At 35.4% G+C, this 115,343-nt stretch carries 106 protein-coding genes, 2 tRNA genes, 1 pseudogene, 1 riboswitch and 3 other annotated features (2 of these 113 cut by a window edge); of the genes and pseudogenes, 54 read left to right on the top strand and 55 right to left on the bottom strand.

From position 1 onward, the window contains the following. On the top strand, positions 1-877 hold the 3' portion of the coding sequence (locus tag SO785_RS09185) for an RNA-guided endonuclease TnpB family protein (RefSeq protein ID WP_011254604.1). Its footprint begins 17 nt before the window's first position; only the last 877 of its 894 coding nucleotides appear in the window; its start codon lies off the left edge, out of view; it ends in the stop codon at positions 875-877. 284 nt (positions 878-1,161) lie between these two features. Beyond that, positions 1,162-1,848: a type 1 glutamine amidotransferase gene (locus tag SO785_RS09180; RefSeq protein ID WP_003549605.1), complete on the top strand. Its 687-nt coding sequence runs from the start codon at positions 1,162-1,164 to the stop codon at positions 1,846-1,848. Positions 1,849-1,907: 59 nt separating this feature from the next. Here SO785_RS09180 and SO785_RS09175 read toward each other — a convergent pair whose 3' ends face one another. The 8 genes from SO785_RS09175 to SO785_RS09140 form a co-directional block, all read right to left on the bottom strand. After that, entirely contained in the window at positions 1,908-2,390 is a 483-nt protein-coding gene (locus SO785_RS09175) for a C40 family peptidase (RefSeq protein WP_011254605.1), read from the bottom strand. A 165-nt stretch (positions 2,391-2,555) separates the two neighbouring features. Then, positions 2,556-3,476, bottom strand: coding sequence for an EamA family transporter (locus tag SO785_RS09170; protein ID WP_003549601.1), 921 nt, complete (start codon positions 3,474-3,476; stop codon positions 2,556-2,558). Further along, a complete protein-coding gene (locus SO785_RS09165; RefSeq protein WP_003549600.1) occupies positions 3,457-4,386 on the bottom strand; it encodes an EamA family transporter in 930 nt (309 codons plus the stop codon). The genes SO785_RS09170 and SO785_RS09165 overlap by 20 nt, the downstream gene beginning before the upstream one ends. Before the next feature lie 78 nt (positions 4,387-4,464). Then, positions 4,465-5,367 carry a DMT family transporter gene (locus SO785_RS09160; RefSeq protein ID WP_003549598.1) on the bottom strand — a complete coding sequence of 301 codons (903 nt, stop codon included), beginning with the start codon at positions 5,365-5,367 and terminating at the stop codon, positions 4,465-4,467. Between the two features lie 71 nt (positions 5,368-5,438). Next, positions 5,439-6,080 (bottom strand): hypothetical protein, encoded by a 642-nt coding sequence (locus SO785_RS09155; protein ID WP_003549596.1) that lies wholly within the window; start codon positions 6,078-6,080, stop codon positions 5,439-5,441. Positions 6,081-6,195: 115 nt separating this feature from the next. Further along, positions 6,196-6,555 carry a hypothetical protein gene (locus SO785_RS09150; RefSeq protein WP_011254606.1) on the bottom strand — a complete coding sequence of 120 codons (360 nt, stop codon included), beginning with the start codon at positions 6,553-6,555 and terminating at the stop codon, positions 6,196-6,198. A 71-nt stretch (positions 6,556-6,626) separates the two neighbouring features. Beyond that, positions 6,627-7,922 (bottom strand): adenylosuccinate lyase, encoded by a 1,296-nt coding sequence (purB, locus tag SO785_RS09145; protein ID WP_011254607.1) that lies wholly within the window; start codon positions 7,920-7,922, stop codon positions 6,627-6,629. Positions 7,923-7,925: 3 nt separating this feature from the next. Beyond that, a complete protein-coding gene (locus SO785_RS09140) occupies positions 7,926-9,215 on the bottom strand; it encodes an adenylosuccinate synthase (RefSeq protein ID WP_003549585.1) in 1,290 nt (429 codons plus the stop codon). A 198-nt stretch (positions 9,216-9,413) separates the two neighbouring features. Between SO785_RS09140 and SO785_RS09135 the strand changes: the two genes are divergently transcribed. From SO785_RS09135 to SO785_RS09125, 3 genes are all read left to right on the top strand, one after another. After that, on the top strand, positions 9,414-10,406 hold the full coding sequence (locus tag SO785_RS09135; RefSeq protein ID WP_011254608.1) for a GMP reductase: 993 nt from the start codon (positions 9,414-9,416) through the stop codon (positions 10,404-10,406). Between the two features lie 199 nt (positions 10,407-10,605). Further along, positions 10,606-10,679, top strand: a tRNA-Arg gene (locus SO785_RS09130). Between the two features lie 9 nt (positions 10,680-10,688). Further along, positions 10,689-10,762 (top strand) — tRNA-Pro (locus tag SO785_RS09125). A gap of 87 nt (positions 10,763-10,849) precedes the next feature. Here the strand turns inward: SO785_RS09125 and SO785_RS09120 are convergent. Then, a complete protein-coding gene (locus SO785_RS09120) occupies positions 10,850-11,908 on the bottom strand; it encodes a DUF871 domain-containing protein (protein ID WP_003549580.1) in 1,059 nt (352 codons plus the stop codon). A 122-nt stretch (positions 11,909-12,030) separates the two neighbouring features. After that, positions 12,031-12,275, top strand: a binding site (T-box leader). A gap of 66 nt (positions 12,276-12,341) precedes the next feature. Between SO785_RS09120 and asnA the strand changes: the two genes are divergently transcribed. Beyond that, complete coding sequence (gene asnA / locus SO785_RS09115; protein ID WP_003549578.1) at positions 12,342-13,352, top strand: aspartate--ammonia ligase; 1,011 nt, start codon at positions 12,342-12,344, stop codon at positions 13,350-13,352. Between the two features lie 158 nt (positions 13,353-13,510). On the opposite strand, the gene SO785_RS09110 is transcribed toward asnA, so the two are convergent. The 10 genes from SO785_RS09110 to SO785_RS09065 all read right to left on the bottom strand — a co-directional run bounded on the left by SO785_RS09110 (position 13,511) and on the right by SO785_RS09065 (position 22,360). Then, the gene (locus SO785_RS09110; protein WP_003549576.1) at positions 13,511-14,164 is read right to left on the bottom strand and encodes a DsbA family oxidoreductase; all 654 of its coding nucleotides are present in this window, start codon (positions 14,162-14,164) and stop codon (positions 13,511-13,513) included. A 22-nt stretch (positions 14,165-14,186) separates the two neighbouring features. Then, positions 14,187-15,119, bottom strand: coding sequence for a thioredoxin-disulfide reductase (gene trxB, locus SO785_RS09105; protein ID WP_011254609.1), 933 nt, complete (start codon positions 15,117-15,119; stop codon positions 14,187-14,189). 22 nt (positions 15,120-15,141) lie between these two features. Beyond that, the gene (locus tag SO785_RS09100) at positions 15,142-15,795 is read right to left on the bottom strand and encodes an ArsR/SmtB family transcription factor (protein WP_003549574.1); all 654 of its coding nucleotides are present in this window, start codon (positions 15,793-15,795) and stop codon (positions 15,142-15,144) included. Then, positions 15,788-15,931, bottom strand: coding sequence for a hypothetical protein (locus SO785_RS09095; protein ID WP_003549573.1), 144 nt, complete (start codon positions 15,929-15,931; stop codon positions 15,788-15,790). The genes SO785_RS09100 and SO785_RS09095 overlap by 8 nt, the downstream gene beginning before the upstream one ends. Then, a complete protein-coding gene (locus tag SO785_RS09090; protein ID WP_003549572.1) occupies positions 15,924-16,235 on the bottom strand; it encodes a thioredoxin family protein in 312 nt (103 codons plus the stop codon). The genes SO785_RS09095 and SO785_RS09090 overlap by 8 nt, the downstream gene beginning before the upstream one ends. A gap of 155 nt (positions 16,236-16,390) precedes the next feature. Beyond that, on the bottom strand, positions 16,391-17,782 hold the full coding sequence (locus tag SO785_RS09085; RefSeq protein WP_003549571.1) for an APC family permease: 1,392 nt from the start codon (positions 17,780-17,782) through the stop codon (positions 16,391-16,393). A 13-nt stretch (positions 17,783-17,795) separates the two neighbouring features. Beyond that, positions 17,796-18,524, bottom strand: a complete 729-nt coding sequence (locus tag SO785_RS09080; RefSeq protein ID WP_011254611.1) for a gamma-glutamyl-gamma-aminobutyrate hydrolase family protein — start codon at positions 18,522-18,524, stop codon at positions 17,796-17,798. A gap of 218 nt (positions 18,525-18,742) precedes the next feature. Next, positions 18,743-20,116: an amino acid permease gene (locus tag SO785_RS09075; protein WP_003549564.1), complete on the bottom strand. Its 1,374-nt coding sequence runs from the start codon at positions 20,114-20,116 to the stop codon at positions 18,743-18,745. Between the two features lie 43 nt (positions 20,117-20,159). Further along, positions 20,160-21,458: an amino acid permease gene (locus SO785_RS09070; protein WP_156652504.1), complete on the bottom strand. Its 1,299-nt coding sequence runs from the start codon at positions 21,456-21,458 to the stop codon at positions 20,160-20,162. A gap of 164 nt (positions 21,459-21,622) precedes the next feature. Next, the gene (locus tag SO785_RS09065) at positions 21,623-22,360 is read right to left on the bottom strand and encodes a hypothetical protein (RefSeq protein WP_015613432.1); all 738 of its coding nucleotides are present in this window, start codon (positions 22,358-22,360) and stop codon (positions 21,623-21,625) included. 208 nt (positions 22,361-22,568) lie between these two features. Between SO785_RS09065 and SO785_RS09060 the strand changes: the two genes are divergently transcribed. Then, positions 22,569-24,293, top strand: coding sequence for an IS1182-like element ISLac1 family transposase (locus SO785_RS09060; protein WP_003549560.1), 1,725 nt, complete (start codon positions 22,569-22,571; stop codon positions 24,291-24,293). On the opposite strand, the gene lepB is transcribed toward SO785_RS09060, so the two are convergent. From lepB to SO785_RS09040, 4 genes are all read right to left on the bottom strand, one after another. Then, a complete protein-coding gene (lepB, locus tag SO785_RS09055) occupies positions 24,255-24,887 on the bottom strand; it encodes a signal peptidase I (RefSeq protein ID WP_003549558.1) in 633 nt (210 codons plus the stop codon). The two genes, SO785_RS09060 and lepB, sit on opposite strands and share 39 nt — an antisense overlap. Positions 24,888-25,005: 118 nt before the next feature. Then, entirely contained in the window at positions 25,006-27,135 is a 2,130-nt protein-coding gene (locus tag SO785_RS09050) for an ATP-dependent Clp protease ATP-binding subunit (protein ID WP_011254615.1), read from the bottom strand. A 317-nt stretch (positions 27,136-27,452) separates the two neighbouring features. Continuing rightward, a complete protein-coding gene (locus SO785_RS09045; RefSeq protein ID WP_003549553.1) occupies positions 27,453-28,364 on the bottom strand; it encodes an alpha/beta hydrolase in 912 nt (303 codons plus the stop codon). After that, positions 28,345-29,655 (bottom strand): PTS sugar transporter subunit IIC, encoded by a 1,311-nt coding sequence (locus tag SO785_RS09040; protein ID WP_003549552.1) that lies wholly within the window; start codon positions 29,653-29,655, stop codon positions 28,345-28,347. The genes SO785_RS09045 and SO785_RS09040 overlap by 20 nt, the downstream gene beginning before the upstream one ends. Positions 29,656-29,743: 88 nt before the next feature. Here SO785_RS09040 and SO785_RS09035 point away from each other — a divergent pair, with 88 nt between their 5' ends. From SO785_RS09035 to SO785_RS09025, 3 genes are read left to right on the top strand one after another with little or no spacing between them, the layout of a single operon-like run. Next, the gene (locus tag SO785_RS09035) at positions 29,744-30,445 is read left to right on the top strand and encodes an ABC transporter ATP-binding protein (protein WP_003549550.1); all 702 of its coding nucleotides are present in this window, start codon (positions 29,744-29,746) and stop codon (positions 30,443-30,445) included. Positions 30,446-30,454: 9 nt separating this feature from the next. Then, positions 30,455-32,986 (top strand): ABC transporter permease, encoded by a 2,532-nt coding sequence (locus SO785_RS09030; RefSeq protein ID WP_015613435.1) that lies wholly within the window; start codon positions 30,455-30,457, stop codon positions 32,984-32,986. 36 nt (positions 32,987-33,022) lie between these two features. Then, positions 33,023-33,259 carry a hypothetical protein gene (locus SO785_RS09025; RefSeq protein WP_003549540.1) on the top strand — a complete coding sequence of 79 codons (237 nt, stop codon included), beginning with the start codon at positions 33,023-33,025 and terminating at the stop codon, positions 33,257-33,259. Between the two features lie 43 nt (positions 33,260-33,302). On the opposite strand, the gene SO785_RS09020 is transcribed toward SO785_RS09025, so the two are convergent. Beyond that, positions 33,303-34,919, bottom strand: coding sequence for a putative polysaccharide biosynthesis protein (locus SO785_RS09020; protein WP_011254617.1), 1,617 nt, complete (start codon positions 34,917-34,919; stop codon positions 33,303-33,305). Between the two features lie 294 nt (positions 34,920-35,213). Here SO785_RS09020 and SO785_RS09015 point away from each other — a divergent pair, with 294 nt between their 5' ends. Beyond that, the gene (locus SO785_RS09015) at positions 35,214-36,185 is read left to right on the top strand and encodes a GH25 family lysozyme (RefSeq protein WP_011254618.1); all 972 of its coding nucleotides are present in this window, start codon (positions 35,214-35,216) and stop codon (positions 36,183-36,185) included. 56 nt (positions 36,186-36,241) lie between these two features. Here SO785_RS09015 and SO785_RS09010 read toward each other — a convergent pair whose 3' ends face one another. The 11 genes from SO785_RS09010 to SO785_RS08960 form a co-directional block, all read right to left on the bottom strand. Beyond that, complete coding sequence (locus SO785_RS09010; protein ID WP_011254619.1) at positions 36,242-36,919, bottom strand: DUF975 family protein; 678 nt, start codon at positions 36,917-36,919, stop codon at positions 36,242-36,244. A gap of 263 nt (positions 36,920-37,182) precedes the next feature. Next, positions 37,183-37,416 (bottom strand): hypothetical protein, encoded by a 234-nt coding sequence (locus SO785_RS09005; protein WP_003549534.1) that lies wholly within the window; start codon positions 37,414-37,416, stop codon positions 37,183-37,185. A gap of 193 nt (positions 37,417-37,609) precedes the next feature. Next, a complete protein-coding gene (locus SO785_RS09000) occupies positions 37,610-37,972 on the bottom strand; it encodes a hypothetical protein (protein ID WP_003549528.1) in 363 nt (120 codons plus the stop codon). Positions 37,973-38,104: 132 nt separating this feature from the next. After that, a complete protein-coding gene (locus tag SO785_RS08995) occupies positions 38,105-39,046 on the bottom strand; it encodes a serine hydrolase domain-containing protein (RefSeq protein WP_003549527.1) in 942 nt (313 codons plus the stop codon). Beyond that, positions 39,046-40,332 (bottom strand): D-alanyl-lipoteichoic acid biosynthesis protein DltD, encoded by a 1,287-nt coding sequence (dltD, locus tag SO785_RS08990; RefSeq protein ID WP_003549525.1) that lies wholly within the window; start codon positions 40,330-40,332, stop codon positions 39,046-39,048. The genes SO785_RS08995 and dltD overlap by 1 nt, the downstream gene beginning before the upstream one ends. Then, positions 40,325-40,564 carry a D-alanine--poly(phosphoribitol) ligase subunit DltC gene (gene dltC / locus SO785_RS08985; protein ID WP_003549523.1) on the bottom strand — a complete coding sequence of 80 codons (240 nt, stop codon included), beginning with the start codon at positions 40,562-40,564 and terminating at the stop codon, positions 40,325-40,327. Before dltC ends, dltD begins: the two co-directional genes overlap by 8 nt. Before the next feature lie 34 nt (positions 40,565-40,598). After that, the gene (gene dltB / locus SO785_RS08980; RefSeq protein WP_011254621.1) at positions 40,599-41,837 is read right to left on the bottom strand and encodes a D-alanyl-lipoteichoic acid biosynthesis protein DltB; all 1,239 of its coding nucleotides are present in this window, start codon (positions 41,835-41,837) and stop codon (positions 40,599-40,601) included. Further along, complete coding sequence (gene dltA, locus SO785_RS08975; protein WP_003549519.1) at positions 41,837-43,351, bottom strand: D-alanine--poly(phosphoribitol) ligase subunit DltA; 1,515 nt, start codon at positions 43,349-43,351, stop codon at positions 41,837-41,839. The genes dltB and dltA overlap by 1 nt, the downstream gene beginning before the upstream one ends. A 15-nt stretch (positions 43,352-43,366) precedes the next feature. Further along, positions 43,367-43,519 carry a teichoic acid D-Ala incorporation-associated protein DltX gene (locus tag SO785_RS08970; protein ID WP_003549518.1) on the bottom strand — a complete coding sequence of 51 codons (153 nt, stop codon included), beginning with the start codon at positions 43,517-43,519 and terminating at the stop codon, positions 43,367-43,369. Positions 43,520-43,663: 144 nt separating this feature from the next. Then, positions 43,664-43,960: a hypothetical protein gene (locus tag SO785_RS08965; RefSeq protein WP_021721408.1), complete on the bottom strand. Its 297-nt coding sequence runs from the start codon at positions 43,958-43,960 to the stop codon at positions 43,664-43,666. Positions 43,961-43,979: 19 nt separating this feature from the next. Then, on the bottom strand, positions 43,980-45,116 hold the full coding sequence (locus tag SO785_RS08960) for a YncE family protein (protein ID WP_003549513.1): 1,137 nt from the start codon (positions 45,114-45,116) through the stop codon (positions 43,980-43,982). Between the two features lie 599 nt (positions 45,117-45,715). On the opposite strand from SO785_RS08960, the gene cbpB reads away from it, so the two are divergent. From cbpB to SO785_RS08945, 3 genes are all read left to right on the top strand, one after another. Then, entirely contained in the window at positions 45,716-46,192 is a 477-nt protein-coding gene (cbpB, locus tag SO785_RS08955) for a cyclic-di-AMP-binding protein CbpB (protein WP_003549510.1), read from the top strand. 120 nt (positions 46,193-46,312) lie between these two features. Beyond that, the gene (locus SO785_RS08950; protein WP_003549508.1) at positions 46,313-48,169 is read left to right on the top strand and encodes a heavy metal translocating P-type ATPase; all 1,857 of its coding nucleotides are present in this window, start codon (positions 46,313-46,315) and stop codon (positions 48,167-48,169) included. Between the two features lie 56 nt (positions 48,170-48,225). Beyond that, positions 48,226-48,282 (top strand) — a sequence feature (sodium ion sensor (DUF1646 type); this cis-regulatory element may regulate processes involved in with the transportation of sodium ions). A gap of 33 nt (positions 48,283-48,315) precedes the next feature. Beyond that, positions 48,316-49,485 carry a cation:proton antiporter gene (locus SO785_RS08945; RefSeq protein ID WP_003549506.1) on the top strand — a complete coding sequence of 390 codons (1,170 nt, stop codon included), beginning with the start codon at positions 48,316-48,318 and terminating at the stop codon, positions 49,483-49,485. A gap of 288 nt (positions 49,486-49,773) precedes the next feature. On the opposite strand, the gene SO785_RS08940 is transcribed toward SO785_RS08945, so the two are convergent. Then, positions 49,774-50,421 carry a DUF4097 family beta strand repeat-containing protein gene (locus SO785_RS08940; RefSeq protein WP_011254622.1) on the bottom strand — a complete coding sequence of 216 codons (648 nt, stop codon included), beginning with the start codon at positions 50,419-50,421 and terminating at the stop codon, positions 49,774-49,776. A gap of 55 nt (positions 50,422-50,476) precedes the next feature. Further along, complete coding sequence (locus SO785_RS08935; RefSeq protein WP_011254623.1) at positions 50,477-52,039, bottom strand: ATP-binding cassette domain-containing protein; 1,563 nt, start codon at positions 52,037-52,039, stop codon at positions 50,477-50,479. Between the two features lie 104 nt (positions 52,040-52,143). Between SO785_RS08935 and SO785_RS08930 the strand changes: the two genes are divergently transcribed. The 3 genes from SO785_RS08930 (at position 52,144) to SO785_RS08920 (ending at position 54,168) form a co-directional block, all read left to right on the top strand. Continuing rightward, on the top strand, positions 52,144-52,992 hold the full coding sequence (locus tag SO785_RS08930) for a helix-turn-helix domain-containing protein (protein WP_011254624.1): 849 nt from the start codon (positions 52,144-52,146) through the stop codon (positions 52,990-52,992). Between the two features lie 158 nt (positions 52,993-53,150). Further along, positions 53,151-53,663: a CHAP domain-containing protein gene (locus tag SO785_RS08925; protein WP_015613436.1), complete on the top strand. Its 513-nt coding sequence runs from the start codon at positions 53,151-53,153 to the stop codon at positions 53,661-53,663. A gap of 103 nt (positions 53,664-53,766) precedes the next feature. Then, on the top strand, positions 53,767-54,168 hold the full coding sequence (locus SO785_RS08920) for a helix-turn-helix domain-containing protein (RefSeq protein ID WP_015613437.1): 402 nt from the start codon (positions 53,767-53,769) through the stop codon (positions 54,166-54,168). A gap of 39 nt (positions 54,169-54,207) precedes the next feature. On the opposite strand, the gene SO785_RS08915 is transcribed toward SO785_RS08920, so the two are convergent. Beyond that, the gene (locus SO785_RS08915) at positions 54,208-54,861 is read right to left on the bottom strand and encodes a CPBP family intramembrane glutamic endopeptidase (RefSeq protein WP_003549496.1); all 654 of its coding nucleotides are present in this window, start codon (positions 54,859-54,861) and stop codon (positions 54,208-54,210) included. An 87-nt stretch (positions 54,862-54,948) separates the two neighbouring features. Here SO785_RS08915 and SO785_RS08910 point away from each other — a divergent pair, with 87 nt between their 5' ends. Together SO785_RS08910 and SO785_RS08905 are read left to right on the top strand one after the other, a co-directional pair. Further along, positions 54,949-56,052, top strand: coding sequence for a YdcF family protein (locus SO785_RS08910; RefSeq protein ID WP_011254625.1), 1,104 nt, complete (start codon positions 54,949-54,951; stop codon positions 56,050-56,052). 18 nt (positions 56,053-56,070) lie between these two features. Continuing rightward, entirely contained in the window at positions 56,071-58,410 is a 2,340-nt protein-coding gene (locus SO785_RS08905; protein WP_011254626.1) for an ABC transporter ATP-binding protein/permease, read from the top strand. A gap of 38 nt (positions 58,411-58,448) precedes the next feature. On the opposite strand, the gene SO785_RS08900 is transcribed toward SO785_RS08905, so the two are convergent. Beyond that, the gene (locus tag SO785_RS08900) at positions 58,449-59,054 is read right to left on the bottom strand and encodes an ECF transporter S component (protein WP_011254627.1); all 606 of its coding nucleotides are present in this window, start codon (positions 59,052-59,054) and stop codon (positions 58,449-58,451) included. A 95-nt stretch (positions 59,055-59,149) separates the two neighbouring features. Here SO785_RS08900 and SO785_RS08895 point away from each other — a divergent pair, with 95 nt between their 5' ends. From SO785_RS08895 to SO785_RS08875, 5 genes are all read left to right on the top strand, one after another. Continuing rightward, positions 59,150-60,211, top strand: a complete 1,062-nt coding sequence (locus tag SO785_RS08895; RefSeq protein ID WP_011254628.1) for a BMP family lipoprotein — start codon at positions 59,150-59,152, stop codon at positions 60,209-60,211. 212 nt (positions 60,212-60,423) lie between these two features. Continuing rightward, positions 60,424-61,509 (top strand): BMP family lipoprotein, encoded by a 1,086-nt coding sequence (locus SO785_RS08890; protein ID WP_003549489.1) that lies wholly within the window; start codon positions 60,424-60,426, stop codon positions 61,507-61,509. A gap of 66 nt (positions 61,510-61,575) precedes the next feature. Continuing rightward, complete coding sequence (locus tag SO785_RS08885) at positions 61,576-63,114, top strand: ABC transporter ATP-binding protein (protein ID WP_003549479.1); 1,539 nt, start codon at positions 61,576-61,578, stop codon at positions 63,112-63,114. Then, on the top strand, positions 63,107-64,258 hold the full coding sequence (locus SO785_RS08880; RefSeq protein ID WP_003549477.1) for an ABC transporter permease: 1,152 nt from the start codon (positions 63,107-63,109) through the stop codon (positions 64,256-64,258). The genes SO785_RS08885 and SO785_RS08880 overlap by 8 nt, the downstream gene beginning before the upstream one ends. Continuing rightward, positions 64,259-65,215 carry an ABC transporter permease gene (locus tag SO785_RS08875; RefSeq protein WP_003549473.1) on the top strand — a complete coding sequence of 319 codons (957 nt, stop codon included), beginning with the start codon at positions 64,259-64,261 and terminating at the stop codon, positions 65,213-65,215. Between the two features lie 106 nt (positions 65,216-65,321). Here the strand turns inward: SO785_RS08875 and SO785_RS08870 are convergent, their stop codons facing one another. Beyond that, entirely contained in the window at positions 65,322-66,149 is an 828-nt protein-coding gene (locus tag SO785_RS08870) for an aldo/keto reductase (RefSeq protein ID WP_003549471.1), read from the bottom strand. A gap of 119 nt (positions 66,150-66,268) precedes the next feature. Between SO785_RS08870 and nagB the strand changes: the two genes are divergently transcribed. The 3 genes from nagB to SO785_RS08855 all read left to right on the top strand — a co-directional run bounded on the left by nagB (position 66,269) and on the right by SO785_RS08855 (position 68,526). Then, positions 66,269-66,988 (top strand): glucosamine-6-phosphate deaminase, encoded by a 720-nt coding sequence (gene nagB / locus SO785_RS08865; RefSeq protein WP_003549469.1) that lies wholly within the window; start codon positions 66,269-66,271, stop codon positions 66,986-66,988. A gap of 178 nt (positions 66,989-67,166) precedes the next feature. Continuing rightward, positions 67,167-67,814 carry a deoxynucleoside kinase gene (locus SO785_RS08860; RefSeq protein WP_003549467.1) on the top strand — a complete coding sequence of 216 codons (648 nt, stop codon included), beginning with the start codon at positions 67,167-67,169 and terminating at the stop codon, positions 67,812-67,814. A 25-nt stretch (positions 67,815-67,839) separates the two neighbouring features. Then, entirely contained in the window at positions 67,840-68,526 is a 687-nt protein-coding gene (locus tag SO785_RS08855; RefSeq protein ID WP_003549464.1) for a deoxynucleoside kinase, read from the top strand. Between the two features lie 58 nt (positions 68,527-68,584). Here the strand turns inward: SO785_RS08855 and SO785_RS08850 are convergent, their stop codons facing one another. Then, entirely contained in the window at positions 68,585-69,385 is an 801-nt protein-coding gene (locus SO785_RS08850) for a Cof-type HAD-IIB family hydrolase (RefSeq protein ID WP_003549462.1), read from the bottom strand. Positions 69,386-69,609: 224 nt separating this feature from the next. Here SO785_RS08850 and SO785_RS08845 point away from each other — a divergent pair, with 224 nt between their 5' ends. Both SO785_RS08845 and SO785_RS08840 read left to right on the top strand, forming a co-directional pair. Further along, positions 69,610-70,917, top strand: a complete 1,308-nt coding sequence (locus SO785_RS08845; protein ID WP_003549459.1) for an NCS2 family permease — start codon at positions 69,610-69,612, stop codon at positions 70,915-70,917. 72 nt (positions 70,918-70,989) lie between these two features. Further along, positions 70,990-72,372: an IS3 family transposase gene (locus SO785_RS08840; protein ID WP_003550148.1), complete on the top strand. Its 1,383-nt coding sequence runs from the start codon at positions 70,990-70,992 to the stop codon at positions 72,370-72,372. 208 nt (positions 72,373-72,580) lie between these two features. On the opposite strand, the gene SO785_RS08835 is transcribed toward SO785_RS08840, so the two are convergent. Next, a complete protein-coding gene (locus tag SO785_RS08835; protein WP_021873991.1) occupies positions 72,581-72,931 on the bottom strand; it encodes a Protein of unknown function in 351 nt (116 codons plus the stop codon). 86 nt (positions 72,932-73,017) lie between these two features. Further along, a complete protein-coding gene (locus tag SO785_RS08830; protein WP_021873992.1) occupies positions 73,018-73,311 on the bottom strand; it encodes a MerR family transcriptional regulator in 294 nt (97 codons plus the stop codon). A 179-nt stretch (positions 73,312-73,490) separates the two neighbouring features. On the opposite strand from SO785_RS08830, the gene SO785_RS08825 reads away from it, so the two are divergent. The 11 genes and pseudogenes from SO785_RS08825 (at position 73,491) to SO785_RS08775 (ending at position 85,958) form a co-directional block, all read left to right on the top strand. Beyond that, positions 73,491-74,801 carry an NCS2 family permease gene (locus tag SO785_RS08825; RefSeq protein WP_021721243.1) on the top strand — a complete coding sequence of 437 codons (1,311 nt, stop codon included), beginning with the start codon at positions 73,491-73,493 and terminating at the stop codon, positions 74,799-74,801. A gap of 156 nt (positions 74,802-74,957) precedes the next feature. Further along, positions 74,958-75,209 (top strand) — a binding site (T-box leader). A 72-nt stretch (positions 75,210-75,281) separates the two neighbouring features. After that, positions 75,282-76,181, top strand: a complete 900-nt coding sequence (locus SO785_RS08820; RefSeq protein WP_003549454.1) for a proline iminopeptidase-family hydrolase — start codon at positions 75,282-75,284, stop codon at positions 76,179-76,181. 3 nt (positions 76,182-76,184) lie between these two features. Then, a pseudogene (locus tag SO785_RS08815) lies at positions 76,185-77,809 on the top strand (peptide ABC transporter substrate-binding protein). A gap of 80 nt (positions 77,810-77,889) precedes the next feature. Then, a riboswitch (purine riboswitch) is annotated at positions 77,890-77,987 on the top strand. Between the two features lie 77 nt (positions 77,988-78,064). Beyond that, positions 78,065-79,375 (top strand): NCS2 family permease, encoded by a 1,311-nt coding sequence (locus SO785_RS08810; protein WP_015613442.1) that lies wholly within the window; start codon positions 78,065-78,067, stop codon positions 79,373-79,375. 51 nt (positions 79,376-79,426) lie between these two features. After that, positions 79,427-79,678, top strand: a complete 252-nt coding sequence (locus SO785_RS08805) for a hypothetical protein (RefSeq protein ID WP_003549446.1) — start codon at positions 79,427-79,429, stop codon at positions 79,676-79,678. Positions 79,679-80,043: 365 nt separating this feature from the next. After that, positions 80,044-81,672 (top strand): peptide ABC transporter substrate-binding protein, encoded by a 1,629-nt coding sequence (locus SO785_RS08800; protein ID WP_011254634.1) that lies wholly within the window; start codon positions 80,044-80,046, stop codon positions 81,670-81,672. Positions 81,673-81,774: 102 nt separating this feature from the next. After that, positions 81,775-82,215, top strand: coding sequence for a CopY/TcrY family copper transport repressor (locus tag SO785_RS08795; protein ID WP_003549441.1), 441 nt, complete (start codon positions 81,775-81,777; stop codon positions 82,213-82,215). Positions 82,216-82,224: 9 nt separating this feature from the next. Continuing rightward, positions 82,225-82,602 carry a cupredoxin domain-containing protein gene (locus SO785_RS08790; RefSeq protein ID WP_003549440.1) on the top strand — a complete coding sequence of 126 codons (378 nt, stop codon included), beginning with the start codon at positions 82,225-82,227 and terminating at the stop codon, positions 82,600-82,602. After that, positions 82,602-82,889, top strand: a complete 288-nt coding sequence (locus tag SO785_RS08785; protein WP_003549438.1) for a cupredoxin domain-containing protein — start codon at positions 82,602-82,604, stop codon at positions 82,887-82,889. The genes SO785_RS08790 and SO785_RS08785 overlap by 1 nt, the downstream gene beginning before the upstream one ends. Beyond that, positions 82,889-84,814 (top strand): copper-translocating P-type ATPase, encoded by a 1,926-nt coding sequence (locus tag SO785_RS08780; RefSeq protein ID WP_003549436.1) that lies wholly within the window; start codon positions 82,889-82,891, stop codon positions 84,812-84,814. Before SO785_RS08785 ends, SO785_RS08780 begins: the two co-directional genes overlap by 1 nt. Before the next feature lie 91 nt (positions 84,815-84,905). Further along, on the top strand, positions 84,906-85,958 hold the full coding sequence (locus tag SO785_RS08775; protein ID WP_003549434.1) for an ElyC/SanA/YdcF family protein: 1,053 nt from the start codon (positions 84,906-84,908) through the stop codon (positions 85,956-85,958). A gap of 1 nt (position 85,959) precedes the next feature. Here SO785_RS08775 and SO785_RS08770 read toward each other — a convergent pair whose 3' ends face one another. From SO785_RS08770 to rpmH, 12 genes are all read right to left on the bottom strand, one after another. Next, positions 85,960-86,673, bottom strand: a complete 714-nt coding sequence (locus tag SO785_RS08770) for a TIGR00266 family protein (RefSeq protein WP_003549433.1) — start codon at positions 86,671-86,673, stop codon at positions 85,960-85,962. A 15-nt stretch (positions 86,674-86,688) separates the two neighbouring features. After that, positions 86,689-87,342, bottom strand: coding sequence for a Crp/Fnr family transcriptional regulator (locus SO785_RS08765; protein ID WP_003549430.1), 654 nt, complete (start codon positions 87,340-87,342; stop codon positions 86,689-86,691). 62 nt (positions 87,343-87,404) lie between these two features. After that, on the bottom strand, positions 87,405-87,554 hold the full coding sequence (locus SO785_RS08760) for an SPJ_0845 family protein (protein ID WP_003549428.1): 150 nt from the start codon (positions 87,552-87,554) through the stop codon (positions 87,405-87,407). Positions 87,555-87,614: 60 nt separating this feature from the next. Then, a complete protein-coding gene (locus SO785_RS08755; protein ID WP_011254635.1) occupies positions 87,615-88,718 on the bottom strand; it encodes a hypothetical protein in 1,104 nt (367 codons plus the stop codon). Positions 88,719-88,745: 27 nt separating this feature from the next. After that, the gene (locus SO785_RS08750; protein WP_003549425.1) at positions 88,746-90,305 is read right to left on the bottom strand and encodes a ClC family H(+)/Cl(-) exchange transporter; all 1,560 of its coding nucleotides are present in this window, start codon (positions 90,303-90,305) and stop codon (positions 88,746-88,748) included. Between the two features lie 94 nt (positions 90,306-90,399). Then, positions 90,400-91,803 carry an NADP-dependent phosphogluconate dehydrogenase gene (gndA, locus tag SO785_RS08745; protein WP_011254636.1) on the bottom strand — a complete coding sequence of 468 codons (1,404 nt, stop codon included), beginning with the start codon at positions 91,801-91,803 and terminating at the stop codon, positions 90,400-90,402. A 216-nt stretch (positions 91,804-92,019) separates the two neighbouring features. After that, positions 92,020-93,825, bottom strand: a complete 1,806-nt coding sequence (spxB, locus tag SO785_RS08740; RefSeq protein ID WP_011254637.1) for a pyruvate oxidase — start codon at positions 93,823-93,825, stop codon at positions 92,020-92,022. Between the two features lie 358 nt (positions 93,826-94,183). Beyond that, positions 94,184-96,082 (bottom strand): tRNA uridine-5-carboxymethylaminomethyl(34) synthesis enzyme MnmG, encoded by a 1,899-nt coding sequence (mnmG, locus tag SO785_RS08735; protein WP_003549419.1) that lies wholly within the window; start codon positions 96,080-96,082, stop codon positions 94,184-94,186. 12 nt (positions 96,083-96,094) lie between these two features. Further along, complete coding sequence (gene mnmE, locus SO785_RS08730; protein WP_003549418.1) at positions 96,095-97,480, bottom strand: tRNA uridine-5-carboxymethylaminomethyl(34) synthesis GTPase MnmE; 1,386 nt, start codon at positions 97,478-97,480, stop codon at positions 96,095-96,097. 111 nt (positions 97,481-97,591) lie between these two features. After that, entirely contained in the window at positions 97,592-98,467 is an 876-nt protein-coding gene (locus tag SO785_RS08725) for a YidC/Oxa1 family membrane protein insertase (protein WP_011254638.1), read from the bottom strand. A gap of 1 nt (position 98,468) precedes the next feature. Further along, positions 98,469-98,837 carry a ribonuclease P protein component gene (rnpA, locus tag SO785_RS08720; protein WP_003549413.1) on the bottom strand — a complete coding sequence of 123 codons (369 nt, stop codon included), beginning with the start codon at positions 98,835-98,837 and terminating at the stop codon, positions 98,469-98,471. A 51-nt stretch (positions 98,838-98,888) separates the two neighbouring features. Then, a complete protein-coding gene (rpmH, locus tag SO785_RS08715) occupies positions 98,889-99,029 on the bottom strand; it encodes a 50S ribosomal protein L34 (RefSeq protein ID WP_003549412.1) in 141 nt (46 codons plus the stop codon). A 476-nt stretch (positions 99,030-99,505) separates the two neighbouring features. Here rpmH and dnaA point away from each other — a divergent pair, with 476 nt between their 5' ends. The 14 genes from dnaA to SO785_RS08645 all read left to right on the top strand — a co-directional run. Next, positions 99,506-100,873 (top strand): chromosomal replication initiator protein DnaA, encoded by a 1,368-nt coding sequence (dnaA, locus tag SO785_RS08710; protein WP_011253999.1) that lies wholly within the window; start codon positions 99,506-99,508, stop codon positions 100,871-100,873. Between the two features lie 177 nt (positions 100,874-101,050). Continuing rightward, complete coding sequence (gene dnaN / locus SO785_RS08705) at positions 101,051-102,181, top strand: DNA polymerase III subunit beta (RefSeq protein ID WP_003549381.1); 1,131 nt, start codon at positions 101,051-101,053, stop codon at positions 102,179-102,181. A 224-nt stretch (positions 102,182-102,405) separates the two neighbouring features. Further along, complete coding sequence (gene yaaA / locus SO785_RS08700; RefSeq protein WP_003549379.1) at positions 102,406-102,630, top strand: S4 domain-containing protein YaaA; 225 nt, start codon at positions 102,406-102,408, stop codon at positions 102,628-102,630. After that, a complete protein-coding gene (gene recF / locus SO785_RS08695) occupies positions 102,630-103,757 on the top strand; it encodes a DNA replication/repair protein RecF (RefSeq protein ID WP_003549377.1) in 1,128 nt (375 codons plus the stop codon). The genes yaaA and recF overlap by 1 nt, the downstream gene beginning before the upstream one ends. Next, entirely contained in the window at positions 103,758-105,722 is a 1,965-nt protein-coding gene (gyrB, locus tag SO785_RS08690) for a DNA topoisomerase (ATP-hydrolyzing) subunit B (protein WP_021873993.1), read from the top strand. It begins immediately after the preceding gene. A gap of 10 nt (positions 105,723-105,732) precedes the next feature. Next, positions 105,733-108,207 (top strand): DNA gyrase subunit A, encoded by a 2,475-nt coding sequence (gene gyrA, locus SO785_RS08685; protein WP_003549372.1) that lies wholly within the window; start codon positions 105,733-105,735, stop codon positions 108,205-108,207. Positions 108,208-108,407: 200 nt separating this feature from the next. Further along, the gene (gene rpsF, locus SO785_RS08680) at positions 108,408-108,704 is read left to right on the top strand and encodes a 30S ribosomal protein S6 (RefSeq protein ID WP_003549370.1); all 297 of its coding nucleotides are present in this window, start codon (positions 108,408-108,410) and stop codon (positions 108,702-108,704) included. Between the two features lie 45 nt (positions 108,705-108,749). Continuing rightward, complete coding sequence (gene ssb / locus SO785_RS08675) at positions 108,750-109,268, top strand: single-stranded DNA-binding protein (RefSeq protein ID WP_011254001.1); 519 nt, start codon at positions 108,750-108,752, stop codon at positions 109,266-109,268. A 28-nt stretch (positions 109,269-109,296) separates the two neighbouring features. After that, positions 109,297-109,533, top strand: a complete 237-nt coding sequence (rpsR, locus tag SO785_RS08670) for a 30S ribosomal protein S18 (protein WP_003549366.1) — start codon at positions 109,297-109,299, stop codon at positions 109,531-109,533. Between the two features lie 178 nt (positions 109,534-109,711). Further along, positions 109,712-111,733: a DHH family phosphoesterase gene (locus tag SO785_RS08665; protein WP_003549345.1), complete on the top strand. Its 2,022-nt coding sequence runs from the start codon at positions 109,712-109,714 to the stop codon at positions 111,731-111,733. A 12-nt stretch (positions 111,734-111,745) separates the two neighbouring features. Then, positions 111,746-112,201, top strand: coding sequence for a 50S ribosomal protein L9 (gene rplI, locus SO785_RS08660; protein WP_003549343.1), 456 nt, complete (start codon positions 111,746-111,748; stop codon positions 112,199-112,201). Positions 112,202-112,226: 25 nt separating this feature from the next. Then, a complete protein-coding gene (gene dnaB, locus SO785_RS08655) occupies positions 112,227-113,621 on the top strand; it encodes a replicative DNA helicase (RefSeq protein ID WP_003549341.1) in 1,395 nt (464 codons plus the stop codon). Between the two features lie 241 nt (positions 113,622-113,862). Next, positions 113,863-114,804, top strand: coding sequence for a phosphate/phosphite/phosphonate ABC transporter substrate-binding protein (gene phnD / locus SO785_RS08650; protein ID WP_011254002.1), 942 nt, complete (start codon positions 113,863-113,865; stop codon positions 114,802-114,804). Between the two features lie 103 nt (positions 114,805-114,907). Then, on the top strand, positions 114,908-115,343 hold the 5' end (the start) of the coding sequence (locus tag SO785_RS08645) for a DegV family protein (RefSeq protein ID WP_021873994.1). 494 nt of this gene lie beyond the right edge of the window; the window shows 436 of its 930 coding nt (coding positions 1-436); the start codon lies at positions 114,908-114,910; its stop codon lies off the right edge, out of view.

The following is a 115,343-nucleotide window of genomic DNA, read 5'->3' as shown; positions in this document are numbered from 1 at the left end:
GCTGCGCTTATATCCTAACCAAACTCAACAGGATCAGCTTTGGCAAATGTTTGGCAATGACCGCTTTGTCTGGAACAAAATGCTGGTCATGATGAATGAACGCTATCAAAACAATAAGGAATTGCCTTTCTTATCTAAGTTTAAATTGAATTATTTGCTTAAACCGTTAAAGAAAGAATATCCTTTTCTAAAAAACAGCGACTCTTCCAGTCTGCAGGTTGAAGCTAAACCGGCAGAGCAATTCAGGCAAACTGGCAAACAGATTGGAATCGATGTTGGAGTGGCTGATCTGGCTACTCTGTCCAATGGACTTAAATATCTTTCTTTTGATGGTTCTTATTATGAAAAGAAAACTGTTAATTGGCAAAAGAAGTATTCACGTAGAAGGTATTTGGCTCAGATGCTTTGTCTGCAGGATAAACAGCGCAAGACACTCTCTCCTAGAAGTCTGGACAGCTTTTCAAACTGGAAAAAAGCTCAAAGGACTAAAGCAGTCTGTCAAGCTAAAGTAGCTGCTCAGCGTAAAGATTATCTTCACAAGCTGACAACACACCTAGTTAAACAATATGATGTAATTGTGATTGAAGATTTGAAAGTCAAGAATCTTCAAAAAAATCATCATTTAGCTAAATCAATCGCTAATGCGTCCTGGAGCATGTTTAGGCAAATGATGGAGTATAAGTGTCAATGGTACGACAAGAAGTTAATTGCTGTTGATCCAAAGAATACTTCAAGGATTTGTTCTAAATGCGGCTATAACAGCGGAGAAAAGCCACTGGATATTCGTGAGTGGAGTTGCCCTAACTGTCAAACACATCACGATAGAGATATTAATGCGGCAGTTAATATCTTAAATAAAGCAAAACCTGCGTTGTAGAGTTTCAGTTCGTACAACACACAGGGCATTGAAGAGCTAAATGGTCAGGAACTGGCCATGGTAAATAACTGAGTTCCGTGAGTTAGGTATGGTAACAGTACCAGTAAGATCCTAAACACTACTTAGTGTTCCCAGAACCCCGGTACTTTAGTGCCGGTGTAGTTCATATTCTTAATTAATTAAAGATAGTGGAGTACATGATTTTGAGATCTTTTATCGCAAAATCTTTTCGTTTTAGGTTATACTAAGGACAATGAATTTCTAGTAAATTAAGGGACGATAAAATGAGTGATAAATTAATCAAAATTGCATATCTTTACGAAGATTTGATGAACACCTACGGCGATTCTGGCGATGTTAAAATCCTTAGTTTCTTACTTAAACGTGAAGGATACGACACACAAGTGGATAACATTTCACTTGGTGATGAATTTAACGCTTTTGACTACGACTTCGTATTCTTTGGTGGTGGCCAAGACTTTGAACAAACTGTTGTTGCTAAAGATTTACCAAGACATAAAGAAACACTTGAAAAATATATTAATGATGACAAACCTATGCTCTGCATTTGTGGTGGTTACCAACTTATGGGCAGTTACTACAAGACAAATTCTGGCGTAACTATCCCAGGACTCGATATTTTGCCATTACATACCGTCTTCAAGTCCGACAAGAGAATGATCGGTGATACACGTTACATGACCGAATGGGGCGAAGTTAAGGCATTTGAAAACCACTCCGGTCAAACTTATTTCGACGATACAGACAAGTTGCATCCCCTTGGCAACATGATTGAAGGTTACGGTAACAACCCACAAGACCACGTTGAAGGCTTGCGTTACCGTAATTTTATCGGATCATACTCACATGGTCCACTTCTAAAAAATACTAACGTAGCTAATGCAATCATGAAAATGATTATCGCTTGGCACAATGAAAGAACGAATAAACCTGCTACAGTAACCGAATAAAGCAAAAAGAACAACCGGATGATTTCCGATTGTTCTTTTCTTTTGGCTTATTTTTCAATTTAATTTAATACACGCTTAGCAGCTGATGGATAGAAGTATACGCTCAATGCTTGCTTTCTTACACCCTGACTAGGCGTTGCAGCGTGAACATATTGCCCATCGCCAACATAGATACCCACGTGGTAAGGAGCTGAGGTTGAGCCCCAGAATAATAGGTCACCCTTTTTAAGATGATTCATAGAAACACGCTTACCTTTAGTTACTTGTCCATAAGTAGTTCTAGGTAATGACTTATTAGCAGCGGCCTTATAAACGTATTGAGCTAAGCCTGAACAGTCAAAAGCAGAGGGACCAGTCGCACCATATACATAACGCTTACCCACTTGCTTTTTAGCGAGTCCAGCAACGGCATTACGCTTTTCAGCTTTACTTTGAGCTGCTTGAGCAGTTTGAGTAAGAGCAGGTACATTAATAAATGAAATTCCTGTAAAGAATAATGATAATACTGTTGCAAGCTTAACTAAACTACGTTTAAAATTCAATTTATTTGTCTCCTTATTATTTCTTGTAAGTCAAATGATGTGTTTCATCACTCAACGATTTAAATAATACATAAGAAATGTTACAGCAATGTTTTAAAATCACTACTATACAATTAAGCAATGTGACAAATAATATTGTATTTTGTAATTTTGATAAGATCTGACTTATGCCTCATCATGTTCTTGACGAATTCTTTTTGGTACAAAATTTAAGGCCATTGCGGCTAAAACCACTAGAATTGAACCTACCCAATCCATTGGCATCATTACTAGTCCAAAGCATATAACTGATCCCACTGTTGCAGAAAATGGCTCAAATGCATCAAGCAAACTAGCTGTTGATGGCACAACATAACGTAAAGCATTGGCCATAATTTGAAATGGAATAATTGTTCCAATAACAATGACCGCACCTGTATAAAACCAAACAGCTGGTTTATTAGGAATAGCTTGAAATTGCGGATGAATAATCACTAAACTAATCCCCGCAAATAACATCCCCCAGCCTGTTACCACCATACTAGAAACTCGTTTAACAATATTAACGGGAATTAATGTATAAGTGGCTTCTCCCACAGCTGAAAGAAGTCCCCAAAAAAGTGCAACTGGTGTAATAGCTAAATGATTAAATTGTCCATGTGTTGAAAGCAGGAACACCCCAATAAAAGCGCAAATAGCTGCCAATATATCCAATCTACGCATAACTTGCTTATGGGTTAAAGCTAAATAACCTAATACAAAAAATGGACCGATAAATTGTAAAATTGTAGCTATTGACGCATTGGCCACCTGAATACACATGAAATAGAATAATTGCACAGGTAATAAGCCAAATATTCCGTACGCTAAAATAACCCAGGCATCATGTCTATTTTTTAATGTAGCTACCGGTTTTTGCTTTAAAATAGCTGCCAATATCAATAAAACTATTCCAGAAACTATCAAGCGAATTTGCGTTAACCACATTGGCGTAATTTTAGAACTAATGTTAAAAAGTCCTTTAGCAAAAAGACCTGATATTCCCCACATAACAGCAGCCATTGCGGCTAAAAATGTCCATAGTCTTCTAGTCTTGGCTTTTTCCATCTAATTTACCTTTCTTTTTCTTAGGTGAAATATTCAAAGCCATTGCAGCTAAAACAACCAAGATTGAACCAATCCAATCCATTGGTGTCATTACTAAACCAAAGCAAAGCACTGACCCAAGGGTCGCAGAAAATGGTTCGAAGGCATCGAGCAAGCTGGCCGTTGAAGCTTTAATAAATCTAAGTGAATTGGTCATTAATTGAAATGGAATTAATGTTCCAATTACAATCACTGCCAACACATCAAGCCAAACATGTGGTGTATTTGGAATATGCGGCATTTGTGGATGCACAATCATTAAACAAATACCCGCAGATAATAATCCCCAGCCTGTTACGACTAAACTTGAAACACGTTTTAAAACCCCAATTGGAATTAAAGTGTTGGTTGCCACACCTACAGCTGAAAGAAGTCCCCAGAATAAGACACTTGGCGTAATTGCCAAATGATTAAAACGGCCGTGAGTTGCTAGAAGAACCACTCCAATAAATGCAAAAATCGCAGCAATCACATCGATACGGCGCATTACCTGCTTATGAGTAAATGCAAGATAGCCCATTACAAAAAATGGACCCACAAATTGTAAAATTGTTGCAATTGATGCATTAGCCTGTTGAACAACAATAAAATAGAATAATTGCACGGGTAATAAGCCAAAAATACCATAAGCAATAATTACCCAAGCATCATGCTTATTTTTCATTGTAGCAATTGGCTTTTGTTTCAAAATTCCAGCTACAATTAATAAAATAATACCCGAAGTTACCATTCTAATTTGTGATAACCACATTGGTGTAATATCTGAACTAATATTAAACAAACTTTTGGCAAATAAACCTGATATTCCCCACATGACACAAGCTAATGCAGCCAAAAATGCCCAAAGACGACGTTGTTTTTGTGTAACCATATTTCCTAATCCCCACTTTTTAAATAGCAACTCTTATCATAACAAAAACGAACTAGCGTTAACTAGTCCGTTAATTTTTTATTCATTTTTGACCATGTCTTTAGTAGGTACTAATTGCATGAAAGTTGCTACAATGATTAAAAAGCCACCAAACATATCCATTGGACCAAAGTCCGCATGAAGCAAAGTAACTGATAAGATTGTAGCAATTAATGGCTCAAATGCTCCAAGCATCCCTACAGTACTTGGATCAATATATTGAACACTAGATAAATACATTGTATAAGCAAGCAACGTACCACCAATAATGATATAAACAATCACTGAAATATCAACCGGTGTAAGTTTAGGCATTGGCTGAGTGAAATAATTTGGTAAAAAAGCAATACCAGCCATCAACATAGCTGTACCCACCACCGGAATAGTACCATATTTTTTAAATAAGCTTCCTGGCATTACTGTGTTAATCGCTTCTGATATTGCAGCGATTAATCCCCACAAACATGCCATCGGTGATAAAGCCAATTGGTCAAAGCGACCACCAGTTGCTAAAATAAATGTCCCACCTACAGCTACAAAGATCGAAATCAGATCTATTCGCCGCGGCAACATTTTACTTCTAATTGAAGAGTAAATAATGATGAAAACCGGTGCTAAAAACTGAATTACTGTAGCCGTTGGTGCATTACTATACTTAACAGCCACAAAGTATGAAAGCTGAGAGCTTCCCATTCCCAAAAAAGCAAACAAGATAAGCATAATCACTGCCTTTTTATCATGGAACATTGCTTTCACTTTATCCCAATACTTATAACAAGCATAAAGCATGAGTAATATACCTGAAAAAATGAGCCGTAATCCAACTAACCATGATGTATCTACATTAGTATTCGAAAATAAAAACTCTACCGCTGTACCTGATGCTCCCCAAAAACATGCACCAACTACAGCCAAAGTAATTCCGCGATAGCGCTGATTCACATTGTCACATCCCTTAAGCTTAATGTGAGTAATTTTAACATAGCCATTAAGGGGACTTCAATGTATAGATATCAAAGCTTAGATTGAAATGCCAAAATAAATGCTGCAATAGAACCGACAATGCCGATAAGTGCTTGTACTAACATATCACTGCGAGTGAAAGCAATGATTAAAAGCACTACAACAGAAATTACGCTAGAAATTTTTATTTGCTTTTTTGCCGCAAATAAGACGGAAATCGCAACTATGCATAAAATAATAATAGGAAAGAAATCCTCATAAAGCGCAATATTTTCAACTAAACTACTGGATTGTAATTTAGTTGGACTTTGAAAAATATCATTCGTCAATTTAAAACAAAAATTAATTGCCACACCAAGTATGACTCCAAAAACTGCTGTTTCAAATAAACGAACAAAAAATAATCTATTAATTCTAATGCTAGTGATCGTTTCCCATAATGTATCACGCTTTTTTAATTTTACGGCTGTATCATCTTTGGCAAAAATCCAACCAATTACTAAGTAAGCAGAAATTGCTATCCCTTGAAAAACAACTAAATGCATAAAAATAGCAAAGTTATAAATCAATGCCATCAACAAGATAAAAACATAAATAAATTCTCCAATTAAAATCTGCTTTCTGTATTTACGCATTCGCATCCAATGTGCCAACTCTTTTTGATTCATATGATCATCAATATTCCCATTCATACTTTCCACCCTCTTTTAATATAGTTTTAATAAAATTATATTACCTTTTCCCCAACTGTCCATACTAAAAAAATAAAAAACAGGACTTTTCTGTCCTGCCATAATTCGATTTTTTCTAATTTTCTTTTCTAAAAAATGGACTTAGTAAAGCAACAATTAAACCGTAAATAAAATACCACCGATATATATCAGCTAAATCTTGGTTTTGCACCCACAAAATTATTGCAATTACCGCCAAAAGTACGCCTAAAAAAATTGTTGAGCCTAAATTTTTATCAGTGAAAAAGCTAACCCCTGCACCTAAAGAAATTAAGGCAATTATACTAAATAACACAACAATAACCGGTCCCTTAGTTTGCACATCCATATCAAGCAAAGGAACATCAGTGAATAATTGCCAAACAAGAAAACCTGCCAAGGTAATGCCAGCAATTAAAACGACTAATCTAATAATAAAAGAAATAAATTTTTTCATAGTTTTCCCTTCTAAATATGTTTTATTGTACCAAAAAAGCGCTTGGATTTTTCCAAAACGCTTTTTGATTATTAGTCTAAACCACATTTCTTAAAAATATCATCTACATGACGTAAGTGATAATGGTAATCAAATGCATCATCGATATCTTCTTTTGAAAGATAATCCATAATTTCACTGTTTTCTACCAATGGTCTAAATTGTTTTTGTTCATTCCAAGATTTAGCAGTCAATTTTTGAACCATATCATAAGCTTTCTCACGAGAAAGACCTGCTTCATCAATCAATTTAAGAAGCACACGTTGTGAATAGATCAAACCATAAGTACGGTCCATATTCTTAAGCATAGTTTCTGGGAAAACATCCAAATTAGCCAAGATACGGTTAAAACGGTTAAGCATGTAGTCGATTGCAATTGTAGTATCCGGTAAAATTACACGTTCTGCACTTGAGTGTGAAATATCACGCTCATGCCAAAGAGCAACATCTTCATACGCAGTTACAACATGACCACGTATTACCCGGGCCATACCGCATAAGTTTTCTGAACCGATTGGATTTCTCTTATGAGGCATCGCAGAAGACCCCTTTTGACCTGCACGGAAATGCTCTTCAACTTCATGAATTTCACTTCTTTGAAGGCCACGAATTTCTGTTGCCCAGTTTTCAATACTAGTTGCAATAAGTGCTAGCATAGCGATGTATTCTGCATGTAAATCACGCGGCAAAACTTGACTAGTAATTGGTTGTTGAGTCAAACCAAGTTGTTTCATCACACTAGTTTCAATCTCAGGTGGAACATTAGCAAAAGTACCAACAGCACCAGAAATTTTACCAGATTCTACACCCTTTGCGGCGTATTCGAAGCGTTCAATATCACGGTTAATTTCTGCATACCAGCGAGCAAGCTTTAAGCCAAAAGTAGTAGGCTCAGCTTGCACACCATGAGTACGACCCATTTCCACAGTATACTTGTACTTCTTAGCCTTTTCAGCAATAGTCTTCTTTAATTCGTGTAAGTCTTTTCTGATAATTTCATCAGCTTGCTTTAAAAGAAAACCTTGTGCTGTATCAACAACATCAGTTGAAGTAAGGCCGAAGTGTACCCATTTCTTTTCAGCACCAAGACTTTCAGAAACAGTACGAGTAAATGCTACAACATCGTGATGGGTTACTTGTTCGAGTTCTGCAACACGTTCTGCAGTAAATGAAGCGTTCTTAGCAATCTTTTCTGCATCCTCTTCAGGTACTTCACCAAGTTCAGCCCATGCCTTAGTTGCAGCAATTTCTACTTCAAGCCATGCTGCATATCTATTTTCATCAGTCCAAATTTTTCCCATTTCGGGACGAGTATAACGTTCAAGCATAAATTACATTTCCCATGGATTCTTCAATACGATAGTTTGTTCACGGTCAGGTCCAACTGAAACAGTCACTAGTGGAACACCCACTAATTCAGAAATACGGTTCAAGAATTTCTTAGCATTTTCTGGAAGTTCATCCCAAGTCTTAACTTGAGTAATATCTTCTTCCCATGCTGGAAGTTCTTCATAAACTGGCTTACAACGGTAAAGTTCCTTTAAACTTGCTGGATAGTAATCAATCTTTTCACCATCAAGTTCATAAGCAGTACAAATCTTAATCTTGTCAAAACCTGAAAATACATCAAGCAAGTTTAAGCTAAGGCCATTGATACCAGCAACACGCTTTGAGTGACGAAGAGCAACGGAGTCAAACCAACCCACACGGCGTGGTCGACCAGTAACAGTACCATATTCATGAGCAATTTCACGAATACGATCACCAGTCTCATCAAGAAGTTCTGTTGGGAATGGACCTGCGCCTACTCTAGTAGTGTAAGCTTTGCAGACACCAATTACAGTATCCAAACGGTTGGCACCAATACCGATACCTGAAGCAATACCACCTGAAATAGTGTTTGAAGAAGTTACAAATGGGTAAGTACCTTCATCAATATCAAGCATGATACCTTGTGCCCCTTCAAATAAAACCTTCTTATTTTGGTCAAGCGCGTCATTTACTAAAACTGAAGTGTCAGTAACGTATTTCTTCATTCTTTGACCATATTCATAGTACTTGTCAAAAATATCTTCAAATTTAAGAGCTGGTTTACCATAAACCTTAGTAAATAATTCGTTCTTAATTTCAAGATTAGTACGAAGCTTTTCTTCAAAAGTATCTTTTTCGAGTAAATCACAAACGCGAATACCTATTCTTGAAGCTTTATCCATGTAAGTTGGACCAATACCATTCTTAGTAGTACCAATCTTATTTTTACCCTTAGCTTCTTCTTGGTATTCATCTTGCTTAATGTCGTAAGGCATAATAATGTGAGCACGGTTAGAAATTCTCAAGCCACTAGTATCAATACCGTTCTTTTCAAGATTTTCAAGTTCACTAAACATAACTTCTGGGTTAATTACAACACCATTACCAATAACTGTGTTATCCTTAGCTGCAAAAATTCCTGAAGGAATTAAACGCATCTTGAAAGTCTTGCCATCAATATCAATGGTGTGACCTGCGTTATTACCACCGTTTGAGCGAACTGCCATTGCGGCATCTTTACTTAAAAAGTCAGTAATCTTTCCTTTACCTTCATCGCCCCATTGGCTCCCTACAACTGCAACTGCTGTCATTTGAAATTCACCTCATAAAAAATCTCTATAAATATTACGTATGATAGTCTAGCAATTTGTTAATTATTAGTCAATGCAAAAACCGAATTATTTTATTTTTAATTTATTTCATAGTTCGATTTTTATATTGACAAAAATACTTTTATCAAATATAGTAGTTCTCGTTTGGTAAGCAGAAAATAAAGGGAGCAAATCAAATTGAGTAATTATTTTAGTATGGAAGCCTTTGACTATGATGATATCCAACTTATTCCTAATAAAGGGATCATCAAAAGCCGACGTGACGCGGATACTAGTGTAAAGTTCGGAAACCGAACATTTAAAATACCAGTTGTCCCAGCTAATATGGAAAGCGTTATTGATGACAAATTAGCCGTATGGTTAGCAGAAAATGACTATTATTACGTCATGCACCGTTTTGAACCAGAAAAGCGTATTCCGTTTATTAAGATGATGCATGAAAAAGGATTATTTGCTTCTATTTCAGTTGGTATTAAAGACAGTGAATATGACTTTATTGATGAACTGGTCAAGCAAAATCTTAAGCCAGAATATATTACTATTGACGTTGCACATGGTCATTCTGTTTATGTAATCAAAATGATCAAGTATATTAAGGAAAAATTACCGAATTCTTTCCTTACTGCCGGTAACATTGCTACACCAGAAGCAGTGCGTGAATTAGAAAATGCTGGTGCCGATGCTACAAAAGTTGGTGTAGGTCCTGGTAAGGCATGTATTACTAAGCTTAAGACCGGTTTTGGTACCGGTGGCTGGCAACTAGCAGCGCTTCGTATGTGTAGTAAAGTTGCTTCAAAGCCCCTTATCGCAGATGGCGGTATTCGTCATAACGGTGATATTGCTAAATCTGTTCGTTTTGGCGCTTCAATGGTTATGATCGGCTCAATGCTTGCAGGGCACGAAGAATCTCCTGGTAACGTCATTAAGATTGATGGCAAAACCTTTAAACAATATTGGGGATCCGCTTCTGAAGTACAAAAAGGTGCTTACAAGAACGTTGAAGGTAAACAAATGCTTGTCCCATATCGCGGCTCAATTAAAGATACTTTACGTGAAATGCAAGAAGATTTGCAATCTGCTATTTCTTATGCCGGTGGACGTGAATTAAATTCAATTAAATTAGTAGACTACGTAATAGTTAAAGACAATATTTTTGATGGTGATAAGTAAATGACCAAAATATTGCATTAATCTTACTTTTCTATTAATTATTTAACAATAAGATAGTTTTATTCTTCTTTTTTCGATAGAATGGTATAGGTCTAGTTACTGTAGGGTAGTCAGTAACTGGGCTTTTTTTATCCATTTTTTCAAAAACAATTGGACAACCTCTATATTTATGTTATACTAATTGAGTTGATTGATAGACGCGCCCTTAGCGCAACTGGATAGAGTGTCTGACTACGAATCAGAAGGTTGAAGGTTCAAATCCTTCAGGGCGCATCTTTAAAACGGGAAATGGCTCAGTTTGGTAGAGCACCTGGTTTGGGACCAGGGGGTCGCAGGTTCGAATCCTGTTTTCCCGATAAATTTTATAGGAGCGATGAATGAATAATTCATCGCTTTTTGTTTTAACAAAAAAGATGGTATTTCCTTGGAAATACCATCTTTTATTATTCTTCTTTATTTACTTTTCTAAAGATTACTTGTGTATTTGAGCCAATGTAATCTAACAACGGCAAATCATAATCCTTCACTTGTGCTAAGACATTAATTTTTTCATTGCGTGGTAAATCGCGCTTAGTAATCTGAATTTCACCTTCATAACGTTGATATAAATTATTATCCATTGTCACGCTCCCCTTAGGACGTGCATAGACATTATCTTGTGGAAAAGTTGGCAAAAAGCGTTTTTCTCTGCTTTCCTTCAATCTTACGACATCCCTAGCCACATCAGGCCTATTATGCCATTTATTTTCTAATAATTCTGACACATCGGTATCAATATGAAGTGTGATCGCTTTTTCTTTTTCATAATTGGTAATTGATTCAATCGCATCCCTGGTAATTTGAGGATCTCCTACAAAAACATTATCACAGCCATATTTTCTCAATTCCAAAATTGCAGCTAATGGATTTTCGTATCTTTGCTTTTCCAACGTTGGCAACCCAGCAAACAATGGTCCACGCAATTTGCCATTTCCCGCAATAAATGCCGCAGTTTTTAAGTCATACTTGTGCAGCCATTCATTTCTTTCTTGCATCCAATGTGCTTCAAGACCTGTTTCAGGACGCGGATAAAAATTATGACCTGCCATCAACTTTTCAAAATTGGCATTACTATACTTTAAATTATCAATGTCTTCCTGGGTAATCGTGCTAGCATTTAACACTATTGGCATTTCTTTTGATAACTTAGCAATCATTTCCATTGAAAAGCCATCATCCACACGAATTCCTGTTAAATTTAAATTTTTAATCTGCTCAACACTATTAATGTTAATATCTAAATTTTGTAAAACTTTCTCTGATACATCAGCAATTATCTTTAAATCTAATTTTTGACACCAATTAGTTAAATTATTAAGTCGTTTTAAAATAATTTCCTTAGCTGTATCAGCAACTACAAGTTGTGTAAAAACATATGCAAATCCACTGTTTCGCATTGTTAATAAGTAATTGTAATCTTCAGACGTTAAATCGTGTCCAAGATAAACAGAAAATCCTAACATTCTTATCCTCTAAAATAATAAAAATTTTTATATTACTATAAATAAACCGCTTTCCTAAATATCATATCACATTTTTTTCTTGCTTTTTTGTTCAAAATAATGTTAAATACATATAAACAAATTAAAAAGCTATGAAAAAGACGAGTAAATAATCTAATTCTTTTCAGTGAATTAGTGCTAGTGTGAAACTAATAGACCCTGGATTATTGAAAAACACTTTTAGCAGCTCACCGAAATAATAATTCTTAAAGTAGGTTGAGACGTCTCCGGTACGTTACCACACCGGTGGAGCATGATGGTGCTCCATAAGAGGTCTATTATTAGACAAGTTGGGTGGTACCGCGGAAAAAAGCCTTTCGTCCCTATTTTTATTTAGGGAGCGAAGGGCTTTTTCTTTACTCTCACGAATATTCATTTAGAAAGAGGATTACTTATGAAACTTATTTTACCTAAAGATTACCATCCAACATTAACTGTTCGTGATACTGAAGCAGCTATTGTTTATATTCGTGAAACTTTCCAAGATAAGCTCGCTTCTATTCTTGGAGTACAAAGAATGTCTGCTCCAATGTTTGTTGAAAAAGCTAGTGGATTGAACGACAACTTAAACGGTGTTGAACGTCCTGTTGGCTTTGATATGAAGGCTATTCCTGATTCAGAAATTGAAGTTGTGCATTCTCTTGCCAAATGGAAAAGATTAGCACTTAAAAGATATGGTTTCGGCATGCACGAAGGTTTATACACCAACATGAATGCTATTCGCCGTGATGAAGATTTAGATAACTTCCACTCTATCTACGTTGATCAATGGGACTGGGAAAAGATTATCGCTAAAGAAGAACGGAATACAGATACACTTGAAGTTACTGTAATGAAAATCTTCAAAGCTATCAAAGCTACAGAAAAATTAGTTACAGCTCGTTATCCTGGTTCTACTTACCGTTTAGGTGATCACGTATCATTTATTACTACCCAAGAATTAGAAGATCGTTGGCCTGAGCTTTCACCAGAAGAACGTGAAAATAAAATTGCTAAAGAAGAAAAAGCCGTCTTCATTATGAAAATTGGTGATAAATTAAAGCGTAGTGGCAAGCCACATGATGGTCGTGCACCTGACTACGATGACTGGCAATTAAACGGTGATTTAATTTTCTGGTATGAACCACTTCAAAGTAAAATTGAAGTCTCATCAATGGGTATTCGTGTTAGTGAAGAAAGTTTACGTGAACAACTTAAGAAAGCTCATTGTGAAGATCGTGAAAAATTACCATTCCACAAGATGCTTTTAGAAGGTAAATTACCTTACACCATCGGGGGTGGTATCGGTCAATCACGTCTCTGCATGCTTTTACTCGGTAAGGCTCATATCGGTGAGGTACAAGCAAGTATTTGGCCAGAAGAAATGATTGAAAAGTGCGAATCTGACCACATTCATTTACTTTAATAATGGTACAAAAAATGCATCAGCGTAAGCTGATGCATTTTTACTTTTCATTTAGATAAGAACTAATATTATTACTATATCATCATGCTATTTATGATTAATTTATTTAAAAAATAATATTATTATAAGTAGCACAACAATACTGAGTAACAGTACTCTCACTTTTCTTCCTCTTCTTTTACTTTCCTTAATGCATTAACAAAAACTTCGTATGGTTGGGCTCCGCTAATACCATATTTATTATTAATAACAAAGAAGGGAGCAGCATGAATACCAGATTGTTCAGCTTCATACTCATCAGTAACGACTTCTCTTTGGTACTTACTTGAATTTAAAAGCTTTTTAACTTCATCCTCTTTCATTCCAACTTCAACTGCAGCCTTAGTTAAGACATCTAAATCAGCAATTGATTCTCCATCAGTAAAGTAAACTTTGTAAAGACGAGCAATTAACTTTTCAGTTAAATCACGATCGTACTTTGCTTCTACCAACTTAATCAATCTATGTGCATCCATAGTATTAGTTGGTACAACCTTATCTAAGTGAAATTCTAAACCTTCTCCCTTTGCCATTTCAGTTATATATGCCATTTGTTGTCTAGCACGATTTTCTAACTCTTTTTTTCCACCCGTAAAGTGATTTATATATTCGCCACTTTTAGCAGTTTTGGCTTCCATTGGATTTAATTGAAAAGCTTTTAATTCAAGCTTAGTATCATCATAAATACCCACTTCTTTCATGGCTTTCTTCATTCTTGTAGAACCGATGTAGCAAAATGGACAAGCAATATCAGACCAATATTTAATTTCCATGATTATCTCCTTGTTTACTTAACTAATTTTCAGTAAGTTTTTGAATGTATTCATAAGCGTTTTGACCGGCAATACCACCATCATTAACGGCAGTAATAATTTGACGTAATTTCTTTTTACGAACATCACCGATTGCAAAGATTCCTGGTACTTCAGTTTCCATTTGATCGTTAGTCAAAATCCAGCCATCTTTATCAGTAATATTTAAGTCTCTAAAAGGTTCACTATTTGGAATATTCCCAATGTAAATAAAAGCTCCGTTTGCATCTATAGTCTCGTCTTTTCCAGTTTTCTTGTTATGAACCTTTACACCAGTCATTTTATTTTCGTCACCAATGATTTCTTTTACTTCACTATCCCAAGTAAAGTCCATCTTTGGATTTTTAAAAGCACGTTTTTGTAAAACTTGTTCAGCACGTAATTGATCACGTCGATGAATGACATTTACATTATCAGTAACGTTAGCTAAATAAAGTCCCTCAGAAACAGCTGAGTCACCACCACCTACAACTACGACATTTTCATTCTTAAAGAAAGCACCATCACAAACTGCGCAGTAGGAAACACCTTTGCCCGAATATTCATCTTCACCGGGAACTCCTAATTTTCGATTAGACGAACCTGTACCAATAATTACAGCTTTCGTTTCAATGTCACTGTCTTCACTGCCTAATTTAACGATTCTTTTGTCGTCTTTAACTTCTATCCCTTGAACATCCCCATAAACAAAGTTAACACCTTGCTTAACAGTGTTTTGATACATCTTTTCTCCAAGCTCAGGTCCTAAAATCGATGGAAAACCTGGATAATTTTCTACCTCAGCAGTGTTGTTCATTTGTCCGCCATAAACGCCTCGATCAATCATTGCTACCGTTAAATTAGCTCTTGCTGCATATAACGCAGCCGCCATACCACCAGGCCCAGCTCCAATAATTGCTACATCATATTTTTTCATATCTATTCCCCTTATATTTTCATTAACCTTCAACAGCTTGTTGCCATTCCCAAACTGTATTGTTAAAAGTCTGTACGTTATATCCGGCCATCTTTAGCTTATTCCCAACAATATCCGAATATGGGCAAAGTCTTCCACGACAATAGATAACCATCTCTCGATCTCGAGGCAATTTATTCATTTCATCATCAATTTTATTGAATGGAATATTATGAGCTCCAGGAAGATGCCCCGTATCAAATTCATCTTTCGAACGTAAGTCGATAATATAGATATCTTCTTTTTTTATCTTATTTCTCAATTCTGGTATCGATAGACTAATCAAATTTGAATTATGCTTTTTTAAATCTTTTTGAAGCTGTTTTAACTCAGGAATATTTTCTTCACTGATATCAATTAAAAGCGTCAATAGCTGCTTAACTTTTTGGTCAGCAATTGCATAAAAAACAAAGTTCTTTTCTTTTTCTTCTTTAACCAGGTTAACTTTTTTCAAAAGTTGTAAATTTTTAGAAGTAGTTCCTATACTCAAGCCAACTGCTCTAGCTAATTCTTCTACAGATTTTTTACTTTGAACTAGATTATCTAAAATTTTTAAACGTGATACATTTCCCAACGTTTTTCCAATTTTAACTACCTGATCATACGCTTCATTACGAAATTCATTTACTTCACTCATGTTTTTCACCTTTATCTGCCTTAGACCAATCCAAAACGCATCCATCAGGTCCACAAATACCAGCACTTAAACTATCATCATTGTTAACATTAATTATGTGTAACTTGTTTTCTTTTTCTTGTTTCTTATTAGTCATTGTCTAAACTCCCGAAATAATAAGTAAAAACTGTTTCAATTTGTTTGCCATTTAAATATTTATTAAACTGATCTACCTTTTGACCATTTTTAATAAAAACGATACTTGGTACGGATAAAATTTCGTATTTTTTCACTAAATCTTTCTGATTACGTGCATCAATTGAATAAATTGGTATTTGCTGCTTCATATTCTTCTCTAGATCATGGATAACTTTCTTTTCGGTATAACAAAGAGAACATCCATCATTGTTAAAATATAAAACTGCATTATTTATTTTTAAATTACTTTCTAAAAGTTTCATATTTCCTCTTCAATCTATTCTACAGGTTCGTTGAATAGATTTAGTATATTATCTTACTTTTTGTAAGTCAACAACTTTGCACAAAAAAGTTTTTAATTTTTTATGCAACAAAAAAGAGGACTACATCCTCTTCAATACAACTATTTTTTCACTTTTTATTTACGTTCTCTTCTTGAAATCCAAGCCATAATTAATGGCAAAAGGACAAAACCAAAGATCATCATAGCAATTGCATACCAGTTAACGCCAACCACTTGACCTGCTGCGTTTGTTATACCGAATTGTGCTTGCCAGTTATATTCAATTAACAAGAAAACAACAATAATAATCGATAAGATTGGCACAACAACGTCAGTCCAGGCATTCTTGTCAGCCTTTAAAACTTCTTCTTTGGTCTTACCACGATAGAATTGAATAACCGCAATCGGTACAACGATAAAGCCCAAGAATCTAACCATCGCACTCAAAGTAATCAAGTTAACCATATTATATTCAAAAGCCATTGGAATTAAGATTGCCAATCCAACAGAAATAAAGAAAGTTCTAATTGGAAAGTTATTCTTAGTTCTCTTAGTAAGAGCCTTTGACATTTGACCTTCACGAGCCATTGCTTCCAAAATACGTGGTGCGTTAAAGCTAGAAGCTACGTTAATACCGAACATGGATACAAGTGCACCCACCAAGATAATGTCACGCAAGATTTCATTATTAAAAATAGCAGCAATTGCGACAACTTGTTTAGTCGTCATAAGGGCTTTAGGATTAAGCACCATTGCAACTGCAACAACACCGATATAAACTACTGCAATAATCAAAATAGCTAAAGGAATTGCGCGTGGCAAGTTCTTTTCTGGATTCTTCATATCATCTGAACCCGAAGCGACTGATTCGAAACCAGTAAATGCATAAAAGGCTGAAACAATAGCCATTACAAAAGTAGTGGTAGTTAAAGTGGGTACAATTTTTTGACCGTTTTGCGTGATTTGATCAACTTCGGCCAAATTGCTTGAAGCACCTGTGGTAATTAACAATATTACCCCGGCAATAATAATTAAAACTAAGGCTGCAAGCTTACCAATAGTGGCTAAGTTCATAACCCACTTTAATACGCGTTGACCAAATAAGTTAATAATTGTAATGATTGCCATCAAGATTAAGAAACCAACTGTTACATTTAATGCTTTATTTGGATCGCCACCAAAAATAGAAATTGTTGACTTAATAACTCCGACAGCCATAACACCCCATGCAACACTGGCTGAAAAGTAACGCAACACACCCATATAAAAACCAACTTTTTTGCCAAAGGCAGCTTTAGAGTAAGCGTATGCGGCACCTGACTTAGTCACATATTTTGATGCAGCAGCAAATGAAATTGCTAAAATAGCAGCAAAAATTGCAGCAATAAAATAAACAATCAAAGCTTTAGAACCAGCTTGTTGAACAACACTACCTGGTGTTAAGAAGATTCCGGAACCAATGATAGCGTTGATAGCCAGCAATACAATAGACCAAAAGCCTAACTTATCTCCTGTTTTCTCATTCATTATATTTCACTTCTTACTTTGCATTATCAATTACAAACTTAAATAAATTATTCATAAAAGCAACATCAGGATTGCGATGTAACATTTCTGGATGCCACTGAACGGCAATAACATTTCCCTTTTTGTTTTCTAAGCCTTCAACCACACCATCTGGGGCAGTGGCTGAAACCATAAGATCTGGAGCGACATCCTTAATTAATTGATGGTGAAATGAATTAACTCTGAATTCCGTTTCACCTAAAATTTCAGCCAATTTACTATCAGCATTTACTTTCATTCCATGAGTTGGCAAGCTAGGTGTATGACCTTGCATGTGCTTTAAAGTTAAGCCATCACGGTATGATAAATCTTGGTAAAGCGTTCCACCATGGGCAACATTAATGATTTGCGCACCACGACAGATTCCAAGTACAGGGATTCCATTTTCTTCTGCTAATTTAAGCAAACGCATATCAAAATGATCACGTTCAGGCCAAGTTGCACCAATCTTTTGCAGTGGTTCTTCGCCATAAAAACGTGGATCAACATCATGTCCGCCTGAAAGAATCAAGCCTTGAACATTATTAAGTTGTTCTCTAATTACTTTGTCATCTTCAGTAAATGGAATGATGTATGGTACACCACCATTTTGCACAACTGAATCAACATAATCTTCATTCACATAACTACGATGATACCCAGGAAATATGCCGCCATCATCAATAATTACTGAACCAGAAATACCAATAATAGGTTTATTCATACCGACTCCCTCACTTACTTTTAGTATGTGCTTAATATTATAAAGAAATTAGCCTTAAAAGTACAATACTAAATTTGAATTAAAACTATAACTATTATCTATTCTAACCCTTGTGGACAGCAATATTGCGGCAAAATATATTGTTTTATATTCTTGTGTATCCTTTGCTAAAAAAAGAACATCAAGATTATTTTTAACCTTGATGTCCACAACTATTTTTAATTTTCTTTACGATGCTTAATTACATAAACTATTGCTGCCACAATTAATACAAGTGCACCAACTGAAACAGAAATTTGCGTCTCTGGATTAATAAACATAAAAATTACAATCACTACCAACATAATTAAAGCAAAATAATTTGAATATGGATAAAGTGGCAACTTAAATGGGTGATCTTCCATTAAATCCGGATTCTTTCTTCTAAACCGTAACTCAGCAAGTAAAATTACAAACCAAGCAACCATTCCTGGTAAAACAGATGAACTATAAACAATTACGAAAATATTAGCTAATGATTTATTCAAAAATTGTGCCAAAACATTCAGCATAAAACCAATCAATATACCACTGGTGATTCCAATGATTGCATGACTTGGTACAATTCGCTTTGAAATATAACCAAAAGTCTTAGGTGCTTCACCTTCATGAGCCAATTTATAAAGCATTCTACTTGAAGAATAAATCCCTGAGTTAGCTCCTGATAATGCAGCTGTTAAAACTACGAAATTGATTACTGAAGCTGCTGCTGTAATACCTACTTTAGCAAAAGTAGTTACAAATGGTGAACCGATACTATCTAATTTGTTCCATGGATAAATTGTTACAATTACAAAAATTGCTCCAACATAGAAAATTAAAATTCTCCATAAGACAGACTTTACACTTTTAATAATTGCCTTATGTGGATCTGAAACTTCTCCCGCAGAAATACCGATTAACTCAATTCCTTCATATGATCCTACAATAATGGCCATTGAGAAGAAGAAACCTTTTATTCCGCCAGTAAAGAACCCACCATGACTCCATAAATTAGAAAAGCCTACCGGATGACCACCATTACCAAAACCAAAAAGAATAACTGCTAGCCCTAGCAAAATCATTAAGGTAATCGTAACTACCTTAATCATTGCAAACCAAAATTCTAGAGTTGCATATGCCTTTGCACTAGCCAAATTAGCAATTAACAAAAACAAAATAATGATGATGCCGGCAATCCAGTCAGAGGTACCTTTCCACCAAAAGCGTAAATATTCAGTTGTTGCTACAACTTCAGAAATTCCTACAACAATATATTGAAAAACATTTGCCCATTCAGCCAAATAGCCGGCAATTGGATGAACATGTTCAGAGGCATAATCTGCAAACGATCCGGTACCTGGATCAATGTAGAGCATCTCCCCTAAAGCTCGCATAACAATATACAGAATTACTCCAACAAAAATATAAGCTAACAATACAGAAGGGCCTGTCCATTTAATCGTTGAGCTGGCCCCCATGAATAAACCTACTCCGATTGCCCCACCAAGTGAGATCATTTCCATTTGTCCAGCAGTCATCGACCGCTTTAATTCAGGTGCTTTTTTCGCCATACACATCCCCCTTTAAGTATGAAAAAATTGCCTAGGAAATATTTTAATTATTAGTATTTTTAGACACAAAGTTATAACTAACTGTTAAGATCAAAACAAATACAATTGAAATAATCAAAGCTAATTTAGTTGATTCAATAAAAAATAGCAAAATTAAAATAGCAATATAAAAAACAATGGTTAACCAACTAGTTAACGGATAACCTGGCATTCTGAATTCACCAAGATTATTTTTATTATGTCTACGATAAACTATATGCGTAAACATAATCATAATCCAAACAATCACAAAACAAATTGTTGAAACGGTGGAAACTACAGCAAAAATTTCTGCCGGCATTACATAGTTCAAAATTACTACAACAAACAAAATCAATGACGATGTAATAAGAGCATTCATTGGGATTGCCTTTTTAGTAAGATTACCCAACTTTTTAGGAGCATGCCCGTTACGAGCAAGTGAATAAAGTGAGCGACTGGTAGAAAAAATAGCACTATTTGTAGCAGATAATGCTGCTGTTAAAACTACAAAATTAAGAATTCCAGCAGCTGCTGTAACGCCAATTCCTGTAAATACTTGAACAAATGGGCTTGAGGTAGTCTTAATTTGATTCCAAGGATAAACTGACATAATTGCCATCATTGAACCTACATAGAAAAGTCCGATTCTTACTGGTAAAGTATTTATTGCCTTAGGGATATCTTGATGTGGATTAGCTGTTTCACTAGCTGTTTGTCCCACAATTTCTACTCCAACAAAAGCAAAAACTACCATCTGAAATGATAATAAGAATCCCCAAACACCTGTAGGGAAAAAACCACCATAACTTACTAAATTAGTTAATGATACTGTTCCGCCTTTAACCGGTGTATGGAAAATAATCATTACGGCCCCTACTACAATCAAAGCAATAATCGCTATTACCTTGATCATTGAGAACCAACTTTCAAGTTCACCAAATAATCCTACATTAACCATGTTGATTAACATGAGCAATACAACGATTACAAGTGGACCCACCCATTGTGGTAACCAGGGAAACCAGTAACGTAAATAAATACCTGTTGCAGTTAGATCAGCCATAGCTAAACTAAGCCAACATGCCCAATAAGTCCAGCCTGCTACAAATTCAGCCCGCTTACCCAAATATTTTTTTATTGACTCTAAAAATGAATGGCTATCAGGATCAGCTAAAATAAGCTCACCCAATGCTCTCATCATGAAAAAAGTAATAATTCCCACAATTAAATAGGACAAAATAATTGAAGGGCCAGCACTATGAATGGCTGAACCTGAACCTAAAAATAAACCTGTTCCGATTGCACCCCCTATTGCAATCATTGTAACGTGACGGCTTTTCAATCCGCGTTTTAGTTTTGTATTCTCATTCACAGTTACTTCACACCTTCCTTATCGTAGAAAAAAAGAGCATCTGCAATGAAACAGACGCTCCATTAAAATTCTTTTTTGTTTTGAATTATAAAGCCTACTTACTTTTAACGCAATCACTTTTTATTTTTGATCCGATTATTCAAGTAAATTGTAAAGACTAAAATAACTATCGCTATCAAGGTAAAAATAATTGAACTTACGCTTGGCATACCGAACAATGGTAAACATATTGCAATCTCTATCGCCATTAAAATTGTAGTAATCCAGGCAAGTTTCCCGCGATAAAAATTAAACCAATTAATAATTGCATAAACAATATCTAAAATTGCCAAAAGCATAATGCTGTAGACCAAGATATATTGTCCCCATAATGGCAAAGACCATATTGCTTCTCCACTTACTTCTAACATCACAATCAAGATAACCGCAATAATTCCTACTTCGAAATTAAGAATTATACGCATAAATACCATTAATAAATCTAAAGTACTGTGATGAGCATCTAAATTAAAATAAATTAATCCTAAAATAGCAGGAGCAGAAAATAAAACAATCAAACCAGAAAAAATCACGCCATTTCCTTGAAAAATGCCCAAAGGAATACCAGCAATAGATTGAGCAATAGTTAAAATCATTGTTACTACTAATGCAGCGATCATAATTACTCGTGCCCATATTTTCTTATTTTCAAGCCAAAAAGTAACTGCAGCGACAAAATATAAAATGCCGTAAGTTGGAGCTAATATAGCTGATCTGCCTGGCCATTGCAATGTAAAAGTTAAAATCCCAGCTACTACAGCTAAAATCGTTAAAATTATTTTGACAATTAAATCCATTATTTTTCTATTCATAATTCTTATCTCTTCACCCGAATTGTATATTTTCATTATACTAAATATTGAATGACACGCAAAAAGTGTCTGGGAAATAACTAATCCTCGGATATGAAAAAAGAACGATGATCTCCTAATGGATTTCATCGTTCTTTTTCTATACTTTAAGTGCCTTCCTTGATATTATTGAATCACCACAAAACAAAAATGAAAGAAGGCAATCTTAATGTATCAAAATTATATCACAGGTCAAACTGCTTTAACACTTAATCTGGACTTTACTATTCCTAGCAATCATTTAGCTAATATCATCAGCCAGTTTGTGGATTCCATTCCTGAAGATGTCTTGCTAGGAAAAACTGCTAAAACAGGCCGCCCTGCTTATCATCCAGCCATGATGCTTAAAATTTTACTTTTCGCATATTCTAGAAGAGTATTTTCAGGCAGAAAAATTGAATTAATGCTGGAAGAAAATGTGCCTATGATGGTACTAGCAGACCATCAAAAGATTTCATACCATACTATCAATAACTTTAGATCTAGCAATCACGCCAATGAGTTGGTTAAGAAAAGCTTTCTTTATTTTACGAATCTTTTAGAAGCAGAAGGTCTAATCAATGAAGGTGCTGTCTTTATCGATGGTACTAAGATCGAAGCCGATGCCAATCGCTATACTTTCGTTTGGCGCAAAGCAGTTGAAAAGTTTCATAAAAAGCTAAAAGGCCAAGCAGTTGAGCTTTATGATGAACTGATCGCCAAGGAAGTAGTCAAAGCAATGGCTCAAGAGAAAGTCCGGACTAGTCAAGGCTTGGCAGAACTAGCACAAGAAACAGAAGCAGAAATTGAAAAGCTGACTAAAAAAATTGAACAAGAGCCCAGGGCTATTCCTGGTGGTTCACCTAGAAAAGCAAGAAGACGCAGGCTTAAAAAGCTGCTTCATAAACTGAGGAAAGACTATGTTCCTAGAATGAAGAAATACGAAGAAGCAGAAGAAATCTTTGCTGGCCGCAATAGTTATTCCAAGACCGACCACGATGCGACTTTCATGCATATGAAAGAAGATCATATGAAGAACGGTCAGCTTAAGCCAGGCTACAATATTCAAGCAGCTACTACAAATCAGTATGTAGTTGACTTTGCTTTATATCATAATCCTACTGATTTCAGAACTTTAGAACCATTTTTAAAGCAGATGTCCACGCTGGATAAGTTTGATAAGATTGTCGCCGATGCTGGTTATGGCAGCGAGGACAATTATTCTATGCTAGAAAAAGAACATCCAGACAAAAAATACTACATTCCCTACACCATGTATGAAAAGGAAAAGACCAGAAAATATCGTAGTGATCCAACTAGGCTGGCTAACTGGTTCTATGATGAAAAGGATGATTACTATCTAGATCAAAATGGAGTCCGATTCAATTTCAAATATTACAGCCGGCGCAAAGATCGCTCGACTGACCAGGTTCGTGATTTTAAGGTTTATGAAGCAGATGAGTTTCAACTGACGCCAGAATTAGAGCGTTTAGCTAAAACCAAGAGCGGCCGACAACGTCAAGTACGCTACAATCCCAACTGGCAGTATTTAAAAGAAAAAGCTAAAGAAGTTCTCCAAAGTCCTGAGGGCAGACACATCTATAGTATGAGAAAGTATGATGTGGAGCCAATTTTTGGACATTTGAAGAACATCTTTGGCATACGCCGAACTCATTTAAGAGGCAAAAAGAAGGTTGAAACGGATGTTGGAATAGCCTTCATAATGATGAATTTAAGCAAATATTGGAACAGAAGATGGTCTCGGGTCCAATCTTCTTTATGCAAAATAAAAAAGGCGGTCAAGCAACTCAAATCAAGAGTTGGATTGATCGTCTTTTGGTATCTGAGGATTAGTTATTTCCCAGACACTTTTAATTTAATAAATCTTAAATTCATTAAGTGGCCAATATCTTAGTTTTACCACACCTACAACATTCTTACGCTTAATCGTTCCAATATAACGACTATCTTTTGAAACACTTCTATGATCACCCATCACAAAATATGTTTCCTTAGGAATTCGATTATATTTATTAATATAATTCAATTGTGACTTAGTGTAATATTGCTGGAATTGGCGTGATCGAGCAAGAGATTTCATTGTAAAGTTTTGAGTAGCTGAATAGAATGTATCGCTACCAGCATCAATCATCTTTTTGCCTTGAGTCAACCATGGTTGAGACAATTTTTTGTTATTAATATAGATTTGATTGTTCTTGCTGACAATCTTTTCACCAGGCATACCAATAACTCGCTTAATGTATAAAGCTCCTGGTTCATCTGGTGCTTTAACAATGACTACTTCGCCACGTTTAATTTGTGCATGACGCACAGAAATTAAACGTTGACCATTCTCAAAACTAGGCTGCATTGATGGGCCAGATACAGTATCGTTACTCAATACAAAACGAAAGAGCAGGAAAAAGATTCCCATCAAAACGGCCCAAATAATCACAATATCAAGGACAAATCTGCCCCAAGATTCATTTTCTTCTTTTTGTTTAGACATAAAAAATTCTCCAATAAGCTTTTTATCCAGAATACAGCTAATTAGATAAAAAGAAAAGTTTCCAAAACATAAAAAAAGATATTCCCGAGGGAATATCTTTTTAATATTAACTAATTAATTAGTCTTCTTTTTTGCCTTCAGCTTTAGCTTCGTCTTCCTTAACTTTTTCTTCAACCTTTGGAGAAATGTCAAAGATTGCCTTGCCGTTCAAGTATAAGTGCTTGTCGTCAGCAGTGAATTCAATCTTCTTAGTGTCAGGTTCTCTTAAGATTAACTTAGCAGCTGGAGTTTCAAGGTTTTGTTCAACAACTCTTCTAAGTGGACGAGCACCGAACTTCTTGTCATAACCTTTTTCTGCCAAGAATTCTTTAGCTTCATCTGAAACTTCAACAGTTACACCCTTCTTAGCAAGTACATGTGACATCTTCTTCAAGTAAATGTTGATAATCTTACCCATGTCTTGTTCAGTAAGTGAGTTGAATGGTACGATTGCGTCCAAACGGTTTAAGAATTCAGGTCTGAAGTAGTTTTCAAGAGCTGAGATTAACTTGTCTTGATCAACTTTACCGTCTTCAAGCAACTTGTCTGAGAATCCAGCGTTTGAAGTCATAATTAAGATAGTATCCTTGAATGATACAGTTCTACCTTGTGCATCAGTCAAACGACCGTCATCCATAATTTGAAGAAGTGCGTTGAAAACTTGTGGGTTAGCCTTTTCAATTTCGTCAAACAAAATCAATGAGTATGGTTGGTGACGAACTTTTTCAGTTAATTGACCACCTTCACCATAGCCTACGTAACCTGGTGCAGAACCAATCAACTTGTTAACTGCCATTTCATCTTGGTATTCACTCATATCCAAACGGATTAAGTGTTCCTTGTTACCAAATAATTGAATAGCTAATTGCTTAGCAAGTTCAGTCTTACCAACACCTGTAGGACCAGTAAGTAAGAATGAACCAGTAGGACGATCGCTGTCTTTGAAGATTTGCTTACGAGCGATAGCGTCAGTAATTACGTCAATTGCTCTATCTTGGTCAATAACGTTCTTCTTTAATTTCTTAGCCAAGTCTAAGTTCTTTTGAGCTTCATCAGCGTGAAGTTCACTCATAGGAATCTTAGTCTTTTGTTCAATAATTTGGTAGATATCTTTTGCAGTTACTTCTGGAGTATTCTTGCTATCTACGCTCTTTAATTGTGATTCAAGGCTAGCAATCTTTTCTTTGATTTCAGCAGCCTTGTCATAGTCTTCTGCCTTAGCAGCTTCTGCCTTCTTAGCTTCAAGAGCACTAATTTGGTTCTTAAGACTCTTTTCATCAGTTGGTTGTACAAGCAAAGCCTTCTTAGCACCAGCTTCATCCATCAAATCGATAGCTTTATCTGGTAAGTAACGACCTTGAATGTATCTTTCTGATAATTCTACAGCTAATTTAAGACTGTCATCAGTGTATTTTACGTGGTGGTAGTCTTCGTATTTCTTCTTCAAGCCTTCCAAAATCTTGATAGCTACATCAGTTGAAGGTTCTGGAACTTGAACAGCTTGGAATCTACGTGAAAGAGCTGGGTCCTTTTCAATTCTTTGGAATTCACTTGTAGTAGTAGCACCGATTAACTTTAATTCACCGCTTGCAAGAGCTGGTTTCAAAATGTTAGCAGCGTCACCGTTGTTATTTTCAGAATCAGTAGAACCTGCACCAACAATGTTGTGTAATTCATCAATGAATAAAACAATGTTAGGGTCACTCTTAGCCTTGTCGATAACTTTCTTTAATCTTTCTTCAAAGCTACCACGAAGACTTGAGCCAGCAACCATATCATTAATGTTTACTGAAATGATGTGCATGTTAGCCATCTTAGCTGGAACATTACCAGCGGCAATTCTTTCAGCCAAACCTTCTACGATAGAAGTCTTACCAACACCAGCAGGTCCAATTAAAACAGGATTATTCTTCTTACGTCTTGATAAAATTTCAATTACGTTATCAATTTGTTCATCACGACCAATAACTGGGTCAAACTTGTTGTTCTTAGCTTCTTCAACTAAATCTACACCAATTGGCTTTTCATTTGGTTGTTGTGGATTTTGTTGAATAGTACGTGGTGAAGAACTCATGTTACTTGAGTAGTTCATAGGAATAGAACCAGAATTGCCGTTATTATCGCTTCTTCTGCTTCCAAAATCATCGTTAAAGAATGAGCTATTTAATTCGTTAAATAAATTGTCAAAATCATTATCAAAGTATGCCATATATAAACACTCCCAATCAATTTAAGTCTATTAGCACTCTAGTGCGTTGAGTGCTAATTCTTTACATTTATAAGTATAACATGTTATCCACAGATTGCAAGTATTATTTTGAACTTTTTCCACATTTTTATTCTTTATTGTGATTAAAAATATAAAATTGGCCTTAATCGCTTGATATTAAAGCGCTCGTAATGCTTCACAAAGTGAGATTTTTTATTCAAAAATATAAAAATTTTTTTCTTTTTAGCATCCTTTCTAGCTAATTTTCAAAAGTTATCCACAAGTGAAAAAGCGGTAAACTATAAATATATATCTTTCTATACACCTCTATTATTGTCTTTTTCTTTAGCTTGTCCAGCAGGAGATTGATTATTTTTAAATTTATTTGTCTCCAGCAAGTATTGCCTAATGATTTGAATAACCTGATCATTCTGTGGCAAGTCCGAATGATCAGCTTTTTTGCCCGTTACCGTCATTGCCGTATAGCTTTTAACTTGATTTTGAAAAATATATTTTCCGGCTGCTACACTGGCTTCGGGGACAATTCCATCAGATTCATAACTTTTACCACCAGATAATGAATATACAACTAAATTTTTAGGTAATTTATTTTTATCTTTAATAAGATCTTCAAGCATTTGCGTTTTATACCGCATATCATTTTCATCAAAATTATATGGTGTACCTAATGTCATTAATCGCTTCATCTTTATTTCACTAGAATATTCAGAATAATAATGCTCAAGCCAGTATGTCCAAATTAGCCCTCCATTTGAATGACCAAATGCCTTAAAATTATTAAATTTATAATTCTGACTTATTGCATAAAATGCTTCATCTAACCAAGCTGCTTGTTTTTTGATATTACTATAGCCATCTTTATTATTTTTAAAACCAATAATGATAAATGGCTCGTTATCATTCCTATCAACTGAGCCCGAGTATGTTAGATTTCCATCAGTCGACACATTAATTTTTAAAACACTGTGCTTATTCTGTGTATTTAAATTCAATTGGTTAACTAACTGATTAAATCTTTCTGTAGTTGCACTAGAACCAGGTACCATAATTACAGGAGACAATACAGACTTTTGCCTTTGTGCCCTTGCCCTATTGTCTTCTTTCATCCAGTTATAGCCCGGTATTGATAGAGCTATTACTAGTAATAAAATAATTGCTAACCATTTTACATTAGGATTTTTTAGCAAGCTAATTATTCTTTTGCTCATACACCTTCAGCTCCTTCTCAATTTTTTGACTCAATAACGATATAGGAATAAACATAACAATATCAAGAATAAATAAAATAATCGAAAAAATTAAATTTACCCAATTCCCATTAGAACCAAAAAATGATACTAAAATACCAGGTGTTCCTTTTAATACAGGATATACGCATGGAGATATTATATGGAAACAAATCGCAATTGCTGCCAAAGATACATTAACTACTGGGATAATCAAAAATGGTAAAAATAAAATCGGATTTAAAATGACTGGCATCCCTACCGCAAAGCCCCAATTAGAATTAAACATTACCGGAAGCAAATTAGCCTTAGCAATATTATCGTCTTCTTTAGATTTATTATTAGTTATCAACACAATTACAATTAATGCTAAAAATATACTAGCTCCACCCATCGTAGCGTACGGATAGACTAATGAGCTACCTAAGAATTTATGCGGTACATTCCATGCTTCTCCATGTTTCAAAGCAAAATTCAAGTTAGCTGTTGCTGCCGGTGTAGTGACAGAGTTAGATAAAGCTGTTAAAGGATAGCCAATTCCTAACCAACTAAGCAGCATCACAACTACTAATAATGGAATAATTTCAAAAACATTATTTGAGCCTTGAACTTGTGCTACCAAAGACTTAAAAGTGCCAGAACTCAAAATTTTTATTTGTAGTTCATATATAATTACACCCAAAATCATGCCACAGAAAACTGATACACTTGTTGGCAAAAGTGCATTCCACGCTCTTTGTCGGATGCGACTAGTGTGTTCATAACTAATTATTTCATGATCCTTGCCTAGCCAATGAAAAATTTGTCCCACACCATATCCAATTAATAATGACAGAAGTAGCGTATTAACTTTTAACAAGCTTGATGAAAATGGCGAGCGATCTATCCCATTATTTCCTATGTTATTGGCATAAGCACAAAACATAATTACAATCACTGCAGCCATTCCTGCCAAAGTTGAATCCTTATGATATAAACGTGCAGTATAACGTGCAGCAAAATAAGCGGCGTATAGACCAAATAACCCAAAAGTCACTCGTGTAAAACCGCCACTGATAAATGCACCTGCATACCAAATATGATCGGGTATTGTTTCATCGAAATTAAAAATATTGTAAATAAAACTATCCGGTGAAAATACTACATCCTGCATCATCTTGAAGTATGCACCAATAATTGCAATTGGCATCAACATAACAAGTGTCCTTTGAAACACTCTAAATACTGATAACCTTCTTATTTTCAACAATAAACTTGCTAATTTATCTACCATAGTCTTTTCCTTTATATGTTAATCACAATTATGATTTAATATGGTTAAGTTAAAGTAATTATACAATTATGCTAGAAAGTTGATAATCATGGCTTATATAGAAATTAAAAATAATACCAAAACTTATCAATCGGGCAATACGACTATCTATGCTAATAAAGATATCTCTTTTTCTGTAAATAAAGGCGAGTTAGTCATCATTCTTGGCTCATCGGGTGCTGGGAAGTCTACTTTGCTTAACATCCTTGGAGGAATGGAACCTAATACCAGCGGAGACGTAATCGTAGCTGGTCAAAATATCGCAGGTTATAACGCCAAACAACTAACTACCTATCGTAGAAATGATATTGGTTTTGTCTTCCAGTTTTACAACTTAATTCCTAATCTAACTGCTAAAGAGAATGTGGAACTGGCTGCTCAAATTGTACCGAACGCAATGAGTGGTGACGAAGCTCTTAAACAAGTTGATTTAGCAAATCGTGCTAATAATTTTCCAGCTCAATTATCCGGTGGTGAACAGCAACGAGTAGCAATTGCCCGAGCCATTGCTAAAAAACCTGCTTTGCTTTTATGTGACGAGCCAACAGGGGCATTAGATTATCAAACTGGTAAAAGAATTTTGAAGATTTTACAAAACATGAGTCGGAAAAATGGTTCTACAGTTTTAATCGTTACCCATAACGCTGCTATCGCACCAATTGCTGATAAAGTTATTCGTATTCATGATGGTAGTGTTAAAGATATTAAAATTAATAAAAAGCCTGCTGATATAAGTACAATTGAATGGTAGGTGAGTAAAATGCACAAAAACATTTTATGGAAAGACGCTTTTCAAGCCATAACGCATTCACTTGGCCGTTATATTGCCATTATTTTACTGATGGGGCTGGGTACATTTGCTTTTGTAGGTTTAAAAATGACTGGTCCTGATATGCGAGCAACTGGTAATGATTTTTTTACTAAGCATAATCTTGCTGATGTCACAGTTACTTCCAACTACGGCATTAATTCAACAGATCGAATGACCATTCGGAATTTACCTGAAGTTAAACAAGCAAGCTTTGGCTATTTTCAAGATGTAAAAACTAAGCAAACTAAAGATACGTTACGTGTATTTTCTCAATCAAACAATATTTCAAGTTATGAATTGATTAAAGGTCACTTACCCAATAATAAAAATGAGATTGCATTATCTTATTTGCTTAAAAGGAAATATCATTTAGATCAAAAAATCACTTTTGAAAAGCCTGGTATTCTAAAAAATAGAACCTATAAAATCGTAGGCTTTGTTAAGTCGAGCGAATTCTTAGATAAAAATCAAATTGGTCAAACTAATATTGGTAATGGTCATTTAACAAGCATTGCAGTTACTACCCATAACGCTTTTGCGTCTCCTGTTTACCAAGTTTCACGTGTAACTTTTAAAAATACGGATAATTTAAGTCCCTTTAGCGTAACTTATCGTAATTACGTTTATCGAGATCAAAAGAAATTACAAGATGCGTTAAATCAAAATCGTGCTGATAAGTATCAAAAATACGTGCAGCTTTATCAAAATCAATATCGTAAACAAGCTGCTGAAAAAATGATGAAGCGGGGCATTCCAATCAGCCCAGGTGATATTAAAGTTCCAAAAAGCAAAATAAAAATTGCTTATCCAAGTTACACAATCAGTAGCCGTGAAGAAAGTCAGGGCTACTCATCTTATCGTGCCGATTCAGAACGCGTGGAAGTATTAGCTAATGTCTTCCCTGTCTTCTTATTCGCGGTCGCTGCTTTAGTCAGCTTAACTACCATGATGCGTTTTGTAGAAGAAGAACGTACCAATATCGGTACCTTAAAAGCTTTAGGCTATGGCAATGGTGCTATTGCAATCAAGTTTTTACTTTACAGTACTTCAGCTGCTGTTATCGGAGTCGCAATTGGTGCTAGTTTAGGGTATACATTCTTACCTAACTTAATTATCAAAGCATATTTAGCTAATTCTACTTTAGGAACAGGCTATCAGCTAAATTTTGCGTGGAAGCCTCTCCTCATTTCACTAACAGTTGCATTAATTTCAACTACAGTCGTTTCAATGTTTACGCTTCATGAAACTTTAAAGGAAAAGCCTTCTGCATTACTTTTACCTAAACCACCTAAAAATGGCTCAAGGATTCTTCTTGAGCGCATTCCTTGGTTATGGAAGCATATGAATTTTTCAGCAAAAGTTACAGCTCGTAATATTTTTCGTTATAAGAGCAGAATGCTAATGACGATTTTGGGTGTAGCTGGTTGTACCGGACTGCTAGTTATGGGATTTGGTATTCGTGATTCACTTCAAGGCATTGGTAACATTCAATATTCAACCATTCAAAAAAATGATGTGATCGCTCTAAAAAGTTCCAATGTTACTAAAAATGATCAGCAAAAATTAAACAATCTTTTTAAAGAAAAAGATATTAAAACTACAACTGCTGTTCAATATCAGCAATTGAAAAAACATATTAATTCAACTGGTTCAACCGAAAATATTATGTTGATCGCACCAAAATCCACTAAAGACTTCCGCAAGTCGATCAACCTAAGAGAACGTCAAAGCAAGAAAAAATTAGCTTTACCTAACGATGGAGTAGTAATTTCCGAAAAATTAGCTAATATTTTACATGCTAAAAAAGGTTCCACAATTTCGTTAACAAACAATCATGGCAAAACCTATCGCTTCAAGGTTAGCGGAATTTGTGAAATGTACTTAGGTCATTATATTTTCATGAATCAAAAAGAATATCAAAGGACTGTGGGCAATTATCACGTAAACGCGTATTTAGTTACTGCACGTAAGCGAAACTTAATCAATAAAGTTAGTCGCCAATTAGTTCAAACTGCAGCAATTGAAACGGTTATTTCTAACTCATCAAATAGAAATCTTTTAGGTAGTTTTACTGGCAGTCTAAATGAAGTTATCTTTATTTTGATTTTAATTTCAGGGATGCTTGCCATAGTTGTCATCTACAATTTAACCAACATCAATGTCGCTGAACGAATTCGCGAAATTTCTACAATTAAAGTGTTAGGCTTCTACAATAATGAAACTACTATGTATATTTATCGTGAAACGATCATTTTATCCGGTATTGGAATTATTGTGGGCTTTGGCTTTGGTTGGTGGTTGCATCACTTCATTATTACTAGTCTGCCACCAGATATTGCGATGTTTGATCCGAATATGTATCCACTAAACTTCGTATTCTCTGCGCTAATTCCTGCCCTTATTACTGCAGTTTTAGCAATTGTCGTACACCATAAAATTAAGAGCATTAATATGTTAGATGCTTTGTCATCAATCGATTAATGCTATAATGTCCCCATAGAAAAGGTGGAGTAAAAAATGGCAAGAAAACACTTTGAAATGAACAGCGATGTTCGTAAATTAATTGACAAATACAGTGAGATTCACGACGTTGACTTTAGCGAATTAGTTAACAAGGCTTTAAAATTCTACCTTGTTAACCAAATGAGTCACAAAGATGTCCAAGAAGCTTTAAGAGAAGCAGATATTGAAGCATCTAAGTACGTTGACGAGGCTATGCGTTCAAGTATGGGCGATATTAACCGTAATTTTTAGTAGAACCCAAATAGGCATTACCAACTTAGGTAATGCCTATTTTCTATTCAAAATGTTTATAACGATAATAGCGGTAACCGATCTTTTTGCCAAAAATTGTCTCGCTAGTCCCCATTACATTAGCAAGTAAGATATAAATTCCTAGGAATACTAAACCGAAGATTGCTAAATAGATGAAGCTTCCCATTCTTCCTAAACTATTGAAATGATATCCAATTAAAAGTTGGTAAATAAATAATAAGATAATGTAGATTTCATTTACTACAACAATCGGCAGCAAGCTATGCAAGTTAACATCATATGTTTTATCAAGCTTATGATAACTAAGCACGATTACAAGTAAGAAGGCAATATCAGTTGAAAGAATTGCACCATCTGCACTCATAAACATCGTCATAGGAACCTGTAATACAATCTTGACAATAATTCCCCAAATCATATAACCAACAGCCAATTTGTTCATATTAAGTGCTAGAAGCAAAGTTAATGAGTTCATCACAAGGCCGGCTAATAGACTTTGTACAATGTTTTCCACCAAATAATAAGCACCCAAACTATCATGAGAAAATAGTACTGTATAAATTGGCGAAGAAGCAAATGCTGCAAGTGACACTAACGGAAGTAATACAAAAAGAAGAAGGCGATAGTTCTCTAAAAGCAGCTTTTTAATGCTTCCTTGATTATCCTTGGACTTATACTTAAGACCAGCTAAAAGTGGCAAACTAGTCTCAGAAACTGCTGTAGCAAGAGAAATTATTACTGTGGTGATCTTACTTGGATTAGCTGAAAATATGGTATACAAATAGCTCACATATTGGCTACTCATATGGTTAAAACTAATCAAAATCTGCTTGAATAAAAGTTGATCAACTAATTGCGTAACAGTAATGAATGAACCAAGTAAAACAAATGGTATTGATGCATACCAAAGATTAAGCAAGCTTCGATAAACATTGTTTAAAGCCCGTGGTTTACTTTTTTCAATTAACCCCTTATAGTATCCCCACTTCTTGCGCATATACGCAAAAAGATACAAATAACTGGCAATAGCACCCACACATGCACCGAATACACTAAAATAAACTGCTGTCACATAATTATGATGAAAAACTTCGATCACTAATAAAGTAGATAAAAGAATAAATAGAATGCGCGCAAATTGTTCCCATAATTGGGAAATGCCGTATGGCTTCATATCGTTGTTCCCCTGAAACCATCCTCTTACCATACTCATTGATGGCAAAATAATTACAGCTGGAACCAATACGCGGATAGAAATAGTAGCACTAGCTACTGAATCTACTGGACTATTCTTAGCAATTATAGGAGCAGTAGCGTATAACAAAATACCACATGCTAATCCCATTACAAGCATGATAATTAAGCCTAATTTTGTAATATATAGGCTGTCTTTATATCTATTCTGAGAATTTAATTGTGATACTTCCCGGGCAATAACTGAAGGTAAGCCCGCAGTACCAATAGATAAGAAAAGCGCATATGGCGTATAAGATGAATTGAATAACGCCTGCGCATTTAGCTGATTATGGTAGCTGCCAAGCATGATAAGCCATGGAATTAAATAAACAACTCCTAGAATTCTAGAGACGATACTACCAAATGATAGCCAAAATGAACCGGACAGGATTTTTTTATTCAAAAGAAAAGCCTCAAATCTACGTTAGTTTCTCATTTACATCTTTATTAATTATACGTGGATTTCTAGATTTGTGTGAATAAAGTGGATAAACGAGCTACTTTTTTAAGAAAATTTAGCTATTTCATGCTTAGTAATGATACAAATTGGTTACATTATTTACCAAAATATTACCTCTAGTTTAATTTTCCGTTAGGACTCTTGACCCGCTTACCTATTATTATTATGCTTAAAAATGTTACATAAATATCTAGAGAATAAAATAATTTGTTTACGAAATTTATCGGGGGAATTACGTTGTCACTCAAAAAGAGATTTATTACAAAATTAGCGTTTGTTACTATGCTTTCAGTTGCAGGTGTTAGTGCTGCAACTGCTGTTCAACCACATACTAATACTGTTCACGCTTCAACTACTTCAGTTGCTGCTCGTTCACTTGGCGTTGACGTTGCCAGTTACCAAAATGCGGACTTATCTCCACATGCTAGTTCAGGTGCTAAATTTGCGATTGTCAAAGTGAGTGAAGGTACTAATTATAGAAACCCTAAAGCTAGCGGTCAAGTTGCCAGTGCACGTTCTCAAAACATGATGCCAATGGGTTACCACTTTGCTACTTTCAGTGCAAACAGTGCTTTAGCTAGAAGTGAAGCAAATTTTGCTGTTGCGTCAGCTAAGGCCGTTGGTCTGGCACCAGGTTCATATCTTGCTTGTGACTATGAATCAGGCGATGGTAACAACATTAACATGGGTAAGAATCCTACTGCTAACGCAATTATTGCTTTCATGAGTCAAGTTAAGGCAGCTGGCTACAAGCCGCTTTTATACGCTAGTTCATCTGTATTAAGAAATAACATTAATACTAATGCAGTCGTTGCTAAATTCCCTAACAGCTTGTGGGTAGCTTCATATGCTGTTTCAGGTCGTATTGATAATCCAAACTTTAGCTACTTCCCATCAATGAAGGGCGTTTCAATTTGGCAATTTACTGATAACTGGCGTGGACTCAACGTAGATGGTAACATCAATGTTTTACCACTTAGCACTTCAAATAGCGCTGTTTCTCAAGCTCCCAAAAAGAGCAGTGCAAAAGCACGTGTATTGAAGCACGCAGCTCACGTTTACGACAAGCATGGTAAGCGTAAGAAGAATCGTAAGACTTTGAAGAAGAATACTACAGTTACTACACACGGTAAAAAGAAAACCATTAATGGTAAGAAGTACTACCGTATCGGTAAGAATGCATACATCAAGGCAGCTAACCTCTACTAATAATAAAAACTATGAAAAAGCATCAGGTAAAAATTTACCTGATGCTTTTTTGTACATTATTTTAAAAATTGATCGCCAGCTAAGTTGCGGTAGAAGTTAGCTTTAGCAGTTTGGTAATACGGGATCACCCATAAAAGACCGATACCCGCTGGAATACTTCCCAGGATAAACCAACCAATGAAACTTAAATCAAAAATGAACAAATCCATTTTGTGACCATTCATCAATTCTTTACTTGCATTAATTCCGTCTGTAGCACCGACTGACTTACCACTAGCCACCATGTCGCTAACGATATAGGGCGTCATTGAATATGCATAACTCTTAATAATTCCAGGAATAATTAAAAGTAGTGTCCATAAGAATGTAAAGATTGTAGTCATTACATAATTAATACATTCCGGACCAAAACGATTTTCAGTAAAAACTGAAAAAGCAGCAACGTATGGCTTTTCTTCAGTTGTATCTTCACTATCTCTTAAATGTAAAAATGAAATTGCCAAACTTAAACTAATGAAATCAGCAACCCAAGCTAAAATTCCACCTACCGGACTCAATATTTGAAAAAATACATTATTTCCATCGTAATTCATATAGAAACTATCAATATGATGACCACTCGCTGTCAAAAGCCAAGTAATAATAGCATTAATTAAAAATACAATAACTGCCCAGCCCCAATTACCACGAAGACTTTGTTTAGCAGCATCTTTTAATTCTCTTCTAGTAGACATGTTTTCCCCCATTTTTATATAAATAGTATTACTTTCAATTATATACAATTATAAACAAAAAAGATCATCAAAAAAGCCTAATTCCACCAACAACGGAACTAGGCTCACACAGTGTTTTACCGCCACTTTTGACCACATATTATAGAAGATAACATTTTCGCTACCGGAGAAAATGACTACTACTAGTGGCGGTACATGAAGATTTTAGCATTCAAAAAAATAAAACTCAAGTGAAATGATGCGAATCACGAATATTGTATTTTTTACAGAACTGCAATCACGTATATAGCAATTGCTTGATGGGAGCTAGAAAGTGGCTTGTGTTCTGCCTTAAGTTGCTTTCTGATTTTTTCGGCTCTAATTAAAGCAAAAACGGCCGCAATCCAGAATAAAACACTACCAATAATTGATATCCCACGGCTTATATTTTTAAGTCCGCCAGCTAAGCCGATAATAGGGCAGCGATGAAGAAGAGACCAAATACCAGTCCACTCCAAATAGCTAGTGGAGCTGTTGGTGGTTGATACTTCATTTTCTTAACGTTTTTAGAATAACGATACGTTAAATAAAGCTCAAGTGCTCCGAATAGCATTAGTACAACCGCTACAATTACAGGTATGAACTTTTCCATCTTTATTTACGCTTTTTTCCTTTACAATCCACATACAATTGCTAGAATACCGAATCCAATCAACAAAATCGTAATTTAGCAATATACTTATTGCTAAACGGATGTGCATCCCTCTTTGACTTAACTTCCTGATATTCGTGATAACCTTCTACCGCGTCTCTAATTCCCCAGTAGATCAGGAATACACCAGCAACAATTGAAGTCCATTTATAAACTGCACCATTACTTGCACCAAAAATGATTGCAGCTAAGCCGCATACAAGTAAAATATAACCAATCACTCTACTATTACGTCCAACGTAAGAAGCGTTATGTGTCTTTGAACCCTTTGTTTGTCTAATTACAGAATTACTAATTAAAATTTGTGCAACGCCTAACAATGCAACCAAAACATACACGCTATATTCAATCGCAGTAGTCATAATATTCACACTTTCTAAAAACCACCATCTGCTTTAATTATATGGAAATATTACAAAAGAAGACGTAAATATATAACCTACCAGAACAAAAAAGGCCTGACTCCGAATTGAATCGGAATCAGACCTATTTTTTTAAAAGTTCATCATCATTGACATGATGCGGTTCACTTTCTTCTTAACCTTACCAAACTCACCAGGAACGGTGTGATTATCCTGAATAATAATCATATTCTTCCCATCCTTAGTAGTACGCATAAAAGTATAATACCCTTCACCTGCACCATTAGCAGATTTGTAATTCTTAAGGTTATACAATCCACCATTATAGAATGTAGGAGCCTTCCCCTTAAAGAGGATCTGCTTACTTTGTTTGGTTAGCATGTTACCATGCAAAATATATTCAATTGTTTTAGCCAAATCACCATTAGACATTACAACTGATCCAGCACCTAACTCATTATGTGCATCTTTCACTGCAGCATCATGTTTTACTTTAACGTACTGACCTTCCTTCATCTCATATCCTGGTACCCAGTTAACGGCACGCAGTTTAGACATATCTGACCAAAGGAATTCCGTTTGCTTTAAGCCAAGTGGCTTGATATAAGTCTCATGAAATAATTGCTCATAAGTCTTGTGCTCAAGCTTAGATAAGATACCGCAGAGATAAATGTAGTTAACTGAAGTATAGTGCCATTTACCAAGATTTTGTGCATCAAATATCGTGTATTTCTGATCATGTTCAATGTTCTTTTCATCAGAAATAAATTCTTTTGTACCTAATTCTTGACCTTGCTGTAAATCAAGACCCGAAGTCATATCAAGCAAATTACTAATTTTGACTGAATCAGCTCCGTCTACGTTAGGATAATACTTAGAAAGCTTATAATCTAAGCTAAGCTTACCTTTTTGCACCTCACGCATTACCATTGCAGCGGTCATTGATTTTTGAACAGAATTTATTAAATAGCTAGTGTCAGTACTATTATTTGTTGCATAGTTTAGCACAGGCTTCATATTACTTGTTACCAATACAGAGCCTTTAACACCTAATCTATTAATAGCCCGTCGCACTACTTCACTTTTAAACGATCTTTATTATTTAAATTTACACGTTTAACGTTATCTTTATTCTGCCACTTCTTTGAGAAGTAGTAGTTAGACATATCATAGTTGTAACGTTCGTTAGGCAACTTCATAAATGGTCTAACAGCTTGATCAACAGCTACCCAGCCTTTCCAACCAAGGTGAATAGTATCTTGCATGAAGTACTTTTCATTACCACGTTTAGAAAGATCTGCAATATTTTCAAAACCTTGACTAGTCAATTGTTGTTCAATTTTAGCAACTGATTCTTGATACATTTTTTGTGATAAACCAGTATACTTCATCCACTTACCATTAATTGGTGGAATAATGAACAACACATTAGTATGTTGCTTGGCAAATTGTTCCAGCATTAACTGGAAGTCGCCATATTCAACAGATCTAACGTAATCAAAGTGACGTTGACTACCCTTGAGTCTCTTTAATACCTTTCTAGGCAAACGAGTTCTATAGAAAGTATTGTCAATTCCCAAGTTATTTGAAGTAGTATGTGCTGCAGCCTGTTCTTCAGCCACCTTGTTCAAAGCAGCTACAGAATAAGTATTAGGTAATACTTTAGCTCTATTTTGAATCTTATTTACACGATCGCGTAATTGGAATGAACTAAAGAAGTTATCTTCGTTACGTAACATTCTACGACGATTTTCTAAATAAAATCTTTCAAAAGTAGTTAGCTTTTTACCTGCAGCAATTTGCTTAAGACTGTTTCTAATTTCACCCTTTACATCTGGCATATCAAGCAGACGCTTAGCAGCATAACGATCAGTCTTATTATTCTTAGCACTTAACAAGAAGTTACATGCTTGAAGTGGTGAATAATATAAAGCAAATGCATTAGGATCTTGGCCTTTCTTGGTAAACCATTGTGGTGAAATAATCACTACAGCCTTTTTGTTTTTAAGCTGTTTAGTTGTACCCTGCATCCCCAAGAATTGAGCCAAAGATTGACTACCTGGTCCACCTAGAAGAAATGGACGGTAATTTCTGTGATACTTTTCAGCAATAACACTAGGGTGAAGTGGATCAAATCTAGACAATTCACTTGAACCATAGAATGGTACATAACCATCTTTATAAGCTTCTTGCTTCATTGTACTGCCCTTAAATACAGTACTATTTTGTGAGGCAGCTGCTTCATAGATAGTTTGCTTAGAAAAAGTTCTTTCCCAGGGAATAAGAAATACAACTAATAAAAGGATAAAAGCGCAAAGAACTGGGCCAAAAATTTGCCACAGCCGGCGTTTATTACTCATTTTCTAAGCTTTCCACCTTTGCAACAATCTTGTTAGGAGTGTCCCATTCTTCACGATTAAATTCTGATACAGGAACATCAATATCAAATTTTTCTTGTAAACTCAAAAGCATTTGTACACTTGCCATTGAGTCCATCAAACCATTATCAAAGATGTTTTCATCCATTTGATCTGATAAATCTTCACCAGTTAAATCGTTTAAAATGTCTAATACGCCTTGTTTAGTGTCCATAATTAATACCTCTCAAAAAATCTACGCTATATTTTTACTTCCAGCCAAACCACAATTGACTAAGGAATCCTGAGAAAATCAAGAAACTGAAACATACCATATTGAAAGTTAAGAAAATGGCAAACCATTCAGTAAACTTGTTATGTGGAATTTGTTTCTTATGCTTTCTCTTAAATCTTAGCCACATATCGTTGACACAGATAGCAGTGGCATGGAATATACCATAAACAATATAATACCATGTTAACCCATGCCAGAATCCCATTATCAAGAATAATAGGAAATATGATACCTGTGACAATCTAATACGATTCTTAAACAACTTTTTTTTCATTGCAAAGAAAGTGAATCGCATGTAGATATAATCACGGAACCAGAATGAAAGTGTAATGTGCCAACGGTTCCAGAAGTCTTTAATATTCTTAGAAATAAATGGTTTGTTGAAGTTCATTGGGGTATGAATACCCATGAAGTATGAAATTGATACAGCAAATAGTGAGTAACCTGCAAAGTCAAAGAACAGGTACATACTGTAGCAATACATGTAAGCAAGAAGCCACCATGATAACTTCAAACCACCATTAGCATTTCCCACCGCTAAAGCAGCGGCACTAATCTTAGGAAGCCAATAAGTACCAAAGAACCAACCAATAATAAATTTGTATAAAAATCCTTGGAACAAATATCTTACAGCATATTGTAAATCTGTAATATATGCGTCTCTTGTAGGAACTTTATCGTAATCTTTCTTAAATCTACGATATCGATCAATAGGACCTGATGAAATAGTTGGGAAGAAGAGTAAGAATCTTGCATAGGTTACAGGATCCACCTTCTTAATCGCACCGTCACGCATTTCCATAATAACTTGCACTGTTTTGAAAGTTACGTAAGAAATACCTAAAAATCCAATAACAAAGTTGATTGAATTAAGTGGGAATGCGGTCAAATACTTAACTGCAGCCAGCGGAATAATCGCTAAAATTACAGCCAAGCTAAATACCCAAGTCTTATTTTTACCATGATGACGATAATACTGATAAGCAAACGTCAAAGCAAATTCATAAACCAGCCAGATTAGCAAGTTTACACCTTGTTGCCAGTGACTACCGTCAAAAATCAAGAATAAGAAAACAATTGAGAAAATCGCTTCATATGTCTTGAGACGATGACCATAGTAAAGTCCAATAATAATAGGAATTAACGCGATCATCAAGTAAACAAAATATTGCGGATTTGAGTAAGGTTGTAAGTTAATGAAATTAAAATTCACTACTTATTAACCTCCTTAATAACTGCCTTAATATCCACCTTACCGTTTTGAGAAATTGGTAATGTATCTTGGTAAACATAACGCTGTGGAATCATGTAAGGCATCACGTTCTTAGCTAAGTCTTCACGAATCAACTTAGTAAGTTGTGCATCAGAATACTTACGACGAACGCCATGCTTCAATTCGATTTCAGCAACAATTTGCTTTACAGTATGATCTTTATTGTATTTAGGTGCTGCGACACCATAACGTACAAATTCATTCTTTGACAAGTAGAAATTAATTTCTTCAAGTTCGATTCTGTAACCATTGAACTTGATTTGGAAGTCGATTCTACCGCGATAAAATAGCATATCACCATCAAAGAATCCAGCATCTCCACTACGGTAGCTGCGATACTTGTCGCCCTCATTTTGGAAGAAAGCAGCTTCGGTCTTTTCAGGGTTATTCATGTACCCTTTTGAAACGCTAGGACCACTGATAATGATTTCACCTTCGCCAGGCTTATCTCCCTTTGAAGTATCAATAGTAATCTTAGTGTCTTCTTTTACTCTACCAATTGGTAGACGATCATACTTTTCAAGTATTTCATCAGTGATCTCTACTTGAGTCACAGCAACTGTAGTTTCAGTAGGACCGTAAGTATTAAAAATATGACTTTCTGGGAACTTCTTCTTAAGCATATCAGCTTCACTATGTGGTAATTCTTCACCACAGAATAAGAAGTGAGTTAAGTCTGGATGATGTTCTGCATCAAAGGTTTTATCTAAGAAACACATTTGTGCAAATGATGGAGTTGATACCCAAACATTAAATTGCATTTTTGGTAAAGTTTGGAACAATTGACCAAAGTTTTGCGTAACATCATGTGGTAAAACAACAAGCTTTCCTGCTGAAACAAGTGCAGGATAAAGGCTCATAACTGACAAGTCAAATGAGTATGGAGCTTGTGCCAAAAAGCTTGGGTGTTCTGGCAAATTAAAATCTGATAATTCCCAGTTTACAAAACTCAACAAATTATCATGACTGATTTGTACACCCTTTGGCTTACCAGTAGTACCTGAAGTAAAGATAATATAGTAATTTTCGTCGCCTTCAACGAAATTACTTTCATCAACTGTAAAGTCGCCATCTTCAACTTCATTAGCTTTAAGTACCTTGATGCCGTCTAAATTAACGTCTGGCAATGGATCAATTTCCAAAACCATAGGTGATTTTGAAACATCTTGAATCATTGTTAAACGTTCAGCATTTGAATAACTTGCAATTGGAATATATGCGTGGCCTGATTTAACACAACCTAAGAAACTAGCAATCATTTCAAATGTTTGACCACCCCAGATCATGATTGGTGCATGTTCTGGGATATCCATACTAGCAATCTTGTGTGCCCAAGCGTTTGAACGCTTCTTAAGGTCACCATATGTATTGGTTTCACCGAGATAATCGTAAACTACACGATCTGGTTCATTTTCAGCTATCTCGTCAATTCTCTTAATAACATCTTGAATCATATGACAACACCTACCCTAAAATTCGTTGTAAATAAAGTGCACTGAAGTGAGTCCACTGTATTCATACAAATAGATAAGAGCCATCAGGATGCCAAAATAAACAAGTGTCTTTAAGACAAACATACCAATTCGTTTGCCTCGAGAGTCTACTTTTGTTTTATTTTCCATTTTTTCTCCTTCAAGCAATCTTTTTACTGTGCCTTATATTACTACAAATAGCAACACTAAGCGCACTATCGATATACATTTTAACAAATTTAAACTTTTTCTTAAATCATAGCTTTTAATATAAAATGATAAAAAGCGCTTTCTTTACTGTATTTTCTTACAATCCCGGTATGCAAAATATAATGGGATAAAAATGATAATTGCCACAAAAATTAAAGCAAAAATTGTTAGTTTCATCACATTTTGCGGATTAAGCCATCGTTTACTTTTTGCAGTAGTCAATAAATATACAGCAAAAAGTACGATAATAACTAACTCCCCTAGACAGAAGAGAGAATTAGTCATTTGATAGAAATACAAATAAACTGTAGCGGGTAATAAACAAAACCAACCCGAAAAGCGTAAAAGAAAGATTTCTCGTTTTCGATAATTAATATTCATAATGTATGTCTTTCCTTTTCTAACTACCAAATAAAGCATTGATATTTAACGACAGAATTCGATCCATTACCATAATGTCAGGGCGAGCATATATTTTAGAGCCTGATTCAAAAACACAAAGTAATTGTCCCTTATAAGCAGTGATTTGCTCTAAATATGGTGGTAACTCTATAATCAACTCCGCATTTTTTTCATCAAGATTATTTAAAGCGGTCGTTGGAAAAACATACAATTTAGAATTTTTACTACCATAGGATTGACTTAAGAATATTTTATCCTGATATATGGCAATTCCTTGAATCTGCTTGTCCATCGTTGTTTCTCCTGTCGGATCTGACCACTGAAGTGTACCTGTAACAGACTTAATTTCGTTATTGGTAATAGACCCCTTATTTTTTCCACTTCTAGCAATTGTATATGCAGCAACTTTTCCGCGACCATACATGTTAAAAAAGCCTACAAATAATTGTCCATCATAATACGTAACTGTTGAAGCCTTTTCTACAGCGGGGATAGCAATCTGGTGATTATATTTTATCGGCATCTGACTGCCGGCTTTATAAGCTTTCATTTCTTTTAATGAAAATGAAGCTAAAGCAGACGATTTTCCCATTTTACTGGTAACCCAAATATTTTTAGCTACTGGATCATATGCGATTCCACCTAAATGTGGTCTTCCAGAAACCTGAATTGTCTTAATATATTTACCAGACTTTTTATCCAAAACATAAATGACAGATGCGTGTGTATGATTGCCATCATAAGCTGTGAGCAAAATATACTTACTTACTACCGCTATTCCTTGTGGCGTCATAGCAGCTGTAGTATCGTACTTTTTAGTCACAAAATCGTAACTTTTAGTAGAAATAAGACCAGGGATAACTACATCTTTTCCATCCCATGTCATAGGTGGTACATAATTTGACACTTTATTAATAAAGGAATAATTTTGCCTTAATGTTTTTTGATAATTATTCCAATTATGCCAAGCTGGACTAATGCTAGTTCCATCCTTAGTCGTTATAACTTTAGGACGTTCTTTTAACATTTGCTCTTTTTGCCACCATTGATAGCCGTAATAACCACCTGCCCCTATTCCAGCTAAAATTAGTAGTATTAAAACCAAATGTAATATAGTCTGGACTATTTTCTTCAAAAAGATGCCCCTCTCTATTATCCGTTTGGGTCATGCTTACAATTATAACCAATGAACAAAAAAATTTCCGACATTGTCCCTATATTTCAAAAATATGCATTTAATTTATAAAAAATACATATTTTTTATAAATTAAATGCATTTCGTCACACTTTTTTCACAATTTAAGGTTATACTACATAATGTAGTAAGTAAGAAAACGATTCTTACCACTACAACTCAACTTTTTTGTTTTTCATTCATACTCCTCCAAGTAAATAATGAAAATAAAAAGAATTGACTTACTCCAATTAGTCAATTTCATATCTATCCCTTTCGGCTCACGTGTGTTGCGTGAGCTTTTCTTATGGCATTTTTTCATCTTAATTACTTCTCAAGTAAATCTTTACCTTTTCATAATAAATTAAACATTTTTACTTCACATTTGCTATGTATTATATAAATCGTAGCAAGGCGGTAGAAACTTGCTACATACTCCCACTTTTTTATTTCATTCATTCTTACTCCTCCAAAGTAGATGAAACTAATAAGGTCCGCAAAAATTTGCGGGCCTTTTCCTTTTTTCAAGTATAATTTTAGTAAGAAAAGAGGTAGTTATTATGTTTTCACCATCAATTCAACATTTAATTGAAGAAAAATCTGGTTCATTCGTCATACCTGCCAGTCGTATCGCATTTGTTCAAGATGATAATCCACTTTATCACGCCTTTTTAATCCTTACCAAAGTTAAATATTCTAAAATTCCAGTTTTAGATAAAGATAAAAAAGTTGTTGGATTATTGAGTTTATCAATGATTACTGACAAAATGCTTACAACTGATGATATTTCAATAAAAGCTTTATATGATCTTAAAGTTAAAGATGTCATGCAAACCAAGTTTGATAAAATAAATTTTGTTCAAACAACACTTGAAACCCAACTACATCTACTGATCGACAATGCATTTTTGCCGATCGTTGATGATCGCGGTGTTTTTCAAGGACTTCTTACACGTCGAGAATGGATAAAGGCTTTTAACTACGTTGTCCATACTTATGATCAACATTATGAATCTAAAGAGAAAATTTCAAAGTAGTTATCTAACCTGATCAACTGCTTTTTTTATTTTGTCCAAAGCATGAGCACTGGCTTGTTAATAGAAGAATGGTAGAATGGGTGAAGTAGAGTAAATATATATGCTTTTGGAGGCTAAATTATGAAGCGTCAATGGAAATTTATTGTCGTTTTAATTGCCGGGGTAATAAGTTTAATTTTGGAATTTGGCATACATGCTCCAACTTTGTTTACCACACCAATCTTAGGCTTACATATGAATCCTCAAGCAATTATTATTGACATCCTCGGTATCTGGATTTCTGTTATCTTACTTATGGAAATATTTGAAGATTGGAAATCTGGTCGTTACGGTGTTGATATCCTTGCAGTTATTGCAATTGTTTCTACTATTTTGATTAACAATTACTGGGCTGAATGGATGATTTTGGTAATGTCTACTGGTGGTGAAACACTTGAAGACTACGCTACAGGTCAAGCTAGCAAGGAACTTCGCTCTTTATTAAACAATACTCCTCGTATTGCTAATAAATTAGTTAACGGTAAGATCACTGAAGTTAACGTTAATGATTTAAAGATCGGTGATATCGTTTTAATAAAGCCGGGACAACAAGTTCCCGTTGATGGTGAAATTGTTAAAGGAATGTCAAGCTTTGACCAATCATCACTTACTGGTGAATCCGTTCCGGTATCTAAAAAGCCAGGAGACAATCTAATGTCTGGCTCAGTTAACGGTGATGCAGCTGTAGAGATGAAAGTAACTAAAGAAGCCAAAGACTCAGAATATCAGTCTATCGTTGCCTTGGTTAAATCTTCTCAAGCTCAACCAGCTAAGTTCGTTAAAATGGCTGACCGTTATGCTGTTCCATTCACTATTATTTCTTTGATTATTGGTGGTGTGGCTTGGGCCGTATCAGGCGATGCAACAAGATTTGCGGAAGTTATGGTTGTTGCTTCCCCTTGTCCACTTTTGATCGCTGCACCTGTTGCTTTAGTCAGTGGTATGAGCTCAATGTCAGCTCACCATATTATTGTAAAGTCCGGTCCAACTCTTGAGAAATTGTCTCGTGCTAAGACATTTGCCTTTGATAAGACTGGTACTTTAACTGAAAACCAGTTGGTAGTTGATCAAATCGTACCAGCTGATAATTCTATTTCTAAAAATGAATTACAAGGATTAGCTGCCAGTGTCGAACAACAATCAAGTCACGTTATTGCTAGTTCACTTGTTAAAGCAACTAATAAAGATTTAATTAAACCCGTAACTAATTTAACCGAAACTACTGCTCAAGGTGTTGAGGGTGATGTTAACGGGAAGCACGTTAAAGTGGGTAAACTAAAATTCGTTGCGCCTGATCATGAAAAGATTAACGTCAGCTCTACTGCAGTATTTGTATCAATTAATGATAAATTTGCTGGTTACATCACTTTAATGGATAAAATGCGTCCAGAAACTCCTGCTACAATTGCTAAACTTCGCAAGCAAGGTGCTGAAGACATTATGATGCTTACCGGTGACCATAAGCAAGTTGCCGAAAAAGTTGGTAAAGAAGCTGGTATTACTGACATTCGTGCCGACCTTTTACCATCAGAGAAGATTAAAGCAATTAAGGAAGTTCCTAAAGATTTACGTCCTGTCGTAATGACCGGTGATGGTGTTAATGATGCGCCTAGTTTAACTGCTGCTGATGTGGGTATCGCAATGGGTGCTAAAGGTGCAACGGCTGCCAGTGAGAGTGCTGATGCCGTTATTATGGTTAACGATTTGTCTAAGGTTAATAATGCGGTAGCTATTGCAAAGCACACAATGAAAGTTGCAAATATCGATGTTTTAACTGCCATTGGCGTTGTTATAATTATCGAACTAATTGCCTTTACTGGTGTCATTCCTGCTTTCTGGGGAGCTATCTTACAAGAAGTTGTTGATATGATTACTATTAGTTTGGGACTTCTTGCTAAGACTAAGCCAAGTAAAAAGCAATTTGGACTTGAAGAGTAATTTGCATCAACTTTAAAAAACAATTAAAATTAAACTCAACTGAATATTTATTTAGTGGTTGGGTTTTTATCAAAATAAAAACTTTCAAGATTTGCTTCTTTGGGTCAAGAAGCGCTTGAAAGTTTTTTGTTTTTTAAGGGGGATTTATGCATTTCTTAGGAGAATTAATTTTAATCCTGTTAACTACCGTATTGCTCGGGCAATTATTTGCTCGCTTCAATATGCCTGCAGTTATTGGACAATTACTTTCAGGAATTTTATTAGGACCAGCTATTTTAAATTGGATTCATCCGAATGAAATAATTAGTCTTTTTTCTGAATTTGGGGTCATTTTATTAATGTTCTTGGCCGGTCTTGAAAGTGACTTGGACTTGTTAAAGAAATACTTCAAATTAAGCTTTACGGTAGCCAGTGTTGGTGTTATTTTGCCAGTGATATTCATGGGTCTTGCCAGTTATTTCTTTGGCATGCGACCACTTGAAGCACTCTTTATTGGTATTGTTTTTGCGGCAACTAGTGTTTCAATTTCGGTCGTTGTGCTGCAAGAAGCAAATCAGCTTCATACACGTGCTGGTACAGCTATTTTAGGCGCTGCAGTAGTTGATGATATTTTGGCCGTTGTAGTTTTAAGTTTATTTACTACATTTAGTCATGAAGGTGGAAAAAGTGGTTTAACAAACAACTTTTTCCTCAACATTTTGATTGAAATCGTCTACTTTGTTGTAGTTTGGATAATTTTCAAATTTATAGCACCATACTTTATGAAAGTATCTGAAAAAATTTCTGTTGATTATTCCGTTGTCATTGGTTCATTGGTTTTAGCCTTGACGATGGCATGGGCAGCGGACTTTGTTGGTTTATCCGCTGTTGTAGGGGCGTTTTTTGGTGGTTTGGCAATTCGCCAAACGCCGCAACACAAAGAAGTACAATCTTCAGTTTCAGCAATCGGTTATTCAATCTTTATTCCAGTCTTCTTCGCTGACATTGGACTTTCAATGACTTTTGCTAGTTTCATTAAAGATATCTGGTTCATCATAGTTATGACTGTTTTAGCCGTTTTATCTAAGTTTTGGGCCGGAAAATATTCTAGCGAAGTATTTGGCTTTACTAAGAATGAAGGTAATATTGTCGGTGCCGGAATGGTTTCACGTGGTGAAGTTGCGTTAATTGTTGCGCAGATTGGGATCACTCATAACTTGTTCCCTGAAGATATTTATTCAAGTCTGATTTTGGTAATCATTGTAACGACTGTTGCTTCGCCATTTATCTTGAATCACTACATTAAGAAAAGTAAGCAAGATACCGAATTTATGTAATATAGATAGCCTAGCAAAATGCTAGGCTATTTTTTCGTGTTCGCTTGTAGACGCAAATATTGATCAAGTATATTTGACTCTATTACAATCCTGTTAGAAAGGAGACGCCGTCGTGTCTGTTTCAGATGCGTTGCATCTAATGAGTAGCGAAAAAAATAACTGCTTTAGCTGGGGAGAGCTGGCAGTTATTTAGTAAATTGTAATAATTTTCAAATAGTCGTCGCTAATGCGATTCTACACGGCCTCTTTTTTCATATTCGGTATATCAACTAGATAAATAGTAGATAATTAATTCACGTAAATATTACCATTTGAGGTATCGATACTTAGCACATTTTTAGCACTTGTATTCTTCTCAAATTCATCAGATTTATTCTCTCCTTTAACGACGATACTGCCATTAGAAGTGGACAAAGCATATCCTTCGACGTTACTCTTTCCAACTTTTACCGTGCCGTTTGAAGTGTCGATTTCGAAGTCTTTTTTCGTTATCAGATTTTTAAGATTAACATTACCGTTTGAAGTATCAATTGTTCCCTTCTGAACTTCCAGATAATCAACTGATACATCACCATTAGAAGTATCGACGGAAAGATACTTTAATTCTTTTTTTGGCATTTCGATCGTGAGAGTTTGCTTTATATTCTTGCTACCAAAAATATTGCTATTAATAATTGTTGATTTTTTTGGTGAATCAATGACCAAAACTCCATTTTTTACCTTTATAGTTGGTTTTAACTTATTCTGACCTACATAACGCACACGATAATGTTTGCCGCTTATAATTTTTATATCATCATTTGCACTATCGATTTCTATTCGATTATATGCAGGTAAAGAAAAAGTTTTATTAATTATTTGGCTACTATTTTTACTGCATCCATAAAGTCCGCAAATCGTTATACAACCCAATATTAAAGCTACAAATTTTTTCATTCTACTACTCCCCATATATTAAAAAGTTTCAATCTCTTTTTTCGTACTTAATATATTACTTCAAGTCAATCACATCATTATATTTTTCTAACTCATCTGCATCATAATGATGGATTACTTCCACAAAAGTTAATGCAGAATTTAACAAATACTGATGAATTTTATCTGACGTCTTTTTATCAAGAGAAGCATTAATTTCATCAAGTAAAAGCACTGGACGCTTAGATAAAATCGCCCTAGCAAGCTCAATTCTTGCCAATTGACCACCTGATAATTGATCAGCATTATCACCTAAAGAATAATCAAACCCCTTTTCTTTGATTACATCAGTAAGTTCAAGTTCAAAACAAACCTGCTCAACTATTTCTTGGGGAATATTTTTACCTAACGTTAGATTAAACCACAGAGTATCAGCGAAAATTACCGGTGCTTGACTGGCATAAGCAAAAATATTTTCAAAATTGCCTGCTTTTTCTGTTTTTCCATTCAACAGAATTCCCTTGGCTTCACCATATTTACCTTTCATCAAGAACTGCAACAATGTTGATTTACCCGTTCCAGATGGTCCGATAATAGCCTGTTTTGTCTTGTTTTTAATTGTTAAATTAAAATTATGAATCAACTGCTTGCCTTTTCTATTAAGTGAAACATCAGTTAAAACAAGATCTTGAAAAACTGCTTTATTGTCGTTAACTTTTTCATTATTTGCCAAAGCTAAATACTTATTCGTTTTTTCAACGATCTTTTTAGTAGTTGATAATTCATTGCGGTCATCCAAAATAGTCAAAATTGGATTCACAAAAGAATTAGCCAATTGAACAATAGCAAAAAGTGAACCTAACGTGGTCATTTCATGAATCACCATGTAAACACCTGTTAAAAACGGAATTAAGAATGTAACCAGATTACCAATTAAACTAATCCAAGAGCTTGTATCCAAATTCAACAAATTCATTTTTCTTAGAGCAGTTTCAAGATTAAACACTTTTACTTGATTCTTTTCAGCTGCGCTTTCCTGTCCATTGTATAAACGCAAAGTTTCGCTACCGGCTAAAAAATTTTTAGTTTGATTTACGTATTGACCATTGGCTTTAGTCCAATTTTCCGAGGCATTTTGAATTAATTTTTGGAAGAAATTAGAAATAAACATTGGAACAAATGAACCAACTAAAAACAAGATAGTAACTAGCCAATTGACCAATAATGCATAACCGAGGGCCAACACCAATGTGCAAGCCTGCATAATAATTTCAATCTGTGCATCAAAACGATTAGTTTCAAGCAACTTAAAATCATTAGTTAAAAAGCCAAGAGCATTGGAATTCTCATCCCTATCAGTACTAAGCATCCCCTTGAAGATATTCGTTCTCAAATATGTATTAGTTTCCTGAATTGCGGCAGTTTTCAATCTGTTAAAAATCAAACTAGCTATAAAAGTAATCAAGAATCCACCAATTACGATAGCCAAAAAAATACTTACTTGATTCCACTTCTTTTGTGTTGCAATATTAGTTAAAGTTTGTACCATATATGCCATCACAATAGTAGAACAACTGGCAACAATTCCGGTTATGATCATCAAGATAAATTTGAAATGATTTGAATATTTGTAAAGCATGAAATTCAACTCCCCTGTTTGTTATTGGGGATATTATTGCATGCATTTTTTATTCAAAAATGATAAATTGCATATATGCAATATCAATGTGGGAGAAAAACAAAATGGTAATTGGTGAAAAATATAAAGAATTACGAAAAGAACAGTCTATTACCCTGGCACAAGCTGCAAAAGGTATTTGTGCTACTTCCAACTTATCACGTTGGGAAAATGGCAAAATCACGTTAGAGTTTAACAAAGTGCTCGCCCTTTTAAACCGAATTCATATTAGTCCTACTGAATTTATCGGTTATGCCAACATCGAACAAGAAAATGATATTCCAAAAGAATTACTAAAAGCAATTGAAGATGAGGATACTAGTACAATAAAAAAACTAATTCACATACACTTAGATAAATACCATATTGATAGAAACATACACAATCTATATCTTACCGTTATCCTTTGTAACCAATATCTATTAATCAAAGGTGAAAATCTTTTACCATTTTCTGATCAGATGCACCTTTACACTTATTTGTCCAAGATCACCTTGTGGAGCAACTATGATTTAGGCTTTTTTGGTAACTGTGTTTTTATGATTAAAACTGATAGAGTCTATGCAATTGCAATGAACGTTTTGAAAAATCAGAACTTGATTCAAAAAAATACTAGTTCTATCGGTTTAATTTCAATGATGGGTGTTTTATCAGATACTACTATTTCTTTAATTTTTCGAAAGGATACAGTTCATGCACAGAAATTACTAGATGCGCTGCAAGATGTCGAATTACCGCAATATCTTGAATTCTTTAAAGTAACTCTGACATTTTTACAGAAAATACTGCAGTATTTGAAGACGAAGGACGAAGGTATAGTTTTAAACTTTATCAATAATGCTCAAAAAATGGGAATGACTGAATCTGTAGACACATTTAAAGAAATCTTCGAAAAAGTAAAAATATTAAACTAAAAAGCTAATTTCTTGTAAAATACTAATCAAATTAAGAAAGAATAATACATAGGAGGTTGATTGTCGCGGCAGACAAGTCTACATTAAAAAAGAAAATTACTCTCGTTTTTACTAGTCTATTAGTCCTAATTAGCATATTTTTTATAGGGAGCAAAACAATGAACATGCCTTTTTCTACTCAATTCACTGATGACTCACGTTATCAAAATACAATTATCAAACACAGTCGCCGTTTGGTTGGATATTTCAATTACGGTACTGATGATCAAAGAATGAACTTTGGCAATTTACAACATCCAGATAAAAATGGTTTTACTGATTGCTCAAGCCTGGTTTGGCTAGTGATGAAACAGGCTGGCTATAATGTTGGCCCAACAGCCTTTTCTACTCCTGAAATGGAAAATGATGCCAAAAATGCTCATCAATACTTTAGACAGATTCATGCTAAAAATGTAAAGCCGGGTGACATTGTCATTGTTAATGTTGGAACTGGTTATGGTCCAAATGGTCATACAGCAATCATTGATGGTCCATATCACGGTAGAAAAACGCAAATTATCGAAATCGGCGGAATCGATCCAATGGGTGCGGTCCATCGATCAACAATTGAGCAATCTTTTCAAAGTCTTCTTAAAGAGGGCCGGATCACTTATGCTCGTCCTACTAAATAAGCATCGCAACCTCAAGTTGACAAAATTTATCGCAAAATTGGTAGAATGCAACCACTTCTCGCAGTATTATTTTGATAAAATCAAAACAATCGAGGTAATAAGAATGAGCTTAAATCAAAAAATCGCACAGTTACGAAACGATAATAATTGGTCACAAGAAGAATTGGCTGAGAAATTAAATGTTAGTCGTCAATCTGTTTCTAAATGGGAGAGCGGACAAGCTAAACCTGATCTAGACAAAATCATTGCTTTATCTGATATTTTTGATGTTTCAACTGATTATTTGCTCAAAGATGACAATGAAGAAAAGAGTAATCCATCAACAAATAAGCATCACTTCAGCCTTTCATGGGTTCAATTTGGGCGTCTTAATTCTGCTATTTGGGCAATTGCTGGAGCAATCTATGCTATCTGCGGATTTGCCTTTGATAATTGGAATTCTGGTATGATTATATTTCCAATTACATTGATACTTACTATCATTATCAGATTATTTGCACACTAAATAAAAAACGCCGGAAACGGCGTTTTAATTTACATTCAACTAAATAAAACCTAATGCGTTATAACACATGTGTACCAGCATCGAATAGCGCAAGTCCTTAGTTGTCGTATATACCCAGGCTAAGACTATCCCCAACACCCAATATACAAAAATAAATCTGCTTAACATCGGATCATGCATGTAGCCAAACAAAAAGCCACTTGTAACTATTCCCAGCCACTTATTCAAACGCGTAGGTTTAGTAAAGAAGATATTGAAAAACATCCCTCTAAAAATTGTTTCTTCGCAAAACGGTGCAATGAATACTACCAGAATCTTAAACATTCCAGTATTCTGTTGCTGGATTCTATTTAAAGCCTGCTGATTTTCGGAAACACCGCCACCCACTATATTTAACATTACAATTGAGCCGATCGTAATTAATACAAAACCAATCGCAGCTATTCCAATTCTTCTCATATCCCAGTGAGGACTCTCATTAAATCCCCAATAATTTCTTTCTCTTAACTGACTTCGATATAAATAAAAAATCACAAATAAAATTGCGACAGTTACTAAAGCAGTTACTATAACACGAAGATTACCTAAATGTATCCTTTGCGGAGCAAAATAGAATATCTCAAGCCTACTATATAAAATTAATGCGACAATTATCCCTGCAATATTTCCCAGGTAATGCCAAAATTTTCTCATTTTTCCATTTACACCTTGATTCTTTAACTTTTATGTATTGTTTCTATTATAATGGAAATAGCTGAAAAAGGCATAAGGGAGGATATTATGATACAGGAGATCATCGCCTTTTTAGGAAGACGCGGCGAATTTTTTTACATTTCAGTTTTTATGCTTCTGATGTTTTTCATATTTTTAATTTCTTGGTTAATTGAGCCGCGGCGCTTAATTAATGGGGTTTTATTTACAATCTTTTTTATTTCAGTATTCGCTTGGATCACCGTTATGATCAATAAGAGCACCAGCCGAGGATTACAACGAGCATATAATCTACTATTACTGATCGTTTTCTTCGGTATTATTCTAATACTAGTTTTTGCCTGGCTATTTCTTTTTTGGAATGCCTATTTTGTCTGGAAATATGAGAGTCACACTTTACCTAATCTATTGACCTTATTTTCTGGTTTTATTGCGTTAATCTTTAGCGTTATCTTCATCTTAGGGCCGGGACGCTATTTGCCTCATTGGTTAAGTGCCCTACTCGCTTCTATTCCTGCTATTGCTATTTATCTAGGATTAGTTTTATACAACTTTTTAGTAAATTTGCTCTTATATCAAATTTATCCTCGCCATTACAAACAAGACTACCTAATTGTTTTAGGTGCAGGACTAATTAATGGTGATCAAGTTTCTAAGTTACTAGCTGCACGAATCAATCGAGCAATCCAGTTCTCTAATCGCCAATATCAAAAAGGTAGAAAACGTCCTATTATTATCATGTCCGGTGGACAAGGTCCTGATGAAAAAGTACCTGAGGCTTTAGCTATGGCCAAATTTGCACAACACCGTGGAGTTTCACCAGATCATATTTTAATTGAAGATCAATCTAAAAATACTTACCAAAATATGCTTTTTTCTAAGCAACTAGCTACTAACGACTTTGGGGGTCCCAATTTTAAAGCAACATTTTTTAGCAACAACTACCATATTTTTAGAGCTGCGCTTTTAGCTAAAGAAGTGGGCCTAAAAGCTAATGGCGTCGGTGCTTTTACTAGACTCTATTATTTACCTAACGCAATTATTCGTGAATTTGCTGGTGTATTTGTCATGCATAAACGCCGCCATTTCGTTATCATGGGAGTAATAGTTTTATTCTTTATCTTGCAAGCTATTTTAGCTGCAGCAGGTATCGTTAAATTCAACGTAATTTAAATTAGAAAAGAGGACGAAATGCTACAACTAAAACATATTTTTAAGTCATATAAAGTGGGCGATAATATTACTCATGCCCTAGATGATGTTAGTATATCCTTTCGTGATCAAGAATTCGTTGCAATCTTAGGTCCTAGTGGATCTGGGAAAACAACTATGTTAAATGTTATCGGTGGACTTGATCGCTACGATAAAGGTGATTTGATTATTAATGGTAAGTCAACCAAAAATTTCAAAGAAATCGATTGGGATGCCTATCGTAACAATACCGTAGGTTTTATTTTTCAAAATTACAATCTGATTCCCCACCTCTCAATTATCGCCAATGTGGAATTAGGTATGAACCTTTCTGGTGTTCCTAAAAAAGAACGCCATGAAAAAGCTGTTAAAGCTTTAACTGAAGTCGGTTTAAAAGAACATCTTAATAAGCGGCCTAACCAATTATCAGGCGGTCAAATGCAACGTGTAGCAATCGCCCGTGCAATTGCAAATGATCCAGATATCTTGCTCTGTGACGAGCCAACTGGAGCGCTTGATACTGAGACTTCAGTTCAAATCATGGAATTAATCAAAAAGATCTCTAAAGATCGTTTAGTAATTATGGTTACCCACAATCCTGAGTTAGCTGAAAAATATGCTACAAGAATTGTTAACTTCCAAGATGGAAAGATTCGCCACGACTCTAAACCATTTGAACCAAAAGAAGAAAAAGATACCTTCCACTTGAAGCGGACTAAGATGTCATATTGGAATGCTATCAAACTTAGCTTTACCAATATTATGACCAAAAAAGGTAGAACAATTTTAACAGCTTTCGCTTCAAGTATCGGTATTATCTCTATCGCAATAGTGTTAGCGATTTCCAATGGTTTCCAAAAACAAATTAACACCACCATGAGTAAAGCTTTAGCGAAATATCCGATCTCAATTACTCAAACTGCTACAGATATGACTTCAATGAATGAGCGGAATGATTCTGACAAAAATGTCAAGAATCGTGGCTATATAATTGCACAAAATGATCAAAGTCAACAAACTCAACATACTAATAAAATTACACAAAAATATGTCGATTACGTTAAAAAGATCAATCCTAGTTACGCTAATAATATTTCTTACCAACGCGCAGTTAACTTAAACTTACTTTCTAAAGTAAATGGCAAAACTGAACGCGTTCAATTTTCAAATGCGGATCCTAATCAAGGTTCATCTGTTTTACAAGCACGTGCTCAAGCAATGAGCTCAATGGGAATTGGTTCATCCGTTTTTCCAACGACTTTGAACAAAAATAAAGGTTCATTTTTAAAGCAAAATTACCAGCTGTTATCTGGTGCCTGGCCTACCAAAGCCACAGATTTAGTTTTAGTAGCTGATAATAAAAATACCGTTAATATTAATTCATTGAAGAATCTGGGCTTTGATATTTCTAATAAAGAACAGATTAAATTTGATAAATTAGTTGGTAAAAACTTTAGACTCGTTTCTAACAATGAGTACTACCAAGAATTACCAAATGGAATGTTCGTTCCAAGAAATGTGAATAATTCCATGTACAACAACGCTAAAACAAAATTAAAATTAGTTGGTGTCATTAGACCTAAAAATGAAGATTCGATGGCTCTTCTATCAACTGGCATCGCATATAGCGATCGCCTTTCACAACAAGTTATCAATAATAACAAGAATTCGGCAATTGTCAAAGCCCAACAAAAGAGTAATCGTAGCGTTTTAACTAATCAAAAGTTAAATAGTATTGAAAAGAAAACCACTATGCAAACATTAGGTGGTTCAAGCATTCCAACAGGAATCATGATTTATCCTAATAATTTTGATGATAAAGACAAGGTACTCGATTACTTAGACAACTGGAACAAAGGCAAAAAGAAAGCTGACAAGATTGTTTATACCGATATGTCTAGCGCCGTTACAACGATGACCGGTGGACTTCTTAATGGTATTACCACTATCTTAGTTACCTTCGCTGCCATTTCGTTGATTACTTCGATGATTATGATTGGTATTTTGACTTATACTTCAGTTCTTGAAAGAACTAAAGAAATCGGTGTCTTAAAAGCACTAGGTGCTCGTAAGAAAGATATTACACGCGTATTTGACGCAGAAACATTTATCTTAGGTGTCTTCTCCGGCGTACTTGGTATTTTTATTGCATACTTGTTAACATTCCCAATCAATAGTGTCATTTACAATCTCACAGATTTAGCTAATGTAGCACAACTTGATCCAAAAGCTGCATTAATTTTAATTATTATCTCAACAGTTCTTACCTTGTTGGGTGGACACATTCCTGCAAGAATGGCAGCCAAAAAAGATGCCGCAATTGCATTACGAAGCGAATAAAAAAAACATTGCCCACGGGCAATGTTTTTTTAGATAATTTAACGTCTCTTCATTACTAATTTCAATGGTGTTACAATAATCGGCGTTACAATTGCTGTAAAGATTGCTTCAAGCAAACCATTAAAACCTAATGCCGTAATCAAAATCAAAATTAATGGCGTACTAGAATTGTAATTTCCCAAATGTTGCACCAACTTTGCTGGATCATGCATGAAGAATAAACTAGTTAATCCAATAACCATAATCGTATTTGTCAACGAAGTTGCAGCGCCACTCAAAATATAACCTAGTTTTGCATACTTACTATTATCAAAATATTTACCAATAATTCCTGGGAAATATCCAGCTAAAATACTTGGTACAAGCGAAATTACTGGATTTTGGAATAGCATTAAACTAACAATGTCTCCTGGTTGGGTATAAGCAACAAATAATCTAGTAATTCCCCAGAAAAGGCCAAATAAAAATCCTGCTTTAGGTCCCATTAACGTGCCATACACTGCAATTGTAATTGGAATAGTAGTGATAGCAGGAAGTGCTGGAATAATTCTAATATAGCCTACATTAGGTACAAAGGTTTGAATAATCAATAGTGCAGCAAATACAGCGGTAATTGCTAGCCGCTTAGTTTCTTCTCGTCTCATTCAATTTCTCCAATTCATCTTTAATCATTTATAAATTAAACCATGATTACATATTTTTTTCAGTAAAAATGTTTTAGTTCTTGTACAATAAATACATGTTAGAAAAAAGTTTTAGTATAAATTTCAAAAAAATATTTTTAGTAGTTCTATTAACAATGTGTACCTTAACTGCATGTTCTACTTCAAATGATACAGATGGCAATGCTTCTAAATCAGTAGCCTTAGTTACAGATGGGAATGTTAATGATCAATCATTTAACCAATCTGCTTGGAGGGGACTAGAAGATTATGGAAAAGAATATAAATTAACCAGGGGTAAAGATGGTTATCAATATTTTCAGGTTAAAAATCAAACTAATTTAAAAAATGGCATTAATAAAGCTCTACGCCAAAAATATCAGACCATTTTTGCTATAGGCAACAAATCCAAAAAAGCTATTCTTTCCGCTGCAAAAAGTAATCCACAAAAAAATTTTGTTATCATAGATGACACTATCAAGGGCTATAAAAACATTGCCTCAGTGCAATTTAAAAAAAGCGAAGGTGCTTATTTAGCTGGTGTTGCAGCTGCTAATACAACTAAAACTGGAAAAGTTGGTTTTATTGGTGGCGCGAATAACGCTGTCATCAATTCGTTTAAGTATGGCTTCAATCAAGGTGTAAAAGATCAAGCTAAAAAAATGCATAAAAAAATTATCGTCTATAATCAAAATATTGGTAATTTTACAGACACCAGCAAGGCTAAAAGTATTGCTGCCTATATGTATGGCAAAAAAGTAGATATCATTTTCCATGCAGCCGGCAATGCTGGTAATGGTCTTTTTCAAGAAGCAAAGTTTATTAACCAAGCTCGCCCTGCTAAAAAACGCGTTTGGGTAATCGGCGTTGATACTAATCAATCTAATTTAGGAAATTATTTCGCCAAAGGTGGCCAAGAAGCTAATTTTGTTTTAACTTCAGTAATTACTGGCATCAACGTAGCCACTGAGGATATTGCCACTCATAGTTACAAAGAAGCATTTCCTGGCAAAAAAACCATAGTCTATGGATTAAAAAGTAATGTTATATCAATTTTACCAGGTCAAATTGATCCTAATACTTGGAAAGAAGTACAAATTGCTCGAACTAAAATTTTAACTGGAAAAATCAAAATATAAAATTACGACTGTCTGATTTATATACTCAGACAGTTTTTTATTTTTAAGCGTATACATTTCTTAACGTTCGTTTTTTAAACTCGCCTTAATGTTAGCAATATACGAATATTATATTCAAAATAAACAATTCAGGAGTATTTTGTTGACTGGATACGTATTATTATGTATCATCTTATTAAATCATTCGTATATTTTTGGAGGTACATTTTCAAATGAACTCAAAGTTCAAAAAAGTCTTTTCATTCGGTATCGTTTTAGCATCAGTAGGCTTAATTCTTACAGCATGTTCAGGTAAAAAGAGTAATCAAACTGCTAACAAAGACACCAAACATGGTGTTGCGTTAATCACTGACGCAAATGGTGTCGACGATCATTCATTTAACCAAGCTGCATGGGCTGGTTTTAAGGCTTATGGTAAAGAACACGATTTAAAAAGAGGTCGTGGCGGTTATCAATATTTCCAATCAAGTAGTGCAGCTGACTACACACCTAACTTTGATCAAGCTGCTAAAGCAGGTTACCAAACTATCTTTGGTGTAGGTTTCCAATTAGCAGATGCCGTTAAAGAGGCAGCACAAAAAAATCCTAAGAAAAACTTTGTTATCGTAGATAGTGTCGTATCTGGTCAAAAGAACGTTGCATCTGCTACTTTTGAAAGTAATCAATCTTCATACTTAGGTGGTTTAGCAGCAGCTTACACTACCAAGACTAACAAAGTTGGTTTTATTGGTGGTGCTAAATCCGCAGTTATTGATTTATTCGAAGCTGGCTTTAAACAAGGTGTTGCAGACGGTGCAAAAGCACTTAAGAAGAAGATCACCGTTCAAACTCAATACATTGGTAACTTTACTTCAACAGATAAAGCTAAATCTATTGCTCAATCAATGTATGCAAACAAAGCAGATATTATTTATCAAGCAGCTGGTAATGCCGGTAATGGTGTATTCCAAGAAGCTAAGGACTACGATCAAGCGCGTCCCGCATCAAAAAAGGTTTGGGTAATCGGTGTTGACGTTGATCAAAGTAATCTTGGTAACTACACTTCAAAAGATGGCAAGAAAGAAAACCTCACTTTAACTTCTGTATTAAAAGGTTTGAATATTGCTACTAAGAGTATTGCCAATGATGCTTACAAAGGTAAATTCCCTGGTGGCAAGCACTTAGTTTACAACTTAAAAGATAACGGTGTTTCCATCACCAAAGGTAATTTAGACGCTAAGACTTGGGCAGCAGTTCAAAAAGCACGTACGCAAATTATTGATGGCAAGATCAAAGTTGCTACCGCTCCTTCTAAGTAAAAACTTAGTATCAATTGAACTCTTCACTTTTTTAGTGAAGAGTTTTTATTCATAGAAAGCAAAAAAATGACACAAAAAAATACAAATGCCATTGAAATGAAGCATATTGTTAAAAAATTTGGTGACTTTAAGGCAAACGATGACATTAATCTCACACTCCATCAAGGGGAAATTTTAGCTTTACTTGGGGAAAATGGTGCTGGTAAATCTACCCTAATGCGAATTTTATCAGGTTTACTTGAACCAACATCAGGAGAAATTTTTGTAAAAGGTAAAAAAGTTGAGATTAATAGTCCTACTAAAGCAAAAGAACTAGGAATTGGAATGGTCCATCAGCACTTCATGTTAATGGAATCATTCACAGTACTGGAAAATATCATTTTAGGTCATGAACCTACTAACGGGATTGTTCTTGATATAAAAAAGGCTCGAGAACAAATTATGAATCTCTCCCAAAAATATGGTCTATCAATTGATCCAGATGCAAGAGTCGCAAATATTACGGTAGCTCAGCAACAAAGAGTAGAAATACTCAAAGTGCTCTATCGTGGTGCTGATATTCTTATTTTTGATGAACCTACTGCAGTTTTAACTCCCCAAGAAATCACCGAATTTATTCAAATTATTAAAAATTTAGCTCAAGAAGGAAAATCTATTATTTTAATTACGCATAAGCTTAGTGAAATCAAAGCAGTTGCGGATCAAGTCACAATTATTCGGCGGGGCCATGATGTCGGCACTTTTGATGTAGATAAAGTTGATGACAACCGCTTAGCTGAATTAATGGTTGGCCATCACGTTAATATGAAACTTGCTAAAAAGCCTGTTAAACTAGGTAAAGAAGTGCTCAAAGTTGATAACTTGAAAGTTAAAAATAGTCATGGTGCATATTCTGTCAAAAATTTATCTTTAAATATTCGGGGTGGGGAAATTTTAGGCTTAGCTGGAATTGATGGCAACGGTCAAGATGAACTAGTTGAAGCTATTACTGGGCTACGTCACGTTAATAGCGGAAAAGTTTTTATTAATGGAAAAAATATGACTAACAAAAAAGTTCGTCAAATTACCGAAGCCGGTGTAGCTCACATCCCTGCCGACCGCCAAAAATATGGATTAATTTTAAGCTTGCCTTTAGCCGAAAACTTAGTTCTTCAGACTTACTATCAAAAGCCATACTCCAAACACGGGATTATTAATCATCAAGCAATTTATGATCATGCCGAAAAACTGATTAAAAAATATGATATTCGAACTACTAGCGCAGAACTTCCTGCAAGTGATCTATCAGGTGGTAATCAACAAAAAGCAATTATTGCTAGAGAGTTAGATCGAGACAGCGATTTAATTATTGCTTTTCAGCCAACACGTGGATTAGATGTTGGGGCGATTGAATATATTCATAAACAACTTTTAGCTGAAAGAAATGCCGGTAAGGCTATCTTACTTGTTTCATATGAGCTTGACGAAATTATGCAATTGTCCGATCGGATTGCAGTTTTACATAATGGTCAAATTACAGGTGAAGTTAAACCTGAAGATACAAATGACACAGAACTTGGTCTTTTGATGACCGGAACTAAGAAAGAAGGCGCAGTAAATGATTAAGGTCACTCCTAAGGTGAAAAATATATTAGTGCCTGCTATTTCAATTATCGCTGGATTTTTAGTTGGTGCACTAATCATGCTAGCTTGGAGCTACAATCCTATCGAAGCTTATAGCTCAATGTTTTCAAGCGCATTAGGTAATATGAACGGAATTGGGGAAACTATCCGAGGTGCAACACCCTTAATTTTTATTGCGGTGGGTTTTGCAGTTGCTTCTAAAGCTGGCTTCTTCAATATCGGCTTACCGGGACAAGCTCAAGCCGGTTGGCTTACTTCAGTTTGGATTGCTCTTGCTTTTTCTCACTTACCTAGCTACATCTTATTACCTTTCGCCATTATCAGCGGTGCACTTGCTGGAGCTATAATAGCTGGAATTGCTGGATACTTACGTGCTCAATTTGGTACTAACGAAGTTATTTCTACTATTATGCTTAACTATATTGTGCTATATGTATGTCAATATTTAATGCAACAAATAATGCCAGCAAGTTTACGAACAGGAACAGATACCACAAAAACAATTCCAGTAAATGGTAGTTTAAAAATTGGCTGGTTGTCATCAATGTTTGGTGATTCAAGAATTAATGGCGGTATCTTTTTAGCCCTGATTGGATTAATTCTTTACTGGTACTTTATGAAGAAAACTACCGCAGGTTTTGAAATCAAGGCCGTTGGTCTTAATCCCTTTGCCAGTCGTTATGCAGGTATGTCATCTAAGAAAAACATTATTGTTTCTATGTTGATCTCTGGTGCATTTTCAGGTCTTGGCGGTGTCGCACAAGGTCTTGGAACTTATCAAAATTATTTTACTCAAACAAGTAGTGTAGATATCGGCTGGGATGGACTTTCAGTTGCACTTCTAGGTGGCGGAACTGCCTTAGGAATTTTACTTGCTGCTATTTTATTCTCGGTTTTAAAAATTGGTGGTCTCGGAATGCAGACTATTGCGGGAATCCCTTACGAAATTGTTTCTATCGTAATTGCAGCAATTATTTTCTTTATCGCTATTAACTATGTCACTGGTTTGATTTTTAAAACTAAGAAAAATAAAAGTAAATACTACATCCCTACTCGTAAAGAAAAAGGACCAAACAATGGCGTTGATGGTCCTGGTAAAAAAGTAATTGAAGGGAGCGTTGACTAAATGAATTTCATTACCATAATGGCCTTAATTGTTTCATCAACATTGGTTTATTCTGCACCACTTATTCTTACTTCCTTAGGTGGCGTTTATAGTGAAAATTCTGGGATCGTTAACATTGGCCTTGAAGGAATTATGACTATCGGTGCCTTTGCAGCTATCGTATTCAACCTATCATTTGCCTCATCATTAGGTAGTTTAACCCCTTGGATTGCTGCTTTAGTAGGTGGGATTGCTGGATTGATCTTTTCAATTCTTCATGCTGTCGCAACTATTAATTTCCACGCTGACCATATTATTTCAGGTACTGTATTAAACATTATGGCACCCCCTCTTGGCGTATTTTTAATCAAAGCTATCTATGATAAGGGTCAAACCGAAAATATTACTGCTAACTTTGGATACTTTAGTTTTCCCGGTTTAAGTAGTATTCCTGTAATAGGGCCGATTTTCTTCAAAAACACTTCAGCTCCCGCTTGGATCGCTATTTTATTAGCTATTTTTATGTGGTGGCTTTTATACAAAACTCGTCTTGGTTTACGTCTTCGCTCTTGTGGTGAAAATCCTCAAGCAGCAGATACAATGGGTATCAACGTTTACAAAATGCGTTACATCGGTGTTTTAACTTCTGGTTTCATGGGTGGCCTTGGCGGTGCTATTTTTGCAGAAGCTATCTCAGGTAACTTCTCTATTTCAACTATCGTTGGTCAAGGGTTTATGGCCTTAGCAGCTGTAATCTTTGGTAAATGGAATCCAATTGGTGCTATGCTTTCATCTGTATTTTTTGGCTTTGCCCAAAGTTTAAGTATTATCGGAAATCAACTACCAATTATTTCAAATATTCCAGCTGTTTACATGCAGATTGCTCCTTATGTTCTTACAATTATCGTTTTAGTTCTCTTCTTAGGAAAATCTGTTGCTCCTGCAGCTGATGGGATCAATTATATCAAATCTAAATAAACTAAAAACAGGCTGTTTCACATGAAACAGCCTGTTTTTACACATATGCACAGAGTTATCCACAACATGTAGTGAATATTTACTAAGTAAATACTATATATTGTTATTAGATAACTGATAATGGTGATTTTTCAGTTGGAATTGGAAAATCACTATTAATTAAACGTAGATCATCATCTGTTAACTTAATCTTTTGTGCTTCAATATTTTCCTTCATATGCTTTATGTTACTAGACTTTGGAATAGTTAAAACATTACCATTGCGCATTGTCCAAGCAAGCATAACCTGATGCGGTGTAACACCATGATTACGCGCTACCATTTTCAAATTACGGGTAATACGAATAGTATTTCCCTTTCCTGAATTATATGGTGAATAGCCAATAAAGTTTACTTGTTTTTCCTTTTGCCAATCTTGCAGATCAAATTCAGTCCCACGCTCATTTAAATTATATAAGTCTTCATTGGCAAAACATTCTGTTCCACCCGGTACACTAAACAGTTCTTTCATATCGGCAGTATCAAAATTAGATACACCCCAATAACGAATCAAACCTTCTTTTTGTAATTTTTGCAGACCACGAATAGTGTCAGAGAGGCGGTGACTACCGCGCCAATGTAACAGGTACAAATCTAAATAGTCTGTGCCTAATCTTTTTAAACTAGCTTCAAGACTCTTACGTTCTAATTCTGGTGTTGCATGAAAGGGATAGAATTTTGAAATTAAAAATAATTTATTTCGATCATAGCCTTTAATTGCCTCTCCCACTAATTCTTCACTTTTACCATCACCATACATTTCAGCAGTATCAATAATATTTAATCCATTATCTAATCCATAGCGAATTGCGGCAATTTCATCTTTTCTTTTAGCTGGATCTTCGCCAATGGCCCAGGTACCTATACCTAAACCCGATATCTTTTCAAAATCCATCCTTGTTCACTTCCTTCACTTCAAATTCTACCATATTGGAAATCTTTCTTTTACCATTTGACAAAATGGTCTATTCCATTTTATAATGGACTAGACCATTAAACGAGGAGGATTTAATTATGAAAGTTATTGTTACTGAAAACAAAATTCAAGGCAGCGCTAAAGCATTTGAAATTTTTGAAAAAGGAATCAAGAATGGAGCTAAGGTCTTAGGCCTAGCTACTGGTTCTACTCCAGAAATTCTTTACCAGAATTGGGTAAAAAGTGATCTTAACTGCGATGACCTTACCAGTATCAATCTTGATGAATATGTCGGCTTAACACCTGATAATCCTCAAAGTTACCATTACTTCATGCAAAAACACTTATTTGATAAAAAAACATTCAAGAAAACCTATATCCCTGACGGCATGACTAAGGATGTTCCAGCATACTGCAAGGAATACGATCAAATAATTAAAGACAATCCTATTGATATTCAATTATTAGGTATCGGCCAAAACGGTCATATTGCCTTTAATGAACCTGGTACTCCATTCGATATTGGCACTCACGAAGTTAAATTAACTGAAAACACTATTAAGGCTAACGCACGCTTTTTCGATAATGAAGATGAAGTTCCAAAGAGCGCAATTTGTATGGGTACTGCTAATATCATGGATTCAAAGAAAATTGTTTTAATGGCATTCGGTGAAAAGAAAGCTAAGGCCATTAAAGAAATGATCGAAGGACCTATCACTGAAGAAGTTCCTGCATCCATCTTACAAAAACACCCAGACGTAACTGTCATCGTTGATACATATGCAGCTCAAGAGCTTGACGATAAATATAAGAACTAAAAACAATAATTTACAGAAAAAAGGCTAGGCAAATTTTTGCCTAGCCTTTTTCAATCCTATCCGTTTTTTCTTTCTAACATATTGACATTTTCAACTTTTAGCTAATTAAAAAAAGCCTTGCGCCACTACCAGATATTGACTAAACTATTAAAGCAACCCTATATATGGTAGAAAGAATGTGATTCAAGTTATTGTTTTAAGTGGGCCAATTGGAGCCGGTAAATCCAGTTTAACCAGTATTTTAGCTGAACATTTGGGTACACAAGCATTTTATGAAGGTGTCGACAGTAACCCAGTTTTACCTTTATATTACAAGGATATGAAACGTTACACCTTCTTACTTAATACATACCTACTCAATCATCGTTTGGCACAAATCAATCAAGCCATTCAAGAAAAAAATAGCGTATCTGACCGTTCTATTTATGAAGATGCACTATTTTTCAAGATGAATGCCGATAGTAGCGTGGCTGATCCAACAGAATTCAAGATCTATAATGATTTACTTGAAAACATGATGGAAGACACCCCTGGTAACCCAAGTAAAAAACCAGATTTACTTATCTACATTCATGTTTCACTCGATACTATGCTTAAGAGAATTAAGAAGCGTGGTAGATCATTTGAACAAATCAGCACTGATCCTAGTTTAAAAGATTACTATGCCAGACTCTTAAAGTACTATGAACCATGGTATGAAAATTACAATGCTTCTCCTAAGATCATGATCAACGGTGACAAGCTTGATTTTGTTACCAACATGAATGCCCAAAAAGAGGTATTAAAAGAAATCGACGAAAAGTTGCGCGAAATTGGCAACTTATAGACATAAATGATAAAGAAGGAACGTGATGACAGTTATTGTTTTAAGCGGGCCAATTGGAGCCGGTAAATCCAGTTTAACAGGTATATTATCCAAATATTTAGGAACCAAGCCTTTTTATGAAAGTGTTGATGATAACCCAGTATTGCCACTTTTTTATGCAGATCCTAAAAAATACGCATTTTTATTGCAAGTATATTTCTTGAATACACGCTTTCACAGTATTAAAAACGCATTGACTCAAGATAACAACGTTTTAGATCGTTCTATCTATGAAGATGCCCTTTTCTTCCAAATGAATGCAGACATTGGGCGTGCAACTTCTGAAGAAGTAGATACATACTATGAACTTTTGCACAACATGATGGGTGAATTAGACAGAATGCCTAAGAAAAATCCCGACTTACTTGTTCACATCAACGTTTCTTATGACACGATGATCAAACGAATTAAAAAACGTGGCCGTCCATATGAACAATTGAGTTACGATTCAACTTTAGAGGATTACTATAAGAGATTACTTCGGTACTATAAACCTTGGTACGAAAAATATGATTATTCACCAAAGATGGTAATCGATGGTGATAAATATGATTTCATGTCTTCTGAAGCAGATCGCGAAATTGTACTTGATCAAATCGTTGATAAACTAAAAGAAGTTGGCAAGTTGCCAATGGACTGGGATAAATCAACCGATATTCAAATTGAAGCCTAATTTCCCAGGCAATAATCAAAAATGCTAGGATTTTAATATCCTAGCATTTTTACATACTCTATTTTATTTTCTGTAAAACTTCAGCAATTCCATCATGATTATTATCCAAAGTAATATTTTTAGATTCGAATTGATTTTTTAAATTTTCTGGAGCATTTTCCATTAAGAACGGATGACCTACCGCTTTTAGCATAGCCTCATCATTAAAGTTATCGCCAAAAGCAATGCAGTCTTTTAATTCTACTCCGTATTCTTGAGCTACAAGTTCAATCGCACTCTTCTTGCTTACGCCCTTTAAAACAACTTCTAATAAAGTTGGCGAAGATTTTACAAAATCAAGATCACTATATTTGACTGAAAGTTCTTTTTGCATACGATCGATTTCTTCAGACTTTCCCATAATTAAGCCCTTATGTACGCCTTGTAAGCTAGTAATTTGATCAATATTAACCTTAGTAGAGTTTACGCCAACAATAGTTTCTTCCTTTTTAACTAAATTACTATCTTCTGTTGAGCTATACCACACGTAACCACTGTAGATATTCCAAGCTGAACCATTATTCTGTTCTTCAACATAGCGACAAATTTCAGCAGCTTCTTTTGCATCGAAAAAGCGTGTGATTAACGCTCTACCAGTTTCATCTAGGGCTAATGCACCATTATAGGCAATCATAGGAAAGACTGTAAGAATCTGTCCTACAGCTGTCATAATTCCCTTAGGTAGGCGAGCTGAGGTTGGTATAAAGACATTACCATTGATAATTTGTTGTCTAATTGCATCGCGTGTTTTAGCCGTTACTGTTAGTTCATCATTAATTAATGTGCCATCAATATCTGAAAAAATAAGTTTTGCGGACATTCTTTCACCCTTAATCTGTTTAGTTTATGTAATTAAGGATAATGCTAAAAAACTAAGAATTAAAGCAATTCAATAATCAATACTGGAATTTTATCTAGTAAATAATAATGAAGCTCTATCATGATTTGATAATAATTCGTGTTTACAATTTTATACATCAATGATAAAGTATAAGAGTTGCTTTTTTAAATAAAAAACACGAACAATTCTTTGGAGAGAGATTTATGAATTTTATTAAAAATTATTTTCAACTAGATAAATACCATACTAGTGTTAAAGTTGAATTTATTGCTGGTTTGACTACTTTTATTAGTATGTCTTACATTTTATTTGTTAACCCTAGCGTTTTAGGTGCTAGCGGCATGAACACCGGTGCTGTATTTACTGCAACCGCCTTAGCCAGTGCTCTTGGTACTGCCATTATGGGTATCGTTGCTAATTACCCGATTGGTGAGGCACCAGCACTGGGTATCAATGCCTTTTTTGCTTACACTGTTTGTGTGGGAATGCACGTTTCTTGGCAAACAGCTTTAGCCAGCGTATTCGTTGCATCAATTATTTTCATTTTAATCACTTTATTTAAGTTACGTGAAAAGATTATTGATTCAATTCCAGCTGACTTGAAGTTTGCTATTTCATCAGGTATTGGTTTATTTATTGCCTTTTTAGGATTACAAAACGGTAAATTAATCGTCGCAAATAAATCAACTTTGGTTGGCTTAGGCTCACTTCACGATCCACTTGTTTGGATCACCATCTTTGGTTTGCTTGTGACTGTTATCTTGATGATTTTAGGCGTTCCTGGTGCCATCTTTATTGGTATGGTTTTGGCAGCCGTCTTTGGTATTTGTACTGGTCAAATTTCATTGCCACACAAGGTTATCTCAACAGCTCCAAGTTTGGCACCTACTTTTGGTCAAGCTATCTTCCATGTTAAGGATATTAATTCTGTTCAAATGTGGGTTGTTGTATTAACATTCTTGCTTGTTACTTTCTTTGATACTGCTGGTACTTTGATCGGACTTGCCCAACAAGCCGGCTTTATGAAAAATAATAAGATGCCACGTGTTGGTAAGGCATTGGCTGCCGACTCAAGTGCGATGGCCGTTGGTTCAATTTTGGGTACCTCACCAGTTGGTGCATACGTTGAATCAAGTGCTGGTATTGCCGTTGGTGGTAGAACTGGTTTGACTGCCGTCTTTGTAGCAATCTTCTTCTTGATCTCAATGATCTTCAGTCCACTTTTGGGTGTATTCACCAGTCAAGTTACTGCACCAGCTTTGATTATCGTTGGTGTCTTGATGGCACAAAATACTGCTCACATTCACTGGAATAAATTGGAAATTGCGGTTCCTGCATTCCTGATTATTTTGGGGATGCCGCTTACCTACTCAATTTCTGATGGTTTGTCATGGGGGATGATTACTTACCCAATCTGCATGCTTGCAGCTAAACGTGGTAAAGAAGTTAGCCCGATGATGTGGGTATTATTCGTTGTATTCATCATCTTCTTGTGGGTACTGAACTTTTAACTAAAAAGAATATTAAAAAAGGACTAAGTTTGAAGTGGGCCGTAAAAGTTAGACACTTTTACGGCTTTTACTATGTCCAAATTAAACAAAAAACAAAGACTTAAAATTTATAATGATTGGAGAAATGGAAATAAATCCTTATCTGTAATCGCTTCTGAAATAAAATTAAATCGTTCTACCCTACAATATATGGTTAATTTAATAGATCGTCATGGGATCGAAATCTATGATAAATCTAAGGAATTGTTTACCAAAGAATTTAAGGAAAAAGCCATTGTTAGATCATTAACTGGTAATAATTCAATTAATCAGTTGTCTTTAGATCTGGGACTAAGAAGCAACGGTATCTTGTATAATTGGATTCGCGAATATAAGAAAAATGGGTATAATGTCGTTATCAAGAAGAAAGGACGGCATTCCGTTCATGAGTCAGAAGAAGCAATCCCAAACATCGCGCAAAGATTTAGAGAAGCAGATCCAGCAACTCAAAGAAGAAAACTTGAAATTGCGTATCGTCAATGCCTACGTAAAAAAACTAAACGCCTTGGATCAGAAACATCACAAGAAATAGCTCAGGCAGTCACTGAACTAAGGCAAGAATTCAAGGTTAGCTTGGACTATATATTTACAGTCTTGGCTCAAAATAAAGATCTGCCTTTAATAGCTCGCAGTACTTACTACAACATTATCAAGCCTAAAGATAAGCCTAAGAGAAAGAAACCAGGTTTCTTATCCAGAATGAAAGAAATCTTCGATTATCATCAAAGACGTTATGGCTATCGTCGTGTAGCTATGCAATTGCGAAAAGAAGGCTATGCCGTTACAGATCGAGCAGTTCGATACTGGATGCACAAACTTAAGCTCAAAGGTCGAAGACGCAACAAGCGTAAGTATTCCAGTTATAAAGGTACGATTGGTAAGATAGCTCCAAATCTGATTCATCGAGGCTTCTTTGCCATACGACCAAATATGAAGTGGTATACAGACATCACTGAATTTCACTTAAATGGTCAGAAACTTTACTTATCGCCAATTCTTGACGGCTGTGGTGGTGATATAGTTTCTTATTCAATCTCACGTCATCCGGATATGAATTTAGTTATGTCCATGCTCAATAAGGCTTTTGCCAAGCATAAGGCACTTAATGCCTGTATTTTTCACACAGATCAGGGCTGTCAATATCAGAGCAGAGTTTATCAGCGAGCCTTAAAGCTTCATGGCATCACGCAAAGCATGTCTCGTAAAGGTAATTCCATGGATGATGGTCTAATGGAAAACTTCTTTGGCCTGCTCAAAACAGAAATGTTCTATGATCAGGAGTACAAGTATCACAATCTTGAAGAATTAACACAAGCAATCGAAGAATATATCAAATACTATAACAACGAAAGGATAAAGAGCAGACTAAAAGGCTTAACCCCGATTGAATATCGAGATCAAGCCTTAGTCAGCTAGAACAAATATTTGTCTAATTTTTACGTCTCAGTACAGTTCGAATTTCAACTTAGCCCTTTTTGCTTACACTTTCTCCTATTTTTTAACAAAAAACAATCTCTTTTTTTAGCATTCAATCCAACAGAAACGTAATATCCACGGTGTAGAAGTTCAATGAAAACAATATTTTCTTATATTCTTTATAATTTTGCATATTACCCAAGAAATACTAGTGTATAGTTTCTAAGCAATATGATTTTTGATGACAATTTGGGCAACGCAACCTTCTGGTATGTGGCGTATGTGCTGCAAACATAAATTTCTTAAACTCTGGGACAAATTTGTAATCACAATTTGGACAAATGTATGCCACTTTTTGATAGTACTTTTTCAATAACACAACAGACATTGCAATCAAAAACGCTACCAAAACTATCACTGAAATATATGCCACCATGTTCATTTTATTGATCAAAAAGTACGCTGCAATTGTCATACCAATTAGCTCAACAGCAATTTCTACTGCTGCTAACTTCCACATTGAACGTGTTAATTCTTTATATCTAATTTCATTGTTCATAATCTTCGTAATGTCAGTAATTTCAGCAATATTATTAGGTTTACTCAGAATTTTTTGTAGCTGGATAATTTTCTTATTTTGTTTTTCTAGTTTTTTGTTTCTTCCTTATTTCTCTTCAATTGATCTTTAAGTAAAAGTTCAATTAACTTATCACCATTTTCGTCTTCAAGTATTTTTTGAATATCCTTTAACGAAAAGCCTAATTCTTTTAAAAAGATAACTAATTTTAATTGTTTGACTTGTTCTACAGTGTAAAAGCGATAACCATTTTCACCAATACTATTTGGTCTAACCAAACCTTTTTGATCGTAGTATCGAATGGTCCTGGTTGTTATATTCAACTTTTTAGCTAATTCTCCGATTGTGTATTTCTCTGACATTACTTTCTCACCTCACAATTTAAATATACGGGTTTACGTGACGTAAAAGTCAATAATAAGCTAAATATTCTCTAAAAAACTTCAAAAAGCAAATATTTTAACTTTTCCTATTGAAATTATTAACAATAAAAGTATAATTTTAATTGAATGTTCACTTTATACAATTTTTGGAGGACAAAATGAACGCAATTAGCAATTTCTTTCATTTAAAGGAGAACAATACTTCCTTTAAGACCGAATTATTGGCCGGTTTGACTACTTTTGTAAGTATGTCATACATCCTTTTTGTTAATCCCAACGTTTTAGGTGCAAGTGGGATGGATAAAGGTGCGTTGTTTACTGTTACAGCATTATCCGCAGCCTTTACCTGTATTGTTATGGGACTCATTGCTAACTATCCAATCGCTTCAGCCCCAACATTAGGTTTGAATGCATTCTTCACTTACACAGTTTGTCTTGGTATGCACGTTAAATGGCAAACAGCCTTAGCCGCTGTTTTAGTTGCATCCATCCTTTTCATTTTACTAACTGTTTTTAAAGTTCGTGAGATGATCATAGATGCTATCCCTGCCGATATTAAATACGCAATTTCTGCTGGCATTGGTTTATTCATCGCTTTCATCGGACTTCAAGGTGGTAAGTTAATTCAAAATAGCGATTCAACTTTAGTCACTATCGGTAGTCTTAATAATCCTACAGTCTGGATCACTATCTTCGGTTTGATCGTTACCATCTTCTTAATGATTGCACGAATTCCTGGTGCTATCTTTATCGGTATGATCGTAGCTGCCGTCTTTGGAGTAGCCATTGGTCAAATTCCAATGCCTAAGGGTATTGTTTCTTCAATTCCAAGTATTGCTCCAACTTTTGGTCAAGCAGTTTTTCATATTAGTGACATCAACACTGTTCAAATGTGGGTTGTTGTCTTTACCTTCTTATTAGTAACTTTCTTTGATACAACTGGTACTTTAATTGGTTTAGTTCAACAGGCCGGTTTAATGAAGGACAACAAGATGCCACGCGCCGGTGAAGCTTTAGCTGCCGACTCATCAGGTATGCTTGTTGGTTCAGTACTTGGTACCTCACCTGTCGGCGCCTTCGTTGAATCAAGTTCTGGTATCGCAGTTGGTGGTAGAACTGGTTTAACCGCAGTTTGGGTTGGTATTTTCTTCCTAATTTCTACTATCTTCAGCCCAATCTTGAGCGTCTTTACTACTCAAGTAACTGCACCTGCCTTAATCATCGTCGGAGTTTTAATGGCTGAAAACTTGGCTCACGTACACTGGACTAATCTCGAAATTGCCATTCCTTGTTTCCTCATTGCAATCGGAATGCCTCTTACTTACTCAATTTCAGACGGTTTAGGCTGGGGCCTTATCGTTTACCCAGTTTCAATGATCGCAGCTAAGCGTTTCAAGGAAATCACACCAATGATGTGGATTCTGTTCGTGGTGTTCATTATTTACTACGTGGTTTTAAACGTAAAATAATTTCATTAATAAAATACCTTCATCTAAGCAAGCAGTTAATAGCTGCTTGTTTTTTGGAATTTCACTGCAAAGATTTATATGCTTGATTAAAAATAATTAAAAAAAGTATTGACAATTAATTAATGCTTCAGTATTATAACTTACAACATAAATAATATTTTAGCTTTGATAAGGAAAGTAACTTAAGATAAGATTTTCAGAGAGTCTTCGCTTGGTGAAAGAAGATAATTAAGTCTTACGCGAAAATCACCTTTGAGCCGAGAGTGCGATAATTAGCATTCTCAGGGTCCGCCCTATACAGCGGCGACGTATCGCTAATCACAAATAGATTGGCCGCACGTGCAGAGGGTTAAATGTTGAAAAACTTTTAACAAAAATAGGTGGTACCGCGTTTTAAACGCCCTATTAGATCAAATTGATCTGGTAGGGCGTTTTTTTTATTATCAAAGTTAAGTTATTAATTTTTAAGGAGAATTGGCAATGGATCAAACAAGATTAGTAACTTTAGATAATGGTTATCACCTATTTACACGAAAAGTCAATGAAGGACCTATTAAACTGCTTTGCTTACATGGTGGCCCTGGCGGAACACATGAAACTTTTGATAATTTTAAAGATGGCTTAAAAGGGCAAGGCGTTGAAGTTTATTCATATGATCAATTAGGATCTTACTATTCTGATCAACCTGATTTTACTAAAAAAGAAAATAAATCATTACTTTCTATCCCTCGATATGTCGACGAAGTCGAAGAAGTAAGACAAAAGTTAGGCTTAGATAACTTTTACTTGTTGGGACATTCATGGGGTGGACTTCTTGCTCAAGAATATGCTTACAAATATGGCAAACACCTAAAGGGCCTAGTTCTAATGTCAATGATTGATAACTTAGATGAATATACAGAAAATATTAATCATGAACGTGAAGAAACTTTTTCACCTGAACAAGTTGATTACATGAAAGAATGTGAAAAAGCTGAGAACTTTACTGACCCTATGTATCAGCAATTAGTTGCTCATCTTTATTCCCTCTTTTTAACAAGACATCCCACAGGTACAGCTCATCCTGTAAATACTCACAATAATGTGATTTACAACTATTTCCAAGGAAATAATGAATTTGTTATGGTGGGTGAGCTTACCAAATGGGATTTCAGAGAGAAACTAGCAAGTTTGAAGATGCCAACTTTATTAACCTTTGGAGAATTCGATACTATGCCACTTTCAGCTGCTCGCAGAATGCATCAAACACTAAGTAATTCACGCTTAACTTTAACTCCGGATGGCGGACATTGTCATAATACTGATAATCCAAAAGCATTCTTCACGTCTTTAACTAAGTTTTTACACGATGTTGAGAACAACACATTCAAGGGAGAATAAACTATGAAATTAAACAAATTACTATTATCCGCTTCCGTCGTCTTAGCTTCTTTAGCTACCGCTGCTTGTGGAAATAACAACGCTTCTGCTAATAAAAAAGATCAAACTTTACATTTAATGCAAACAGGAGAAATCTTATCTTTAGATACTTCTAATCAAGCTAATATTAGTCAATGGAATGTCCTAGAAAATTCTATGGAAGGACTTTATCGTGCCGATAAAGAAGGTAATCCTTCTCCAGCAATGGCCACAAAATTAGTTAAGCCAACAGATCACGGTAAAAGATATACCTTCACCTTAAGAAAAAATGCTAAATGGTCTAATGGAGATCCTGTAACTGCGGAAGATTTTGTTAATTCATGGCGTAGATCTGTCAGTCCTAGCTCTCAATCAGGTTATTCTTATATCTTCACTGGTGTAAAGAATGCCACCAAAGTCACTGCAGGTAAGTTGCCAGCAAAAGATCTAGGGGTCAAAGCTTTAAACAATCGCACTCTTCAAGTTGACCTAGAATATCCAATGCCATACTTTACTAGAATGATGGTGCTGCCAGCATTCTTCCCACAAAGCAAAGCTGCTTTAACTAAATTTGGCAAAAGCTATGGTTCTGCTTCTAATAAGATGTACTACAATGGACCATTCAAGGTTGATGGTTGGACAGGTAGCAATTTGTCATGGGACTTGGACCCAAATAAATATTATTACGATAAAAAAATATTCATTTAAAGAAAATGAAAATGCAAGTTGTAAAAGATGCAAACACTGCACATCAACTTTTCCAACAAGGAAATCTTGATGACGCAACTATTACAGGAACCACGGCTCAAGGCTTGCAAAAAGATAAAAATTTAATGCATCTTAAACGTGCCGGAGTCTACTATTTACAACTAAATCAACGTCAAGGACGTGTATTTTCAAATTCTAAATTACGTGAGGCTCTATCTTTAGTATTAGACAAAAAACACTTAGCTGAAAAAGTACTTGCCGATGGTTCAGAACCTGCATATACATTTGTTGCACCAACTTTAGTTAAAGATCCAACCACTGGCAAAGATTTTGCAACTGAAATGAAGCCAAGTGAAAATTATAATGTCAAAAAAGCACAAAAATTATGGCAAGAAGGCTTAAAAGAAGAAGGAAAGAAATCTGTCACTTTAACTTACTATACAGATGATCAAACTATCAATAAGAATATTGCCCAATTTGTTCAATCACAAGTTGAATCCAAATTAAAAGGTGCAGATGTTGAAGTACACGCTGTTCCTGCTAAAAATACCCAAGATAATGTAAGTAAAGGCAACTTTGACATGCACTTTAGTTTATGGCTTGCTGATTATGCTGACCCAATGAGTGATTTTGATATCCTTCAAACCAATAATGCTCAAAATTACGGTAAGTATAGTAGTAAGGCTTACGATAATTACATCAGTGCCGCTAAAAGCAAGAGCGCCGCAGATGTCAAACAATACTGGCAAAATATGAGAAATGCTCAAAGTCAGTTAACTAAAGATACTGCAGTAGCACCTTTATACAACATGACCGAAAGTCACTTAGTAAGAAGCAACTTAAAGGGTGTATTATGGCACTCCGTTGGTGAAGTTGATTATACAAGAGCATATTTTAAGTAAATAATTTTTAAAACAAGCAGTTCCGGCTGCTTGCTTTTTGTTTCCCAGGAAATTTGCGTAGGCCACGTATTTCTGCTAAAATACTTAACAATCAAGTTATCTATATATCGTCGAAATAAGGTCGACAGTATCTACCCTGAGCCATAAATTCAGGACTATAGGTATCAGACGTCATAATTTTATTAAGGACATCTTTTACCCATGACTTTGGGTAAGCTATGTCTTTTTTCTTTTTGTTTTTATTTTGGAGGCGCAATGGATTTTTTAAATAAAGTCTTTCATTTAGAAGAAGCTAACACTAACGTTAAACGCGAATTAATTGCCGCATTAACTACGTTTGTCAGCCTCTCCTACATCCTATTTGTTAACCCTAATATTTTACACGCAGCTGGTATTCCTAAAGGTGCAGCCTTCACTGTAACGGCCATCGCTACAGCAATTGGTTGTTTCCTGATGGGCTTTATTGCAAACTACCCTATTGCCTTAGCTCCAACTCTAGGTAGTGGTGCTTTCTTCGCATACAACGTATGCGTGGGGATGCACATTTCCTGGGAAACAGCATTAGCTGCCGTTCTGGTTGCATCAATCTTGTTCATTTTAATTACCGTTTTTAAATTGCGTGAAATGGTGGTCAATGCGATTCCACAAGATATGAAGTATGCAATTTCAGCTGGTATTGGTTTATTCATTGCATTCATCGGCTTAAAAAATGGTCAGTTAATTGTTAACAGTGACTCAACTTTAGTTACTCTAGGTAAATTCAGTAATCCTGCTGTTTGGATTACTTTATTCGGTTTAGTTTTAACAGTTATTTTAATGTGTTTAAACGTACCTGGCTCAATTTTTGTGGGCATGATCATTACCGCTATTTTTGGCATGATTATCGGTCAAATTCCATTGCCACATGGCATCATTGCGGGCGCACCAAGCATTACACCAACTTTTGGACAAGCCGTTTTTCACTTAAAAGACATCAATACGGCACAACTTTGGATGGTTGTTTTAACCTTCTTACTTGTTACATTCTTTGATACTGCTGGTACTTTGATTGGGATGACTGAACAAGCCGGTATGGTTGATAAAGATGGTAAGATCCCACGAATTGGTCGTGCATTCTTAGCCGACTCAACTGCCATGGTTGAAGGAGCAGTCCTTGGTACTGCTCCACTTGGTACTTCAGTAGAATCAAGTGCTGGTATCGCAATGGGCGGTAGAACTGGTTTAACTGCTATCTTTGTTGGTATTTTCTTCATTATCAGCATGATTTTTAGTCCACTTCTTTCCGTTATTCCAACCACTGTAACAGCCCCAGCATTGATTATTGTTGGTGTGCTTATGGCAAGCAACTTAAGAAAGATTGATTGGGATAAGTTTGAAATTGCTTTCCCAGCATTTTTGACGGTTGTAGGTATGCCGTTAACTTACAGTATTTCAGATGGTTTGGCTTTAGGTTTAATTGCCTATCCTATCACTATGATCGCTTCAAAGCGTGCCAAGGAAGTTACTCCAATGATGTACATCCTGTTTGCGGTATTCGTCATCTTCTTCCTGGTTACTAACTTATAGAAGAAACTATATCCGCTTCGATTGGGAAGCGGATATTTTTATGGAGGTTTTATGAAAGATAAGAAAGCATTATGGATCATGGGTACCCTTATTTTCTCAGCTATTACAGGTATCTATTTTTACTTCAACATCCACAACTCATTAGGAACTACAATGGTCGTCATTCTTGCTGGATTTACCCTGTATCTTCTATTTCAAACTGGCCAACTCTATCAGAAAATGTGGACCAAAATCTTGATTTATTTGCTTGATGTAATTTGGATTATCATAGTACTGTTGATCGTTAGTCTTTTTAATCGTTAATTTTTTGTTGACAAATTATTTCCTAGGATATATTATGATAGCAACATTAAAAACAAATTAAGCAATGACAAGAAAAGTAATTGATAATATCGTCCACAGAGAGTTTCCATATTGGTGGAAGGAAATGACTATATATTATCTTTGAAAATGGCCTTCGAGCATGAACCTGCGATATTTAGCAGATTCAGGGTCCGCCCTCTATCGCGGTAGTGTATCGTCTTTTTGACCGTACATGAACCAAGGTGGAACTTCCATGAAGAATAGGTGGTACCGCGTGATAAACGCCCTATTAGATCGATATGATCTAGTAAGGCGTTTTTTTCTTTTTCATTGCTTAATTTTCGTCTATGCAAAGGAGTTTAGCAATGAGAATATCAAAGAAGATTTTAGCAACAAGCACAATTATCGTTTCAGCATTGGCTCTTGCAGCTTGTGGCAATCAATCAGCCTCTCAAAAGAAAAAGCAAGTTTTAAATTGGTCAGAAACCACCCAATTATCAACTCAAGATCCATCTTTAGCCACTGATACTACTAGTTTCCAAGCCTTATTGAACACTGGTGATGGTCTTTATCGTTTAGATAAAAACAATAAGCCAAGACTTTCTTTAGCCAAATCTGTTAAAACATCCAAAGGCGGCAGAGTTTACGATTTCGTCTTACGTAAAAATGCCAAGTGGTCAAATGGCGATCCCCTTACTGCAAAAGATTTTGTTTATTCATATCAAAGAACCGTTACACCAGCTACCAAATCACAAATGGCCTTTTACCTCTATCAAATTAAGAATGCCCAAGCAATCAACAGTGGCAAAAAGAAACCATCTACTCTTGGCGTAACTGCACCTTCTAAATATCATTTACACATAGAACTTACTCGTCCATTAAGTTACTTTAAGAATTTGCTTGCATGGCCATTATTCTTCCCTCAAGATCAAAAAGTTGTTCAAAAGTATGGCAAACTTTATGGTACTCAAGCTAAATACACTGTTTCTTCTGGTCCATTCACTTTAACTAAGTGGACAGGAAACAATAAAACTTGGACTTTAGCCAAAAATAAGAATTACTGGGATGCTAAGAACGTTAAATTAGACAGAGTCAACGAACAAGTCAGTGAATCAACAACCACCAGTTATAACCTCTTCCAAGCTGGAAAAGCTGACGAAACAGGCTTAACAGGTCAACAAGTAGCTGCCAACAAGAATAAGGCTGGCTACCACGCTAGACTTTCCTCAGCTATTCGTCGTCTTGAATTAAATCAAAACAAAGTTAAGGCATTCAAAGATCTTAAAATTAGACAAGCATTCTCATATGCAATCAACCGTCAACAATTAGCAAACAACATCTTAAAAGATGGCTCTATTCCAGCTAAGGGCTTCGTTCCATCAGGCATGGGTACAAATCCAAAAACCGGTGCTCAATTTGAAAATGACGCTTACGTAAAAAGTGGCGTAAGTTATGACTTAAATAAGGCTAAATCATTGCTCCAACAAGGCTATAAGGAAACTGGCATCAAATCCATTAAAGTTACTTTGTTGGCAAGTGATGACGATTCTTCAAAACAAACTGCCGAATTCTTACAAAGTCAACTGGATCGTTTGCCTAACGTAAATATTTCAGTACAAAACATTCCATTTACTCAATTGATTTCTCGTCAAACTACAGGAAACTACGAAATCACAATCAAGAATTGGCAGGCTGTTTTTGGTGACCCAATTAACTTCCTAGATGTTTTCCAAAAAGGATCAAGCTACCTTAATAACGGTTGGAACAATAATCAATTTAACAAATTACTAGATCAATCCGAAAACGTTTATGGTAATAGTCCTGTTAAACGTTGGAGCAGATTAGTTGCTGCAGAAAAGATCTTAATGAGAGATCAAGGTACTATTCCATTAGTTCAAGTAGCTCACCCACAACTTCTTAAAACTGATGTTAAGAATGTATCCTTTAATCCAACAGGCGTTCCATACGATTTCAAGAACGTTTACTTCAATTAATTATCTTAAGAAAGACATATGTCTTTCTTTTTTTAGTGTTTTAGGGTTTACAAATGTAAATATTAGTTGTATAGTTACATTTGTAAACGATAGGAGGAAGAAATGGTTAAACTTCAAGAAAAAGAAAGCACAATTTCCGACAGTGAGTGGGAAGTCATGCGAATCATTTGGACACTTGAGCCTGTGAGTTCAACCCAGATAATTCATGAACTGCAAGCTAAAAAAGATTGGTCCGAATCAACAATTAAAACTTTATTACGTCGTTTGGTTCAAAAGAACCTACTGAGTACTAAAAAAGAAGGCAGACACTTCGTTTATACCGCTAAGATCAATCAGACCCAAGTGATGGCGGAAACTGCACAAGAGCTACTTAATCGTATGTGTGACATGCATAAAGGTGAAGTATTATTACAACTTTTAGCCGATTCTTCTATTTCAAAAAATGATTTAGAAAAAATGAAGCAGAAAATCTCTGAAAAAGAAAAAAACGCTCCTGCCAAAGTTCCGTGTAACTGCTTGCCAGATGAAAAGCACTTCTGCTAGGAGGAAAGAATGAATATTTCACAAATTATTACATTAATAGTCGCTATTCTATTGATTGGCTTTATTCTCTGGTGGTTCTTCGGTAAACATGAAGAATCTGTAGAAAATGCTAATGTTAATCAAGGGATACAAGAAGCAAATATCGTTGTTAAAGGTGGGTACTCTCCTTCAACTGTTGTTCTTAAACAAGGCGTTCCAGCAAAAATTAATTTTGATATGAAAGATTCAACTGCTTGTTTATCTCATGTTGTTTTCGAACAGCTTGGCGTTGATAAGGATCTAACCAAGCAAAAAGTTACTACTATCGATATTCCAACTGACAAGAAAGGTACTTATAACTTCGCTTGTGGTATGGATATGTTTCATGGAAAGGTTGTTGTAAAATAATGAGTATTTTTTCAAAGAATCAAACTAAAAAAGTTGTTGTTAATGCAGATAATCACGGTTACAAACCAGATACCGTCACTTTTAAGGTGGGTAAGCCTGCTCAATTAAAATTCATCCCATCGGATAATATGGGATGTATGAACGAAGTTGTTTCAAGAGACTTGAATTTTGATGAAAAATTAGATGGTAAAAAAGACGTTACTATTGATATTCCTACCGATAAGCCTGGTACTTACAACTATGCTTGTGGTATGGACATGTTTCATGGAAAGGTCGTCGTTAAATAATGAAACTATCCAATATTAAGCGGTTTTGGATTTCATTTATTTTATCAATCCCGATGCTTATCCAAATGCTTGCTATGCCATTTCATTGGATGATGCCTGGTTACAACTGGATTGCATTTGTAACAACCACTATTATCATGGCTATTTCGGCTGCTCCTTATTGGAGCAGTGCTTGGGCAGCCTTTAAAAATCATAACGCTAATATGAATACACTAGTTGCTGTAGGTACTTCTGTAGCATACTTTTACAGTATCTTCGCCATGTTCACTAATCGAGAAGTTTACTTTGAAAGTGCGGCATTCGTTACTGTCTTTGTACTTCTTGGGGATGCCATGGAAGAAAAGATGCATAATAACGCTTCTAACGCTTTAGCTAAGTTAATTGACTTACAAGCTAAGGATGCCGAAGTTGAACGCAACGGTGAATTCGTTAAAGTTCCCCTTGATCAAGTTAAAGTGGGCGATATCATCCGTGTTAAGCCTGGTGAAAAAATTCCAGTTGATGGTGTTATCGTAGACGGATCAACTACTATTGATGAATCTATGGTTACCGGCGAAAGTATGCCAGTAACTAAGAAAAAAGGCGATAACGTTGTAGGTTCAACCATCAACACTAACGGTACCTTCACTTTTAAAGCAACTAAAGTTGGTAGTGATACCATGCTTTCACAAATCGTTGATTTGGTTAAAAAAGCACAAACTAGTCACGCCCCTATTCAAAACTTGACTGACAAAATTTCTAACATTTTCGTACCTGCTGTTTTAATCATTGCGATTATCACATTCGTGGTTTGGTACGTATTCTTAAACGCTCCATTAGTTACTGCATTACTATTTGCAGTTTCTGTAGTTGTTATTGCTTGTCCATGTGCCTTGGGTCTCGCAACTCCAACTGCATTAATGGTTGGAACTGCACGTAGTGCTAAGATGGGTGTATTAATCAAAAACGGTGAAGTTCTTGAGGAGGTTAGCGACATCAACACAGTTGTTTTTGACAAAACTGGTACTATTACAGTTGGTAAGCCACAAGTAACTGATATTGTTGGCGACAAAGACAAAGTATTAGCTATTGCAGCTAGCCTTGAAGAAAACTCTGAACACCCACTTGCTACCGCCATTGTTAAAAAGGCTAAAGAAGATAAAATTGCCTTAGCTAAAGTAACTAGCTTTGCCGCAATTGAAGGTAAAGGCGTTAGAGCAAGCTACAATGGAAAGACTGCCTTTGTAGGTAGTGATAAGTTGCTAGAAGATATTTCTATTTCCCAGGAAATGAAAGATCAAGCCATTAAATTACAAAAAGAAGCTAAAACTGTAGTTTATGTTGGTTTGGATAAAAAAGTAATCGGTTTAGTCGCTATTCAAGATGTGCCTAAACCTAGTTCTAAAGCTGCTATTGCCGAACTTAAGAAACGTGGCCTTAAAACCGTTATGCTCACCGGTGATAATCAAAATGTAGCTGAAGCTATCGGTAAAGAAGTCGGTATCGATCAAGTTATTGCTGGAGTTTTACCAACTGAAAAAGCTGCTGAAATTGAGAAATTACAAAATGAAGGTAATAAGGTTGCCTTCGTAGGTGACGGTATCAACGATGCCCCTGCATTATCTACTGCAAATGTTGGTATTGCGATGGGTTCAGGTACAGATATCGCTATTGAATCTGGTGGTATTGTCCTCGTTCAAAACGACTTAATGGGTGTTGTGAGAGCTCTAGACATTGCCAAGAAGACTTTCAATAGAATTAAATTAAACCTCTTCTGGGCTCTCATTTACAACACTATCGGCATCCCTATTGCCGCAGGTCTATTCGTAATCTTCGGATTAAGTTTAAGCCCTGAATTAGCGGGACTTGCAATGGCCTTCAGTTCAGTTTCAGTTGTAACGAGTTCACTTCTTTTAAATAAAGTCCGAATTGCCGGTCTAGATTAAGCAAAAAAGCACCTTTCGATGCTTTTTTGCTTTTTCTTTTAAATATTTTATAAACTCCGTATAATTAAGTAAAAAATAAAGGAGTTTTTAATTGTTATCCATATTTTACTGGCTTTTAGCTATTTTTCTTATTAACCTTGGAATTTTTATTTTTGTCTTAACACACGAACGACGCTCAATGTGGGCCGGCCTTACTTTGACCTCTACTTTAATGTTTCTAGCTTTTTTGGCCATTGATGCTCTTATTATCATCGAGGCTCAATTTCCTCAGCAACACCAAATAATTGCTAATTTATTACTTTTGGCCTCTGTAGGTGTAGCATTATTTATTTTAGTATTCGTATTTCTTTTGATTATTATTTTCCTCTATAACGGTATTAAAATTTTGATCAAAGAAGGTACTAAATGGACTAACTTTTTATCGCTAGGAACAGGAATAGCTATTATTCTACTAATTTTTGCATATCCTGTTTTAGGCCGCTCCACTTCTGCACCATGGTTTAGATTTATCTATCTCTTTTTATCAATGAGTATTTTCTACATAATCTTCATCATGGTAATGTATACTCTAACTTCTTGGTTAAACCTTATTAACATTAACACTAAGAAACTAAACTACATTGTTGTTTTAGGCGCAGGATTACTTGGTAAAAAAGTCACACCATTATTAGCCAGTAGAATTAATCGCGGAATTGAAATTTATCATAAAAATCCTGATTCTAAATTAATTATGTCGGGTGGTCAAGGACCTGATGAAGAAATTCCTGAAAGTCATGCTATGGCTGCTTATGCAGAAGAACATGGTGTACCTAAATCCGATATTATTATCGAAGATCGATCTAAGACAACTAACCAAAATCTTAAATTTTCTCACCAATTAATGAAACCTAACAGCACATTTTGTATCGTTACTAATTCATATCACGTTTATAGAGCGCTTGTTTTGGCAAAACGGCAAGGTTTACAATGTATTGGCTACGGCGCAAAAACAAAATGGTACTTCACTTTAAACGCCTTTATTCGTGAATTCATTGCTTATTTAGTAATTACTAAAAAGATGCAATGCAGTATCATTGGATCTCTTGCCGTAATAAATATTATTTTTGCAGCTCTATATTACGCTTCAACGCAATTTTTTAGCTAAATTATTTTTCATTACCAGGAATTAATTCATCCAAAATGCCGGCAAAAGTTTCTAAATTAAGGCTTTGAATATACACTTCACCACTACCTTTGAAAGTATTAACAATCCCCTCGCCGGTTCCAATCGATTGAATAAAGCCATTATCAAAATGAATATCATAATCAAGCCCTGTTGACCAGGCAACTACATGATTATTATCAATGGTAATTTCATCATTATTTAGTGTAATTTTCTTAATTGAACCATATGCGTTACATAATACTGTTCCTTCACCGCTAGTAGTCATTACAAAAAAGCCGCCAGTTCCTGAAAAGATTGCTCTACCAACCGATTGTTTCTTCATAGAATAGCTGGCAGAGCCGTCCATAGCTAAAAATTTCCCATCATTAATGCGATATTGCTCTTTTCCAAGTTTTAATGGTAAAACTTCACCTGGTAAAGCCGGTGCAATTGCCAACTTGCCCGTAGTTCGGCTTGCTTGTGCTTCAGTGATCCAAAAGCTCTCTCCTGAGGTGATTGAACGTCCAACTGCACGAATCAATTTACCGATTCCTGAACCTGTTCCATTTACTTTAGTATTTAACTTGATACTAGTTGAATGATAAACCATGCTTCCACGTTGAATAAATACCTTTTCACCCGGTTCAAGCTCAATATCAACTAATGGGAACTGCATTTGCTTATCAATACTATAATTCATACGGTTATCACTCATATTTTTCTCCAGTTACTAGTCCTTAACAATGGTGATTTCTCGACGATTGACTTTTATTTTTCCTTCTTTTTCCAATGATTTTAACTGCCTACTTAAAGTCTCAGGGCTTGTTCCCAAATAACTCGCTAAATCTTTCTTTTTCAAAGGTAAAGTAAATTTAGTCGCTCCATTCTTTTGACTTTGTTCAACTAAATAATCCATTAAACGATCTTTAGCATTCATTGAATTTCTGCGAACTGAATTAGTTTCTATTGCTACTAATTTCTCACCAAAGTTATTAAGCAAGTTTAAAGTTAAATCTGGTGTATCCTTAAGCAGCCTTTGAAAGTCAGCGCGACTAATGGAACAAATATAAGTATCCTGCAAAGCTTGAATAAAATTCTCATGACTATCATCTTGAAATAAATTCTGTTGTCCATCATAGTCACCTTTATTCAAAACTCCTAAGACAGTTTCTTTACCATCACGATTTAAATTATAGATTTTAGCACTACCTTTGTCTACGAACATCATTCCATTCTTACCATCGCCCGGCTGACGGATAAAGCTACCTTTTTCAAAATATTCTTGATGTGTAGAAATCGGAGCTATTTTTTCAAGCATTTTATGTGGTAACTTTGAAAATAAACCCGCCTTACTAATACAGCCAATTGGTGAATGTTTCTTCATATCTTTTAACCCCTTAAATTTCTAGAGAAAAAGCAGATTGCACTTACAATCTGCTTTTTTATTTACTTATCTTTTTTCTTTTTATCCTTTGAATCTTTATTTAGCAATTCTTCCGGATCCTTATGCTTTGGTGTTTTTTTTGGATCTGGAACGGTTGCAAAACGATCAAGCATCTTTTGTAAATTGTTAGGGTTGTCAAATGTTAATCCCATAGAACATCTTCCTTTCGTTTCCTAAATTATATAAAAATTCTTGAATATCTGACAAATTATTTAACCGTCATATTCGATAAAACGTTGCATTTTAATCATATCGCTACCAGCGAGATCAACGCTAATTAAATCATCATACTCATGATCACTTATATCGCCTAAATTATATTCGGTCAAAATTCTCAAATCAAAGCTTTCAGTATTACGATCAACCACTAAGCCTAATCGATCTGGATAATGATAGATTGAATCACAAATTTTAATTACTCGATCATGTGGCCACTCCTCAATTATTTCAGCTGGAGATTTGATTTCTCCACTTAAATTAATTGAGTGTTCTAAATAATCTGGATCAAAGCTATTATTCTTTTTTTGCCATTTAATTAAGTAATTAAAATAATTTAGTCGATCGGACTCTTCAGTTATATGTGAGATATGTTTTCGTGAAATAACGGCAATCGATTCTACTTGTCCAAGTTCATTCAAACTCTCAAGAATCAAGTTTTCTTCATCGTATTTAAGAATCTTACCAATAGCAAAATTACCAAATTGATCGTCGAACGTATAATTAAAATAAATTTCTACTAATTCTAACTTATTGTTGTAATTTCCCTTACGTTTTAAATATTGTAAAAAAAGATAATTATCAATACTATTTGCATCAAGACATACAATATCTTTAAGCGGAATAACGGTTGGATATTGATCTAACATATTACCATTACGTTCTAAAATTCTCACTTCATTTTTATCCAGTTGAGTAATTACACCGGTATAGGTTGTACCATTATTTACTTCAACGGTAATAAACGGACGTGCATCCGTAATGTTAACCAAGAGATCATAAAGGTTAGTAAAATCCCAATTTAATACAGATTGATTTGATTGTTTCATGTGGAACGGATCTTTTATATTAGTAATTGCAAAATAATGAAGCATTGGCGTTTCATTCTCAATTTTGGCAATCTGATCTTCTTTAATAAAAACAATTCCACCCAGATTACCATCTTGATCCACGGACTCCAATGTTAGCCAACCATGCTTTTTCGCAATTATTTTTCCAATATAGTATGAACTGGCATCGATAAAAGTAATGCTTTCATCATCCCCAATATTATATTGTTCCTGGTCCGCATTAAGAGTGATCTGTACCAAATTATTCAAATATATCCCTCTCTTCTATTGTTTCGTTTATCCGTCAAGCTCAACTCCTTGTAGTTTCTTCATCTCGCTATAAACTCTACCACGTTGGCTTGAATCAAATTCTAAAATAAGCATGTCTCCACCCCGAATAATCGTCTTTCCGGTTGGAATGATCTCATCATTGTCACGACGGATTGTTCTAATTCTAGTATCTTCTGGCCATTTAATATCAGCCACCTTTTTGTCTACCAGCTTACTGCTTTCATACACCGGTAGAACCATTTGATCAGCCACCCCAGTATAATCAGTCTTATGATCACTATTTGTATCCATAGCAGCTGCTAAAAGGCCATAAATAGGCTTGCCACCTAAAAGCTCGTCTACAAGTAATGCAATAAACGCTACTACTGCTAATGGCATCAAATGAAGTAATGAGCCTACCATTTCGGTAATTAAAATAATTGCAGTAAACGGTGCTCTAATAATTGCGGCAAAATAGCCAGCCATGGAGAAAATAATCAAATTTACCACCAACTTTTGTGGTAGTAAACCAAGCTGCGCCATAAATAAACCATAAGTAGCACCAATTAAAGCACCCATTGTTAAAATTGGCAAGAAAATACCACTTGGTAAGCCAGAATCATAGGATACAATTGAAAATACAATTCGCAGTACATAATAAAATGTTAAAAGTCCAATTAATCCCCATCCGGTTTTAGTAATCATGTGCGGCAAACTTAAAATTAAACGATTACCTGGTCCAGTAATTAATGGCCAATAATATGCAATCGGAATTAATATTGCCAAGGGAATAATTCCATATAGCCATTTAGGTAAAAAGGTGATTTGGGCATATAATTTTTTTACTCCAAATAATCCCACTTTATAAAGATGTCCTAGCAAGCCTAATATGATACCTAAAATCAACAAATGCCAATACAAATTTATTGGAAACGAATGATTATATGGAATTGCTAGTGCATGATGAAGACCAAACAAATTCGATACAACAAAATTAGAAGCAATCGCACCAGCTAATGCATTCATCCAAACTATTGGAGAGAAATTATGAAAGACTTCTTCAAGTACAAACAAGGATCCACTAAGTGGAGCACCAAAGGCTGCAGATAAACCGCTTGAAGCTCCTGTAGCTAATAAAACACGTGAATTTAATTTATTCTGCTTAAAGCCTTGTCCTACACCTTGTCCAATTGATGAACCCAATTGAAGTGATGGCCCTTCTGGCCCTAAAAACAACCCAGTTCCAATAACTAAAATACCACCAATTAATTTTCTCCATAAAATTGGAAACCAGTGTAGTGATAATTTTCCTTGTAACTGTAATTTAACTTCTGGAATACCAGATCCACCAACATGTGGATATTGTTTAACAAAGTAGCCGGCGATTACCGCTATCATAATAAATCCAACAATTATAGCAATAAACCAGACTGGATTTTGATGTGCTAGTTCAAATAAATGAAGCCAAAAATCCGATGTTTTTTCAATACCAAATCTAAATATTCCCACTACTATACCGGTACAAATCCCCACAATTATGGCCTGTAAAAGTAGCCTTATATTTGTTTTATTTCCTTCATCCTTCATGCGTTTCTCTCCTCAAAAAATATGTCGTTTTTATTGTACAACAAAAAGCCAGCTAGAATTAATCTAACTGACTTTCTTAGTTTCACATGAAACCTTATTTTTCTTCATACCATTCAGTATGATATACACCTTCACGATCATTTCTTTGGTAAGTATGAGCACCGAAGTAGTCACGTTGACCTTGGATCATGTTAGCTGGCAATTTTGGATTAAAAATTGATTCTAAGTAGTTGAGTGCTGCACTTAAAGTTGGAGTTGGAACGCCTGCCTTAGTAGCAAATTCAACTGATTTTCTTAATGCTGGAAGATTGTCTTCCATTAGCTTTCTAAAGTAGCCATCTTCAAATAAGTTGGTGAGTTCTTTGCCATCTGCGTAAGCATCTTCAATATCCTTAAGCATTGCAGAACGAATAATACAACCTGCTTCCCAACCTTGAGCAATTGACTTATATCTAAGATCCCAATCATAAGCTTTAGCAGCCATAGTTAATTCTTGGAAACCTTGAGCATATGCAACAGCTTGTGCTAATTGCAAAGTTTTACCAAATTCATCAACTAAATCGTCAGGAATTTCACCATCATATTTAAATTCAGTTGGCTTAATACCACTCTTAAGTGCCAAATGAGTTTGCTTACTCATGAAACGTGCCATAACTGCTTCAGCAATAACAGTGACTGGTGCACCAAGAGCTACACCATCTTCAAGAGTCCAGTTACCAGTACCCTTATATGAAGCAACGTTTAAAATGTGATCAATTATATGATCTGGAGTAAGATCATCTTCTTGCTTCAAAACCTTTGAAGTGATTTCACTTAAATATGCTTCTACTACGCTGTGATTCCACTTATCAAAGATTTCTGACATTTCACCATTACTCTTATGAGCAACATCACGAAGCAAGCTGTAAACTTCTGAAAATTCTTGCATGATGGCATATTCAATACCATTGTGGACCATCTTTACATAGTGACCTGCACCTTCAGGGCCCATGTAGCTTACACATGGCTTACCATCTTTATTTTTAGCAGCAATAGCTTCAAGAATTGGAGCAACTTCTTTATATGCTTCTTCATCCCCACCTGGCATCAGTGCTGGGCCATTTAAGGCACCTTCTTCTCCACCAGAAACACCCATACCGATGAAATGAATACCATGTTTTTCCATTTCATGGTAACGACGATTAGTATCGTGATAGTTTGAATTACCACCATCGATAACAATATCGCCTTTATCCAAAAGAGGGAGTAATTTATGTAAAGTTTGATCAACTGGATCACCAGCCATAATTTGGATCAAAATTTTACGTGGCTTTTCAAGTGAGTTAACAAATTCTTCCAATGTATAACAAGGCTTTAATTTGTCATCTTCATATTTTGCCAAGGCATCAACTTCAGGTTTATCAATTGAATAACCTGAAACTGAAAAACCATGATTTCTAACGTTTAAAGCAAGATTCTTGCCCATAACGGACAAACCGATAACGCCGAATTGTTGCATATCTTTAACGTCCTCCATTTAATCAAAATTCATCAATTATTATTATACGTTTTAGTATAGAAAAAAGCGAAATGAAAAGTTTTAATTTTCGGCATAGTTAATAACTATTTTGTTATTACCCACGAGTGTTTCACAAACATTTTCCCAGGAAATATTTTCAGACAATAAAAAAATCGGGACATATTGTCTCGATTTTTTATTATTATCTAAACTTAATTAGTGTTGAGATGCACCTGAAACTGTATCAGGAGTTGTATCTTCTACTGGCTCTCCTTCATGTTGAGATGCACCCGTTGCGGCATCAGCTTCCAAGCCATACTTTTCTGCAAAGTAACTAAACGGCTTCAAATCTTCAGCTTCATATTTCTTAACAAATGCTGGATCATCAAGTGAATTCAATTCAGTTGAATATGGCATCTTGTGAGTGTACTTAATATCGATAAGCATTGGACCATCCATTTGCTTGAATTCATCTACTGCTTTTTCAAATTCTTCTTTAGTACGTACAACAACGCCCTTAACGTTCATACCTTCTGCCACTTTTGCCCAATTATTATCAGGAATAATAACGCCTGACAAAGGCTGGTGAGATTCATCAACTTGCTCAGCCTCGATATAACCTAAAGTTTCGTTAGTAAATACCACATTTAAAACATGCATATTGTAACGTGACATAGTCAAAAGCTCTTGATTCATCATGGCAAAGCCGCCATCACCGGCTAAGTTCCAAACTTCACGGTCTGGATATACTGTAGCAGCCATAAGAGCAGCTGGGGCACCATAACCCATAGTTGCGTGAAGACCAGAAGTAGTCCACTTTTGATCATCATGTAAATTCAAAAGACGACATGAATCAACATTTACATTACCTACATCAATTGCAAAAATCGCATTGTCATCAGCTTTCTTGTTGATAACATCCCATATAGGTTCTGGACGAACTGGCATTTCATCAGAATTCTTAAAGCTATCTTCCCATGCATCCCAGTTCTCGCGGTCTGCAATAGCTGCTTTATAAAGTGGTGATTCGCTTCTTTCTTCCCCTTCTTCAATAAGAGCACGAAGAGCTTTCTTAGAATCCGCAAGCATTGAAACATCAGTTGAATGACGCTTACCAAATTTACCTGGGTCAACATCGATTTGGATAACCTTAGCATCCTTAGGGAACCACAAGCCTGAAAATGGTGAGTTATTACCTACCCAAACAACCAGGTCAGTTGCTGTTTGAACTTCTTGTGCTGCCTTAGGGCCAATACGACCAATAGTACCAATGTAAGCTGGGAACTTATCTTCAACCACGCCTTTACCTAGGTATGATGACATAATAGGAGTTTTGAATTTTTCCGCAAATTCCTTAACTTCTTCACCAGCATCTTTAGCACCTGCGCCGATGTACATAGTAGGATTCTTTGCTTCCTTTAAAAGCTTTACAGCCTCTTCGACTGAAGTTTCAGTTGGAGCTGGATAGTTAGGCTTTGGTTGTGCCTTCTTACTTACACGGAAGTTATCTTCAATCTTTTGCCATCCGTAATCCTTAGGAATGATCAAAACTGCTGGACCCTTTCTTGCATATGCTTGGCGAATAGCTTCATCAGTCAATACAGGAATAAGTTCTGGTGTCTTTGCTGAAGCACACCATACACTTGCATCCAAGAACCATTTATCTTCGTCAAATGCTTGGAAAAAGTCAATATCTTGTTTGCTAGTAGGTACATTAGCAACGATAGCAAGCATTGGTGTTTTATCATATTTTGCATCATATAAGCCATTAAATAAGTGAGCAGCACCAGGACCTGCTGAGCCGAAACATACACCCAGTTTACCAGTTACTTTGTATTCCGAAGAAGCAGCAAGTGCACCTGCTTCTTCGTGGCGGACCTCGATAAATTTCATTTTATCTCTAAAGTCATAAATAGCATTCATGCTTGAATCAAAAGATCCACCTGGAAAACCATAAATATGATCTATTCCCCAGTCGTAAATAACTTTAAGCATTGCGTCAGAACCATTAATTTTAGTCATATAAAGTACATCTCCTTAACTTCAATTCTCTTATAATGTATTATAAACACATTTTTCACATTTTCAAAACGCTATCTTTATTGTTATCATGCTAATGAAACCGCTTTTTCAAAAATAATCATTTCACAAAGTTATATAAATTATTACTTATTAAAAGCTAGATGTCAGCGTTCTCCATTGTGATCTTATGAACATTATTATACTAAAATCACACATTTATATATATTAATTGGCTTATTTATAGAAAAAAGTTAATAAAAACTTTTTTAATTATTTTTCAAATTATTTCCCGTACAATACTTAGTTATTTTTTCGAGCATGTAAAAAGCACAGATTGTTCAATCTGTGCTTCTACTTTTTATTTATTTACTCTAGAGTAGCGACCATTTTGAATATAAACACTCAAAATTGCTAAGTCCGCTGGATTAACACCCGAAATACGTTCAGCTTGTGCTAAAGTTTCAGGACGAATTTTTTCAAACTTTTGACGTGCTTCTGTAGCCAAGCCTTCAATCATATTGTAGTCGATATCTGCAGGAATCTTTTTAGCTTCTTGACGCTTTAAGCGAGCAATACGAGTTTCTTCTTTCTTAATATAACCTGCATATTTGATGCCAATTTCAACTTGTTCCTTAACGTAACGGTCACCATCAATTTTTTGACCAGTAAGCCGTTCAATATCGTTAATAGTTACATGTGGACGACGAAGAAAGACATCTGCCTTAACACCGGCTTTCATTGGTTCTTGACCAATACTCTTCAAGAAATCTTGTACTTCGTCTGTAACATGAACAGTAATTTCGTGCAATCTTGCTTGAGTATCCTTAATAGCTTGCTTTTTTTCTTCAAACGCTTGATAGCGATCATCAGAAATCAAACCAAGCTTATGACCATATTCAGTTAAACGTAAATCGGCATTATCATGACGTAAAATTAAACGATACTCAGCACGACTAGTAAGCAAACGATATGGTTCATTAGTACCTTTTGTTACCAAATCATCAATTAAAACGCCAATATAAGCATCATTTCTACCTAAAGTAAAACCTGACTTACCTTGTGCTGACAAAGCAGCATTAATTCCTGCAATTAAACCTTGACCTGCAGCTTCTTCATATCCAGAAGTACCATTCATCTGGCCAGCAGTAAATAAGTGCTTAACATTCTTAGTTTCCAAGGTATGCTTCAATTGCCATGGTTCCACAACATCGTATTCAATTGCATATCCAGGACGCATCATTTCTGCATGTTCAAGACCAGCAACTGAATGAACCATCTTAAGTTGTACTTCTTCTGGCATAGAAGTAGAGAAGTCTCCCACATAAACTTCCTTAGTTGTTTTACCTTCTGGTTCAAGGAAAATTTGGTGTCGATCTTTATCAGCAAATCTTACAACTTTATCTTCAATTGAAGGACAATAACGTGGACCTACTCCTTTAATTACTCCAGTGAACATAGGTGCACGATCTAAATTGTCTCTAATCACTTCATGAGTTACAGGATTAGTATATGTCATCCAACATGAAATTTGATTTTGTAGATAATTTTCATCTTTACTCTCATAAGAGAAATGACGTGGAACTTTATCCCCAGGTTCCTCTTCAGTCTTAGAATAATCAATTGTATTACCATTAACACGTGGAGGGGTACCAGTTTTAAAACGACGAAGCTTAAAACCTAATTTTTCCAAGTTTTCTGACAACTTAATTGATGGAGTAGTGTTATTGGGACCTGATGAATACATAAGTTCACCGATGATAATTTTTCCTCTAGCAGCAGTACCGGTAGTTAAAACAACACTTTTAGCATGATACTTTGCACCAGTATTAGTAATAACTCCCTTGCAGACGCCATCTTCAACTACCAATTCATCTACAATTGCCTGACGCAAAGTCAAATTAGGAGTATTTTCAATAGTATCCTTCATGTATTCATGATACTGCCACTTATCAGCTTGAGCACGAAGAGCACGTACAGCAGGTCCCTTACCAGTATTTAGCATTCTCATCTGAATGTAAGTAGCATCGATATTTTTACCCATTTGTCCACCTAAAGCGTCGATTTCTCTTACAACAGTACCTTTTGCAGGACCACCAACTGATGGATTACATGGCATAAAAGCAACCATATCAAGTCCAATAGTTACCAATAGTGTCTTTTGACCCATATGTGCACTTGCAAGAGCAGCTTCACATCCAGCATGACCAGCTCCCACAACAATTACATCATATTCGTTTGAATCATATGTCTTAATCATTATTCCCCTATCCTACTTTCCTAAACAGAATTGACTAAATAATTGTGTTATTAACTCATCCGGTGCACTTTCACCCGTAATTTCTCCTAATGTATCCCACGCGCCAGTGAAATCAATCTGAGCGATATCCACAGGTATTCCATCATCCACAGCTTGAATAACATCTTCCAATTCACTTTTTGCCTTGTGCAAAAGTGAAGTTTGTCGTTGATTAGTAACCATTACTTGATCATTAGAATTTTCAATCCCTGCAAAGAATAACTTATTAATTAATTCTTCAAGTTCATCCATATTATCTTCTTTCAAAATTGAAGTGGAAATAACTTCGCTACCTGTTAATTTTTTCATTTGTTCAACAGTTATTTTTTGACCTAAGTCGGACTTGTTCAAAATAATAATTCGTTTTTTGGAATCGGTTTCATTAATCAGTGACTTATCCTCAGCTGTTAATTCTTTACTTGCATCTATCAACAAGAGAACAAGATCAGCTCTTTCTAGAGCTTTCTTAGATCTTTCCACACCAATCTTTTCAACTTTATCATCGGTATGGTGAATACCTGCCGTATCAATTAATTCCAGTGGTACTCCTTTTACAGATACATATTCTTCTAGTGTATCTCGAGTTGTACCTGCCACATCAGTTACGATTGCTTTATCACTTTGTGTCAAATAGTTTAATAATGATGATTTTCCTACATTAGGCTGACCTACAATAGCTGTTGCTAAGCCATTGCGTAAAATTTTTCCCTCTTGAGCTGTCTTTAATAAGCGATCTATTTTTTCAATTACTGATTTAGCTGTATCAGCCATTTGATTGGCAGTAACTGTATCTGCATCATATTCTGGATAATCAATGTTAACTTCAACATTAGCAAGCGTATCTAAGATTTCTTGACGCATTGTGCGTATCTTGTGCAAAAGTCCACCTTCAAGCTGGCTTACTGCAACTTGACGTGCTTTATCAGTCTTAGCGCGAACAATGTCCATTACACTTTCTGCTTGAGTTAAGTCAATTCTTCCATTAACAAATGCTCTTTTAGTAAATTCGCCTGGATCGGCCATTCGTGCACCATGTTTCAAAAGAAGCTGCAAAATATGGTTAGTAACCACAATACCACCATGACAGTTGATTTCCACAATATCTTCACAGGTAAAAGTCTTAGGCGCGCGCAATACTGTTACCATTGATTCATCAATAGTTTTTCCAGTATCAGGATCAATAATATGACCGTAATGAATCGTATGTGTTGGCACTTGGGCCAAATCCGCACCCTTAAAAACTTCATTAGCAATTTTAATCGCGTCTTCACCGGACATTCGAACAATGGAGATTCCACCCTCACCAATAGGAGTCGAAATTGCTGCAATTGTATCAAATTCTGTTAAAACCTGAGCCATAATTTTTCCCTTTTCTCAATAAAAAAAGTGCATTATTCCACCACGAATAAGCATGATGGATAAAGCACTTTGACTACTTTATCTAAAAATCATTTTTAGATTGATATTCTTTTATTTATTTTTGCGTCCTAAACGCTTGTAAGTTTTTCTAAGCTTACGTTTGCGTTCACGCTCAGCCTCGTTTTTAGCCTCTTGCTCTTTTCTATATTTAATAGGATTTTGCAAGATAAATGTCTGAACTGCTTGGAACAAGTTAGAAATAACCCAGTACAATGTAATGGCTGATTGGAAGTTCAGGGCCATTACACCCACCATGATAGACATTCCGTACATCATCACTTTAGTCATACCATTTTGTGACGACTTAGGTGTTGATAACTGACTAATATATGTTGACAAGAAAGTAAAGACCATAGCCAAAATTGGCATTATGTAATATGGATCCGGCTTACTTAAGTCCATCCATAAAAAGCGTCCAGTTTGTAACTGTGGTGTACGTAAAATAGCACCATACAAAGCATACATAACAGGTAACTGAATTATAACAGGTAAACATCCTGTATATGGATTTACACCTGCTTCTTTGTAAAGCTTATTAGTTTCTTGTTGTAATAATGTCCTTGATTCAGTGTCACGTCCTGGATATTTCTTACGCAATTCATTTATTTGTGGTTGAATACTTTGCATCTTTGTTGTGCTTCGAATCGAAATAGCATTCAAAGGTAACAAGATGACACGGACAATAATGGTAAAGACAATGATAGCCCATCCGTAACTATTGCCCATTAACTTAGCTAACCACAAAATGAAAGCTGACATATAGTAGACAATCCAGCGGTCCCACCAGTTACCACTTGTATGTGATACTGGAGTCACTTGACCGTTTGCCCCCTGCGATGCACACCCAGTCAATACAACTGCAAGTGTAATTACGGCAAGGACAGCAAGAAGACGTTTGACATTTCTCTTAGTCAGAATGTCCTTCAATCTAATTTTCCTCAACTTCATCTGGCACTTCTTCAATAATATGAGCCAAAGCTAATGCATGTAGCAAGTTTTTGCGTACCTTGATCATATTAAAATCGCGAGCATAAGGTCGCGTAATGATTAAAAAATCAACATGTGGATTAATCCGCAATTTTTCTTCATCAATCACGGCCCGAATATAACGCTTGAGTCGATTACGTGCGACAGCGGTATGACCGACCTTCTTACCTACAGAGATTCCCACCCGAAAGTGTTTATTCTCTGTCTTTTCTACTGTATAGATGACAAAGGCACGGTTAGCGACGGAGTCGCCTGATTCGAAAACTTGCTGGAAATCTTTTTCAGATTTTACTCGATAAGACTTTCTCAAAACGTTTCATTCCACTCTAGTAGACTAAAAAAACCACTGGGATTCAGTGGTTTAAGCAGATAAGACTTTTCTACCCTTTGCACGGCGTCTTGCTAAAACCTTACGGCCATTTGATGTGCTCATACGCTTCATAAAACCGTGAACACGTGAACGGTGACGCTTCTTAGGTTGGTAAGTTCTTTTAGTTGTCATTTAAACTGCACCTCCATAAATATCTGTGCTAACTGCACAATTTCTTATTAAGGATAGCACGAATAGCAATAAAAACCAAGTATTTATTATAAAAAAAGACTATGTATACTGGATTATATTTTTCACTTACATCAAAATTTTGTGTGGATAAAATCTAAGTCATTTTTTCCACAAGTAAAAATCCACAAATTAATTCCCATCATTTTCCACAACTCACACCATGTTAAAAACTTAATTCACACCATGTGGATAACGCCTATAGATTTCATATTGGTTTACTGCTACAATAACATTTGCAATTCACAACATGCTTGTGCATAATTGATATGTCATTTTGTACTCATGTCAAAATGTGTATATCTCATCACAAATTATCCACGCCTTGTTGAAACTGTTTATTATTTTTTCGCTTGTGGAAAACTTTCTAATATCATGTTAAACTAAATATGCTTTTTACAAATGGGGGAATATTAACTTTGTTCAATTTTGAAAAATTTTGGCAACATTTTAACGATGAAATGCGTGCTCGTTTTAATGAGGTTGCCTATAATGCATGGTTTAAAAATACTAAGCCTATCTCGTACAACCAAAAAACGCATGAATTAAAAATTCAAGTTCAAAATCCAGTTGCAAAAGGTTATTGGGAAAAAAATCTTTCTTCGCAACTAATTCAATCTGCATATGGTTATGCTGGTGTTGAACTTCTACCTGTCTTTCAAATCTCCGAAGACAGTGATACACCTGAAAGAATAGTAACGCCTGAACCTCAACATAATTTGCAAACCACACCAACGCGTGCACCACAAAGAGAGTTTGCTAAAGATTTAAAGTTAAACGAAAAATATACTTTTGATAATTTTGTTCAAGGTGAAGGAAATAAATTAGCTGCTGGTGCTGCTTTAGCTGTAGCGGATAGTCCTGGTAGTTTTTATAATCCACTATTTATTTTTGGTGGTGTAGGTCTTGGGAAAACCCACTTGATGCAGGCAATTGGTCATCAGATGTTAGTTGAAAGGCCTAATGCTAAAGTGGTCTACATTCAAAGTGAGACTTTTGTCAATGATTTTATTAATTCAATCAAAAATAAAACTCAAGATAAGTTTCGCGAAAAATATAGAACGTGTGACTTGCTTTTAGTAGATGACATTCAATTTTTTGCAAAAAAAGAAGGAATTCAAGAAGAATTCTTCCATACTTTTGAAACTTTATATAATGATCAAAAGCAAATAGTCATGACCAGTGACCGATTACCAACTGAAATTCCAGATTTATCAGAGAGATTAGTTTCTCGTTTTACCTGGGGGCTTCAAGTTGAGATTACGCCACCAGATCTCGAAACAAGGATTGCAATCTTACGCAGAAAAGCGGAAGCTGAAGGATTGACTATTGACGATGACACGCTTGATTACATAGCTTCTCAAGTAGATACCAATATCCGCGAACTCGAAGGTGCTTTGGTAAAAGTGCAAGCCTACGCGACTATTGAAAAAGCTGATATTGATATCAATTTAGCCCGTGAAGCATTAGTAGATCTTAAATTAGTCCAAAAAAATAGGGGATTACAGATTCCTAAAATTCAAGAAGTTGTCGCAAATTATTTCCAAACTTCAACTGCCGAATTAAAAGGGAAAAAACGTGTACGTCAAATTGTGATTCCACGCCAAATTGCTATGTACCTTTCACGCGAATTAACAGATGCAAGTCTACCAAAGATAGGACAAGAATTCGGTGGAAAAGATCACACTACTGTGATGCATGCCTATGATAAAATCGATAAGCAAATGAAAACTGATGCTGATATAAAAACTGCCGTATTCGATTTAAAGCAAATGCTTGAACATTAATCACATTTTTATCCCCTGTGAATAACTACACAGAGTTTTACACATGTTTTTAACCGCAACATTTCCGTTATTTCAAGCTTTTCATGAGTTTTCAACAGAAATCACAGGCCCTACTACTACTAATTAAATATATAATTAATATAATTAAAGAAGTCACACTATTTTAGGAGGACAAAAATGAAATTTACCATTAATCGCAATCTGTTTATAGAGAACTTGAACAATGTTATGCGTGCTATTTCCTCAAGAACTACTATTCCAATACTCAGTGGTATTAAGTTAGAGTTAACAAACGAAGAATTGATCTTAACAGGTAGTGATACAGATATTTCTATTGAAATAAAGATTCCTGTAAACGAAGATTTAAATGTTGAATCCACAGGTTCTATTGTTTTACCAGCTAGATTCTTTAGTGAAATTATTAAAAAATTACCTGGTAAAGACTTTTCTTTTGAAGTGAAGGAAAGTTTTCAAACTCAAATTATTTCTGAAAACAGTGAATTCACAATTAACGGTTTAGATGCAAATAATTATCCACGATTACCTGAAATTTCAGATTCTGCTTCATTTACAATTTCAGGTAAGACTTTCCGTGAAATTATTAATGAAACCCAATTTGCCACTTCTAATGATCAAACAAGAGCTATTTTGACGGGGGTCCGTTTCTTCTTTAAGCCAGATAGTATTAAAGCAGTTGCTACCGATTCACATCGTTTATCACAAAGAATTATTGCTTTAGAAAACGGACCTCAATCAGAAACTGATCTGATTATTCCTGGTAAGAGCTTACAAGAACTAGCAAGAATTATTGGTGAAACTGATCCAGAAGTAAAAGTCTGCCCAGGGGATAGCCAAGCCCTATTTGTTATTGGTAATCTTGCATTTTACTCACGTCTATTAGACGGTAATTATCCAGATACTGATCGTTTAATTCCAACTGAAAAAACTACCAGTATTGAATTTGACATTCCAGAGTTATCTAGCGCCCTTGAACGTGCGAGTTTATTAACTCATGCTGGAAGAAACAATGTCGTAACCTTAACTTTGGATACTGAAAAGCAAACTGCTAAGCTATCTGGTAAATCAGCTGAAATTGGTAATGTAGAAGAAGATGTCAGCTTTAGAAATCTCGAAGGAAATAACTTAGAAATTTCATTTAATCCAGATTATATGCGTGATGCGCTTAGAGCTTCAGTAACCGATTCTGTTATTATGAGTTTTACTAAGCCACTTCGTCCATTTATCATTAATCCAGACAAGAAAGATATTGAATTTGTTCAATTAATTACCCCAGTTAGAACTTATTAATCATTTTTATAATTTTTAACTTAATAAAACCACCCTTCATGGGTGGTTTTTATTTTGCATTTTCGCTTATACGCCGAAAAAAGACGTTCTTTTATTTTTTATAGGTATTAGTGTGTAATTAGTTTGATTTTTAAAAAAACGCTTAAAACGCGTTAAACAGCGTTTTAAGTTTGTTATTTAGCTTGAAAACTAATATAATTATATAGGTAAAAAGAGCATTGAGGGTGAGTATTATCAAGTATTTTACAATTGATGGCGAGTACATAACTTTAGGACAATTTCTTAAAGAAGAAAGCATTATTTCATCAGGTGGTCAGGCAAAGTTTTATCTCCAAGATAATCCTGTGACCTTAAATGGGGAATTGGAAAATCGAAGAGGAAAAAAACTGCACGTTGGTGATCACTTATTGGTTGATGGACAAGAATATGAATTTCGGCAGGAAGATTAATGTATCTTGATCATTTAACTGTTCAAAATTTTCGTAACTTAAAGAAACTTGACGTGGATTTCGATCCTAACGTCAATATTTTTATTGGTAAAAATGCACAAGGAAAAACTAATTTACTGGAAGCCATTTATTTTTTAGCATTAACGCGTTCACACAGAACAAGCAGTGATCGTGATTTAATTGGTTTTGATGGAGAATACACAAATTTAGCTGGACATGTGCAAAAGAGTCAAGTGACTTTAAATCTACGCGTTTTAATCACAAAAAAAGGAAAAAAGGTGTGGATAAATCGAATAGAACAGGCAAAATTATCGAAATATGTAGGACAGCTTAATGCCATTCTATTTTCTCCCGAAGATTTGGAGTTAATTAAAGGTGCACCGTCCTTACGTAGAAGATTTATGGATCAAGAATTTGGTCAAATAAATGCAGAATATTTATATTTTGCTAGTAAATATCGCCAAGTTTTAATTCAAAAAAATAATTATTTAAAACAGTTGGCTAAAGGAAAGGCGAAAGACCAAGTTTTTTTGGACGTTCTTTCTGATCAGTTAGCTGGGATTGCGGCAGAATTGATTTATCGTAGGTTTAAGTTTTTAACATACTTAAGTCATTATGCTAGTGATGCCTATACTCACATAAGTCTGGGCAGCGAAAAACTGTCGATTGCTTATCATCCATCCGTATCAGATATTACGGCCGATGATACTACTGAGGAAATTTATCAAAAGATTCTAAATAGTTTTAATCGGAATAAGGCTAGCGAGATTCGTAAGGGCACCACTACTTCCGGTCCGCATCGTGATGATATTGAATTTAAACTTGATGGAAAAAATGCCCATTTGTATGCTTCGCAAGGACAGCAACGCTCAATTGCTTTAAGCATAAAACTAGCAGAGATTCAATTGGTTCACCAACTAACAGATGAATATCCACTACTGCTTTTAGATGATGTTATGAGTGAATTGGATCATGGGCGGCAAAGTGCGTTACTCAATTATATTCACGGGAAAACACAAACTTTTATTACTACAACGGATTTAGAAGGAATTTCCTGGGACATAATAAAAAAGCCACGTGTATACCACATTCAATCAGGTACGATTAGTTTGGAGAAGGAGAATTAAATGGCTGATAATTCAAAAGAAAATCTTGATAAGATTAAAGAATATGAAAAAGAAGCCGACAAATACAACGCCAGTCAAATTCAAGTTTTAGGCGGCCTTGAAGCTGTTCGTAAGCGGCCAGGAATGTATATCGGTTCGACCAGTTCTCAAGGATTGCACCACTTAGTGTGGGAAGTCATTGATAACAGTATCGATGAACGTCTCGCTGGATTTGCCACTAAGATTGAAATTACTATCAATGAAGATGGCAGTGTGACTGTTCAAGATGATGGTCGTGGAATTCCTGTGGATATCCAAGAAAAGACTGGTCGTCCAGCTCTTGAAACTGTATTTACTGTGCTCCACGCTGGTGGTAAATTCGGCGGTGGCGGATATAAAGTTTCAGGTGGGTTGCACGGGGTTGGTGCATCGGTTGTTAACGCATTATCCACAAAGCTTGATGTTACTGTTATGCGTGATGGTAAAAAGTACTTTATTGATTTTGATCACGGTCGCGTTAAAGATGAAATGAAACAAGTTGGTACGGTGCCGCTTGATCAACATGGAACAATCGTTCACTTTTATCCAGATCCAGATATCTTTACCGAAACAACCACTTTTGATGACAAAATTTTAAAGAATAGAATACGTGAATTAGCTTTCTTAAACAAAGGCTTGGAGTTAACTTTTACAGATAAGCGTAAAGAAACTGCTGAAACTGATGTGTATAAATTTGAAGGCGGTATTAAAGAGTATGTAGCCTTTTTAAATGAAGGCCAAGAAGTATTATTTGATGAACCAATTTATGTTGAAAGTACTTATAACGGAATTGACGTTGAAGTGGCTTTGCAATATACAAATGGATACAAGACCACATTAATGACCTTTGCTAACAATATCCATACTTATGAAGGTGGGATGCACGAAGCTGGATTTAAGACAGCTTTAACACGTGTAGTTAATGATTATGCACACAAGGCTAAAATTCTTAAAGACAAGGATGACAATCTTTCAGGTGAAGATATCCGTGAAGGAATGACTGCTGTTGTTTCAGTAAAACACCCTAGTCCACAGTTTGAAGGTCAAACTAAGACTAAGTTAGGTAATTCAGATGCGAGAACTGCAGTTGATAAGTCATTTTCTGAAACCTTTAGTCGCTTCTTGATGGAAAATCCATCAATTGGGCGTAAGATTGTGGAAAAAGGTCAACTTGCTGAACGTGCTCGTAGTGCTGCTAAGCGTGCACGTGAAGTTACACGTAAGAAATCAGGTTTGGAAATTGCTAATTTGCCAGGAAAACTTGCTGACAATACAAGTAATGACCCAAGTATCTCAGAGTTATTCATAGTCGAAGGTAATTCAGCCGGTGGATCTGCTAAGCAAGGTAGATCTCGTTTGGCTCAAGCTATCTTACCGATTAGAGGTAAAATTTTGAATGTGGAAAAAGCTTCAATGGATCGAATTTTAGCTAACCAAGAAATTAGATCCTTATTTACGGCTTTAGGCACGGGATTTGGTGCAGACTTTGATGTTTCAAAAGCACGTTATCATAAGCTGATTATTATGACTGATGCCGATGTCGATGGTGCCCACATTAGAACACTTCTTTTGACGCTTTTCTACAATTACATGCGTCCAATGATTGATAAGGGATATGTTTACATTGCTCGTCCACCTCTGTATCAAGTGCGTCAAGGTAAGGTCATTAAATACCTTGATACTGACGAAGAATTACATGATTACTTAGGTAGTTTACAACCAAGTCCTAAGCCGGTAGTTCAACGTTACAAGGGGTTAGGTGAAATGGACCCAGAACAGCTTTGGGAAACTACAATGAATCCAGAAAATAGACGTTTAGATCGAGTAAGCCCTGAATATGCTAAGGATGCAGATGAAGTCTTTGAACTTCTCATGGGTAATGAAGTTGCACCAAGACGTGACTTTATCCAAAAGAACGCAAAATATGTTGAAAACTTGGATGCATAGGAGGTATTAGATGGACGAGAATCAAACTCAAGATCATAGAATTAGAAATGTCGATCTAACTGGCATGATGCGTAGTTCTTTCTTGGATTATGCGATGTCAGTTATTGTGGCTCGTGCGTTGCCTGACGTTCGTGATGGATTAAAGCCAGTACAGCGTCGTATTCTATACGGAATGAGCGAATTAGGTGTTACTCCAGATAAGCCTTACAAGAAGAGTGCCAGAATTGTTGGGGAAGTTATGGGTAAATTCCACCCACACGGTGACTCATCAATTTATTTAGCTATGGCTCACATGGCACAAGACTTTTCATATCGTTATATGTTAGTTGATGGACACGGTAACTTTGGTTCTGTCGATGGTGATGAACCAGCCGCAATGCGTTATACCGAAGCAAGAATGAGTAAAATTGCTGTTGAAATGCTTCGTGATATTAACAAAAACACAATTGACTGGCAAAGAAACTATGATGATACTGAAAGCGAACCAGTTGTTTTGCCAGCTAGAATCCCTAATTTGCTAGTTAATGGTGCAAATGGGATCGCTGTTGGTATGACTACTAATATCCCACCACATAACTTGAGTGAAGTAATTAGTGGACTTCATATGTTGATGAGGAATCCAGATGCTACAACTAAGGATTTGATGAAGGAAATACCAGGTCCAGATTTTCCTACTGGCGGAATTATCATGGGGCGTGGCGGAATTTATCGTGCCTATGAGAGTGGCAAGGGTAATATTGTAGTTCGTGCTAAGACTAATATTGAGACTGAAAAGAGCGGCCGTGAAAGAATTATCGTTAGTGAAATTCCATTCATGGTTAATAAAGCTGAATTAGTTAAGAAGATTGCAGATTTAGCACGTGAAAAGGTAATTGATGGAATTACTGGGGTTCGTGATGAATCAGATCAAACTGGTATGAGAATCACGATTGATATCCGCAGGGATGCAAGTGCAAGTGTTGTTTTAAATAATTTGTTTAAGCAAACACAAATGCAAGCTAACTTTGGTATGAACATGGTGGCTATTGTTGATGGTGCTCCACACTATTTAACTTTAAAGCAAATGCTTCAATACTACTTAGATCACCAAGAAGATGTTGTAACTCGTAGAACTAAATTCGAATTAGCTAAAGCTGAAGCAAGAGCGCATATCCTTGAAGGTTTGAGAATTGCTTTGGATAATATTGATGAAATTGTTCATATTATCCGTAGCAGCCATTCAAGTGATATTGCTAAGGCAACTTTGATTAGTCGCTTTGGTCTTGATGATAAACAATCACAAGCCATTTTGGACATGCGTTTAGTTCGATTAACTGGTTTGGAACGTGATAAAGTTGAAGCCGAGTACCAGGAATTACAAGCTAAAATAGCTGATTACAAAGATATCTTGGCCAAGCCTGAAAGAATCGATCAGATTATCTACGATGAACTTTTAGATATTCAAAAACGTTTTGGGGATGAACGTAGAACTGAAATTGGCGCAAGTGAAGTTGTTTCAATTGAAGATGAAGATTTGATTGAAAAGCAAAATATTCTTTTAACTGTAACGCATAACGGCTACATTAAGAGAATGCCAATTCAAGAATTTAAAACTCAAAATCGTGGTGGTAAAGGTATCAAAGGAATGGGTGTCCAAGATGGTGACTTTATTGAACACTTAATCTACTCAAGTACTCATGATATGCTTTTGTTCTTTACTAATGCAGGTAAAGTTTACTCAAAGAAGGCTTACGAAATTCCTGAATACGGTAGAATGGCTAAAGGGTTACCAATTGTAAACCTACTTCAACTTGAAAAGGGTGAAAAGGTTCAAGCCGTAGTTAATATTCCTGAAGGTGCAGACGATAATTACTTGTTCTTCGTTACTAAGATGGGAACGGTTAAGCGTACTCACGTCAGTGAATTTGCTAATATTAGAAATAGCGGATTAATTGCTCTTACTTTGCGTGATGGCGATGAATTAAGCAATGTTTTAACTACTGACGGCAATCAAAATATTTTAATCGGTACCCACTTAGGCTATGCAGTAACGTTTAATGAAAGCGACGTTCGTGCTATGGGTAGAACTGCTGCTGGTGTTCGTGGTATTAACCTTCGTCCAGAAGATTATGTTGTTGGCTCTGGTGTATTAGGTGCAAATGATCAAGTCTTGGTAATCTCTGAAAAAGGGTATGGTAAGAGGACACCTGCGTCAGAATATCCAGTTAAAGGCCGTGGTGGTAAGGGTATTAAGACAGCAAATATTACCGAAAAGAACGGCCCACTTGCTGGTGTAATCGTTCTTGATAGTGATGAAGATATCATGGTTATTACTACTGATGGTATTATGATTCGTTTCAAGACTGCCGATGTATCTCAAACTAGCCGCAGTACTATCGGTGTTCGTTTAATCAAAGTTAATGACGATAGCCGTGTAGCCAGCTTAACAATTGTTCCAACTGAAGCAGAACAGGATGAAATTGGTGACGAAGATTCTGAAAAATAATTAAAAAATAATTTTTAGAAAATTATCGAACGTTTTTGCGTAATAAATAATGAACAGTAAAAAACTGTTAGGATCACGTGAAAACTGTTTGGTAATTTTTTATTTATATGCTAGAATTAGAAATTGCGAGTAATATTTCAATTACTCCTTGTTCTTGATTTTAGCAAGAACCATATAGTCCAAGAGGAGGTGCAATAGTCATGGCAACTACAAAGTACGAAGTAACTTACATTATCAAGCCTGATATCGATGAAGATAACAAGAAGGCTCTCGTAGAAAACTACGACAAGGTTATCGCTGATAACGGTGGTACTATGGTAGAATCCAAAGACTGGGGCAAGCGTCGTTTCGCATATGAAATTGATAAGTATCGTGAAGGTACTTACCACATTATGACTTTCACTGCTGACAACGCTGACGCAGTTAACGAATTTAGCCGTTTGTCAAAGATCGACAACGCTATCTTGCGTTCAATGACCGTTAAGTTAGACAAGTAATTTTAATTTATTGTTTTCGTGATTTAGGAAAGGATGGACAAAGGTATGATTAATAGAGTTGTACTTGTTGGCCGATTAACACGTGATCCTGAATTGCGTACTACTGGAAGTGGAATTTCGGTAGCTACGTTTACTCTTGCTGTTGACCGTCAATTTACAAATAGTCAGGGTGAGAGAGGCGCAGACTTTATCAGCTGTGTAATCTGGAGAAAGGCTGCGGAAAACTTCTGTAACTTTACTTCAAAAGGTTCATTAGTTGGTATTGATGGCCGTATTCAAACCAGAAGCTATGACAATAAAGATGGGCAACGAGTATATGTAACTGAAGTTGTTGTTGATAACTTCTCATTACTTGAATCACGTAAGGATCGTGAAGCCCGCGGTCAAAGTGGTGGATATACACCAAATAATGGAAATATTAACAATCAACCTGCTAATAATTTCCAAAATAATGGTGGATCACAAAATAATCCACAGATTAATAACAATCAAAGTTCTTCACAAGATCCATTTGCTGGATCAGGTGATACTATTGATATTTCTGATGATGATCTTCCATTCTAAAAATAACTTTAAGAAAGGATTCTAGAACATGGCTCAACAAAGAAGAGGTGGCCGTCGTCGTCGTAAGGTTGACTACATTGCAGCTAACCACATCGATTACGTTGACTACAAAGATGTAGATCTGTTGAAACGTTTTATCTCAGAAAGAGGTAAGATTTTACCACGTCGTGTTACTGGCACTAGTGCTAAGAACCAACGTAAAGTAGCTAATGCAATTAAGAGAGCTCGTATCATGGGCTTATTGCCATTCGTTGCTGAAGATTAATAAGATCGAATAAAAAATAGAGGTCAGGGCTTTTCCCCTGACCTTTTTCTATGGTTAAATCCAGATATCGTAGTAGATATTTGGATTTTATTTTTTGGTTCTATACCTTTTTAATCCATGTACTTAATAAGGTATAATTGACCATGATGTATTTTACCTTAAAGTAGGAAGGATCTTCATGAAGGATTTTTTACGTAAGCTTGAATTACCTGAATTTATCAAGGATTCACGATTAACGGCTTCCGTGATAATCATTCTTTCGCTTTCTTTACTTGGAAGCATAATTGCGATGATTATGAATCCATTATTTGGTCTGGCGATGGTTTTGATTTTTATTTTGACTGTCGCATTTGCCATTTATGGAACTTACATTTTGGCCGGTAATACAACTAACTTTGCGGTTAATTTGTCTTATCGGATAAAACGTAGTGAACAGGAAGCAATGATTAAAATGCCATTAGGTATTTTGCTTTATGATTCGGATCATCAGATTCAATGGGTTAATCCATATCTTCAACTGTATCTAAAAGATACTGATCTAATAGGACACACAATTGAATCGGTTGATCCAGATTTAAACAATTTACTTAATGAAGCAATTGAAGCCAAAACTTCAGAAAATCACATTGTTAATTGGGATGGACATCGCTTTGAAATGGTTGTTCAAGATGATTTAGGTGTAATTTATTTATTAGATATTACGCGTTATGCCAAAATCGAAGATAAATATAAAGCCGAGCAATTAGCAATAGGTCAAATTTTTATCGATAACTACGATGAGCTGAGTGAAACAATGCATGACCAAGAATTAACTAGCATGAGTTCATATGTACAAAATACATTAAGTGATTATGCTAAGAAATTCAAAGCATATTTAAAGAGAATTGATGAGGATCATTTTTTGCTCTTAGTCCATCTACACGATTTAACAGAAATGGAAAAAGATAAATTCTCTGTTTTGGATAAAGTGAGACAAGAAACTAGTAGAAATAATACTCCACTTACTTTATCGATGGGGGTTGCTTTTGGCAGTGATTCATTATCTGAAATTGCCAATCAGGCTCAATCTAATTTGGACTTGGCTTTAGGTCGAGGCGGAGATCAAGTTGTTTTGCGTCAACCTGGAAAAGATGCCCGCTTTTATGGTGGTAAATCTAATCCAATGGAAAAAAGAACTAGAGTTAGAGCTAGAATGGTTTCTCAGGCGATTAGTGAATTATTTAAAGATGCCGATCGTGTATTTGTTGTAGGACATCAACGTCCTGATATGGATTCAGTTGGTAGTGGGATTGGTGTTGTAAAATTAGCACGATTGCATGGAGTTAAAGCTAATTTTGTACTTGATACTAATAAAACTAATTACGATGTTGGCCGTTTAGTAACTCGAATGCAACAGAAAAATCAGGATAAAGATATTTTTATTAGTCCTGAAATTGCTCTGGCAGAAGTTACTGATAAGTCAATGCTGGTAATGGTTGATCATTCCAAGTATTCAATTACATATTCTCAGGCTTTGTATGATCGATTGAAAAATAGAATAATTGTGATTGATCACCATAGACGAGGAGAAGAATTTCCTGAGAACCCAATGCTTACTTATGTTGAACCATATGCTTCTTCGGCCTGTGAATTAGTTACCGAAATGATTGAATACCAACAACCGGCAAATGGTAAGCGTGTTTTGACTGATTTGGAAGCTACGGCAATGCTTGCCGGAATCGTTGTGGATTCAAAAGAATTCTCACTCAGAACGGGCACGAGAACTTTTGATGCTGCAAGTTATTTGCGCTCAATTGGAGCAGATTCAGCAGTGGTAAGTATGCTGTTGAAAGAAGATATTGACAGTTTCCTTGAAAAAACTCATTTAGTATCAACACTCAAGATGGTAAAACCACATATCGCAGTTCTTTGTGGCCCAGATGATAAGGTAATTGATCCGATCATCACTGCTCAGGCTGCTGATACTGCACTTGATTTGGAAAATGTAGGTGCAAGTTTTGCAATTACTCGACGCAGTAATGACACTATTGGTATCTCTGCTCGTTCAATGGGAAAAATTAACGTCCAATTAATTATGGAAAAATTAGGTGGGGGCGGGCATCTTTCTAATGCAGCAACGCAGATTAAAGATGTTACTATTGAAGAGGCACGTCAAGAATTGCTTAAGGCAATCGACGAGTATGAAGAAGAAAATGATTAAAGGAGAACAAATATGAAAGTTATTTTTACACAAGATGTTAGAGGTCGTGGCAAGCGTGGACAAGTTAAGGATGTTCCAGATGGTTATGCACAAAATTATTTGATTAAGCGCGGTTTAGCTAAAGAAGCTACTAAAGGTAACATGAATACCTTAAAACGTGTTGAAGCTAATGAAAAGGCTGCCTATGAAGCTGAAAAGGCAGAAGCAGAAAGAATTAAGGCGGAACTTGAAAAAGACGATACTATTGTTGAATTTAAGTCAAAAGCTGGCAATGATTCACGTTTGTTTGGCTCAATTTCAAGCAAGAAAATCGTAGAAGGTTTGGAAAAGCAATATGGCATTAAGGTTGATAAGCGTAAGTTGAACCTTCCAGAACCAATTAAGACTTTAGGTTACACAAACGTTCACGCTAAGTTGTTTAAGGGCGTTGAAGCTACTGTTCGCGTTCACGTTACTGAACAAGACTAATTTTTATAAAAAGTAGTTGTGATTGATGGATAATATCGTTTCTCAACAAATTCCGCATGATTCCAGTGCTGAAAAAGCTGTTTTAGGTGCGATTTTTATCGATCCTGAGGCTATAGCGGATGCTAGTGCGGTAGTTCAACCTGAAGATTTTTATGAAAAGGCTAACCAAATTGTCTTTCAGGCAATGATAGATTTATCAGATCGTGAAGAAGCAATTGATCCGCTGACCTTACAGGATGAACTGAATAAACGAAACCAATTAGATGATATTGGTGGAATTGGCTATGTTTCTGAATTAGCGCTTGCTACACCAACGGCAGCGCATGTCACATATTATGCACAGATTGTGCACAGGAAGGCATTACTTCGAAAGCTGATTTTCGCCAGTCAAAAAATCATTACTAATGCTATGAATGAGTCGGATGATGTAACTAACATTCTTGATGATGCAGAAAGTGAAATCATGAATGTTTCATCTGACAATAATACTGGTGGTTTTAGAACTATTAAGGATATTGTTAATTCAACTATAGATGAAATTAATAATATTCCTGAAGATGGTGATATGGTCACAGGTTTACCTACCGGTTTTTATGAATTAGATAAAATGACAACGGGGTTTCATGATGATGAATTAATTATTATTGCAGCCCGTCCTGGTGTTGGTAAAACTTCTTTTGCATTAAATGTTGCACAATATGTGGGTTTACATACTGATAAATCTGTAGCAATGTTTTCTTTGGAAATGAGCGGTGAACAGCTTGTACAAAGAATGCTGGCGTCAGAAGGATTGATTAATTCGCAGCACCTTAGAACTGGACAATTAGATCAAGATGAATGGCATAATTTGGTAGTGGCAGCGGGTTCACTTGCTTCAACGGATATTTTTATCGATGATACCCCAGGTATTAAGATGAGTGAAATTCGTGCTAAGGCCCGAAGATTGGCCAAAGAGAAGGGAAATTTAGGTTTAATCGTAATTGACTACTTACAGCTGATTGAAGGGCCGCGTAGTGAATCACGTCAACAAGAAGTTTCCGCAATTTCCCGTCAATTAAAGAAGTTGGCTAAGGAGCTTCATGTACCAGTTATAGCGTTATCACAGTTATCACGTTCAGTTGAACAACGACAGGATAAACGTCCCGTATTGTCAGATATTCGTGAATCTGGTTCAATTGAGCAGGATGCCGATATTGTGTCGTTCTTGTATCGTGATGATTATTATCGTGATGAACCAGAAGATGGTGAAAATGGCAGTAGTGATGCTGAAGTGGCTCCTGAAGATGATAACGGTGAAGTTGAAGTAATTATTGAAAAGAACCGTTCAGGTAGCCGAGGCACGGTTAAGTTGATGTTTTCAAAGCCGTATAACAGATTTTCAAATTTGGATTATGCTCATAATGATCCTAATGGGAATTAATAAACGCTAAAATGTTATGACAAAAGATAGCATTTAGCGTTTTTTTGTATACTAATTTTTATATAATACGAACAATATTGATAAAATATTGATATTAAAGCGATTTTTAATGATATACACGTACTATTCATAAGCAAAAATATAAAATAATTCATGTTTTTCATTGAAATGTGAGATTCATTTTGATATACCTATTTATGAATAAAAACTTATCAGTAAATTTTTGGAGGATTTCAGGTTTATGAAATTTAAGAAAGTATTAGTCGGTGCTATGGCTATCTTGGCTACAGTTTCACTTGCAGCATGTTCAAATAATAAAAAAAGTACATCTGCTTCAAGTGAACCTAAAGAATTAAATGTTGAATTTGTGCCAAGTACTCAAGCAAACAAAATGGAAGCAAAGGCTAAGCCGCTCGGAACACTTTTGCAGAAACAATTACACATTCCGGTCCATGTAACAGTTTCTACAGACTACAGTGGCTTAGTTGAAGCAATGTCATCTAAAAAAGTTGATGTTGGCTTCATGCCACCATATTCATACATTCTTGCTCATAAACGTGGAATTGCTGATGTACTTTTACAGGCTGAACGTTATGGCTATGATGAACCATCTGGTAAGATGAATCACACTTTAATGCACAAGTACCGTGGTATGATCGTGGTTAAAAAAGGTTCAAAGATCAAGTCTTGGAAGGATCTTAAGGGGAAAAAGATTGCTATTGGTGATCCAAGTTCTTCATCCGGTTACGTTTACCCAGTTGCGGAACTTTATAAAAAAGGCTTGAATGTTACCAAGGATTGTAAGTTGGTTAATGTTAAAGGTGATGACCAAGAAGTTCTTTCAGTATTGAACGGCGATGTCGATGCCGCATTTGTCTTCTCAGATGCACGTAATATTGCAGCTAAGGACGATAAAAAGGCAATGACTGATGTTGTGCCAATCTACTTCACTAAGTGGATTCCCAACGACACCATTGCAGTTAGAAAGGATATGCCTAAGAAATTTAGAGTTAAACTCGCTAAGGCGTTCAAGAATATTGCTAAGTCTAAGAAAGGTAAGCAAATTATTGAAAGTATCTATAACCACTACGGTTATGTAGATGCAAAGGATTCGGACTTTGATGGTTTGCGTCAATACCAAAAGGTAGTTAACAAAGCTACTGGTGGCAATAGTAACAACTAAAAATAAATATTAAATAACCTGTATTTTTTGAAGCAGGTTATTTTTTTGCTAAAAGCTATGCAAAATCAGTTAAAATATAAGTAATATCAAAAGGAGAAAAAATATGAAAATTGCAGTTTTAACTGATAGCTCAGCTTATTTAACTAAAGATCAACAAGAAAAATACCATATCGACGTTTTACCAATTCCGATTATCTGGGGCAATAAAACTTATCGTGATATGGTTAATATTGGCTATGAAGAATTTTATAAGAAATTAGCAAATGAAAAAGAATTGCCTACAACTTCTCAGCCTTCACCTGGTGACTTACAAAAGAAAATTGAACAATATATAGAACAAGGCTATACTGATGTGATCGTAATTACCTTATCTAGTGGTATTTCCAGCTATTATTCTACTGTTCAAAGTATAGCCAAGGATGAAAAGAGGATAAAGGTTCATCCATTTGATAGTAAGATTACCTGTGCTGGTGAAGCAGACTATGCAATGCTTGCAGGGCGCTTGGTTGAAGCAGGGGCCGACATTGATTTAATCATGC

Origin of the sequence: Lactobacillus acidophilus (genome assembly GCF_034298135.1) — a bacterium.
GTDB lineage: Bacteria > Bacillota > Bacilli > Lactobacillales > Lactobacillaceae > Lactobacillus > Lactobacillus acidophilus.
This window is presented reverse-complemented; position numbering and strand designations above follow the sequence as displayed.

What these genes read in the sequence shown, in the direction of transcription:
- SO785_RS09180 (WP_003549605.1), top strand. Translation starts at nt 1,162, where the DNA reads ATGAGTGATAAATTAATCAAAATTGCATATCTTTACGAAGATTTGATG.
- SO785_RS09170 (WP_003549601.1), bottom strand. Translation starts at nt 3,476, where the DNA reads ATGGAAAAAGCCAAGACTAGAAGACTATGGACATTTTTAGCCGCAATG.
- SO785_RS09165 (WP_003549600.1), bottom strand. Translation starts at nt 4,386, where the DNA reads ATGGTTACACAAAAACAACGTCGTCTTTGGGCATTTTTGGCTGCATTA.
- SO785_RS09155 (WP_003549596.1), bottom strand. Translation starts at nt 6,080, where the DNA reads ATGAATGGGAATATTGATGATCATATGAATCAAAAAGAGTTGGCACAT.
- SO785_RS09150 (WP_011254606.1), bottom strand. Translation starts at nt 6,555, where the DNA reads ATGAAAAAATTTATTTCTTTTATTATTAGATTAGTCGTTTTAATTGCT.
- purB (WP_011254607.1), bottom strand. Translation starts at nt 7,922, where the DNA reads ATGCTTGAACGTTATACTCGTCCCGAAATGGGAAAAATTTGGACTGAT.
- SO785_RS09140 (WP_003549585.1), bottom strand. Translation starts at nt 9,215, where the DNA reads ATGACAGCAGTTGCAGTTGTAGGGAGCCAATGGGGCGATGAAGGTAAA.
- SO785_RS09120 (WP_003549580.1), bottom strand. Translation starts at nt 11,908, where the DNA reads ATGTTAGGATTTTCTGTTTATCTTGGACACGATTTAACGTCTGAAGAT.
- asnA (WP_003549578.1), top strand. Translation starts at nt 12,342, where the DNA reads ATGAAACTTATTTTACCTAAAGATTACCATCCAACATTAACTGTTCGT.
- SO785_RS09110 (WP_003549576.1), bottom strand. Translation starts at nt 14,164, where the DNA reads ATGGAAATTAAATATTGGTCTGATATTGCTTGTCCATTTTGCTACATC.
- trxB (WP_011254609.1), bottom strand. Translation starts at nt 15,119, where the DNA reads ATGAAAAAATATGATGTAGCAATTATTGGAGCTGGGCCTGGTGGTATG.
- SO785_RS09100 (WP_003549574.1), bottom strand. Translation starts at nt 15,795, where the DNA reads ATGAGTGAAGTAAATGAATTTCGTAATGAAGCGTATGATCAGGTAGTT.
- SO785_RS09095 (WP_003549573.1), bottom strand. Translation starts at nt 15,931, where the DNA reads ATGACTAATAAGAAACAAGAAAAAGAAAACAAGTTACACATAATTAAT.
- SO785_RS09090 (WP_003549572.1), bottom strand. Translation starts at nt 16,235, where the DNA reads ATGAAACTTTTAGAAAGTAATTTAAAAATAAATAATGCAGTTTTATAT.
- SO785_RS09085 (WP_003549571.1), bottom strand. Translation starts at nt 17,782, where the DNA reads ATGAATGAGAAAACAGGAGATAAGTTAGGCTTTTGGTCTATTGTATTG.
- SO785_RS09080 (WP_011254611.1), bottom strand. Translation starts at nt 18,524, where the DNA reads ATGAATAAACCTATTATTGGTATTTCTGGTTCAGTAATTATTGATGAT.
- SO785_RS09075 (WP_003549564.1), bottom strand. Translation starts at nt 20,116, where the DNA reads ATGGCGAAAAAAGCACCTGAATTAAAGCGGTCGATGACTGCTGGACAA.
- SO785_RS09070 (WP_156652504.1), bottom strand. Translation starts at nt 21,458, where the DNA reads ATGATTGCAATAGGGGGTGCAATCGGAACAGGTTTATTTTTAGGTTCA.
- SO785_RS09065 (WP_015613432.1), bottom strand. Translation starts at nt 22,360, where the DNA reads ATGAATAGAAAAATAATGGATTTAATTGTCAAAATAATTTTAACGATT.
- SO785_RS09060 (WP_003549560.1), top strand. Translation starts at nt 22,569, where the DNA reads ATGTATCAAAATTATATCACAGGTCAAACTGCTTTAACACTTAATCTG.
- lepB (WP_003549558.1), bottom strand. Translation starts at nt 24,887, where the DNA reads ATGTCTAAACAAAAAGAAGAAAATGAATCTTGGGGCAGATTTGTCCTT.
- SO785_RS09050 (WP_011254615.1), bottom strand. Translation starts at nt 27,135, where the DNA reads ATGGCATACTTTGATAATGATTTTGACAATTTATTTAACGAATTAAAT.
- SO785_RS09045 (WP_003549553.1), bottom strand. Translation starts at nt 28,364, where the DNA reads ATGAGCAAAAGAATAATTAGCTTGCTAAAAAATCCTAATGTAAAATGG.
- SO785_RS09040 (WP_003549552.1), bottom strand. Translation starts at nt 29,655, where the DNA reads ATGGTAGATAAATTAGCAAGTTTATTGTTGAAAATAAGAAGGTTATCA.
- SO785_RS09035 (WP_003549550.1), top strand. Translation starts at nt 29,744, where the DNA reads ATGGCTTATATAGAAATTAAAAATAATACCAAAACTTATCAATCGGGC.
- SO785_RS09030 (WP_015613435.1), top strand. Translation starts at nt 30,455, where the DNA reads ATGCACAAAAACATTTTATGGAAAGACGCTTTTCAAGCCATAACGCAT.
- SO785_RS09025 (WP_003549540.1), top strand. Translation starts at nt 33,023, where the DNA reads ATGGCAAGAAAACACTTTGAAATGAACAGCGATGTTCGTAAATTAATT.
- SO785_RS09010 (WP_011254619.1), bottom strand. Translation starts at nt 36,919, where the DNA reads ATGTCTACTAGAAGAGAATTAAAAGATGCTGCTAAACAAAGTCTTCGT.
- SO785_RS09000 (WP_003549528.1), bottom strand. Translation starts at nt 37,972, where the DNA reads ATGACTACTGCGATTGAATATAGCGTGTATGTTTTGGTTGCATTGTTA.
- dltD (WP_003549525.1), bottom strand. Translation starts at nt 40,332, where the DNA reads ATGAGTAATAAACGCCGGCTGTGGCAAATTTTTGGCCCAGTTCTTTGC.
- dltC (WP_003549523.1), bottom strand. Translation starts at nt 40,564, where the DNA reads ATGGACACTAAACAAGGCGTATTAGACATTTTAAACGATTTAACTGGT.
- dltA (WP_003549519.1), bottom strand. Translation starts at nt 43,351, where the DNA reads ATGATTCAAGATGTTATTAAGAGAATTGACGAGATAGCTGAAAATGAA.
- SO785_RS08970 (WP_003549518.1), bottom strand. Translation starts at nt 43,519, where the DNA reads ATGGAAAATAAAACAAAAGTAGACTCTCGAGGCAAACGAATTGGTATG.
- SO785_RS08965 (WP_021721408.1), bottom strand. Translation starts at nt 43,960, where the DNA reads ATGAATATTAATTATCGAAAACGAGAAATCTTTCTTTTACGCTTTTCG.
- cbpB (WP_003549510.1), top strand. Translation starts at nt 45,716, where the DNA reads ATGTTTTCACCATCAATTCAACATTTAATTGAAGAAAAATCTGGTTCA.
- SO785_RS08950 (WP_003549508.1), top strand. Translation starts at nt 46,313, where the DNA reads ATGAAGCGTCAATGGAAATTTATTGTCGTTTTAATTGCCGGGGTAATA.
- SO785_RS08945 (WP_003549506.1), top strand. Translation starts at nt 48,316, where the DNA reads ATGCATTTCTTAGGAGAATTAATTTTAATCCTGTTAACTACCGTATTG.
- SO785_RS08940 (WP_011254622.1), bottom strand. Translation starts at nt 50,421, where the DNA reads ATGAAAAAATTTGTAGCTTTAATATTGGGTTGTATAACGATTTGCGGA.
- SO785_RS08935 (WP_011254623.1), bottom strand. Translation starts at nt 52,039, where the DNA reads ATGCTTTACAAATATTCAAATCATTTCAAATTTATCTTGATGATCATA.
- SO785_RS08930 (WP_011254624.1), top strand. Translation starts at nt 52,144, where the DNA reads ATGGTAATTGGTGAAAAATATAAAGAATTACGAAAAGAACAGTCTATT.
- SO785_RS08925 (WP_015613436.1), top strand. Translation starts at nt 53,151, where the DNA reads ATGAACATGCCTTTTTCTACTCAATTCACTGATGACTCACGTTATCAA.
- SO785_RS08920 (WP_015613437.1), top strand. Translation starts at nt 53,767, where the DNA reads ATGAGCTTAAATCAAAAAATCGCACAGTTACGAAACGATAATAATTGG.
- SO785_RS08915 (WP_003549496.1), bottom strand. Translation starts at nt 54,861, where the DNA reads ATGAGAAAATTTTGGCATTACCTGGGAAATATTGCAGGGATAATTGTC.
- SO785_RS08910 (WP_011254625.1), top strand. Translation starts at nt 54,949, where the DNA reads ATGATACAGGAGATCATCGCCTTTTTAGGAAGACGCGGCGAATTTTTT.
- SO785_RS08905 (WP_011254626.1), top strand. Translation starts at nt 56,071, where the DNA reads ATGCTACAACTAAAACATATTTTTAAGTCATATAAAGTGGGCGATAAT.
- SO785_RS08900 (WP_011254627.1), bottom strand. Translation starts at nt 59,054, where the DNA reads ATGAGACGAGAAGAAACTAAGCGGCTAGCAATTACCGCTGTATTTGCT.
- SO785_RS08895 (WP_011254628.1), top strand. Translation starts at nt 59,150, where the DNA reads ATGTTAGAAAAAAGTTTTAGTATAAATTTCAAAAAAATATTTTTAGTA.
- SO785_RS08890 (WP_003549489.1), top strand. Translation starts at nt 60,424, where the DNA reads ATGAACTCAAAGTTCAAAAAAGTCTTTTCATTCGGTATCGTTTTAGCA.
- SO785_RS08885 (WP_003549479.1), top strand. Translation starts at nt 61,576, where the DNA reads ATGACACAAAAAAATACAAATGCCATTGAAATGAAGCATATTGTTAAA.
- SO785_RS08880 (WP_003549477.1), top strand. Translation starts at nt 63,107, where the DNA reads ATGATTAAGGTCACTCCTAAGGTGAAAAATATATTAGTGCCTGCTATT.
- SO785_RS08875 (WP_003549473.1), top strand. Translation starts at nt 64,259, where the DNA reads ATGAATTTCATTACCATAATGGCCTTAATTGTTTCATCAACATTGGTT.
- SO785_RS08870 (WP_003549471.1), bottom strand. Translation starts at nt 66,149, where the DNA reads ATGGATTTTGAAAAGATATCGGGTTTAGGTATAGGTACCTGGGCCATT.
- nagB (WP_003549469.1), top strand. Translation starts at nt 66,269, where the DNA reads ATGAAAGTTATTGTTACTGAAAACAAAATTCAAGGCAGCGCTAAAGCA.
- SO785_RS08855 (WP_003549464.1), top strand. Translation starts at nt 67,840, where the DNA reads ATGACAGTTATTGTTTTAAGCGGGCCAATTGGAGCCGGTAAATCCAGT.
- SO785_RS08850 (WP_003549462.1), bottom strand. Translation starts at nt 69,385, where the DNA reads ATGTCCGCAAAACTTATTTTTTCAGATATTGATGGCACATTAATTAAT.
- SO785_RS08845 (WP_003549459.1), top strand. Translation starts at nt 69,610, where the DNA reads ATGAATTTTATTAAAAATTATTTTCAACTAGATAAATACCATACTAGT.
- SO785_RS08840 (WP_003550148.1), top strand. Translation starts at nt 70,990, where the DNA reads ATGTCCAAATTAAACAAAAAACAAAGACTTAAAATTTATAATGATTGG.
- SO785_RS08835 (WP_021873991.1), bottom strand. Translation starts at nt 72,931, where the DNA reads ATGAACAATGAAATTAGATATAAAGAATTAACACGTTCAATGTGGAAG.
- SO785_RS08830 (WP_021873992.1), bottom strand. Translation starts at nt 73,311, where the DNA reads ATGTCAGAGAAATACACAATCGGAGAATTAGCTAAAAAGTTGAATATA.
- SO785_RS08825 (WP_021721243.1), top strand. Translation starts at nt 73,491, where the DNA reads ATGAACGCAATTAGCAATTTCTTTCATTTAAAGGAGAACAATACTTCC.
- SO785_RS08820 (WP_003549454.1), top strand. Translation starts at nt 75,282, where the DNA reads ATGGATCAAACAAGATTAGTAACTTTAGATAATGGTTATCACCTATTT.
- SO785_RS08810 (WP_015613442.1), top strand. Translation starts at nt 78,065, where the DNA reads ATGGATTTTTTAAATAAAGTCTTTCATTTAGAAGAAGCTAACACTAAC.
- SO785_RS08805 (WP_003549446.1), top strand. Translation starts at nt 79,427, where the DNA reads ATGAAAGATAAGAAAGCATTATGGATCATGGGTACCCTTATTTTCTCA.
- SO785_RS08800 (WP_011254634.1), top strand. Translation starts at nt 80,044, where the DNA reads ATGAGAATATCAAAGAAGATTTTAGCAACAAGCACAATTATCGTTTCA.
- SO785_RS08795 (WP_003549441.1), top strand. Translation starts at nt 81,775, where the DNA reads ATGGTTAAACTTCAAGAAAAAGAAAGCACAATTTCCGACAGTGAGTGG.
- SO785_RS08790 (WP_003549440.1), top strand. Translation starts at nt 82,225, where the DNA reads ATGAATATTTCACAAATTATTACATTAATAGTCGCTATTCTATTGATT.
- SO785_RS08785 (WP_003549438.1), top strand. Translation starts at nt 82,602, where the DNA reads ATGAGTATTTTTTCAAAGAATCAAACTAAAAAAGTTGTTGTTAATGCA.
- SO785_RS08780 (WP_003549436.1), top strand. Translation starts at nt 82,889, where the DNA reads ATGAAACTATCCAATATTAAGCGGTTTTGGATTTCATTTATTTTATCA.
- SO785_RS08770 (WP_003549433.1), bottom strand. Translation starts at nt 86,673, where the DNA reads ATGAGTGATAACCGTATGAATTATAGTATTGATAAGCAAATGCAGTTC.
- SO785_RS08765 (WP_003549430.1), bottom strand. Translation starts at nt 87,342, where the DNA reads ATGAAGAAACATTCACCAATTGGCTGTATTAGTAAGGCGGGTTTATTT.
- SO785_RS08760 (WP_003549428.1), bottom strand. Translation starts at nt 87,554, where the DNA reads ATGGGATTAACATTTGACAACCCTAACAATTTACAAAAGATGCTTGAT.
- SO785_RS08750 (WP_003549425.1), bottom strand. Translation starts at nt 90,305, where the DNA reads ATGAAGGATGAAGGAAATAAAACAAATATAAGGCTACTTTTACAGGCC.
- gndA (WP_011254636.1), bottom strand. Translation starts at nt 91,803, where the DNA reads ATGCAACAATTCGGCGTTATCGGTTTGTCCGTTATGGGCAAGAATCTT.
- spxB (WP_011254637.1), bottom strand. Translation starts at nt 93,825, where the DNA reads ATGACTAAAATTAATGGTTCTGACGCAATGCTTAAAGTTATTTACGAC.
- mnmG (WP_003549419.1), bottom strand. Translation starts at nt 96,082, where the DNA reads ATGATTAAGACATATGATTCAAACGAATATGATGTAATTGTTGTGGGA.
- mnmE (WP_003549418.1), bottom strand. Translation starts at nt 97,480, where the DNA reads ATGGCTCAGGTTTTAACAGAATTTGATACAATTGCAGCAATTTCGACT.
- rpmH (WP_003549412.1), bottom strand. Translation starts at nt 99,029, where the DNA reads ATGACAACTAAAAGAACTTACCAACCTAAGAAGCGTCACCGTTCACGT.
- dnaN (WP_003549381.1), top strand. Translation starts at nt 101,051, where the DNA reads ATGAAATTTACCATTAATCGCAATCTGTTTATAGAGAACTTGAACAAT.
- recF (WP_003549377.1), top strand. Translation starts at nt 102,630, where the DNA reads ATGTATCTTGATCATTTAACTGTTCAAAATTTTCGTAACTTAAAGAAA.
- gyrB (WP_021873993.1), top strand. Translation starts at nt 103,758, where the DNA reads ATGGCTGATAATTCAAAAGAAAATCTTGATAAGATTAAAGAATATGAA.
- gyrA (WP_003549372.1), top strand. Translation starts at nt 105,733, where the DNA reads ATGGACGAGAATCAAACTCAAGATCATAGAATTAGAAATGTCGATCTA.
- rpsF (WP_003549370.1), top strand. Translation starts at nt 108,408, where the DNA reads ATGGCAACTACAAAGTACGAAGTAACTTACATTATCAAGCCTGATATC.
- ssb (WP_011254001.1), top strand. Translation starts at nt 108,750, where the DNA reads ATGATTAATAGAGTTGTACTTGTTGGCCGATTAACACGTGATCCTGAA.
- rpsR (WP_003549366.1), top strand. Translation starts at nt 109,297, where the DNA reads ATGGCTCAACAAAGAAGAGGTGGCCGTCGTCGTCGTAAGGTTGACTAC.
- SO785_RS08665 (WP_003549345.1), top strand. Translation starts at nt 109,712, where the DNA reads ATGAAGGATTTTTTACGTAAGCTTGAATTACCTGAATTTATCAAGGAT.
- rplI (WP_003549343.1), top strand. Translation starts at nt 111,746, where the DNA reads ATGAAAGTTATTTTTACACAAGATGTTAGAGGTCGTGGCAAGCGTGGA.
- dnaB (WP_003549341.1), top strand. Translation starts at nt 112,227, where the DNA reads ATGGATAATATCGTTTCTCAACAAATTCCGCATGATTCCAGTGCTGAA.
- phnD (WP_011254002.1), top strand. Translation starts at nt 113,863, where the DNA reads ATGAAATTTAAGAAAGTATTAGTCGGTGCTATGGCTATCTTGGCTACA.